Here is a 115,343-nt window from a genome sequence, read left to right as displayed (position 1 = left end):
CCAGGATGCCGGTATTGACGAACTTGAAGCGCTGGCCGCTTCACACGATCTGGTGTTGCTGGCGGCGGGTAAAGGCGAGATCGTCCGTCAGTTTGAACGGGATGCTGAGCGTTCCGTGTTTGATAAACCACAACGGGCTCTTGCACTCACCTATGTGCATGGCATGGAACCTAAAGAACCGTTTTCCCGCGTAGCGTTTAATCTGATTCCCGGTGTGGGTGAATACTTCTGTTTCCCCGCCCTGACCCTGAGCGGTCCCTGCGAAATTATGGTGTTTGAGGGGATTCCGGGAGGTCCGATGGATTGCTGGGGCGATGTCGAAACCCCGCAACAACACCTGGCCCGCAGCCTGGAGATCCTCAATACCTACTGCCCATGGGAAGCGGAACGTTGCAAGAATATTCAGCTCACGGATGACAATGGTGTACTGGCCGGTCGCTTCCCGCCAACGGTGCGTAAGCCGGTAATGACCCTGCCTTCCGGGCGTAAAGTGTTGGGCATGGCGGATGCGCTGGTGGTCAATGATCCGATTACCGGTCAGGGGTCAAACAATGGCGCCAAGTGCAGCAAGATCTATCTGGACTCCATTATTGCCCACGGTGATCAGGCGTTTGATGAAAACTGGATGAAGGATACCTTCGAAGCTTACTGGGCTTACGCCGAACAAGTGGTTGGCTGGACCAACAGCATCCTGCTGCCGCCTGAGGAGCATACTCTCAACCTGCTGGGTGCCGCCCAACAATCACCGGAACTGGCTAAGACCATTGCCAACGGCTTTAACAACCCGGTCGACATGATGCCCTGGTGGACTAATGCAGACGCCTGTAATCAGGTGGTTGGCGAATATTTTAAGCTGGAGGCCTGAGATGACCGCTTCTAATACACAGTCTATAAATTCCGCAGCTGCTGTTGAGATGCCGCTGATTGATACCCGCGAGCTGCGCAACACCTTTGGCATGTTTGCCACCGGTGTCACCGCCATTACCGCGCTTGGCGAGAATGATCAACTGGTGGGGATTACCGCCAACTCTTTCTCATCTCTGTCTTTGGATCCGGCTCTGATCTTGTGGAGTCTGGTACTGACCTCACCCAGTGTGGCGGCGTTTGATGAGGGTAAATATTTCAATGTGAATATCCTCAGTCAGAGTCAGGAGGGGCTGGCGATGCAGCTGGCGACCCGCTCTGAGGATAAGTTTTCCGGTGTTCCGTATCGCCTGAGTCCGACTGGGGTGCCGCTGCTGGAGGATGCATTGGCAACCCTGCAGTGTCAGGTGGAGTTTACCCGTGTCGCCGGTGATCACCTGCTGATCGTCGGCCGGGTGCTTGACTTTGACCGGGCCGATGCGGGCGAACCTCTGGTGTTTTATCGGGGTGGTTTTAAGCAGCTCTGTGACTGAGTCCCACACCGTCGAGTCCGGTTGAGGCCGGTCTCTTATCATACGAATAATAAGGAATAACATCACATGAAACGTACAGTTAACTATGCAATGGGGTGTCTGATCGGGGCATCTTTAATCACTACTCAGGTTCAGGCGACTGAGGGCGGTGGCTCGAACTACCCGATGGGGGCTGAAGATCTGCTGGTGGGCGCGCTGCCACCTCCCGGTGTCTATCCGCTGATTTACGCTGAGCATTATGAGGCGGATGATTTTAAGGGCAATGATGGAAAAAGTTTGCCCATCAACTTTAATCTGAAAGCCAATGTGCTGGCGCCGCGACTGCTTTATGTAACGGATAAAACTCTGTTCGGTGGTCAGCTGTTTTTTGCCGGTTTGTTACCGCTGGTTGATCTGGATGTCTCCGTCATGGGGATGAACGATAGCGAATCTGGTATTGGTGATCTGGATCTGACCGCCGCGCTGGCCTTCCATCACAGTCCTCAGTTTCACACCGCTATCGGTGTCGATGTTATCGCGCCCACCGGTGAATATGATTCATCCCGGCTAGCCAATATCGGTCGTAATTACTGGACTGTTCAGGGTATCTACGCCGCGTCCCATATTGATCCTGCCGGTTTCAACTGGGGGGTGAAAGTGATGTATGACTACAACTTCGAAAATGATGATACCGACTACAGATCGGGTCAGGAGTTGCATGCCGATTATTCCCTGGGTTACGGCGTATCACCGAACTGGGTTGTCGGTGTCGGTGGGTATGCCTATAAACAGTTGACCGGAGATGAAGTCAACGGCACGGATATCGGTAATAAGGGCCAGGCTTTCGCCATCGGTCCTGCGATTAAATTCGACAATGGCAAAGGCTTCTTTTTATCCGTTAAGTATCAAAAAGAGATGGCGGTTGAAAATCGGCCTCAGGGCGATGCTTTCTGGATAAAAACAATTGTGAAGTTTTAATCAATTAGCTGAGCCAGGAGACTGAATCAATGAATACTAACTCTAAACAAACACTGATTGAGTGGCGCGATAAGGTTGAAAGCTGGACCGACTTTCGTCCGCAAGACAATGTCTATCGTGTTGCGCGTGAAATGTTTACCGACCGGGATCTGTTCGATATTGAGATGGATCTTATCTTCGAAAATACCTGGATTTATGCCTGTCATGAGAGCCAGATAGCCAACCCCCATGACTTTTTTACCCTGCAGGCGGGCCGTCAATCGATGATCATCACCCGTGATGGTAACGGCGAGCTGAATGCGCTGATTAATGCCTGTCAGCATCGTGGTGCAACCCTGACCAGGGTATGTCGTGGCAATCAGTCTACTTTTACCTGTCCGTTTCATGCCTGGTGTTATAAGACCGACGGCCGGTTGGTGAAAGTCAAAGCCCCCGGTGAATATCCTGATGACTTTGATAAGTCGACCCGAGGGTTGCGTAAAGCGCTGATCAGCTCGTACAAGGGTTTCGTTTTCATTAACCTGAATACTGCCTGCACCGAGTCGCTTGAAGATTTCCTCGGCGATGCCCGCATCGGTTTTGACATGATGGTGGCACAGTCAGAGAGCGGTGAGCTGGAAGTGTTGCCGGGATCCTCTTCCTATACCTTTGATGGTAACTGGAAGCTGCAGAATGAAAATGGTCTCGATGGTTATCACGTCAGCACCGTGCACTATAACTACGTTGCTACGGTGCAGTATCGTCAGCAACTGGAAATAGAAAAGCATGGCACCGGCAAAAAAGTGCTCGACTACAGCAAGCTGGGTGCGGGTGATAAGGAAACCGATGATGGCTGGTTTGCTTTCAACAACGGTCATACCATCCTCTTCAGTGATATGCCCAACCCTGAGGTTCGTCCGGGTTATGCCTCTGTTATGCCCCGTCTGATCGAAGAGTATGGCGAAAGTCGTGCGCAGTGGATGATGCATCGTTTACGTAACCTCAACATCTACCCGAGTCTGTTCTTTATGGATCAGATCAGCTCTCAGCTGCGCGTTGTTCGCCCGGTCGCCTGGAATAAAACCGAAGTTCACAGTTTCTGCCTGGGTGTTAAAGGCGAATCCGATACCGATCGGGAAAACCGTATCCGTCAGTTTGAGGATTTCTTTAACGTTTCCGGTATGGGCACCCCCGATGACCTGGTGGAATTCCGCGAAGCCCAGAAGGGTTTTGAAGCGCGCCTGGAACGCTGGAATGACATCTCCCGTGGTTGCGACAAATGGACCCGGGAACCTACCGCCAATACCGAGGCTTTGGGTATTCACCCGGCCATTACCGGCACCGAGTTTACTCATGAAGGCCTCTATGTAAATCAGCATTCTACCTGGCAGCGTTATCTGCTGCAGGGGCTGGATCGTAAGCTGCAGCAACAGGAGGAAAAGTGATGTCGATTGAAATGAAAAACGCTGCGCTGAAGAGCATTGAGCAGTTTCTTTACACTCAGTCCGAGTACTGTGATCGTCAGCAGTGGGATGAATATCTGGCAACATTTGATGAAAATGCCGAGTTTCATATCCCTCAATGGGATTCAGAACATGTGCATACCACTGACCCTAAACGGGAGATGTCGCTGATCTACTATGCCACCCGGGCTGGTCTTGAGGATCGGGTCTTCCGCATCCGCACCGGTAAGTCGGCCGCCTGTACCCCGATGCCCCGCACCCTGCACAGTGTTAACAATGTGCAGGGTGAGGAGCAAGCCGATGGTACCTGGAAGGTTAAGGCAAATTGGGTGACACACTTTTACCGTTTTGGTGAATCTGAAGCATTCTTTGGCCGGGCTGAATATATCCTTCGAGCCGATAGCGACAGCTGGAAAGTCCTTCGTAAACAAGCGATTTTATTGAACGATAAAATTCGTCATGTGCTTGATTTCTATCACGTCTGATCGGTTATCAGGTCGGTATTAAGATCTTTAGGCTTCAGATGCAGAGCCTGCCTCTTCCCCTTAGCGGGCTTCTGCAACGGTCTGTATGTCGTCGATTCCGGTCTTCTATCAGACGAAGATTTTCTGAGGTGTTTTATGAATAAAGTTGCTTTGAATTTCAGTGATGGGCGCACCAAGTTTATTGGTGTTAATGCTGGAGAAACCGTACTCGATGCGGCTCTGCGTCAGGGTATTACGATTCCGGTCGATTGCCGGGAAGGTGTTTGTGCTACCTGTAAAGGGCGCTGCAGCTCCGGGGATTATCAGCTTGAATATGTTGATGAGGATGCCCTGAGTGAGTCAGAGCTGGAGCAGGGGAGTGTGCTGACCTGTCAGATGCGGGTGGCATCCGATTGCGCTATAGAGTTTGGCTTTGAATCAACGCTCTGCACCAGCGCCGGGCCGGAAGAGTTGGAGGCGGTGATTACCAAAATAGATCGGGTATCAGAGTCCGCCGCGGTGGTTTACATTGATGCTCAGGCCCGGGGTGATCAGCTGGACTTCCTGCCGGGGCAGTATGCCCATGTAAATGTGCCGGGTACCAGCGAGTGGCGCTCATACTCCTTCGCCTGTGCACCCAATGAGACGAATCAGTTGCAGTTTCTGATCCGGCTGCTGCCGCAGGGGGTGATGAGTGATTATCTGCGCGACCGGGCAAAACCGGGTGACCGGATGAAACTGAAGGCTCCGCTGGGGGCGTTTTATCTGCATCAGATCAAACGTCCGCTAATTTTTGTCGCTGGCGGAACCGGGCTGGCTGCATTTCTCGGGATGCTCGATCAGTTGGTTGAGAATCCTCAACGTTGCGATCAGCCGATCACCCTGTTTTATGGTGTCACTCAGATGGCTGATCTGTGTGAGATCGAACGCCTCCAGGCGTTTGCAGAAAAACTACCGGGCTTCAGTTATGACAGCATCGTCATGAAAGAAACCGATGGCTGGCAGGGACCGGTTGGAGTGGTCACCGATCTGTTTGAGGATAGTCATTTCAACGACGGCGAGGTTGATCTCTACCTGTGTGGGCCGCCGCCGATGGTGGATGCCGTGAAAGGCTGGCTGGATGAACGGGATATGGCCAATAGTGCGATCCACTATGAGAAATTCTCTGCCAGTTAACGCTTTTTGTCTGCCTGGTGATGCTGAGCACGTGGGCCTGGTTTCTTGTTACTTTAAGAAAAGCAGCGCACATTTTTCCTCAGCGGCTATAACTTTCAATACCTGGATATCATGGAAACGGATATGCAGGTATTTTTCCTCTGGCAGTTTATAGTCGTTTTCCTCTGTTAGCCCCTCCGATGACGGTTTTCATCGCTCATCAGTGTTATCCGGAATTAGGTTCCTGTACTATAATCGGCTGTTCTTCGAAGCCATCTGCTGCTCAGTTTCGATTTATTTGGTGTATAAACCGGGTAACCTGAATAAGGCTCGATGTTATTAATTATATAAATCAATAGGTTAAGTATTGATATGTTACTGATGATCGATAACTACGACTCGTTTACCTATAACGTCGTGCAATATCTGGGTGAGCTGGGTGCTGAAGTTCAGGTGTATCGTAATGATGAAATTACGATCGAACAGATCGAAGCCCTCAACCCCACCCAACTGGTAATATCTCCCGGACCCTGTACTCCAAATGAAGCGGGTATCTCGGTTGCGGCGATTAAGCATTTTGCCGGTAAACTGCCGATCTTTGGTATCTGTCTGGGTCATCAGAGTATGGGCCAGGCCTTTGGCGGTGATGTGGTTCGTGCCCGTCAGGTGATGCATGGCAAGGTCTCTCCGGTTTATCACAACAATACCGGAGTATTTGCCGGGCTGGAAAATCCGGTTTCTGTGACGCGGTACCACTCACTGGTGATTGATAAGAATACCTTGCCAGACTGTCTGGAGATCACCGCCTGGACTCAGAACGATGATGGTAGTGTCGATGAGATCATGGGCGTGCGGCATAAAGAACTGGATATTGAAGGGGTGCAGTTCCACCCGGAATCCATCCTGACTCAGCAGGGCCATGATCTGCTGCAAAACTTTTTAAACCGAGCATAAGGACGACACAATGGATATCAAAGAAGCGCTGGCGCGGGTGGTCGATCATATCGATCTGAGCCGCGATGAAATGGTTGAAGTGATGCGTCAGGTGATGACCGGTGAATGTTCTGAATCGCAGATCGCCGGTTTTCTGGTTGCGCTGCGGATGAAGAGTGAGTCGATTGATGAGATTACCGGTGCTGCCCAGGTGATGCGTGAACTGGCGACGCCGGTAAAAGCAACCTCTGCGCCGTTGGTCGATATCGTCGGTACCGGTGGCGATGGTGCCAACCTGTTTAACGTCTCTTCTGCCAGTGCTTTTGTCGCTGCGGCTTGCGGTGTTTATGTGGCCAAGCATGGCAACCGGGGGGTGTCCTCCAGCAGTGGCAGTGCTGATCTGTTGGAGCAAGCGGGAATCAATCTGGATCTGGGGGCTGATGCTGTAGCCCGCTGTATCGATGAAGTCGGTGTCGGTTTTATGTTTGCACCGGGCTTTCATGGCGCGATGAAACACGCCATCGGGGCCCGTCGGGCGCTGGCTACCCGCACGGTATTTAATATCCTCGGGCCGATGACCAATCCGGCCGGAGCGCAGCGCCTGGTGATCGGGGTATTTACTAAAAAACTCTGTCGGCCAATGGCGGAGGTGATGCAGCAACTGGGCGGCGAACACATCATGGTGGTACATGCGGATGATGGCCTGGATGAGATCAGTCTGGCAACCCACACCTACGTGGCTGAGCTGAAAGACGGTGAAATTACGGAATATCGTTTGTCACCTGAAGATTTGGGTGTTGAGAGTCAGAGTCTGATCGGGCTGATAATTGATAGTCCGGCCCAGTCACTGGAGCTGATTAAGAAGGCATTCTCAGGCGCTGAAGATGCTGCTGCTAAAAAGGCGGCATCGATGGTGGCTCTTAATGCTGGCGCGGCGATCTATATCAGCGGTCAGGCGTCCAGCCATAAAGAGGGCGTGGCAAAAGCCCTGGAAGCGATCCACTCGGGCGCGGCACTGAATAAAATGCAACAGCTGGCGGATTTTAGCCAGTCGCTGAAGGACTGAACAACGATGACTGATACACCTACCGTGCTTAAAAAGATAATTGCGCGGAAATATGCAGAGATTGCTGAGCGTCAGCCGGTCAAAAGTATTGCTGACCTGAAAGCACAGATCGCAGATCAGCAGGGCAGTGCGACCGATCCCCGTGGTTTTGTCGCGAATATGGCGAAAACACTGGCTGAAGGGCGTTCTGCTATTATTGCGGAAGCGAAAAAAGCCAGCCCTTCCAAAGGGGTGATTCGTGATCCCTTTGTGCCAGCCGATATTGCCCGTTCATATGAAGCGGGCGGTGCCAGTTGTCTGTCAGTGCTCACCGATGCTGATTTCTTTCAGGGCAGTGAAGCTTTTCTTATGGAAGCGCGTGCCGCCTGTGCATTGCCAGTTATCCGTAAAGATTTTATTGTAGACCCTTATCAGATTTACGAAGCCCGGGCGATCGGTGCGGATTGTATCCTGCTGATAGTCGCCGCGCTGGAAGACGCTCAGATGGCGGATCTCAATGCTCTGGCGCTGGAGCTGGGAATGGACGTATTGATTGAAGTGCATAACCAAGCTGAACTGGAGCGTTCATTGCCAATCGGTAACACGCTCGTAGGGATTAATAATCGTAACCTGCACACCTTTGAAGTGTCACTTGAGCATACCTTTGAATTGCTGGATAGGGTGCCTGACGATCGTATCGTGGTCACCGAAAGCGGTATTCTGTGCCGTGACGATGTTATGGCGATGCGGGAGCACAATGTTAACAGCTTCCTGGTGGGTGAAGCCTTTATGCGCGCCGATAATCCGGGTGAAAAGCTGGCCGAACTTTTTAAATGAAAGCTTTTTAATCAGTGCTGATCAAACAATAAAGTTTCAATAGAGAAGATACAGTTACTATGCAGGCAAAAGTAAAATGGGACGGCGATGTCCGTTTCAAGGGAACCACCGGTTCCGGATTTGACATTACCATCGATGGGGAGCTGAAACAGGGGCCTCGCCCGATGGAACTAATGCTGCTGGGTTTGGGGGGCTGCACCTCTTACGATGTGATCGGTATTCTTAAGAAAACCCGTCAGGATGTGGTGGATTGTGTCGCTGAGATCGATGCCGAACGCGCCGATGCCGTGCCTGCAGTATTCACTAAGATCCATGTGAAATTTATTGTTTCCGGTCGGGGATTGAACGAGAAAAAAGTGGAGCGGGCGGTAAAGCTCTCTGCCGAGCAGTATTGTTCGGCATCTCTGATGCTGGAAAAGGGTGGAGTAGAGATTACCCACAGCTTTGAGATCGTAGAGGTGGAATAAGAGCAACGAGTTGTAGCTCGTGGCTGGGAAGAGTCTTCTTTGTATTTGTAGGAGCGGATTCCAGCCGCGAGAAATATGTGAGAATTTCAATTCGCGGCTGGAAGCCGCTCCTACAATTAAAATGGCTGTGTTAATTGGGGGCAGTACAGCAGTCCACTACGAGCCCCGAATTACTTCATTTCACTCAACAATACTTCCGTATCTTCAACCCGGGCATAGGCAAATGCCAGTGCCGCCATAAATGACGCATGCACCTGCTCAGCAGGGACGGTGATACCGTTGAACACCTGATCCCGGGTAGCGCAGGCATCCTGAGCAACCGTGACGTTGTAGCCCAGATCTGCTGCCGCCCGAACACCGGCATCGATACACATGTGGCTCATTGCTCCGGCAACGGTCAGGTTCTCAATGTTCAGCGTGTCGAGCACCTGTTTCAGGCGGGTCTCTTTAAAGCTGTTTGCGGCGTGTTTTAAAATGATCGGTTCATCGCCCCCGGCTGCAACGGTGTTGTTGATCTGAGCGCCCTCCGATCCGGACAGAAAGAAAGGCGCATCATCCGATTCAAACTCATGGCGAACATGTATAACCGGCAGCTGCTTTTGACGGAAAGCGGTGAGTAGTTGGGCGGCGTTATCAGCAGCAAGCTGAGTGTTTTTCAGTTCCCATTTTCCACCCGGAAAGTAGTCGTTCTGAAAGTCGATTAACAGCAGCGCTGTGTTGGGCTGAATCTGTGTCATATGAATACCTCTTCAATAGATGTCTGATGATGGGTCTATTATCCTTTGCCTCCGCATCCTATACTGGAGTCGTTTTTGACATATTTAAGGCAATAACTGACAGAAGTCTGCGGTCTCTATGAAACATATCAGTATTTTAATTATTCAGTACCCGGGGGCGATGCAGTCAGCAATCGTGGGGCTGCACGAACTGTTTGATATGGCCACCCGGTTGAGCCGGGAACGGCAGGCGGGCCTGCAGTTTGATATACAGGTGTTACATAGCTCGGAACTGAATGGTGATCCGGCAGAGGGCTCTGATTCAGCCTGCTGTACAGGCGATGTGGATAAGTCGTCTGTCACCGCGGTGCCCCAGGTAATAATTTTACCGCCCTGTCTGGTTGGCAGTTTCTATACTAATGGGCAGCCGGAACTGAGTCACTGGCTGAAAGTGATGCATGGGGCGGGGGCGCTGTTATGTTCTGTGTGTGCCGGGGCTTTTCTTCTGGCACAGACCGGCTTGTTGAATCAGCGCCCGGCAACGACACACTGGATACTGGCGGAGGAGCTGGCTGCCAGGTTTCCTGAGGTGCGGGTGGATGATACTAAAATACTGATTAATGATGGTGACCTGATGACTGCCGGTGGGCTGATGGCCTGGCTGGATCTGGGACTGGAACTGGTGGCACAGTTTGGCACTCCTGCCTTGATGAGACAGTTGGGGAAGCAACTCGTCGTTGATACTGCACCCCGTCAGCAGCGCTACTATCGCTGCTTTATGCCTCCGTTTGATCATGGAGACCGGGTGATTCTGAAAAGTCAGCACTATTTGCAAAACCATAGCCAGCATCCGGTTACGGTAAAGCAGCTTGCCTCTGACTGTCATTTGACCGAGCGCACCTTCCTGCGTCGCTTTTTCCGGGCAACCGGATATAAGCCCAAAGAGTACATTCAGCAACTCAGGATCAGCAAAGCCTGTGAAGCACTGGAGGGATCCGCTGACAGTATTGAGGTGATCTCACTGAACGCCGGTTATGAGGATGTCAGTGCTTTCAGAAAAGTGTTTATTAAAATTACCGGGCTGACTCCACGGGAGTTCCGTGGCCGGTTTGGTGCTGAAGCATGACAGTTACCATGAAGTTACCACGAGTGGCGGTAGTCTGGTGTTCCGGGGACGAATAAATCGTCGGAATGCGTTAGTCTGTTGTTACAAACACATGGAACGGTAACGGTATTGCGCTATATCAGGAGGATTGCGATGCTTAAAAAGGGACTTTTACTGGGGATGCTGCTGGCCTCCCCACTGACATCTGCAGAACCGTCAGGGATCTATCTGCTGGGCGAATTTACCTATAAAGGCACGCCGATTAGTAAAGCGGTGCTGCTGCAAGATCGGCGGGTAAAGGATCTGCAGCAGTGTCGTGACTTTGTTCGTTACCATATACGGGGCACCGAGCGGGGTAAAAACTATTATCGTCACTATATCCGGACACAGCGTACCGGCGTCAATATCGTTCCCCGTTATACCTGCATTAAAACCCGCTTAAAGATCAGTCAGTGGAATGATCATGATTTTTACGACAAGGTGTATCTGTTCGATCTGCGAAAGGGTCAGCGCTTTACGCAGTTTGAGGACACCAACAGTTGTTGGGCCGGGATTCGTAATGATCCTGATAAACACTCTGGAAAGCTGTTTTGCGCAAAAATGAGTCAGTCGATCTCTCCTGCCAGATAGCGTAGGGTTGCAACAACAAAGGCTGGAATCGTATAGATTTGTTTGTGTTTTGCAGATCTTCGCGTATAATTTCGCCTCCCGTTGGTTATGCCATTGAGGAAACTAACTCTAACTCCTTGCTTTCTACCGTTTTTCGATGCGGCTGAAGGCTGTATAAACCGTAAGGAGCAATTAATGCGTCATTACGAAATCGTTTTTCTGGTTCACCCGAATCAGAGTGAGCAGGTTCCAGCTATGGTTGAGCGTTACACCAAGCTGATTGAAGAATCTGAAGGTAAAATCCACCGTCTGGAAGATTGGGGCCGTCGTCACCTGGCTTACCCAATCAACAAAATCCATAAAGCGCACTACGTTCTGATGAACGTTGAATGTGCTCAGGAAACTCTGGACGAGCTAACCAACATCTTCCGTTACAACGATGCGGTTATCCGTAACATGGTTGTACGTCGTAAAGATGCGGTTACTGAAGTATCTCCAATTAAAGCTGCTGAAGGCCGTGAAGAGCGTCGTCCACGTCGCGAAGAACGTTCTGAAAAGCCTGCTGAAGCCCCTGCTGCAGAAGCTCCTGCTACAGAAGCTCCGGCTGCTGATGCGCCAGCTGCTGAAGAAGCTGCTGCCGAGTAATCGGTTTAACCTATATTTAGAGGAGATATACCATGGCTCGTTTTTTCCGTCGTAGAAAATTCTGCCGTTTTACCGCTGAAGGCGTTACTGAGATCGATTATAAAGATCTGGATACCCTGAAAGGTTACATTACTGAAACCGGTAAAATCGTACCTAGCCGTATCACTGGTACTAAAGCTCGTTACCAGCGTCAGCTGGCAACTGCTATCAAGCGTGCTCGTTACGTTGCACTGCTGCCATACACTGACAGCCACCAGTAATAACGGTTAACCTGTCGCGCTTATTTAAGTATCTGTACAGATATATGCGCGCAGGTGATTAAACAAGTTTCAGCTTGTCGATGTCAGCATCGACAGGCGAGAGTAAAAATAGAGGTTTGCGAGATGGAAGTTATCCTGCTCGAGAAAATTGGCAAACTGGGTAGCCTGGGTGACAAGGTAACCGTTAAGCGTGGTTACGGTCGTAACTACCTGCTTCCTTTTGGGAAAGCGGTTCCTGCTACTGCAGCTAATCTGGAAACATTCGAAGCACGTCGTGCTGAACTTGAATCTGCTGCATCTGAGAAGTTGAACTCTGCTCAGGCACGTGCTGAACAACTGAACGAAATCGAACTGTCTATCGTTGCCAAAGCTGGCGAAGAAGGCAAGCTGTTTGGTTCTATCGGTACTGCTGATATCGCTGATGCGATTTCAGCTTCAGGTATCGAAGTTGCTAAGCATGAAGTTCGTCTGCCAGAAGGCGCTCTGCGTACTACTGGTGAGTTCGAAGTTGCTATTCAGCTGCACCCGGAAGTTACTGCTACTGTCGGCATCGTTGTTGTTGGCGAGTAAGCATTGCTGTTGATCTGAAATTTTCAGATCTACGGTGAGTTAAGAAGCACTGCGTAGTATTATACTGCGCAGTGCTTTTTTCGTTTTAGACCAGTAGTATCAGTAAGCTGGTATCCTGTGTGCCGAGGTATAAGGTTTTATGGATTATCTGGATCCCGATTCAGCAGATATGGAAGGTGTAAAAGTCCCTCCCCATTCTCAGGAAGCTGAGCAGTCCGTGCTCGGCGGTTTGATGCTGGATAATAACGCCTGGGATGCGGTTTCAGAGATCGTACTGGAAGATCAGTTCTACCGTCACGATCACCGGCTGATCTTCCGTACGATTGAGAAGCTGGTTAATAATATGCAGCCGATCGATGTGGTCACCATCTCGGAAGAGCTGGATCGCACCGGTAATCTGGATGCCGCCGGAGGACTGGATTATCTGGTCGAACTGGCGCGAAACACCCCCAGTGCTTCCAATATTCGCGCCTATGCAGAGATCGTCCGCGACCGGGCGCTGCTGCGCAAGATGATCACGGTTGCTCATGAGATTGCCGAAAGTGCCTTTATGCCCGAAGGGCGTCCGGGGTCCGACATTCTTAGTGAAGCGGAACAGAAGATCTTTCAGATCGCAGAAGACCGGCCCAACGAAGGCGGTCCTGTCGGTGTAAATCCACTGCTGAAAAAAGCAGTGGATAAGATCGATGAGCTGTTCAACTCCGAAGGTGCGATGACCGGTGTCACCACCGGCTTTGATGAGCTGGATAAAGCAACTGGCGGCATGCAGCCTTCCGATCTGATTATCGTTGCTGCGCGTCCATCGATGGGTAAAACCACCTTTGCCATGAACCTGGTTGAAAATGCGCTGATGGCGCAAGATAAGCCGGTACTGGTATTCAGTCTCGAGATGCCTGCGGATCAGCTGGTTACGCGGATGTTGTCCTCGCTGGGACGAATCAACCAGACCCGGGTGCGTTCCGGTAAGCTGGAAGAGGATGACTGGCCCCGTCTGACCACCGCAGTCAATATGCTGCGGGATAAACCGCTGTTTATTGATGATACTGCGGGCATCAGTCCAACTGAAATGAGAAACCGTGCCCGGCGTATTGTCCGGGAGCATGGTGATATTGCCATGATCATGGTGGATTATCTTCAGTTGATGCAGATTAAGGGCGGCAATAGTGAAGGCCGTACGGCGGAGATCTCCGAGATCTCCCGTTCCCTGAAGGCGCTGGCCAAAGAACTGGAGTGTCCGGTCATCGCGCTGTCGCAGCTTAACCGTGCCCTGGAACAACGGCCAAATAAACGTCCGGTCAACTCTGACTTGCGGGAATCGGGTGCGATTGAGCAGGATGCCGACGTGATCATGTTTATCTACCGGGATGAGGTCTATAACGAAGATTCCCCGGATAAAGGCATTGCCGAGATTATCATTGGTAAGCAGCGTAACGGTCCGATCGGTAGCAACCGTCTGGCCTTTATCGGTCAGTTTACCAAGTTTGAAAACCTCGCGCCGATGGCCTATCAGGACTATGAATAGGGATTCTGAGCCGACAGTTCCAGCCACAAAAATGTATGGTTCCCCTCATGATTGCAACACAGATTTGTGATCATGAGGTGGTTTTGCGCTAATGTATTCGGAGTCTTTAATTAGGAATGTTTCATTCCTGCTCCACGATGAGCATCCGCGCCAGATAGCCCTTAAAAAACCGACAGCTTATAACAGCTGTTTTTTGTGACAGGTTTACTACCCGGACGGTCAACCCTTTTCATCATCACGCTCTGTTATTGCAAACCTGATTAAACCTGCTGTGACTGGTAAGGCTCATTCTTGCTTAAAACAGCATACGCTATTCGTGACAGCTTGTTTGCCAGAGCAATACAGACCGTATTAAATGATTTACTTGCTCTCAGCTTTCTTAGCCAGTCATACATCGGCCCCCGATAGTTATCCAATCGTGATAGGATCGCTCTGGCTCCGTGCACTAATAAGCATCTAAGGCGTTTATTTCCACGCTTACTAATACCTAATAACTTCGACCTCCCTCCTGTCGAATATTGCCGCGGCACCAACCCTAACCAAGCAGCCATTTCTCGACCGCTTTTAAACTGATGAGCATTGCCCACTTCTGCTGCTAATTGGCTTGCAGTCATATCACCAATACCAGGAACGGTTTTTAGTAGCTGGCAACGACTGCTTTGCTTAACCTGCCTAACGATTTTTATATCTTGTTCGGCTATTTGCTCATTTAAGTAGCGGTAGTGATCATGCATCACTTGAAGCTCACCTATGATGGCTGGGCATAGTGTAACTTTTTGTGTGCTTAGCCATGAAAACAGCTTTTTCATCGCTGAGTGACCACGTGGAAGGGATAAACCGAATTCCAATAACAGCGCGCCAATACGTGACATACAAGCTGTGCGCTCCGCTACGAAGCCTTCACGTACTCGATGTACGACTACCTGACTTTGTGCGTCAACTGACTTCACTGCGACAAACCGCATATCCGGACGACCTGCCGCCTCAGTAATCGCTTGCGCATCAATGAAGTCGTTTTTATTACCTTTAACAAAAGGTTTAACATATTGAGGCGGGATTAATCGGACGTCGTGACCATAACTCATGCAGAGACGGCCTAACCAGTGCGCGCCACCGCATGCTTCAAACGCAATAATGCATGGCGGTAGTTGTGCTATAAAAGTAATGAGCTGATGACGAGAGAGTTTCTTTTTGCAGACTTGCTTATCGTGAGAATCACGACCAATTAAATGAAAAGAAGACTTGCCTAAATCGATTCCAAGGACTTTGATAGACATGAGATGGTTCTCCTTGTTGGTTTCGTCGCCTTTCCAGCATAGCTGGTTAAAAGCGAGGGGAACCATCTCATTAAACCGCCCTTACCGGCGGTTTTTTGCTATTTGGGATATCTGCAAAAGGCTCGTAAAGCCCTTTTTGAGTCATAGCTTTTTGCTTTTCATATCTGCTGGAAGGTGGCGTTATCTTCGATTACTTTACTGCCTGCAACACTGATCGCTTCAGCAAGTGTCGGAGTGAAGACCAGCTTCTTATCAATCGGCTTGAGTCCCGCTTTGGCGATATTTTTAAGGGGCTGGAATTGCAGGTCAGCGATAATCACAAAGCTGCCGGTGTTAAATTTTGTCTCGAGAAAATGGTTCAGCGCAGACAATCCTCCCGCATCTAAAATCGGCACCGCATCCATGTAGAGAATAATGCAATGCTTGTTTTCAGAGATCATTAGCATTTCAGAGAAGATCCTGTCGGCCGCGGCAAAGAACAGAGGGCCACTGATTTTATAGACGCCCCAGTCCTCAGGCAGTGTTTCGGGTACGTGTTTTCGGTTATCACTGATCTCGATGACTCGTGTCATCTGGGCGATATCCCGCATAAACAGCAGGGAAGCGAGAACAATACCAAAAGATATCGCTACCACCATGTCGATCATTACCGTCAGAGAGAAGCAGGTTAGCAGTACCAGAATATCACCGGTGGGGGCTTTTTTAAGAAGCTCCTTCACTTTTGGCGCTTCACTCATATTCCAGGCCACCATCAGCAGCATGGCCGCCATAGAGGCCATCGGTATATAGGCCAGCCATGGTGCCAGTAACAGCAGACTGGCAAGCACCACCAGACCGTGTATGACTGCCGCCAGAGGTGACTGAGCTCCGGCACGGTAATTGGCTGCTGAACGGGCAATGGCCGCAGTGGCGGTAATTCCGCCAAACCAGGGCGTCACCAGGTTCCCAACCCCCTGACCCAGTAGTTCGACATTGGAGTGGTGGCGTTTGCCACTCATACCATCCAGGACGACAGCACAGAGCAGTGATTCAATTGCCCCCAGCATAGCGATTGAAAAGGCGATCGGAATCAGTTCAGTCAGTTTATGGAAGTCCCAGTCGATTGGTTTGCCATCCGGTCCGGGTTGCAGCCAGGGCCAGTTGAACTCAGGCAGTGCCGGTGGAATGCCCTGTCCTACGGTGCCATCGATCAGTTCATAGCTGAAACGGGATCCGATGGTCTGGATGTCAAAGCCGGAAGCGATCAGCACCAGTGACAGCACCACTCCGAGAGCGACGGCGGGCAGGTGTCCGGGAATCGGGATGCGCAGCCGGGGCCACAAAATTAATACCGCTAATGTTGCGGCACCAATGGTAAATTCCGCAGGTATCAGGGTTGGCAGGGCATTGATCAGTGCCAGTACTTTATCAATATACTTTTCCGGCATCTCTTCCAGCCTGAGGCCGAAAAAGTCTTTCATCTGCAGGGTGGCGATGACCACCGCGATTCCCGATGTGAAGCCCAGAGTGACAGGTTCCGGAATGTATTCAATCAGACGACCCAGTCGACTCAGGGCCATGATCACCAGCATCACACCGGCCATCAGTGATGCTATGAGCAGGCCGCTCAGTCCGAATTTCTGAGCGACCGGATACAGAATAACGACAAATGCTGCAGTAGGGCCCGATATGCTATAGCGGGAACCGCCCGTCAGCGGGATCAGAATGCCGGCGATAATGGCGGTATAGAGGCCATACTGCGGGGGTACGCCACTGGCGATAGCCAGCGCCATCGACAAGGGGATGGCGATTATACCAACCGTGATGCCAGCCATCAGATCCCGGTAAAGAGATGCCAGCGTGAAGCCCTCTTTAAGGCTCTCACGCAACGCGCTAAAAGGTTTAATACTGTGCAGGTGGATACGATGCGACATGAATAATTGCTCTCGCTAAGTCGGGGCGGCGTACGGGCGGCGCTGCAACCTGAAATGTGGCCACGGACTCGGTTGAGTGGATCGTTAGTATATGGATTACATTACATGTTCATCACTGTATAAATCAATGTTAATATGATTAACATAAATGAATCTGAGGAGTGGTAATGGAGAAGAGAACAGCGCGGCTGACATTGCTGATTGACCCAAAAAAGAAAGCAACCTTTGAAAAACTATGTAATGCAGATGATGTGACGCCTTCGCAGATGGTACGTAAACTGATTCGTGATTATATTGAAGAAAAACTGGGGCCTGAGTGGCGCGATGAAGTGTTCAGTGAAGAGCTGGGCCGCGATCAGTGAGTGTGGGGGGCGTTAGGCTGGGACGCTGATGTTGTGGATAGGAAACTTATCCCTAATGTTATAAACAGAAACAGTGTCACAAGGCTGTTAATAACTCTAGGATAACTCTGTGGAAGCCCCATTGTATGGGGCTTTGCGGCGGTGGGTTAAAATTCGTTCAGGTCTTTGTTTCTGTATTTTTTTCAACCAGTTATCGTGGTCTTCTTGAGTGATTATTGAACAGTCTGGCCTGCAGCCAGTTAAACCACTTTGACTATTCTGTCTTTAAATCCCTCAGGCACGGTAACCACTTTTCCTTCGGCGTAATCAAAAAATACGATCCCGGTTTTAACGTGGGCAATTTCGATGGCTGTTTTTTTGTTACTGAGAAGGTAATAGATATCGCAGCCATACTTATTGAAGTCGCCAACGGTAATGTCGATCTGTATCTGGTCGCCGTAAAAGCTCTCTGCCTTATAGACGATAACAGAGTCGGTCATAATAATGCCCGAACCTTCGATATCCTGTTCTGTATAGTTGTGGGAGTTCAGGTAACGCAGCCGGGCTTCATGAACGATGGATAGTACCGAGTCGTTGCTGAGATGGCCTGCATAGTTAACATCACTGATACGTACCGGTATTTCGGTGGTGAAACTGTAGTTTTCGGGCATATCAATTTTGATACGTGCCATAGGTAAAGCTCCTGAAATGTAAAACAAAAGTACGTAGTTTCAGTACAGAATAATGGATGCAAAGAGATGAGTCTACGCCGATTCAATCCCTATTATCGCTGGTGCTTTCCCTGGTTGCTGGATCGGGTGTCTAAGGTGGTGGCACCCGAACGGCGGCAGTTACTGAGCTATGCAAAAGGGGCCGTACTTGAGGTCGGTGCGGGCACCGGCACCAGCTTTGAGTGTTATCAGGGCTCTGTTTCTGAGCTCTATGCTCTTGAACCCGATACCGGGGTCATGCAGAAAGCCTGTTCAGTTTTGTCACGCTTGCCGGAAACTCAGCGGAACAAAATTCAGTTGTTGGTTGCAGATGCGATGGATATTCCGCTGGCAGAAAGCCGATTCGATACGGTTGTGTGTTTTCTTGTACTCTGCTCTGTGGCAGAGCCTCAACAGGCATTGCAGGAGATTTTCAGAGTGCTTAAGCCGGGTGGGCAGCTGCTATTCTTTGAACATGTATTGTCGGATAATCCCGCAGTGCAGCGTTGGCAACACCGTCTCAACCCTTTCTGGCATCGCTGTGCCGGAGGGTGTCAGTTAAACCGGCCAACCGCAGAACTGATTGCTCAGTCAGGCTTTGAGTTGCAGGAATTACAGCACTACCACCATAAAGCGTTTCCGGTATTGGTCAGACGGCTTGCCACGGGCATCGCGGTAAAGCCTGGTTGATAATCCACACCCCAGTAGTTGCCTGATGTGTATTGACTCTGCTGTTGTAACAGTTGATTTTCGCTTCTGTTGAGGCTTTTGAAGCATCAGGTGTGCCTAAGGCCGGACAGGTTATGTCAGACCTTCCAGATTTCACGGATACTCAGGCCGGCTATTCAAATCAGTGAAATAAAAATTTAGTAGAATTCGTTGGCGTTTTTTTTTGTATGTTAATACGGCATTAAAAAATGCGCCGGAAACATAAAAAAAAGCGGCCGAACGCGGTTTTTGTATGTGCGCCTGACGGCTAAGGAGTGTTTGTTTGAGCTGATCTATGTCGCTTGAATAATCCCCCTGAATCAGCCAGTATCGGACTGATACGGGAATGAACCGACAGTCAATCAGGACCGTTGATAAATCACAGGTTTTGTAGACTGACTCTCACTTAAAAGGAATTTTGCTATGGCTGGTGTCCCCGCAACGCTCAAATCTAATTCGTCTCTGATGATTAAAACGGTCATCGGTATCGTTGCCGGCTTGATTGTGCTTTATGTTCTGTCTAAATCATTCTTTTATGCCGAACCGGGCTACATTTATCATGTTCGTACCGTTACCGGTAATGAAGCGGTAGTCACCGAAGTCGGTTACAAGTTTTATCCGTTTGGTCGCTACAATTCGTGGAAGAGGGCGATGACTGTTCAGGCGGCTACCGGTGCCAGTCTCAATGCGATCAGTGCTGAGAAAGATTCCGACAACGCCTCTGCGAGCTTACCACCGTTAAGTATCATGTTTCTTGATCAGGTGGATGCTCATGCTGAAGCGACGGTGCGTTTTTCGATCCCCTCCGATGAGGAGTCATTCCTTAAGTTAGCCCATGAATACCGCTCCCCGGAGAACCTTCTGCGTACAGCCCTGCTGCCCGCCTTTAAAGAGACGCTTCAGGCGAATGCCTCGCTGATGGCGGCGGAAGAGTATTATGCCGGTGGCCGTACAGAGTTTAACTCTGAGTTCGAGAACCAGATGAGCAACGGTATTTTTCTGGTCAAGCGCGAAGAGGTTGCTGTCAGGTCAACCCGTAGCACGACAGGCTCGGCTAATGCAGCATTAGGCACCGATCAGGAAGCCTATGGCGAAGATGCAAAGACTGTTTTCCTGGTTAAAAAAGTCATCGATGCCAATGGTCAGCCGCGCCGTAAGTCGCAACGCTTTAATGATTTTGGTATTACCGTGGTCTCTGCACTGGTGACCGATATGAGACCCAATCAGAAATTTATTGAACGGATGCAGCTGAAGCAAAAAGCCTCGGCTGATCGTGCCATTGCCAGGGAACAGCGGGTTCAGGAAGAGGAGCAGCGTTTGCTGGCGATTGCGCGAGGTGAACGTGAAGTAGCCGAGCGTCAGGCTCAGGCAAAAGTAGAGCAGATCCAGAAAACAACTGAGGCTGAAACCGAGAAACAGCTCACCATAACCGGGGCGGAGAAACTCAAAGCGGAAGCGGCGATTTCAAAGGAAACCGCTGAGATTAATCTTGAAAAAGCCAAAATCGAAGCCCAGACCCAGCGGACCCTGGCAGATGCCGAGGCTTATCAGAAGCGGGTTATTCTCGAAGCGGATAACGCTCTGGCGCAGAAGTTAGAAGCCGAAGTGAGAATTCAGGAGTTGTGGTCTGACGCGTTTGCCAAGCGCAGTGTGCCTACTAACGTCTTTGGTGGTGGTCAGGGTGGGGCTCCTGTCGGCAACGATGCAGAGACAAAAGCGTTTATGCAGATGCTGACCCTGGATGCAGCCAAACGCCTGAACTATGAGAGAGAGATCACTAAGTAGTCACGAACCCGGTTGACCGTTATTCCGCTGTCAGCAGCTCGGAAACTGCCAGATAGCGATACCGCCTCCGAAGGCCGGGAAGGGAGCTGAACGCTCCCTTTTTTGATTCCTAAAGTCTGGTTTCCCGCCCCGGATTGATGAAAGCCTGTCCCGAATCGCTGTGAACGGACTCGCTATTGCATGGCTGAAATACTAAAATGGGCCGCTGTAAGTGCTATTGGTTAACAATACTCTGGCCCCTGCTACAGTTATTATGTGGTCATCAGCAGGGAGCAGATAGCGCAGTATTAGTGGCATCATGTAGGTAAAGAAGGGAGCGGCGTAGCGCTGTGGTAAAAGTACGCGAAGATCATCCAATACATGCTGACGGCAGCGTCGATCTGGATTTGTGGCTGGAAAGGCTGCAGGAGCAGGTCGAGGTTAAGGATATTGAGACAGTCCGTCAGGCCTGTCTGTATGCCAAACAGATGAAAGAGGAGGCCGAATCCTCCGATGATTCATGGAAAGACAGTGACAGTTATCTGACCGGACTGGAGATGGCGCAGATTCTGATCGAGCTGAATCAGGATCAGGATGCGCTGGTTGCTGCAATACTGTATCGCAGTGTCCGGGAAAAACGCACCACGCTGGAAGATATCCGCCGCCGTTTCGGTCAGACCATTGCAAGGCTGATCGATGGGGTGTTACAGATGGCCGCTATCGGCAGTCGTCAGAATCCACGGCGTGAAAACGTTCTGGGTCAGAGCGGTAATCCGCTGGACAACGTACGTAAAATGCTGGTCTCCATGATCGATGATGTGCGGGTTGTTCTGATTAAGATTGCCGAACGCACCTGCGCTATACGACGAGTTAAGAGTGACTCTCGCAAGAAGCGTTATCTGGTAGCCCGGGAGGTGTTTGATGTTTATGCTCCGCTGGCTCACCGTCTGGGTATCGGTCATATTAAATGGGAGCTGGAAGACCTCTCATTCCGTTATCTCAAACCCAACGACTATAAACAGATTGCGTCATTACTGGATGAGAAACGGCTTGACCGTCAGCAGTTCATCGAAGATGCGGTGAATATACTTAATACCGAGTTGAAAAAGGTCGATATTGATGGCGATGTGATGGGGCGGGCCAAGCACATCTACAGTATCTGGCGCAAAATGCAGCGCAAGAATATCGCATTTAATCAGGTCTATGATATCCGTGCGGTCCGGATTCTGGTGCCGGAGATTCGTGATTGTTATACCGTGCTGGGTATTGTGCACGGTCTGTGGCGCAATATTCCGCACGAGTTTGATGACTATATCGCATCGCCCAAACCCAACGGTTATCGATCCCTGCATACCGCCGTGTTTGGCCCCTCCGGCAAAGTGCTGGAGATTCAGATTCGTACTTTCTCCATGCATGAAGAGGCGGAGCTGGGGGTTTGCGCACACTGGCTCTATAAAGGCACCGATACCCACTCGCAAAGTTCCAGTTATGAAGAAAAGATCGCCTGGTTACGTCAGGTGCTGGAATGGACTGAAGATCTGGGGGGAACTGAAGAGTTTTCTGAGGTGATTGGCGGCGATGTGACCCATGACCGGGTGTATGTTTTCACCCCGGATGGCCATGTTGTCGATATGCCGGTAGGGTCTACCCCGGTAGACTTTGCCTACCGGGTGCATACCGAAGTGGGGCACCGCTGTCGGGGAGCGAAGCTCAACGGCCGGATCGTTCCGCTGACCCGTCAGTTGCAGACCGGTGATCAGGTTGAGATTCTGACTGCAAACGAAGAACACCCGCGGCGCGACTGGCTCAACCCGAACCTGGGGTATATTACCAGCGCCCGTTCCCGCGCCAAGGTTCAGCACTGGTTTAAACTTCAGGATAAAGATAAAAACGCCGCGGCAGGTAAGAAAATTATCGACCGTGAGTTCCGGCGTCTGGCGCTGGAGAATGCCGATCTTAATTATAACCTGATGGCGAAAGCGGTTAATCACCGGTCGGCCGACGATATGTATGCTGCGCTGGGCGCCGGGGATATTCGGTTGTCACAGGTGATCAATGCCGCGCAACAGCAGGTTGAGACTGATCATCATGATGAGCAGCTGGATCTGGCATTGCCGGGTAGCAGTAGCCGGCTTCAGTCTGACTATGGCGGCATCAAAATACGTGGGGTTGGTAACCTGCTGACCACTATTGCACCCTGCTGTAAACCCGTACCGGGCGATCCGATTATCGGTTATATAACCAAGAGCCGGGGGGTTTCTATTCATCGGGACGACTGTTCCAACGCTTTTCAGCTGCGACAGCATGAGCGGGAGCGGATGGTTGAAGTCAGCTGGGGTGAAGAGGGCGAGTCAACCTATCCGGTGGATATCTATGTCGAAGCCTTTGACCGTTCCGGTCTGCTGCGGGATCTGATGATGGTGATGGCAAACGAGAATGTTAACCTGATCGCCGCCAATACCCAGTCCGATAAGAAGAGCAATATCGCTTATCTGACTCTGACGATAGAGATCAGCCGTCTTGAGCTGTTGGGTAAGATTATGGATAAAATCAATCAGATTCCTAACGTCACCGAGGTACATCGTCAGCGCAGTGGTACCCGTTAATGAGCTATACCCTTGAGGACCTGAAAACACTTATGGCCCGGCTGCGGGATCCGGAGGACGGTTGTCCCTGGGATCTGAAACAGAGCTTTGCCAGTATCGTCCCCCATACCCTTGAAGAGGCGTATGAAGTGGCTGATACCATCGAGCGGCAGGACTGGCAGCATCTGCAGGGGGAGCTGGGGGATCTGCTGTTTCAGGTGATTTTCTACGCCCGCCTGGCCGAAGAGCAACAGGGTTATAACTTTGACGATATCGTCGATACCCTGGTGACTAAACTGCTGCGTCGCCATCCCCATGTTTTTCCAGAGGGGACGCTGGGCAGTCGGCGCAGCACAGTATCGCTGGATGAGCAGCAGATCAAAGAGACCTGGGAAACGATAAAGGCGGAGGAGCGGAGCGAAAAACCGCTTCAGGACTCCCGGGTGCTGGATGATATCCCGATGGCGTTACCTGCATTGAATCGCGCTGAAAAACTGCAAAAAAGGGCTGCCCGGGTCGGCTTTGACTGGGGCGATGTCGCGCCGGTACTGGACAAGATCGAGGAAGAGATCGCAGAGCTGCGTGAAGCGATCGCGGCTGGCGATCAGCTGGAGATGGAGCATGAGCTTGGCGATCTGCTGTTTGCTCAGGTGAATCTGGCCCGTCATATGGGGGTCAATCCGGAAACGGCTCTGCGTTATACCAATCAGAAATTCACTAACCGTTTTAACTATATCGAAGACCAGGTGGAGAGCTCTTCAAAAGAGTGGCAGGATTTCACCCTTGATGAGCTCGATCACTGGTGGAACGAAGCAAAAGGTAAGGGACTTTAGTCGTACGCAGGACGGAGATAAATAATGGGGTCATTACAGTGGTTTATTCTGGCGGCGATTGTTATCGCCGGACTGGCATTCTGGAACTATCAGCGCATCGATGGTCAGCGTAAAGAGCTGCTGAGTGCCGGGTTTCAGGTCTCCGATGATCTTAAAGGTAACCCCGGGCTGCTGGTTAGCACTTCTCAGCGCCAACTAGCCGTGCTGGTGCCTACGGGATATCTGCGTTTCAGTTTTGATCAGCTGCGGGATGCGGAGATCCGTTCCCGCGAAAATGCGGAGACTGAAACCGATTTTCGTATCGCTCTGCTGCTTGACGGTGCGTCCGTGTCGGAAGTTGAGATCGGCTACCAGAATGTCCACCACGTGGAGATCGCCCTGAAAAAGTTGCGCCAGTTAACCAGTCATTAAACCGGTGACTCTGAAACCCTGAGACTAAGATAGTATTTGTGCTTTGCACAAACTATGTAGTATCAATAGTACTTCGCAGATATGACAGGGGACTCTGAATGACAACGCTTCACGAAGACCTGAGGGATGATGTCCGGATGCTCGGTGACTGTCTTGGACAGACCATTGTGGCCCATAAAGGACAGGCGTTCCTTGAGAAGATTGAAAAGATCCGGACGCTCTCCAAGGCTGGCCGATCGTCGGGTAAACCTGTCGATGACGAGCTTCTGAAAACCCTTGGCGAACTGGGTGACGATGAACTGCTGCCGGTCGCCAGAGCCTTTACTCAATTTCTTAACTTGTCCAATATCGCTGAAGAGCATCATCGGGTTCGTCGTCGCTCCGGAGTACTGGATGTGTGTACCAGCGACTCATTCTGTGGCCTGCTCGGACGGTTGCAACAGCAAGGGCTGACCAAGCAACAGATTGCTGAAACGGTACGGGATATGGATGTCGAGCTGGTCCTGACCGCCCATCCGACAGAGGTCAACCGGCGCACCCTGATTCAGAAATTTGATGCCATTACCGAATGCCTGCAAAGGATCGATCGGGGTGAAGACCTGCGTCACCGGCTGCATGAACTGATCAGTCAGGCCTGGCACACCGATACCATTCGCAAGCAGAGACCGACTCCGGTGGATGAAGCGAAATGGGGCTTTGCGGTGATTGAAAACTCCCTGTGGGATGCGGTGCCGGTTTTTTTACGGCATATAGATCAGCAGCTGTTTGATGCCACCGGAGAGCATCTGCCGCTGAGTAGCTCTCCGGTGCGGTTTGCCTCCTGGATGGGCGGCGATCGTGACGGCAACCCTAACGTGACCTCCGTGACCACCGAAAAAGTGTTGCTGCTGTCCCGCTGGATGGCGGCCGATCTTTACATGAAAGATATTGACCGGTTACGCAGTGAGTTGTCGATGAACCAGTGCAGTGCTGAATTGCGCGAGCGGGTGGGTGATCATCCGGAGCCCTACCGTGAGCTGCTGCGAGAAGTGTGCAGTCGCCTGACGCAAACCAAGCGCTGGACGACTGAGCGTCTGGAAGGTCGTCCGGTAGATAAAGAGGGGGTCTATATTCTTCCGCAGCAACTGCTGCAACCGCTGTTGCTGATTGATGCCTCACTGCGCAGTTGTAATATGAGCGTGATCGCGGATGGCCTGCTGAGCGACACCATTCGCCGGGTGGCCTGTTTTGGCATGACTCTGGTGAACCTGGATATTCGCCAGAATGCGGATCGGCATGCAGAGGTGATGGACGAGCTGACCGGTTTTTACGGCATCGGTTGTTATACCGAGTGGAGTGAGACCAATAAGCAGATGTTTCTGCTGAAAGAATTGCAGGAGAAGCGGCCTCTACTGCCCCGGGAGTGGTCGCCCTCTGCGAATGTTCAGGAGGTGCTTGATACCTTCAGTGTGGTCGCCCGGGAGGAACCAAACTCCTTCGGCTCCTATGTTATCTCCATGGCCAGTCAGCCATCGGATGTACTGACGGTTATTCTGCTGCTGAAGGAAAGCGGTATCCACTACAACATGCGCGTTGCGCCGCTGTTTGAAACGCTGGATGACCTGGATAACGCGGAAAACTGTATTCGTCAGTTATTGGCGATCCCCTGGTATAAAGCATATACCGAGGGGCATCAGGAGGTGATGATCGGTTATTCTGACTCATCGAAGGATGCCGGACAGCTGGCGGCGGCCTGGGGCCAGTATCGGGCACAGGAAGCGCTGACTAATGTGTGTAAAGAGTATGGTGTTCACCTGACGCTATTCCATGGTCGGGGCGGCACCGTGGGTCGTGGGGGAGGGCCCAGCCATACCGCAATTCTGGCGCAGCCTCCGGGGTCGGTTGCCGGAAGCCTGCGGGTGACTGAGCAGGGCGAGATGATTCGCTTCAAGTTTGGTGTGCCGGAGATTGCGATACGTAATCTGGAGCTCTATACCTCAGCGACCCTTGAGGCAACCCTGGCTCCGGCTCCCGGACCTAAGCCTGAGTGGCGTCAACTGATGGATGAAATGTCGCTGGCAGGCCTGACCGCTTATCGTGATGTGGTACGCTATGATCCACAGTTTGTACCCTATTTTCGTTCCGCGACACCGGAGCAAGAACTGGCAAAACTGCCGCTGGGCAGCCGTCCGGCAAAGCGTAAAGCGGATGGCGGCGTCGAAAGTCTTCGTGCCATTCCGTGGATTTTTGCCTGGACTCAGATCCGTCTGATGCTGCCGGCCTGGCTGGGCAGTGATGTGGCGCTGCAGCAGACGCTGGATAAAGGTCAGTTTGAGCTGGTGCAGGTCATGCGCAGGGACTGGCCATTCTTTCGCTCCTATATGGATATGCTGGAGATGGTGATGGCGAAGTCCGATGGCAATATTGCGGCGTATTATGAAAAACGGCTGGTGTCTGAAGAGCTGGCGGTGCTGGGAGCCGATCTTCGCTGTCGACTGGCAAACACCATCGAACTGGTGAAAAAGATAAAACAGCAGGATACTCTGCTGGAAAACAGTCCGGTTATCCGTCAGTCGATCGAGGTGCGTAATCCCTATATCGATCCGCTGCATTTTCTGCAGGCAGAGTTGCTCTATCGTGACCGTAACCAGCCGGATGCACGGCTGGAACAGGCGCTGATGATTACCATGGCAGGTATCTCTGCCGGTATGCGGAATACCGGATAGGTGCCGTTTCTGTTATCCTGTGTGCCCGGTTCAGGCCTGGGGCGCAGGACTCAGAAGGCTGTTACAAAGACGCTGCAGATAAGTTGATACTTATGAATACCGGTCAATAAAAAGCCGATCTTATCCTAATGGGGGGTTGCTACATTTGGCGGTTTTGACTAATCTCGAGCGTTCATTTTTACGGTTTTATGTCGTAAATATTGCAGTATAGCGAAACGAGCCTCCCGCAATCGGCAAGAATTAGATATTGGTAGTAGACCGAATGTCCTATTGTGAGTAGCAGGCATAGGGCGGTAATGTCGGACATTACCGCGCAAAAAATCGCGCATAACAAATTTCAGCCGGTGGTTATCTAATAAACGGCCGGCATCAGATTTTTAAATTATAAAATTAGAAACGGAGCAATCCTTACATGCGAATTATTCTTTTGGGTGCGCCGGGTGCTGGTAAAGGTACTCAGGCTCAGTACATCTGCGAAAAATATGGTATTCCACAGATCTCTACAGGCGATATGTTGCGTGCGGCGGTTAAAGCAGGCACCCCGCTGGGGATTGAAGCTAAGAAGGTAATGGATGCGGGTGGCCTGGTTTCTGATGAGATCATCATCGGTCTGGTAAAAGAGCGCATTACCGAGGCGGATTGCGCAAACGGTGCGCTGTTTGACGGTTTCCCACGTACGATTCCACAGGCGGATGCGATGAAAGATGCCGGCGTCACAATCGATGCCGTTGTCGAGATCGATGTTGCTGACGAAGAGATCATCAAGCGCATGGCCGGTCGTCGTGTACACCCGGGTTCAGGTCGCACTTACCACGTTATTTTCAACCCACCTGCGGTTGAGGGTAAAGACGATGTGACCGGTGAAGACCTGGTGCAGCGTGAAGATGATAAAGAGGAAACCGTACGCCAGCGTCTGGATGTGTACCATGAGCAAACGGCTCCGCTGATCAACTATTATAAAGGCTGGTCTCAAGAGTCTCCTGAGAGTGCCCCTAAATACAACTATATCCCGGGTGTCGGCAGTGTAGATGATATCCGTGATGCGGTATTTGCCTCACTGGAAAAGTAATTCTGTGTAGTGAATACAAAAAACCGCTGCTTTGATGTATGAGTCAAAACAGCGGTTTTTTATTGTCTGTTATTCCGCGATAATAGCGCTTTGCTTTGAAACGGAAATAAACTGATGTCCCAGCCCAAAACAGCAGTACTGCTGGTTAATTTAGGCTCGCCAGACCAACCGACCCCAGCCGCAGTGCGCCGCTACCTTAAAGAGTTTCTCTCTGATCGCCGGGTGGTGGAAGGCGATGGGATTATGCGTCTGGTCTGGTTAACGGTACTTAACGGTATCATCCTGACCTTCCGTCCCCGCAAGGTAGCAAAACTATACGCATCTATCTGGGATCAGGATTCGCCCCTGCGGCTGATACTTAATCAGCAGGTTGCCGCTCTGCAACTGGCCCTGCAGCAAACCAGTCCGGATCAGGATATTCAGGTTTTTGCCGCTATGACATACGGCAATCCGGGGCTGAGCGCGCGTCTGGAAGAGCTAACCCAGGCGGGCTACCGTAAAATCCTGGTGCTGCCGCTCTATCCTCAGTATTCGGCCACCACAACCGCTCCGATTTATGACCTGATCGCCCGGTTTCAGTTGAAGACCCGCCACTTTCCCGATATTCGGGTAGTCCAGGACTACCATGACCATCCACTCTATATCCGGGCGCTGGCCGAATCCGTTCAGGCATTCCGGACAGCTAATCCCAAAAGCGATAAACTGGTACTCTCGTATCATGGGATTCCGCAAGAGTACGCTGATAAGGGTGATCCTTACCCGGAGCATTGTCACCGTACGTCCGAACTGCTGGCAAAAGAGTTGGGGCTGACCACTGACCAGTGGCAGACCACCTTTCAGTCCCGTTTCGGGCCAAAGGCATGGTTACAGCCCTATACCGATAAAACCCTTGAGAAACTGCCTGAGAGTGGCGTAAAGCGTGTGGATATCATCTGTCCGGCATTCTCAGCAGACTGCCTGGAAACCCTCGAAGAGATCGCCGTGGAGAACCGCGATGTGTTTCTGTCGGCGGGTGGGGAGCAGTATCACTATATTCCGGCACTGAATACCGAGCAGGGGATGATCCGCCTGCTGGTAGCGCTGGTGAAACAGAACAGTTCGGGCTGGTTTAATCTGGCCCGTACCGATAATGAACAGAATGAGATAAGCAATGCGTCCTGAATATATCTTTGGTATCCACGCGGCTACCACCACCCTGCAACGAGACAGCAAACGGGTCAAAGGGATGTGGGTGCTGAAAGGACGTGTCGATGCGCGGATGCAGACGCTACTGGATCTGGCCGCAGAGAAACAAGTCCGGGTCGACTGGGTCAGCCGTAAAGAGCTGGACAGTATGGCTGAAGACGGTGTACATCAGGGGGTCGTGGTCGCCTGTGAGCCGATTCAGGCCAAGAACGAACAGTTCCTCGATGCGATGCTGGAAAAACTGGAAGAGCCTGCGTTTCTATTGGTGCTGGATGGCGTCACCGATCCGCATAATCTGGGTGCCTGCCTGCGAACCGCCGATGCCGCCGGTGTCCATGCGGTGATTGCCCCGAAGGACAAGTCAGCACCGCTCAACGCGACCGTCAGCAAAGTCGCCTGCGGTGCCGCAGAAGTAGTGCCCTACGTACTGGTCACCAACCTCGCCCGCACCCTGAAAGACCTGCAACAGCGTGGCATCTGGATCACCGGTACTGCCGGAGAAGCGGAAACCCTGATCTACAACGCTGACCTCAAAGGCCCGATGGCGCTGGTGATGGGTGCCGAAGGACAGGGCATGCGCCGCCTCACACGCGAACACTGTGACTTTCTGGTAAAGATTGATATGGCCGGGGAAGTCTCTTCTCTTAACGTCTCGGTGGCCACCGGGGTGTGTCTGTTTGAAGCGGTTCGACAAAGAAAAGCGTAGCTTTTCTTTGTCCAGAACGCTTCGCTTGCTAGTTGTTGACGTGGCTTCGCCACTTGCCAGAACGCCACTGCGTGGCTCGCTGGAAAAAGCGGCGCGCAGAGCGCAAGACCGTATCGCTTCGCGACACTAGCTAGACGTGGCTGCGCCACTAGCTAGAACGTCACTGCGTGACTCGCTAGAAAAAGCGTGCGCAGATTTGTGGGAGACGCGCTGGCATGCCCACTGGATACCCCGCGGCGATAAGCGACTTATTCTGTCAACTGCGCCACAGACTGTTCTCAGGTTGATCTCACCGCTACCTGTATCATTACCGGAACGACAATGCAGGTAATCCAGAATGCTAGTCTCAGGTGATGTTTAGCGGGTGAGATAAGTGTTTTATAGGTGCCTGCTATGCCGAGTAGGGCAACAGGGTAAGAGAGTATAACCGGCAGTGTGAAGATGTAACTATCGCTATCCAGGTAGGCAACCGAGTAGAGTCCAAAGCAGGTCACTGCGGGAAGAGCAACCATGATAATAAACTTAATGACCCATTCTGGAATATCCGGCTTTCTCACTGATTAGAAACCTTTTTGGCAATACGTTATCTATTTGTTTTTAGTGTTCTGGCAATGAGCTTATTCGCTCCGAAAAATAAGTTGTTGAAATAAAGAATAAAAATAAGATTTCTCGGTGCTTTAACGATAGTAAAAGTACAGGGGTGGAGAATTCAGCTTCGAAACGTGTGTGCCCATAAACTTTACCATAACATCTGCAGGTGTTGTGTACTTCAAAACACTCTGTCTACCCATCAACCTTTTGGGAATAAAGTCATAGGTGGTTGCGTCAGAGAAAAGAACGTCCCCATTGTCACATTGCAAACCGATATGGCAGCGAATTAGTGGGAGAATTGTGTTTTTGGCAAAAAAGGTTAATAACCTGAATAACGGGCAGCAGCACTATTTATTGGCAATACTCCGCTAAATTGACTAAGTGTTAAAAGAGGCAGTTCCTTTACCGAACTGATAGGAGGATATTGCAATGTTAGGCGAAGAACACTCTTTAGCGCATGATTTCCCTGATTATGAGGGGCTTATTGCTGAGCTGATACAATCAGATGAACGTTTTGCCAAAGATAACCACTATTACCAGTCCCTCGATAAACAGATCCGGGTGCTGGAAATGAATAATTCACCCATTGATGATCTATCGATGCATAAGTTGAAGCAGGAACGGGCGGAGCTGAAAGATTCGCTCTACCAGCGGCTGCTGCTGCGCGAGCAGGATCGTACCACTGGCTAATCGCCACTCGTTAGAACGCCACTGCGCGGCCCGTCAGAAAAGGGGGAAGTTCTGTAGGAGCCGCGTCCCGCGGCGATAGATCGCTATCCCTGAACCGTATAGAACCACTTTGCTTTTGCCCTTTCTAGCAAGGAAAACGAAGTTTTTCGTCTAGCCACGAGCAAGTTGCGAAGCAACGTCTAGCTACTGCTCTTATGGCTAGCCGCGAAGCAACGTCTAGCGACTAAAAAAAGCATTAGCCTGCGGCTAATACTTCCATCGCATGCAATGCGATCATCGCTTCCTCATTGGTGGGAATCACCCGCACCACAACCTGAGCGCTGGCTTTGCTGATGATCGCTTCGCCCTCTTTGTTGGCGCTCTTGTTGAGCTTGATGCCCAGCCACTCCAGCTGATCGCAGATACGCTTGCGCAATGCACTATCGTTTTCACCCACTCCGCCGGTAAAGACCAGCTGATCCAAGCCCTGCAGGGCGGCAGTGAGGCGGCCGATCTCCAGCGCGGCCCGGTAGGCGAACATGGCGATCGCTTCTTCCGCCTCAGGCTTATCCGATTGCTCCAGTTCCATCATATCGGAGCTGATGCCGGAGACTCCCAGCCAGCCACTCTCTTTATAGAGGAAGTTCTCCAACTGATCGGTGTCCATCTGATAGTGGCGCTGCAGGTAGAGCAGGACTCCGGGATCGATATTGCCGGTGCGGCTACCCATTGGCAGACCGTCAACCGCGGTGAAGCCCATGGATGAGGCGATCGATTTTCCCTGTTTGACGGCGCACATGCTGGCACCGGCACCGAGATGACAGATAACGGTTTTATCACTTTCGGCCCCCTGGCCAATCTTCTCCAGAGTGCGCTGAATATATTCGTAGGAGAGACCGTGGAAACCATATTTATGTACACCGGCTTCGGTGTATTGGCGGGGGATCGCATAGTGACGCTCGACCTTTGGCTGACCGATATGAAACATGGTATCGAAGCAGGCAATTTGCGGCAGTTCTGGTTCCAGTTGTTGACAGGCGCGGATCAGTTTCAGGTTGTAGGGCTGATGCAGCGGTGCCAGGGGGATCAGTTCTTCCAGCTTTTTCATGATTTTCTTGGTAATCACTACCGGTTCACTGAACGCTTCGCCACCATGAACGACCCGGTGGCCAAATGCACAGATCTGACTGTCCGGCAGCTGTTTGCGTACCCACTGAATGACCCGATCCAGACACGCCTGATGGCGGCTATCAATATCAATCGCGGCCATGTCGGGTTCAAACTGTTCCAGTACTTTTCCATCACTGGAAAGCACCTTCATGACCGGTGTATTCAGGATATTTCCCAGTTTGAATTGATAGAGACATTCTGGTGTGCTGGCATTCCGGGAAAACAGGGCGCATTTCAGGCTGGAAGAACCGCCATTGACTGTCAGAATCAGGCTCATGTTATTTAACTCCCTGAGGATGCAGAACCATATGAGATGCCAGTGCGCAGGATGCCAGACGCGCCAGAGTGCCGTCAGAGCGACTATTCAGAATGATCGGCGCACGGGCACCCAGCGCGATCCCGGCAGACTTGGCATCCGCCAGGTAGATCAACTGCTTGGCGATCATATTGGCCGATTCCAGATCGGGGGCCAGCAGTATATCGGCATCGCCAGATACCGGTGACGATATATGCTTATCAATAGCGGCCTGCAGAGAGATCGCATTATCAAAGGCCAGAGGACCATCGAGAATGGCTCCGGTTATCTGGCCGCGGTCAGCCATTTTACACAGGGCGGCGGCGTCGATAGTGCTCTGCATCGAGGGTTTTACTTTCTCGACTGCGGCCAGAATCGCCACTTTAGGCAGCTTCATCCCCAGCGCGTGGCAAAAGTCGATCGCATTCTGCACGATATCCTGTTTGGTCAGCAGGTCGGGCGCCACATTGATCGCCGCATCGGTGATCATCAGTGGCTTATGATAATTTGGTACGTCCAGTACGAAGATATGGCTCAGTCGACGCTCGGTACGGATGCCCAGCGTTTTATGTATCACCGCACTCAGCAGTTCAGAGGTGCCAAGGTCACCCTTCATCAGGGTCTCGGCGCGGGTCTCTCTGATCAGGCTGACAGCCTGTTCTGCTGCGGCATGACTGTGCTCCACATTAATCAGTTCATAATCGTCAATGTTCAGTTCATATTTTTCAGCGGCCGCTTTTATTTTAGCGGCAGGGCCCACCAGAATAGGGACGATCAGCCCACGCTCTGCAGCCTCAATGGCGCCCATCAGTCCGTTTTGCTCAACCGGGTGGACCACTGCGGTGATTACCGGACGGGCTTTAACGGCTTCTTCAATAAAGAATTCCAGCTGGTTATGGACAGGGGGCTTTTCTGTGAGAATCATTCTACTGCTCCGGGTATTCAGTGGCTGGAAGCTGGGATCACCAGGTTCAAACCTATACATTGGGCGCCTTAAGCGTTTGTATTCAATCTATTATAAGAGTATGAACTTCTTATGACGCAGTGCAACAACCTGATTAACTAAAAAGAGCATTTTTCGCTGATGTATCGAACGACCTGTTCTGACTCAGGTGCGGAATATAAAGCCGTAGCTCGTAGCTCGAACGTCACAAAAAGCGTGACTTGCTTGTCGCTCGAAAAAGACATAGCGGATAGCCTTTACCGGGAACATGCAGGGTTGTGATATCTCTACGAGCTGCGAGCCACGTTATATCCCTTGAACATGATCCCTCTGAAGTGATGTAATCGGGATATTGTTTTATCAGAGAAGGATGTGAGTTATGGATTGTCTGTTTTGTAAAGTTCTGAATAAAGAGATTCCTGCCGATATTATCTATGAGGATGACAGGGTAATCGCTTTCAATGATATCAACCCACAGGCACCGACCCATGCCCTGATTATTCCCCGTAGACATGTGGCGACGCTGAATGATATTCAACCGGAAGATTGTGATCTGGTGGGACATATGGTGATGGTGGCGGGAAAGATAGCAGAACAACAGGGTTTTGCCAGTGACGGGTACCGTACCGTGTTTAACTGCAACAGTCATGGCGGTCAGACGGTTTATCATATCCATCTTCATCTGCTGGGCGGCAAGCCGATGGGCTGGCCTCCCTATCAGGATAAGCTCAAAACCCCCGTATGATTTAAAAAAAAACCGCCCTTTGGCGGTTTTTTTTTTTGGCTGACATTAATCTTAAAGCGATTCAGGCAACCTCTTCAGTATGGGGTCTCTGAGGGCAATGAATTGCATCAATAATCTCGCCTTCGGGGGAGACTGATTCCAGATGCACATCAAAGCCCCACAGCCGGTGAAGGTGTTTCAGTACTTCATCAGTGTCATCACCTAACGGTTGTTCATTGTGCATATAGTGGCGCAATGTCAGCGACCGGTCGCCTCTGACATTGACGTTATAGATCTGGATGTTTGGCTCCCGGTTGCCGATGTTATAACTGGCCGCTAGATTCTCCCGGACCTTCTGATAACCCTCTTCATCATGTATGGCGCTGACCTGCATCGTGCTCAGGGTTGAGTTATCTGTGATAGTGAAAAGTTTCAGCTCCCGGATCATATGCGGTGAAAGATATTGCAGAATAAAGCTTTCATCCTTGTAGTTGCGCATCGCATGCTGCAGGGTTTCGTTCCAGTCACTGCCGGCAATGTCGGGGAACCACTGATAGTCTTCATCTGTGGGGGTTTCACAGATTCGCCGGATATCCCGCATCATGCCGTAGCCCAGAGCATAAGGGTTGATACCGTTGAAATAGGGCGAGTCGAACGGTGGCTGATAAATTACACTGGTGTGGGAGTGGAGGAACTCCATAATAAATCCATCGGTGACCAGGCCTTCATCGTGCAGATGGTGTAGCAGGGTGTAATGCCAGAAGCAGGCCCACCCTTCGTTCATTACCTGAGTCTGACGTTGCGGATAATAGTATTGGGCGATCTTTCTGACAATCCGCACAATCTCCCGTTGCCAGGGCTCCAGTAGCGGTGCATTCTTTTCAATAAAGTAGAGCAGGTTCTCTTCCGGATCTTTGGGGAAGCGAGGCGCTTTCTTTTCCTTAATCAGATCTTTTTTGGGAATGGTATTCCACAGCTGGTTGAGGTGGCGCTGGATATACTCTTCGCGATCCAGTAACCGGTTCTTCTCTTCTTCAGGGGTCACTGGCTGAGGGCGCAGGTAACGGTTGACCCCATAGTTCATCAGTGCGTGGCAGGAGTCCAGCATCTGTTCGACGGCATCCACGCCATGACGCTCTTCACACTTGGCGATATAGTTTTTGGCGAATAGCAGATAATCAATAATGGCGGATGCATCGGTCCAGGTACGAAACAGGTAGTTGCCTTTAAAAAACGAGTTGTGTCCATAGCAGGCATGAGCGATGACCAGTGCCTGCATGGTCATAGTGTTTTCTTCCATGAGATACGAGATACAGGGGTTAGAATTAATAACGATCTCATAGGCCAGCCCCATCTGACCGCGTTTATACTGTTGTTCTGTAGTGACGAACTGTTTGCCAAACGACCAGTGATTGTAGTTAAGTGGCATACCGACCGAAGAGTAGGCATCCATCATCTGTTCCGAGGTAATGACTTCAATCTGATTAGGGTAGGTATCCAGACCGTAATGCTCAGCCACCCGGGCGATCTCCTGATCATATTTCTGGATCAGTTCGAAGGTCCATTCTGACCCGGTGGAAATAGGCTCGCGCTTTTTCATAGGGTCACTCCTTTTTCTCAAACAGCTTTCTGAATACCGGATAGATGTCGCCAGGTTCAACGATTGTCTGCATCGCAAAGGTCTCGCCGAATTTGTCCCGGATCTGCTCGTATTCCAGCCAGAGGTTCTGATGCGGCCCGGTGGTGATCTCCACATAGGCAAAGTACTGCACCAGCGGCAGAATCCGTTGTTCAAGCACTTCCCGGCAGATGTGCGAGTCACCATCCCAGTTATCACCGTCAGATGCCTGAGCAACATAGATGTTCCAGTCACCGGGAGGGTAGCGGTCCCGGATAATATCTGCGCTCAGGTTCAGGGCGCTGGAAACGATAGTGCCGCCGGTTTCCCGGGAATAGAAAAACTCCTCTTCATCAACCTCTTTTGCGTGGGTATGGTGGCGGACAAAAACCACTTCGATTCTTTTGTAGTTACGTGTCAGAAACAGGTAAAGCAGAATGAAGAAGCGCTTGGCAATATCCTTAATCGACTGTGTCATCGAGCCTGACACATCCATGACACAGAACATCACTGCTTTGGAACTGGGCACCGGCGTGCGCACCAGATTATTGTATTTAAGATCAAACTCATCAATGAAGGGCATGCGTTTGATTCGTTTGTTAAGCGCTTTGATCTCCTCGTTGAGAGCGTTGATCTGATTGACGGCGTCAGAATTTGGCAATAAGCCTTCCAGCGTTTTGATCTCGGCCTTCAGTTCACGGATTTTACGACGCTCTTTCCCCGACAGGGCTATACGCCGGGCATTGGCCGCCCGCAATGAGCGGACAACATTGAGTTTGTCGGGTGAGCCGACGCTGGTAAAGCCTGCCCGACGTACCTCAAAGCTGGTAGCGTCGCGCAGCTGCTTTTTAATCATGTTGGGCAGCTCGAGATCCTCAAACATAAAGTCGAGAAATTCGTCCTGATTAATCTGAAAGGTGAATTCGTCTTCGCCTTCGCCCTGATTACTGGCTTTCCCCTGGCCGGAACCGCCCCCACCCCCGCCTTCGGGGCGTTTAATTTCGTCGCCGACAACGAACTCTTTATTGCCGGGGAAAACCCGCTGGCGTACTCCGCCATTACCATGATGGAAGATCGGCTCGGAAATGTCCTTGGTAGGGATACTGACTTCGCCACCCTGATCAATATCGCGGATACTACGGGTGTTTACCGCTTCCTCAACAGCCCGCTTGATATGCTTCTTATAGCGGCGAAGAAAGCGCTGCCGGTTGACAGTGCTCTTTTTCTTCGCGTTTAGGCGGCGGTCGATGATATAGCTCATACAGCGCTCTCCTGATCAGACCCGGCATAGGCAAATCCCCTTACTGGGATTTGCGCACCCTGATGTACCATTCAGATAGCAGCCGAACCTGCTTCTCGGTATAACCGCGTTCGGTCATCCGTTTCACAAACTCGCTGTGCTTCTTCTGGTCCTCAGTGGATGCTTTGGGGTTGAAGGAGATAACTGGCAGAAGGTCCTCTGTGTTGGAGAACATCTTTTTCTCAATCACAGTGCGCATCTTCTCATAGCTATTCCAGGCTGGATTTTTGCCGTCATTTTCCGCCCGGGCACGCAACACAAAGTTGACGATCTCATGGCGGAAATCTTTCGGGTTGCTGATGCCTGCCGGTTTTTCTATCTTTTCCAGCTCTTCGCTGATCGCCTGTCGATTGAGAATGTCTCCGGTGTCAGGATCCCGGTATTCCTGATCCTGAATCCAGAAGTCGGCATAGGTGACATAACGATCGAAGATGTTCTGACCATACTCGGAATAGGATTCCAGATAAGCGGTCTGAATCTCTTTACCGAGGTATTCGATATACTTGGGAGCGATAAACTCCTTCAGGAAGCCGATCAGTTTGTCATGGGTCTCCTGCGAGAACTGCTGCTGCTCGATCTGCTGTTCCAGTACATACATAAGATGCACCGGGTTGGCTGCGATCTCAGATGAGTCGAAGTTGAACACCTTGGAGAGGATCTTGAACGCAAATCGGGTTGAGATCCCTTCCATACCCTCATCGACCCCGGCATTGTCTTTATACTCCTGCATCGATTTGGCTTTTGGATCGGTGTCTTTAAGGTTCTCACCATTGTAGATCCGCATCTTTGAATAGATGTTGGAGTTTTCCGGCTCTTTGAGTCGTGATAGCACCGTAAACTGGGCCAGCATATTGAGGGTGTCGGGTGCACAGGGTGACTCATGCAGTGAGCTGTTTTCCAGCAGTTTTTCGTAGATTTTAACCTCTTCAGAGACCCGCATGCAGTAGGGTACCTTGACGATATAGACCCGGTCGATAAAGGCTTCGTTGGTTTTATTGTTCTTAAAGGTCTGCCACTCAGACTCGTTGGAGTGGGCCATGATGATGCCGTCAAAGGGGATTGCCGCCATCCCTTCGGTGCTGTTGTAGTTGCCTTCCTGAGTGGCGGTCAGCAGTGGATGCAGCACTTTAATCGGTGCTTTAAACATCTCCACAAACTCCATCAGACCCTGGTTGGCATGACAGAGTGCGCCGGAGAAGCTATAAGCATCCGGATCATGCTGTGGAAACTCTTCCAGCATGCGGATATCAACCTTACCCACAAGGCTGGAGATATCCTGGTTGTTCTCATCGCCGGGCTCTGTTTTAGCGACTGCGATCTGGTTGAGAATGGAAGGGTAGAGTTTCACCACCCGGAACTGGGTGATATCACCGCCAAATTCATGCAATCGCTTGACCGCCCAGGGGGACATCAGGCCTTTGATATAGCGCAGCGGAATGTTGTATTCCTCTTCGAGAATTGCCCCGTCCTCAAGCGGGTTAAACAGTCCCAGTGGTGATTCATGAATCGGAGATCCTTTAATAGCGTAAAAGGGAATATGCTCCATCAGCGATTTAAGTCGCTCAGCCAGGGATGACTTACCACCCCCTACAGGACCCAGCAGATAGAGAATCTGCTTGCGTTCCTCGAGTCCCTGAGCCGCATGTTTGAAGTAATCGACAATCTGCTCAATCGCATTTTCCATGCCGTAGAATTCAGAGAAAGAAGGGTAGCGGCGGATCATCTTGTTGGAGAAAATCCTGCTCAGCTGAGGGTTTCGTGAGGTGTCGACCAGTTCCGGCTCTCCGATCGCTGCCAGCAGGCGCTCTGCCGCACTGGCATAGGCCATAGGATCGTTTTTACAAATTTCGAGGTACTCCTGCAGGGAGTATTCCTCTTCCTGCTTGGAGTCGTAACGTGCCTTATATTTTTCGAAAATACTCATATGCCACCTTCCTGCTATAACTGTCCGCCCGGGCTACCTTCGCACATAGCCCGCAACCTGCTCAGGGCTTACAACATCATCTATCTCTCATCGGTTACTATTTCTTTGTTTCAGTTTAGTTCATGGTTAACCAGCGTGTATTAAATCTGCTAAATTTTTTATCCTTGTTCCGGCGAGTGTGGGTTTTATTAACTAATTGATTCCTTGGCTAAATCGGTAATTACTGCTTGTATAAATCGCGCGGCCTCACCGCCGGTTGCTGCGCGATGGTCAAAGGTAAGCGACAACGGCATTACCTGCCGTATAGCAATTTCTCCTGCTACGGGCATAACCTGATCCCGGATCACTCCTGCGCCCAGAATTGCAACCGTGGGAGGTACAACAATCGGACTGGCATAGCGTCCCGCAATGGTGCCGTAATTGCTCAGGGTGATGGTGCCCCCCTGAAGCTCTGATGGCGGAATCGTACGGTCTATAACATCCTGTCTGAGCCGGTTGAGGCCGTCACGAATGTCTTCCAGACTGCGATTACCAATATCGCGGAGCACCGGAACAAAGAGTCCCTGTTCGGTATCTACCGCGACACCCAGGTTTATTTGAGACAGCACTCTTCGTGCCAGTTGCTGTCCATCAAACCAGGTGTTCAGTGCCGGTTCTGCTTTGCAACCCGCAGCAATCGCGTGTATCAGGCGCATGGTGGTATCCTCTTCCGTGTCCCAGTCGCTGATATCAACATCTTCATGGAGGGTCACCGGAACAACCTCAGCATGGGCCGCTGCCATATTTCGGGCCATCTGTTTGCGAACGCCTCTTAATGGTGCGGCCTTGCCGTGGGCGCGGTCAGTTCTGGCCAGCCGTTCAATATCATTGCTGGTCAGTTGCCCATTGCGGCCGCTACCCCGGAGGTTGTCAGTATCAACATTGAGGCGGTTTGCCAGAGAGCGTACTGCCGGCGTCATTTTCTGACTGTGTGCCCGGGTGCTTGGGGCCGCACCGATAAAAAAGTCATCATCTGCGTTGCTGCTGGCTTCCCGTTTCAACTCGCCTACCACCGTACCGCTGTCATCATCTTCGCCGGCAAACTCGAGCAGGGGTTCACCGGTATGGATAGTGTCTCCCGCCTGGCCAAACAGATGGGCAATGACACCATCCTGTGGTGAAGGGATCTCGATAATCGCTTTGGCTGTTTCAACAGTGGCGAGAATCTGATCAGTTTTAACCTGATCGCCTTCGTTGATTTTCCATTCAACAATTTCAGCTTCGGGTAATCCTTCCCCCAGATCCGGTAGCTTGAAATATTTCATGAGAACTCCAGTGTGGTTTTTACGGCATCGACAATATCAGCGGTATTCGGCAGATAGTGATTTTCCATTCGGTAGTAAGGCATGATCGTGTCATATCCGGTCACCCGGCTGACAGGGGCGTGCAGGTTGAGCAGGTTTCGCTCAGCAAGGGTGGCTGAGATCTCAGCGCCAACCGCACAGCTTTTTGGTGCTTCGTGAATAATCACACAGCGCCCTGTTTTCGCCACAGATGCCAGAATGGTTGCATGATCAATCGGATTGAGGGTGACCACATCGATCACCTCGCAGCTGATTGACTGTTCTGCCAGCAGGTCAGCTGCTTCCAGGGTTTCTTTGATCATCGCTCCCCAGCTTACCAGAGTGATATCAGCCCCCTCTCGCAGGGTATAGCAGCTGTCCAGCGGCAGAGCCTCGCCGCTATCTTCGACTGTCTGCGCGTTAAGGCGATAAATCCGTTTTGGCTCCATGAAAATGACCGGGTCAGGGCTTCTGATTGCCGCTAACAGTAAACCGTATGCCCGTTTCGGGGAGGAGGGAATCACTACTCTCAGGCCTGGTATATGAGCAAACAGTGCTTCGGTGCTTTCGGAATGGTGTTCCGGGGCATGGATACCACCGCCGAAGGGCACCCGCAGCACCATCGGACAGTGCAGGCGGCCCCGGGTGCGGTGGCGTAAACGGGCGGCATGACAGATGATATGTTCCATCGTAGGGAAGATAAAACCCATGAACTGAATCTCAGCCACCGGTTTAAGCCCCTGAGCGGCCATACCGACAGAGAGGCCGGCTATCATGGTTTCTGCCAGCGGTGTATCCAGAACCCGCTTGATACCAAATGCTTCCCGCAGCCCGACGGTGGCACGAAAAACACCCCCGTTGACGCCGACATCTTCACCGAGAACAACCACCGAGCTGTCCCGTTGCATCTCAGATTTCAGCGCCAGATTAACCGCTTCGACCATAGTAATTGCATCACTCATGATGGCTTCCTCCTGGCTGGGCATTGCGGATCAGGCGTTCCCGCTGTTCCTTCAACGCATCAGGTAGTTCTGCATAGAGAAAATCGATCAGGTGTTCGACCGGCTGTGGCGGCATTTCGAGGTAGCTGTCCAAGCCCTGTTTAATGATCTGGCTCACCTCTTTCTGCCAGGCGGTCTCCTGGACTTCATCCCACCATCCCCGTTCATGCAGGAAGGTTTGCAGGCGTTTGATCGGTTCCCGCTCCCAGGCGGCTTTGAGCTCCTCGTTACTACGGTAACGGGTGGCATCATCCGCCGTTGTATGATCTGACAAGCGATAGCTGATCGCTTCGATCAGTGTGGCTCCTTTGCCTTCCCGGGCATGCTTCAGTGCTTCAGTGACCGATTCGTGCAGGGCGATCACGTCGTTGCCGTCAACCTGCTCACCCCGGATACCGGCACCGATCGCTTTCTGAGCCAGAGTGGCGGCGCCGCACTGAATTGAGCGCGGCACAGAGATCGCCCACTGGTTATTGTTGACCATAAACACCACCGGCAGTTGCCAGACACCAGCGACGTTCAGTGCCTCGAGAAAGTCACCTTTTGACGTGGCGCCATCACCACACACCGTTACCACGGCCCGCTTTTCGCCACGGATCTTGATCGCTGTCGCCACCCCCGCAGCATGTAGCGCCTGAGTGGCAATCGGCACTGCGTTAGGGAAATCTTCACCCATCGCAGGAGAGGAGCTGCCGCGCTCGTCTCCGCCCCAGTAGCTGAGCATATCAGCCATCGAAAGCCCTCTGAACATCTGCAGCCCATGGTTACGATAGTAGGGAACCAGCACATCATCGCTCAGCATCAGGTCGCCAAGTACGACTTCAATGGCTTCCGCGCCCAGCAGAGATGCGTAGGTACCCATCTGGCCGGTGCGTTGCAAGGCAATAATCTTGTTGTCCAGCTGACGTAGCTGCACCATATTACGGTAATAACGTACCAGCTTATCCGGTGCACCGGCCCAGTCAGGCAGGGGCTGTAGAGGTTGACCGGTTTCAGAAAGGAACTGACTGTAACTGATCTGCGCCTGATATACGGTTTCCATAGAGAGTCTCCTTATGCGGCCTGATGAGCTTCCATACTGGCCTGACGGATGATCGTTTCGGCCCTGAGGTCGGCAATAGAGTTGGTGGGGCTCTGGTCTGCTGCGGCGTGTTTATACAGTTCCAGCAGGGAGTCATAGATGCCAGCGACTTGCAGCTGGATGGCACGATCGTGGTGGCGTGCGTGCTGCAAGGCAACGAAGATCAGTCCGCCAGCGTTAATCAGATAGTCCGGAGCGTAGAGAATGCCGCGTTTCCAGAGGTTCTCTCCCTGACGGTCATCAGCCAGTTGATTGTTCGCCGAACCTGCGACAATGGCACAGTTAAGGCGGTTGACGGTCTCTGCGTTGATAATGGCTCCCAGGCCGCAGGGGCAGAAAATATCGGCGGCAACGTCGTAGATTGCATCGGCTTCGACAGCTACCGCATTGAACTCAGCGGTGGCACGGGCAACTTTTTGCGCATCGATATCGGTAACGGTTAACCGGGCTCCGGCATTGTGCAGCAGCTTTGCCAGGGCATAACCGACATGGCCAAGTCCCTGAATGGCAATATGAATGTTGTGCAGGTCAGAGATACCAAAGCGGAATTTGACACTGGCCCGGATACCGGCAAATACGCCCTGTGCGGTTGATGGTGAAGGGTCGCCCATATCCCGGGTACAGGTAACAAAACGGGTATTAACAGCGATGTTGTCCATATCGCTGATCTGGGTGCCGCTGTCCATCGCAGTGATGTAACGGCCATTCAGACTCTCGACGAAGTGGCCAAAGCTGCGCATCAGCCGATTGCGGTCGTAGAGGCCTGAGGGCTTCATAATGACCGATTTACCTCCCCCATGAGGAAGCCCTGCAAGGGCGGCTTTATAACTCATCCCTTTGGCCAGCCTGATGGCATCGGTTATCGCGGCTGCGGTATCCGGATAGGTTATGAAGCGACAACCGCCAATGGCCGGGCCGCGAAAAGTGTCATGGATGGCGATAATCGCCTGCAAACCGGTATCCGGATCCTGCCAGAAGTGGAGATCCTGTAAACCGGCGCTTTCCATCTGTCTAAACATGACGGGATCCTCCGTACGCGTTTCAAACTTTGGAACTGCCTGATATCTGAATGGAAAGGCTGATTGCACCCTTCCTGCCTGATTACTATCGATCTTTTGGATCGAACTAATATTTGTATATGTCTTTTTGATAGCACAGCTTTTAGGAAAGTTCAGCCTGGCGGATCGATGGGGAAATATTTTTAGGTCGTTACGGATGAAGAGGAGAACTTTGCTGCAGTGCATTAACCGCAGTGGTGGTAATGGGGAGAGGGTGGGTGAAAGAGAGTCTGGATGAAATTGTGGCCACAGAAAAAAAATTCAGAAAAATTTAGCACTTGAATATATAGGAATGGTTGCTACTGCGCTGCCTTTTATGAGTTTTTGTTTTGCAAAGAAGTTATTTTATGAATTATTTTGTCATTTTTTGTTTTTATAGAAGATTTTTTGTGATGTATATGGCTTTAATATAGTTAATGTGGCTTTTTGATAAATGACTGTTGCTGTTGCTACCCTGGCTGAGATGTCGCGTTCGAATTCAACTGCCCGAAGCGCTAGTTTTTAAGGCGCATCATCTTTTGTGTCTGGCACTAACCCCTCAGAAGGCAGGCGTTCTTCAATCACCGGGTTGGAAACCGACTGTCCGGCTGAAGCGGCATCCGCGATAGGGTCCGGTAACGTGTAGGGGGGGTGATAGACCTGATCGAGAACCCCAAGGTTTATCCGTGCTGCAGATTGTCCGTTATCAAGATCCAGTGCTTTGTTGTAGGCCTTTTTAGCTAAACCGGCGTAAATCGCTTTAAGATTACGCTGCACCTGTGCATAACTGGGATGAGTCTCAAAAGCTTGTTGCAGTAACTCGATCGCCTTTTCGTTATCACCCTGGCGAGCGTAAATCGCAGCGAGATTGTTGTAAGGTTCAGGGGCTTGAGGATACAGCTTTATCAGAGAGCGAAAAATCTTGGCGGCGTCATCAGGCTTATTCTTATTGATCAGCGATATACCATAGAGCAGCCATCCGTTTGGATCTCTTGGGTGGTTGACCAGATAGTTGTTTACCTGATTAAAAGCGGCCGCATCATTGCCATTGTTCTGTAACTGTTTTACCCGCTGCAGCTCTGCAGCCAGTAACGTTGAATTAAACTGAATCCTTTCTCTAAGATTATCTGAGCTGGGTTTTTCGACGCTCAGAAGGTTATCACTCTGTGTCTGTTGTTCATCCTCTAACCAACTATTGAGCGCTTTTAATTTGGCGTCTAGGTCGGTCTGGTCGTCTGGAAATGACAGGTTTTTGCTGCAGTCGTAATCGTTATCTGCTCCGGCACTCTGGCAGTAGTTATCCTTTTGAGTCTCGGCGCTAACAGGTATTGCCGTGATGAGCAGGCCAACTACCATCATCAATGTTATTACTCTGTCAGCGGCTCTATTGGACATGAAGATTCCCTTCCGTGATATTCTGAGCAAGGATTATAACTGGAAAATGCTTTTGAGAAAGCGTGTGGCGGTTGGATGTTTCTGCGTAAAAAAAAACAGCCACTGTCGAGTGGCTGTTTTCGTGAGTGGATCGCTGTTATTGCTGTTCCCGTGCGATCGCCCGGTAAGCGATATCATCACGATAGTAAACACCATTCCAGTTGATCTGTTTTACCAATTCGTAGGCACGTTGCTGAGCCTCAGTAACAGAATCTCCCAGCGCGGTAGCACACAGTACCCGGCCGCCACTGGTGACAACCTGACCGTCTTTTTCTGCGGTACCGGCATGGAACACTTTAGTACCCTCGGCAACCTGTTGAGGCAGAGTGATAACATCGCCCTTGGCGTAATCACCGGGATAACCGCCCGCCGCCAGAACAACACCGACAGCGCTGCGTGGATCCCACTCAGCGGTAGTCTGATCCAGCTTACCGTCCAGTGCTGCATCACACAGCTCAACAATACCGGATTTCAGGCGCAGCATGATTGGCTGGGTTTCCGGATCGCCGAAACGACAGTTGTATTCGATCACTTTCGGTGTGCCGTCAGCCATAATCATCAGGCCGGCATAGAGGAAACCGACATAGGTATTGCCCTCCTCAGCCATTCCCTTAACCGTTGGCAGGATAACCTCAGCCATAATGCGCTGATCGATCTCGGGTGTGACAACCGGGGCAGGGGAGTATGCGCCCATGCCACCGGTGTTGAGCCCGGTATCGCCATTGCCTGCACGTTTATGATCCTGGCTGGTGGCCATTGGCAGTACGTTAGTGCCGTCAACCATGACGATAAAGCTGGCTTCCTCACCGTCGAGAAACTCTTCGATGACAACCCGGTGTCCCGCTTCGCCAAATGCATTGCCAGCCAGCATGTCCTGAACGGCATCTTCAGCTTCCTGCAGAGTCATCGCCACGATAACCCCTTTACCGGCCGCCAGACCATCGGCTTTGACAACGATCGGGGCACCTTTTTCACGCAGGTAAGCCAGCGCAGGTTCGATCTCAGTAAAGTTCTGATAATCTGCAGTAGGGATCTGCTGGCGCTCAAGAAAATCTTTGGTGAACGCTTTAGAACCTTCCAACTGTGCAGCGCCTTTTGACGGACCAAAGCAGCGCAGACCTTCGCTGGCAAAACGATCAACAATGCCTTCAACCAGTGGTGCTTCAGGCCCGACAATGGTCAGAGCAATGCTGTTTTCTTTGGCGAATGCTACCAGCGCATCCTGATCCATCACGTCGATGGCAACGTTTTCCAGCTTAGGCTCGAGAGCGGTACCGGCGTTACCCGGTGCAACAAAGACTTTGCTAACCTTGCTGTCTTTGGCTGCCTGCCACGCCAGTGCGTGTTCGCGGCCGCCAGAACCAATCACTAATACGTTCATATCTCTACCTTAATTCTGATATCTTCAATAACACCAGAGCCAGTCGAACGGGCTCTGGTGCTGTTGATACTCTTAGTGGCGGAAGTGGCGCATACCGGTGAAGACCATCGCCATACCGTGTTCATTGGCGGCATCGATCACTTCCTGATCGCGCATTGAACCACCCGGCTGGATGATCGCTTTAATGCCGGCAGCCGCAGCGGCATCGATGCCGTCGCGGAACGGGAAGAAGGCGTCAGAGGCCATAACCGAGCCTTTCACTTCCAGACCTTCATCAGCAGCTTTAATACCGGCGATCTTGGCGCTGTATACACGGCTCATCTGGCCGGCACCGATACCGATAGTCTGGCCATCTTTGGCATAGACAATGGCGTTGGACTTAACAAATTTGGCAACCTCCCAGCAGAACAGCAGATCACGGATCTCCTCTTCTGTAGGCTGAATCTTGGTAACCACTTTCAGTTCGCTGACATCAACCATGCCCAGGTCCTGATCCTGAACCAGCAGGCCGCCATTCACACGCTTATAGTCGAAACGCTTGGTGCGCTCGGCAAACCATTCACCGCAGGCCAGCAGGCGAACGTTAGGCTTCGCGGCAACGATATCAGAGGCTTCCTGAGTCACTGTCGGTGCGATAATCACTTCAACAAACTGGCGCTCGACGATCGCCTGAGCGGTGCTGGCATCCAGTTCCCGGTTAAAGGCGATGATTCCGCCAAAGGCAGAAGTCGGATCAGTCTGGAAGGCCTTATTGTAGGCTTCCAGAATCGTGCCACCAACGGCGACACCGCATGGGTTGGCGTGTTTAACAATGACGCAGGCGGGTTCGTGGAATGGTTTGACGCACTCCAGTGCCGCATCGGTATCGGCAACATTATTGAACGACAACGCTTTACCCTGCAGCTGGCGGGCAGTGGAAACGCTGGCTTCAGAAGGGTTAGCCTCGACGTAGAATGCGGCTTTCTGATGTGGGTTTTCGCCGTAACGCATCTCTTGCGCTTTAACAAACTGGGTGTTGAACGTGCGTGGGAAGTCGGCAGGCTCATCTACGCTGCCATCGTTGATGGCGCCAAGGTAGTTGGCAATCATACCGTCGTAAGCAGCGGTGTGTTCAAAGGCCTGGACCGCCAGATCAAAGCGGGTTGGGTGAGTCAGGCCCTGTTTGTCATCCAGTTCAGCAATGATCCGTTGGTAATTGTCAGCAGCGACAACGATGGCAACATCTTTATGGTTTTTAGCGGCAGAGCGGACCATGGTCGGTCCACCAATATCGATGTTTTCAATCGCCATTGGCAGATCGCAATCCGGGCGGGCAATGGTTTGCTCGAACGGGTAGAGGTTAACGACAACCATATCGATCGGCGTGATATCGTGTTCATTCATGATTGCGTCATCAATCCCGCGACGGCCAAGAATACCACCGTGAATTTTCGGATGCAGGGTTTTAACACGACCATCCATCATTTCCGGAAAACCGGTGTAGTCAGATACTTCAATAGCCGGAATGTTGTTGTCTTTCAACAGCTTGTAAGTGCCACCAGTGGAAAGGATCTCAACACCGCGCTGGCTCAGTGCCTGGGCGAATTCAACGATACCGGATTTATCAGACACACTGATCAGTGCGCGACGGACCGGAGTGATTTTCTGCTCTGCCATGGTTTAGTCTTCTGAGTTTAAGTTAAAAAAATTGATTACAGTAAGCCGTATTGCTTCAGCTTCTTGCGCAGCGTGCCCCGGTTCAGACCCAGAAGTTCAGAAGCCTTGGTCTGGTTGTCGCGGGTGTAAGTCATAACGGCTTCAAACAGCGGCGCTTCAATCTCTGCCAGTACCATCTGGTATACGTCGGTTACAGGCTGTCCGTCAAGCTGTCGAAAATAGTTATGCATAGAGACCTGCACGCTGTCCCGCAGGGTGCGTTCCTGCACATCGATGTTTTCCAATTGTGTCACTTGTGTATTCAATGTTTTGTTATCCACTTGCATTAACCTAAAAAAATGAACCGATATTCAGGCAGCAGCCTCTGCCTTGTCCGGTGCGGTGAAAAATGACCGGATTGCACTTAGCTGAAGTTCGGTTTCTTCTATTTGATTAAACTCATTTCTGAAAGAATCTGAGCTTTTTAATAGCGTTGAATCCTGTCTGTTTTTTAGGTACCAGCCGACATGTTTGCGGGCAATCCGTATCCCGGCATAGTCTCCATAAAAAAAATACAGCGCTTCAAGATGTTCTAAAAGCGTATCCCGGACCTCTTCAGCGGTCGGGGAGGGTAGCACTTTGCCCGTCGAAAGGTAATGACTTATCTCACGAAATATCCAGGGATTGCCCTGAGCCGGCCGACCCAGCATAACGGCATCGGCACCAGTGTAATCCAATACCTGGCGGGCTTTTTCGGCAGAGTTGATATCACCATTGGCAAACAGTGGGATATTGATCGCCTGACGAATCCGGGCGATGGTATCGTACTCGGCATCACCCTTATAACCACAGGCCCGGGTACGACCATGTACCGCAAGTGCCTGAATGCCGGCATCTTCGGCAATCCGGGCGATGCTTTCGCCATTGCGGTTGTGGGTATCCCAGCCGGTACGGATCTTCAGCGTCACCGGCAGCTCGACAGCTGCAACGGTAGCCTGCAGAATTTCCCGGACCAGTTTTTCATCTTTCAGCAGTGCAGATCCCGCGGCTTTATTACAGACCTTTTTGGCCGGACAGCCCATATTGATATCGATAATATGGGCGCCATTAGCGGCATTCACCCGGGCAGCCTCGGCCATCATCTCAGGGTCGCCACCGGCGATCTGGACAACGTTGAGACTGTCGTTAGGGTCTTTTTGTAAACGGTAGCTGGATTTTCGGGTATGCCACAGGCGGGTATCGGAAGTTACCATCTCAGAGACCACCATGCCCGCGCCCAGTCGTTTGCACAACCGGCGAAAAGGCAGGTCGGTTACACCGGCCATCGGTGCCAGGATAACCTGACTGTCAATGGTGTGTGCTCCGATTTGAAACATGGCCAACCCCGAATTTAGAGAAATAGCTGCCCATGGCTATCAAAATGATAACCGCTGTACTGCTGTTTGGAAGGCGGACAATAATACCCTTTCAGAAGAGGAGGGCCAAGGACTTTTTGATGGTTTTTTGATCATATTGTTGTTGCAAAATGTGTTACAAAATGATCATTAACTGTTAAATGTATGAACGATCGGGCACCTTTTCGGTGTCGTAAATGTGGCGTTTGAGTGATTTATCGCTTGTTTTTAGCGGTGGCGGGAGCTTTTAAAGAGGCTTCATAGCTGAGCGCCCGGCGACCGGGATCGAGAATGTCGAAATGTATCTGAACTGTCTGCCCGGCAGGCATCTTAAGCGGAGCTGTGGTGCCTGAGTTGTTTGATTCCGGGGCGTCGAGATAGTCCTCGGGCTGAAATAACCGCTCACTGATCAGCTTGCCCAGGCGATCGGAGAACGCTAGCAGAATAGCCGGGTAGGGTTGATCGGCATCCCTCCGGTTCTCCAGCAGCAGGTTAACACTCAGCACGCCCTGATATTGCGAATGTTCCAGGACGACCAGCTTTTTAGTGCTGATCAGATCGAGCATGATCGGCGTTTTCAGGTGGCAGGGCAGGTGTTCACATGCCAGGGTATAGGCCGGCATCAGCTCGGGATAAGCGCTAAGGTGCTGGCGGTTGAACCAGAGGTATTGTGTCGCCAGCAGAAGAGTCGCAAGCATTGATAGCACTATCCAGCCAGCGCTGGAGCGGGACTTTTCTAGTGTGGTCCGGATCATTACCGGTTCGGCACGCAAGGATGTAGCCGGTCGCATGGGCGGGCTGTCTGGCCTGAGTTTAATTGCTACAGTCGCGACAGAGGTCTCGGGGGGAGTCTTCGTATCGCTGTCAGCGACTGGAGCACCAGTGTGTGATTCTGCTTCTGGGATCGTAGGTGAGACCGTATCGGATTCTGATTCAAGTGCAGGCTTAGATTTTAATTCCAATTCAGGATCAAATTCAGGATCAGAAAGCAGTAATCCAGTATTTTTTCCGGGCAGGGAGTGAGGCCGAAGATCGTCAGTGTCAGTAAAGCCGGCCTTCCCGGGATGCTGAGGCTGCAGCAGCTCACTGACCGGTTGATTCAGATCGGGGGACTCTGTCGCAGGTTGCAGCGGTTGCTCCGGTAGCTGAGGCGAGGCTTGATGAATGGCATCTGATTCAGTCTCCGGCACCCGGTCATCGGTGTCGTCCTGTCGCAGATGGATTTTTTGCCGGGTAACCAGTCCGGGCAGCTGTTCCGGTAGTTGCTGTCTGGGGTATTGATCAGAGTTCTGTTGTGCCGTCTGCTCAGGCTCGCTATCCGGGATGCTGTAGCGTTTATCAATGCCCTCGGAAGGTCTGGCCGGAGGGCTGAAGTCGGGAATCTCAATCAGATCAAACAGCGGGTCTTTATGGCTCTGATCCGTGTTAAGCTGTTGCTGCAGCGGTCGATCCTGCGGTTCCGCCAGGTCGTTGGGATCATCACAGCGATAGACCTCGGCATTAAAAACGTCCAGACAAGCACCGCAGCGCACCTTTCCGCTGGCTATTTTGAGTTGCCCCTGAGTCACCTGGAACCGGGTGTGACAGGCGGGGCATTCGGTGATGATGTTGCGGCCCATAGTAAAACCGGTTATCGCTTAACACCCGTTATGCGAATCCAGCCCTCTTTCTCTGTTACCGGATCCAGATCAAACTGGCCGCTATAGGCCTGGCGCAGTTCGGCCTCCTGATCCGCCAGTAATCCCGACAAAATCAGCTGTCCGCCGGTTTTACAAAGTGAGGTGAGGGTGGGGGCCAGTTGTACCAGAGGGCCGGCAAGGATGTTGGCGACCACCAGGTCTGCCTGATCCTGAGGCGCTTTTTCCGGGAAGTAAACCTGCAGGCGGTCTTTTGACAGCTGATTGCGTTGCAGGTTATCCAGACTGGCATCCAGTGCCTGAGGGTCTATATCGACTGCGGTAACATGACGGGCTCCCAGCAGCAGCGCTGCGATCCCCAGAATGCCTGAGCCGCAGCCATAGTCGACTACCTGTTTACCTTTCAGTTGCAGGGAGTCGAGAAACTCCAGGCAGAGGGCGGTAGTCGGATGGGTTCCGGTACCAAAGGCCAGTCCGGGATCCAGCATCAGGTTGACCGCATCCGGATCGGGAACCGCTTTCCAGCTGGGGCAGACCCACAAACGGTTGCCAAATTGCATCGGGTGGTAGTTATCCATCCATTCCCGTTCCCAGTCCTTATCCTCCAGAATCTCAGTTTTCATCTTTGGAAAGGGGGTGTTAGGGAATAGCTGAGCATGGGATTCATGCAGAAATGCCTGCGTGGCATCCAGATCGTGATCAGCAGAAAACAGCCCGGTCAGCACTGTGTTGCTCCACAGGGGAGTGGTGCCCAAATCCGGCTCGAAAATTGGCGTATCTTCACGGTCCTGAAGGGTTACGGCGGCGCAGCCGGCAGCGAGTAGCAGATCTTCATACTGCTCAGCATTATCAGGCAGGACATCCAGTTTGATCTGTAACCAGGGCATGGTGTTTTCCTTATAACCTTCGGTATATATAGTCTTTATAGCAAGAGGAGTAAGCGAAAAAAAGCCTCCATCGGGAGGCTTTTTTCTGGGAATGATATCTGCTGATCAGTCCAGACCCAGTTTCTTTTCCAGATAGTGGATGTTAACCCCACCTTCGGCGAAGTTAGCGTCGCGAACGATCGTCTGGTGCAGTGGGATATTACAGCGGATACCTTCTACCACCATCTCATCCAGTGCAATCTCCATTCTCCGCAGTGCGGTTGCCCGGTCTTCACCATAGGTGATCAGCTTGGCGATCAGCGAATCATAGTGTGGAGGAACGGTATAGCCGTTGTACAGGTGTGAATCAACCCGTACGCCGATGCCGCCTGGTGCGTGGAAGTGATTAACGGTGCCTGGACATGGCATGAAGGTTTTCGGATCTTCAGCGTTGATCCGGCACTCGATGGAGTGGCCCAGCAGTTTTACATCTTCCTGCTTGAATGAGAGTGGCATGCCTGAGGCGATGCGCAGCTGCTCTTTAACGATATCGATACCGGTCACCATCTCCGATACCGGGTGTTCAACCTGAACCCGGGTGTTCATCTCGATAAAGTAAAAATTACCGTCTTCATAGAGGAACTCGAAGGTCCCGGCACCGCGATAGTTGATCGCAATACAGGCATCTACGCAGCTCTTCAGCACTTTAGCCCGAGCATCAGGGTCGATGTGTGGCGCGGGCGCTTCCTCAACAACCTTCTGGTGCCGACGCTGCATTGAGCAGTCACGGTCATACAGATGGATCGCATTGCCCTGGCCGTCAGACAGTACCTGAATCTCAACATGGCGTGGGTTCTCGAGGAACTTCTCCATATATACGGTTTCATCACCAAATGCCGCTTTGGCTTCTGACTTGGTGACATAAACAGCATTCAGAAGGCTGGCTTCACTGTGGACAACGCGCATACCGCGGCCACCGCCGCCGGCTGCTGCCTTGATAATAACCGGGTAACCAATTTTGCGGGCGATGTCGATAATGGTATCGCCATCTTCCGGCAACTCACCATCAGAGCCGGGAACCGTTGGCACGCCCGCTTTTTGCATCGCTTCGATGGCGGCAACTTTATCACCCATGATGCGGATGGTTTCCGCTTTCGGGCCGATAAAGGCAAAGCCGCTCTTTTCTACCCGCTCAGCAAAATCTGCATTTTCAGCCAGGAACCCGTAACCGGGATGGATGCCCATGGCGTCGGTCACTTCGGCTGCAGCGATGATTGCAGGGATGTTCAGATAGCTTTGTGCTGACGGAGGTGGTCCGATACATACGGCTTCGTCAGCAAGGCGAACATGCATCAGGTCGCGGTCCGCAGTGGAGTGGATCGCAACCGTTTTGATGCCCAGTTCCTTACACGCCCGGAGAATTCGCAATGCGATTTCGCCCCGGTTGGCAATAACAACTTTTTCTAGCATGTTGTAAACCTGTCTGGTGGATAGCTTAAACGATGATTACCAGTGGCTGATCAAACTCAACCGGCTGGCCGTCTTCTACCAATATTGCTTCGACCACACCGGACTTGTCTGCTTCGATCTGATTCATCATCTTCATCGCTTCAACGATGCAGATAGGGTCGCCCTCTTTAACTGACTGACCCACTTCAATAAATGATGCTGAGCTAGGAGAAGGAGCGCGGTAGAAAGTACCGACCATTGGCGACAGAACCGCGTGGCCGTTGTGTGCAGGCGCTGCTTCAGCTACCGGTGCAACGGGTGCTGCAATCGGAGCCGCTACGGGTGCCGGAGCCGCTGCTACAGGTGCAGGTGCGGCGACAACAGTAGAGCCACGGCTGATGCGAACAGACTCTTCACCTTCATGAATCTCAATCTCGTTGATGTTTGATTCTTCCAGCAGCTCAATCAGTTTTTTAACTTTGCGAATATCCATACGAATGAAATTCTCTATAAATTCAGTTGTTAAGGTTTTTCAATCCGGCTAATAGCGGACTGTAATGCAAATTCATAACCCTGGACGCCCAGGCCACAAATAACTCCCACAGCCACATCCGACAGAAAAGAATGGTGGCGAAACGCTTCACGGGCGTGCACATTGGAGATGTGGATCTCTATAAAAGGGATCGAAACGCCGAGAAGTGCATCACGCAGTGCAACGCTGGTGTGGGTGAATGCAGCTGGATTGATCAGTATAAAATCCACCTGATCGACGCGGGCCTGATGGATGCGATCAATCAGTACATGCTCGGCATTACTTTGCAGGCACTCAATCTGATGACCCGCCTGCTGAGCAAGGGTGGTTAGGCGCTGGTTAATGTCCTGCAGGGTATCGGCACCGTAAACTTCAGGCTCGCGAGTGCCGAGCAGATTCAGGTTTGGACCGTTAAGAAGCAGTATCTTAGCCATTCAAATTTTGCCTATATGACGCAGGATCGCGTCCGATGGGTATAAAAGTAGGGTAGTTTGCCGGAAAACCGAAACAGTGTAAACAGCTTTGCTACTTATTGTGTTTTATCATCAGTTTTCCCGACGTTCTGGATGGTTTCTGATCATAGTTTGCTTTAACTCTCTCTTGCTGAAGAACTTTGTGACTGATTTTGACTGAAGGATTTCAGACAGCTCGGGCTTTATTTTAGCGGCTGAATAAATGGCCGGGCATCGGTGATACTATAATGGTCAGCTATTTACAGTGCGGTCAGCATTGACCCGCTGTTACAAATCGGACATATTGCGGTGCAATAAGCGCTTTTTCGTTAAAGGATATACCATGGAAATGTTACAGCGGTTGTGGTTTTCACTCTGGGATAAACTGACAGGGGCCGCTGGTCGCGTGAAGCTTTTACGGCCAGTTTTAGTTCTGCTGGGTCTCTATCTGCTGGTAAGCCTGGGGCTGGGCATCTGGTGGAGCCAGGAGCCAGAACCGTTTGAGGTCCGGCCTGTGGTCATACAGACGGCTCAGGGGACAGAGCAGCCGGTGGTTGGTTCAGCCACGGTGTCAACATTGATTAAAGTTACCGAAACGCTGCTGCAAAAGCCCGGTGGATATCTCTCGAATGACCGGACCCCTCCGGGGATCTGGCTGGATAATATTCCCCGCTGGGAATTCGGTGTGCTGGTTCAGGCGCGGGATATGTCCCGGGCGATGCGTAAAGATTTCAGCCGTTCACAGTCACAGTCGACCGAAGATGTTGACCTGAAAGAAGCTGAACCTCTACTGCACTTTGATAATAACAGCTGGTTGCTGCCCGCCAGTGAGGGCGAATATAAGAAATCACTGAAATATCTGCGTGCCTATGAGTCACGCCTGATTGACTCTCAGCAGCAGGACGCCCAGTTTTATGCGCGGGCCGATAATCTGCGCGGCTGGCTGGCCGATGTATCGACCCGGCTGGGCAGTCTGTCCCAGCGCCTCAGCGCCAGTGTCGGACAAAAGCGGGTTAATACCGATCTGGCCGGCGAATCTGCAGCCCGTCAGTCCACTGATAATGCCGCCGAGCTGGAAGTGAAAACCGGCTGGCTGGAGATTGATGATGTCTTTTATGAAGCCCGGGGAACCGCCTGGGCGCTGATTCATCTGCTGCAGGCGGTCGAGGTGGATTTTGCCGATGCGCTGGAGAAGAAGAATGCGCTGATCAGTCTGCGGCAGATCATTCGTGAACTGGAAGCCACTCAGGGAACCGTCTGGAGTCCCATGATTATGAATGGCAATGAATTTGGTTTGCTGGCCAACCACTCGCTGGTGATGGCCTCCTATATATCCCGCGCTAACGCTGCAATCATCGATCTGCGTACGTTGTTAGAACAGGGGTGAGTCAGAGCAGGGTTAATGAATACCCGAAAATGTTCTTATAGCGTGAAGTCAGCGCTTATCGAAAGGGAAACTGTATGATCCGAGTTGTCTTTAATCAGAAAGGTGGTGTGGGTAAGTCCAGTATCAGTACAAACCTTGCGGCGATTAGCGCCAGCAAAGGCAAGCGGACACTGGTGGTTGATCTGGATCCTCAATGCAATACCAGCCACTATCTGCTGGGCGATCTTGTGAATGATACAGTGGGTGATATTAAAGATTTCTTTGAGCAGACCCTGAGCTTTCAGGTGCGGCCAAAAGAGATCACCGATTTCATTCACCCCACCGTGTATGACAATCTCGATCTGCTGCCCTCAAGCCCGGAGCTGGGCGATCTGCATGCCAAGCTGGAGGCCAAGCATAAGATCTATAAGCTGCGCGATGCTCTGCTTAACCTTGATCGGTATGATGCGGTCTATATCGATACGCCTCCGGCATTCAATTTTTATACTCTGTCGGCGCTCTGCACTGCGAACAGTTGTCTGATCCCGTTTGATTGCGATGAGTTCTCACGGCAGGCGCTCTATAGCCTGATGTATAACGTGCAGGAGACCCAGCAGGACCATAACGACCAGTTAAAGATCGAGGGGATTGTTGTTAACCAGTACCAGCCCCGGGCAAATGCATCAAAAACCATTGTGGAGATGCTGAAAGAGGACAACTTGCCGGTTCTTAACGCGATGATCTCCTCATCGGTGAAGATGAAAGAGTCCCACAATGCGTGTATGCCGCTGATCTACTTTGCGCCAAAGCATAAGCTGACGCTGGAATACCTGTCGCTGTATGACGAGTTGCACGCCTGACTGACGTCAGGCTGCTCATGCTGTGAATCTCATAATGGTGTGATTCACCGGTGATTCGAAAAACGCACTGAGAAGTGCGTTTTTTTTTTGGTTTTGGTCGTTGGTGCTGTTGTCTGTAACCGGATGGATTTTTCTGACCCCAGTCTAAGACTTTCTGTGTAGCTCAGGGTATCATGTTTTAAATTTTAGGGCTCAGTCCGATGGCAGGTGTCAGCCGCATTTATTCGTGTGTGCTGCCAGCGGCTGAGGCTTCCGTTCACGGCGCTTTAAGAGAGATTCCCTGATGCAAGTACATGAGATCAACCACCCACTGGTAAAGCATAAGATCAGCCTGATGCGGGCTGCGGATATCAGCACCCGGGCATTCCGGCAGCTGGCGGCAGAAGTCGGCGCACTGCTGACCTATGAAGCGACCAAGGATCTGAAAACAGAAAACTATCAGTTCGAAGGCTGGTGCGGTGAGATGACCGGCGAGCAGATCAAGGGGAAGAAAGTCACCGTAGTGCCTATATTGCGCGCCGGTATCGGCATGCTGGATGGGGTTCTTGATCTGATTCCCAGCGCCAAGATCAGCGTGGTAGGACTGTATCGTGACGAGGAAACACTGCAACCGGTCACCTATTTTGAACGACTGACCAGTGATATGGAGGAGCGGCTGGCGTTGGTGATCGACCCGATGCTGGCAACCGGAGGCTCCATGAATGCCACCATTGATATGCTGAAACAGGCGGGTTGTAACCAGATCAAAGCACTGGTGTTGGTGGCGGCGCCTGAAGGAATAAAGGCGGTTAACGAGGCGCATCCTGATGTTGAGCTGTATACCGCCGCGGTGGATAGCCATCTTAACGAGAATGGTTACATCATTCCGGGGCTGGGTGATGCCGGCGACAAGATCTTTGGCACTAAATAGGGGATATAAGATGACACCTCATATGCATGACGTTCTGGACGGCAGCGAGCCGCGGTGGCGTACTGTCCTGGCCGGATCACAGATGCTGTTTGTTGCCTTTGGTGCGCTGGTGCTGATGCCGCTGTTAACCGGTATGGACCCCAGTGTGGCGCTGTTCACGGCGGGTATCGGCACCCTGTTGTTCCAGTTTGTAACGAAACGGCTGGTACCGGTTTTTCTGGCGTCTTCATTTGCCTTCATCGCGCCGATTATCTATAGCACCCAGACCTGGGGGATGCCGGCAACGCTGGGGGCGCTGTTCTGTGCCGGACTGGTGTATATGCTGCTGGCGCTGGCGGTAAAGTTGCGTGGTGTTGGCTTCCTGCACCGGCTGCTGCCACCGGTCGTGGTGGGGCCGGTTATTATGGTCATCGGACTTGGATTGGCTCCGGTTGCGGTTAACATGGCGATGGGCAAAGCCGGGGATGGCAGCGTCGAGCTGTTTCCCTACGTTGATTCGATGATCGTGTCGATGTCGGCATTGCTGACAACGTTGCTGGTGGCGACCTTCGGTAAAGGGGTCTTTCGTTTGCTGCCGATCATGGCCGGGGTCGTGGTTGGCTATGTCATGGCCAACTTTTTCGGCATGGTGAACTATCAGATCGTTGCGGACGCCGCCTTTATTGCGGTGCCCTCCTTTGTGCTGCCTGAGTTTAACTGGCAGGCCGTGCTGTTTATGATTCCGGTCGCTATTGCACCGGCGGTTGAGCATGTGGGGGATGTGCTGGCGATAGGGCATGTGACCGGCAAAGATTACATTAAAAAGCCGGGTCTGCACCGCACCCTGTTCGGTGATGGACTGGCAACCTCAGCAGCAGCACTGTTCGGCGGGCCACCGAATACCACTTATTCCGAGGTGACCGGTGCGGTGATGCTGACCCGCTCATTCAATCCGATGATTATGGTCTGGGCGGCGGTATTCGCTATTTTGCTGGCCTTTGTGGCGAAGTTCGGAATTTTACTGCAAACGATTCCGGGACCGGTGATGGGGGGCATTCTGATTTTGCTGTTTGGTTCGATTGCCGGGGTGGGTCTGAATACCCTGATTAAAGCCCGTGTCGATCTGGCTGAACAGCGTAATCTGGTGATTGTCGCTACCACACTGGTGTTTGGTATTGGCGGAATGGTTGTCGGTCAAGGCGGCTTCAGTATGCAGGGCGTCAGTCTGTGTGGTGTTGTTGCGATTGTACTCAATCTGTTGCTGCCGGACACTAAGCCTGTCGCCGATGATCTGCATGAAGAGCAGGCAGTGGTGGATGATCTGATCGACCATGCGAAGTAATCAGCACTTTGTCTGATGCAGTATAATAAAACCGGCTCTGGCCGGTTTTATTGTGAGTGACTCAGATGTAAGGGTATTCCCTTATTTTTTGTTGAATTTTTCTCCCATTAATGGAACACTGTCGGCTGTTTTGAAGAGGATTATCTGAAATGACGATTAACAGCTTTGGTGTGGTGGGTGCAGGTCAGATGGGCGGGGGTATTGCTCAGGTGGCGGCAGTCTCCGGATTTGATGTGGTACTTTATGATCTCAATGATGCAGCGCTGACGCGGGGGCTGGGTGCTATCAGTGCCAGTCTGGCGCGGATGGTGAATAAAGAGAAACTGACGCAGAGCGAAGCGGATCAGGCGCTGGCCCGTATACAGCAAACCACCGATATGGCCGCGATGGCGGCAGTGGATATTGTGGTGGAGGCCGCCAGTGAAGATGAAGAGATTAAGAAAAATATCTTCCGGAAATTAGATGAGGTCTGCAAACCGGAAGCGATTCTGGCCACCAATACCTCGTCGATCTCTATCACCCGGCTGGCGGCGGTCACTTCCCGTCCTGGCAAAGTGATCGGCATGCATTTTATGAACCCGGTACCGATGATGCAGCTGGTGGAGATTATCCGCGCCCTGCAAACCGATGATGCCGTGTTTGATGCGGTTAAACAGCTGTCGCTGGATATGGCAAAAGTCCCGGTGGATGTTAACGATGCCCCGGGATTTGTCTCCAACCGTATTCTGATGCCGATGATCAACGAAGCGGTGTTCTGTCGCTATGAAAACCTGGCGTCAGCGGAAGAGATCGACACGGTAATGAAGCTGGGCATGAGCCACCCGATGGGGCCGCTGGCACTGGCAGATCTGATCGGTCTGGACACCTGTCTGAGCATTATGGAAGTGCTCTACGACAACTTCAAAGACTCCAAATACCGCCCCTGTCCGCTGCTAGTGCAGATGGTGGATGCCGGCTACTTGGGTCGCAAGAGCGGCCGCGGGTTTTATCAGTATGACAGCTGAATGCTGAAGGTTGCTGACTGGATAAAAGCGCCCGCTCAGGGCGCTTTTTCATTTAACCTCATATCCCTTCATAACAGATCCTTCACTGGCATCGCTATCTGAATGTTGTTGAACGTCTTTTCCTGAATTCTCCCCATTTTGTTTTCTCCCTGTGTATCTCTTTATTGATCAGGCCCGTTTCTTGCTGTTTCTAAGGTTACTGAATTAACAGGTAACGACTGAAACGCTGTTTTGTTATGGCTGAAATGAACAGTCTGACGGCCAGCGAATGTCTGCTGCGGCTGGGCTATCGGCTAATAACAGCTTGGGTTTCAGATAGTTATAGATGGGGGGGACTATCGGAGAGATAAAATAATCGTGAATTTTTAATCAACAGTGTTTGTCTGAGGAGAAACCGTTTACCGGATTATCTGTCCGGTAGGGTTGGCTATGGCCAAAAATCAGAGCCATAGCGGCAACTCTGTTCCTCATTCAATGACACCCGTGATTGCTAGCTTGGCTGAGTGCCTGAGCGGATTTTTTGCGCCCTGAGTAAATGGATAGCTGCCGGTTTGGTATGGGCGGCACGGGGTTTTATTGCCTGAAAAAGGAGTAACAGCATGATTATAAACAGTAGTCATATAGAGATCGGTGTTGAGCATGAGAAATCTGAATTCCGGGAAATTACCCGCAGTCTGGATGACAGAGGGCTGGGCAGTCAGTTTGTTGCACAACTGGAAGCGCTGATAGCCCGGTCGCAGGTTAAGGGCGCTGGAGATTTTGTTGCTGGGGATTCAGTTAACCGACTGCCGCTAGGCTCAGGGCGGTCATTAGGCTCAAGGCTGTCAGAAATGTCCCCTGGCACCTTTTTCCGGCCTTTTGAGGATAGCGAGGGCTATCAGAATCAGGAGAATATTACCCGGGCGCGGCTCTGGCAAAGTCTGTTAAAGGCGATTCAGCCTGACTTTCCGTCACTGCCCGTGCCCCAGCTTTTACCTCAGTCTCTGCCTCAATTCAGCTCTGCAGCGTTCAGGCTTGCAGAGCTACCCGGGGATAGCCCACCGGTAGCGTTACAGCCCCGGATGTTAAGGTTGCAGCTCAACGTCAGTGAAACGGTTGAAGAGTATGAGTGCACCCGCTTCAACAGCTGCGGCACCGTAAACACCGCTGATGGGCAGTCAATTGACTTTGATCTCAGTCTGGAGATGGAGCGTAGTTATAGCGCTACCCGGGAATATAAAGAGACGCAGGAGTTAGTATTCACAGACCCGCTAATCCTTAATTTTGAAGGTAACTATGCCGATCTCAGCAATGATAAATTTGAGTTTGATCTGGATGCCGATGGCGATAAAGAGCTGATCAGTTATCTGACCGGGAACAGCGGCATGCTGGCGCTGGACCGCAACAGTGATGGCATCATCAATGATGGATCAGAGCTGTTTGGCGCCCGCACCGGCGATGGCTTTGCCGAACTGGCCGACTACGATGAGGATGGAAATGGCTATATCGACGAAGCCGACTCAATCTTTGATCAGTTGCTGATCTGGAATAAAACCAGTGAAACTGATTCTCAGGAGAGCCTGAAAGACCGGGATATCGGCGCGATCTATCTGGGCGCCAGCGCGACCCCCTTTGATATCAAAGGGGAGGGCAATCAGCACAACGGCACCGTCAGAAACAGCGGTGTCTATTTCAGTGAGAACGGCGAGGCCGGCACGTTGCAACAGATCGATATGGTGGTTTGAAAAATGGGGTATTCAGGGCGAACGGCCCTGAATGGCCCAGACCGCGGCTGCGCCGCTAGCTAGCGGCTAGAGCGTCGCTTCGCGACTCGCTAGAAAAAGCAAAGAAAAGCAGTCGCAGTTAATTTAACGTTTTGATTTTAATGAACGCTGGGCTTATGCTGGAGCCAGTATGAAAGCAGGGACGCGGCTTTTACAGACAGTATTATTCTGTAGAAAACCTCCTCTTGTTGTAGCTATCCTGCTGATTCTTTTCAAGAAATGTGACTTTTTGGCTATCTTATTTCCAGAATTATAGTTCCAAAGGGCGCAATAACTTGCTGTTATAACTAAGGAAAGATATGAGCTCTGTATTTGAAACTGTAGTGGCAGGTGTTGCTGTTTTTGTTATAGGGCAGATTATTATTAAGTTTATTGCTGAGCCAATTCTTGATTTCAGGTCGCTGTTAGGAAAAATAACACAATTTTTTTTGCGATATCAATCGCAAATTATGTGTGCCAAAGGCACCGAAGAAATTGAAGAGATGTTATTTGTTTTTGCTTCAGAGCTTCTACAAAAAAGACAATCAATAATTTTGTATTCATACTTGTCATGTGTCTATGGCTTGCCTGCTTATAATAAAGTATTAAGTGCTGCCAAAAATATCAATCTAATCGGTAATCTGGTCTGCACAAAAGAAAATAAGCGTGATGGGCAGGTTCAAATATATGAAGCTATGTCTAAAATTGAAACCAGTCTCAAGATTAATATCCGCTATAACAAGTAGTGGCATAGGAATCGATAGGGTCTGTGTAATAGATTTGGCAAAACAATAAGGAAACAGAATTTTCCTTATAACTTCTGCTCTGGCTGTTACCTCTGTGGTACATACGCTCTTTCCGCTAAAGTGGTCAGATCCCTGTAGTCAGGATCTGGTACCAATAGGCTCATAACCATCAACTCGAGCCTTCTTGGTTCACTGATTTAGAAATATGCAGCTTGACGCTGTTGCGCAACGCGCTACACTGTAGGCCATGATTAAGACTTTCAAGCACAAGGGACTGAGGCTTTACTACGAAACCGGCAGCATACGCGGTATTCAGGCGAAGCATGCCAATCGCCTGCGTATGCAGCTGGTGGCTTTGGATACTGCGCTGGAAGTCTCAGATCTCGACATTCCTGGATACAAACTCCATCCAATGAAAGGTGACCGTAAAGGTATTTGGGCGATTTCAGTTAGCGGCAACTGGCGATTGACGTTTGAGTTTCGCGATGGACATGTGTATCTGCTTGAGTATGAGGATTATCACTAATGGCTATGTATAACCCCCCACATCCCGGTGAGTTCATCTCTGCCACTTATATGGAGCCCTTTGGGCTAAGCTGTCGCTATCTGGCGCAGCAGTTAGATGTTTCACCGTCCACATTAAATCGCATCCTGAAACAGCAGAGTGGCATCAGCCCAGAAATGGCACTGAGGTTATCGAAAGCTCTGGGGCGCACTCCAGAGAGCTGGCTTGCAATGCAGGATGCCTATGATTTATGGCATGCCAGCAAGCGCATTCAACTGGATAGAGTTCAAAAAGTCGAGCTGACCGCTGCATAACCAGACGTAGCAGTTTGCGCCTATCTGCGGAGGTTGTAAAAGGGGAGAGAGGCAAACAGAGTGCAGGTTTATTTTGAATCCTAATAAGCCTTCTACTCTGGCTTTTATCTCGGTGCCCTCAGTGTTCTCTGTGGTGAATGCGCTCTTAAAGCTAATAGAATCGGTAGGATCAGACTAATTGATTTAGCAAAACAATAAGGGAGCAGATATATTTCTTCCGACCGTCCGGATCTGTGTGGGGTTGCCCCGGTAACGGGGCGCTCAACCACGATGGGGATAGTCCAGGCAGGCAATAATATTCCGTAATCAGGCAACTTATTGCCGCAATATATTTAAACCAAATAATCGACTTTAGGTGTTAAAGGACGCCCGTATTTCATCTCATGAATTTCCCCCATTGTAGGCGCATTTTCCGGAGAATATTTTCTTATACTAAGGGATCCTCCATATTTATTTTTAAAGGTATTCAGAATTTCAGCTTCAGATAGGTTCTGTCCAAACACATCGTTATTACTGAACACTGTCTTCCAGCCATTATCACCAAAAGCAGCCAGAATCTCACCATTGTTCTCTATAACAGTCGTTTGAGGTATTGAATTTTGGTAGTCTATCTGAGCTTGTCTTTCTTCTGGCGTAGGAAGACTTGGAAGTTTAATACTCAGTTGTTCCCGAATTTCTGTAGGGAGGTCATTTTTTGATAGTCGATTCTTGGGATTTAAGGGGATTGCAATTGCATCGTTGATGTTAATAGAGGTCATTTGTCTTCATCCATAAAAGTTATGCCTTCAATTCAAAGCAATTTATACACCATATTTACAATGTGGTTGAAAAATCGCCTGACTCTCAACTTATGTGAGACTGCTGACGCTTGGCTCAGTTTCGCTACGCTACACATTTTAACCAGGCTTTATTAGCTCCAGAATCGATAAGATCAGAGTAATTGATTTAGCAAACCAATAAGGGAGCAGATATATTCCCCCCTAAAAAAACCTCCGCTCTGGCTGTTACCTCGGTGCCCTCTGTGTTCTCTGTGGTGCATAGGCTCTTTCACCCAATAGCCTTACCCAGACTACTCAACAAACACCCCTTTAATCTTTTCCTGATCAACAAAGCTGGAGTAGTTGTTCACGGCGGTTCTGACCTCTTTTTCGATCAGCATATCTCGTATGGCTATTTTTACCACGACTTCGAAAGCTTTCTTGAGACCTTGTGGATCAGCTTGTCGCACAGCGCGGGCTTCATTGGGGCAATCTTCCACAAACAAACGGGTGAACAGGTCGCCTATTCTTTGATAGGAGTTCTGCATGTCAGCTGTTGGGATATTGGTGTAGGACTCCAGCTCCGGATGGGTGACATGGAAAAGTAGATCCACTTAACCAGCTCTTTACGGTCTTTCCCGTTCAGGGAATCGATAAAGCAGGTGTTTAAGTCTTGCGCGCTGGCACTTAGCGGAAGGCAGGTCATTGTCGTAATTACGAATGAAAAGAGAGCGGTGAATACAGCTTTTTTCAAGGGAAGCTCCTTGGGTTTTAGTTAGCTCACAGCCGGGCTGATCCGTTTTCTATCCGCAGCTTATGACAGGCTTACTTTGACAGATAGCGAATGCCATCCTCCAGCCCCTCAAGGGTCAGGGGGTACATCTTGTTATCCATAATATTTTTGACCATCTGAGTGCTGGCGGTGTAGTCCCAGTAGCGCTGATGGCTGGGATTGAGCCAGATCGCTTTATCCCAGGTGTCCAGGATCCGTCGCAACCAGACCTCTCCGGCTTCCGGATTACGGTGTTCAACGCTGCCGTAGCGTTCACTGACTTCATAGGGGGCCATCGCCGCATCGCCCACAAAGATGACCCGGTAATCCCGGCCATAAGTATGCAGCAGGTCAAAAGTGTCGATATGCTCATTCCAGCGGCGATTATTATCTTTCCATACCCGTTCATAGACGCAGTTATGGAAGTAGAAGTATTCCAGATGTTTGAACTCGGTGCGGGCGGCGGAGAACAGTTGCTCACACTGGCGGATGTACGGGTCCATTGAGCCGCCGACATCGAAGAACAGCAGGACTTTGGCGGCATTATGCCGTTCCGGCACCATCTTCAGATCCAGCAGCCCGGCATTGTTGGCGGTGGAGCGGATGGTGTCATCCAGATCAAGTTCGTCGGCGGCACCGGTGCGGGCGAATTTACGCAGTTTACGCAGCGCGACTTTAAGGTTGCGGGTGCCTAGTTCGACGCTGTCATCGAGATCGCGGAACTGACGTTTCTCCCACACCTTTACTGCGCGTTTATGTTTGCTTTCACCGCCGATACGCACCCCTTCAGGGTTGTAACCGCTATGGCCGAATGGCGAGGTGCCGCCGGTGCCGATCCATTTGCTGCCGCCGGCGTGGCGCTCGTTCTGCTCTTCAAACCGTTTGGCCAGGGTCTCCATCAGCTTATCCAGTCCGCCGAGCTTTTCGATCTCAGCCTTCTCTTCATCAGTAAGGTTTTTGATCAGGTCAGATGCCAGCCACTCTTCCGGTACAAAATTATTAAAAGGATCGGGCAGCTCAGCCAGTCCTTTGAAATAGTGGCCGAAGGCGAGATCAAAGCGATCGAAATACTTTTCATCTTTTACCAGGCAGGTACGGGCCAGCAGGTAGAAATCATCCCAGTTAGCAAACGCGAGATGATTCTCCAGAGCTTCCAGCAGGGTCAGCAGCTCTTTGATTGACACCGGCACCTGCGCCTTGCGCAGAGTGTAAAAGAAATCGACTAACATCGGAGGCTCCCGATCAGCGGTTTTCGCGGCGGGCCATAAAGGCCAGTCGCTGCAACATATGCACATCCTGCTCATTTTTCAGCAGGGCGCCGTACAGTGGTGGAATCGCCTCGGTGGGGTTGCGGTTTTGCAACAGGTCGACGGGGATATTGTCCGCCAGTAGCAGCTTCAGCCAGTCGATTAGTTCTGAGGTGGAGGGTTTTTTCTTCAGGCCGTTGATCTCGCGTACCTGAAAGAAGATCTCCAGCGCTTCATTGACCAGATCTTTCTGAATGTCCGGAAAATGCACATCGACGATCTGCTTCATGGTCTCAGCATCGGGGAAGTTGATATAGTGAAAGAAGCAGCGGCGTAGAAAGGCATCTGGCAGCTCTTTTTCATTGTTGCTGGTGATAATAATGATCGGGCGGTGTTTGGCGACCACGGTTTCACCGGTCTCGTATACACTGAACTCCATCTTATCCAGCTCGACCAGCAGGTCGTTGGGAAACTCGATATCCGCCTTATCGATCTCATCGATCAGCAGCACCACCTGCTCGTCGGCATGGAAGGCTTCCCACAACATCCCTTTACGGATGTAGTTGTTAATATCATGTACCCGGTCATCGCCGAGCTGAGAATCCCGCAGCCGTGATACTGCATCGTATTCATAGAGGCCCTGCTGCGCTTTAGTGGTCGATTTGATATGCCAGCGCAACAGTTTTTTGCCAAAGGCCAGCGCCACCTCATCGGCTAGCATGGTTTTGCCGGTACCCGGTTCGCCCTTGATCAGCAGGGGGCGTTGCAGGGTGGCTGCGGCATTGACTGCCATCCGCAGATCATCGGTAGCGACGTAGCGCTCGGTACCTTCAAACTTCATCTGACTTAACCTCTGAGAAAACTGTTACCAAAGGTGATTATATTAGCAGAAAAGCGGTATCAGGATATGGGCGGCGGTTGTCTAATTAGGACAATCGGTATTACTCAACCGAGAGCATACTCTTATGCGTTTTGTAGCGAGTAGCCCTCCCGCTGCACCAGTATCATCGCGATCAGTACGAAAGCGATGCCTGGCAGCAGTTGCCACTGAAAAACGGCAGAGTCGATGAACAGGTTGAGTATGACAACAAAGACCGGCGTCAGGAAACTGTAGGCTGCGACCTGCGTTGCCCCTAGCACCAGCGTGCCTAACTGAAGCAGAAAGAAGCTGATCAGCGTTGTGAAAATGGCCAGATAGAGAATCCCCAGGTATACCTGGCTGTCCACCGCCTGCCATTCAATCTGATCCAGGGTTGGAAGGGACAGTAGCAGCAGCCAGAGAGTGCCGAAACTGATTACCCAGAATGTCATCAGCTCCATTGCTTCGCCGGAATAGAGTTTTTTAATCATAGGGTTATAAGCCCCCATAAACAGGCAGCCAAGCAGGAATAGCAGGTCTCCATGGTTGATGTCCAGTTGTAACAGGTTGTTTATATCGCCGCGAAAAACAATCCACAGGGCTCCCAGCGTCCCTAACAGTAATCCTGAAGCCCGTCGCTTACTGGTTTTCTCCCGGTTAATAAAGAATACATAGAGCGCGGTAATCGCCGGAACGATGGTGTAGATTGCGCCGGTGTTCAGTGCGCTGGTATAGCGCAGCGCTTCAAACATACACCAGAAAAAAACCACTAGGGGAATGCTCAGTGCAGCATAACCTGCAAGGTTCCTGGCTCTTGGCAACTGCCAGCCGTTTTTTAAAAAGACATAGGGGGCGAACAGCAATGCCGCTAACAGGAAGCGTAAAAACATCATCACTTCGGGTGGCAGTCCGGAGGTTATCAGTGCGCCCACAGGAAATGAGCTGGCGATCAGCGCTACCATTAAAAGCATCAGCAAGTGAATGAATGAGCGAGGATACTTTAGGGTTTGGCGGTTCATAATGTTCTCTTTGTTTGCCAGGGTGTTATGGGTTGCAGGTTAACCCGTTTTAAATTGACTGATAATCCCTGTTTCTGGAGAATGACTGTTGAGATAAAGTGAACAATGAGGGTTGTATGGATACGATGGGTGCAATTCCGGTCTTTGTTGCTGTGGTTCAATATGGCGGTTTTTCGCCCGCTGCCCGTTTTCTCGGGATATCTAAGTCTGCAGTGAGTAAGCGTATATCGCAGCTAGAGCAGCAGCTCGGGGTAAAACTACTGCACCGGACGACCCGAAAGCTAAGTCTGACCGAGGCCGGTGAGCACTACTTTGAACACGCCCTGAAGGCCAATCTGGCCGCCCGGGATGCCGAGGATGCGGTGGCTCAGCTGCAGGGGGAGCCTCAGGGGCGGCTGCGTATCAATACGCCGATGTCTTTTGGTCGTTTGCACATGGCGCCGATGATTCCTGAATTTCTGAAAAAGTATCCTAAGATCCGTATCGAGTTGGTGATGGACGATAAAGTCGTGGACCTGGTCACAGGTGGTTTCGATATCGCTATTCGTGGCGGAGCACTGCCGGATTCAAGTCTCGTTGCCCGCCGGCTGGCGCCATTAAACAGCGTACTCTGCGCATCTCCGGAATACCTGCACCGCGAAGGGCAGCCGCAGCAGTTGGATGATCTGCTGCAGCATAATTGTCTGTCATTCAGTTATTCGAATGATGTGAAAGAGTGGAGCTTCAGCAAAGATAATCAGCGTCACTCGGTGGTGGTGTCGGGGAGTTATCAGGTGAACAACAGTGAGGCGCTGCTGGAAGCGGTGCGGCAGGGTCTGGGAATCGCCCGGCTGCCCACTTTTGTTGCCGGACCTGATATCCGCGCAGGTACACTGGTGGCGCTGTTTCCTGAGTATAAGATGCCGGCAGTGGAGATTAATGCGGTGTTGATTGAGCGGCAGTATATGCCTGCCAAAGTCAGAGTGTTTCTGGATTTTGCCCTTGAGTATTTTGGCAGTGAAACGCCCTATTGGGAGCAGGGAATCGATATTTGATTTCGATAACTGTTAATTATTCCTCAACAGTGTTTTTATATTTGCAGGTATTATCAACCCATAATAAACAATTTAACCTGTTCATCATGGACTGGCAGAGCGGTAAGCGGCTCCGTCAGTCTCTTTCAACACGATCAACAGTTAAGGATTTATTATGGACCTTTTTACCGCCATTGAGTCGCGCCGCGCGATTAAGCACTATTCCAATACCCAAGCGGTTAGTGAGGCAGATTTTGAACGTATAATGAACGCGGTTCTGCTTTCGCCCACCTCATACAATATCCAGCACTGGCGATTTATTCGGGTCACCGATCCGCAACAGCGAGCCAGGATTCAGGACGCTGCCTGGGGACAGACGCAGATAACCGAAGCCGCGGAACTGATTGTCCTGTGTGCGGATATTCAGGCCTGGTCTGATAATCCCCTGCGTTACTGGGCAAATACCAGTTCTGAGGTTCAGGCAATGATGCTGCCGATGCTGGAATCTTTTTATCAGGGCCGGGAACAGTTGCAGCGGGACGAAGCGCTTCGTTCCAGTGGTATGGCCGCACAGACATTAATGCTGGCCGCTAAAGCGCTTGGGTATGATACCTGTCCGATGATCGGTTTTGACAGTGAGCAGGTTGCCAGTCTCATTAACCTTCCCCCGGGTCATCTGATCAGTATGATCATAACACTGGGAAAGGCTGCCAGGCCTGCCAATCCGAGGGCGGGACAGTTGCCTCTCAATGAGGTGCTGATGGAAAATAGCTTTTAGCGTTATCCCTGTACGCTTATAAAAAGACTCCTGAGCGATTAGAGCGGGGGAAAAAGCAGTGCGTAGACAGCGAAACCGATCCAGCTTAACAGCAGTAATACCCAACTAAGCCGGCTTTGCACATAGACCGTTTCTGTTTCAGGCGCTGCCGGGGTGTTTGTAGAAGCGGTGTTGGTTGCCTGTTGCAGTTTACGCTTCTGCTTATCCAGCTCCCGGGATTTTTCCTTGTGACGCTTTTTATACTCCTCGATACCTTTCTGAATCCCCTGAGCGATCAGTTTGGTTTGCTCTTTGGTCTGCCCCGGCCGCTGGGTTGCTTTGGCAACCTGCATCGCTTCGTGCACGACTTCGTTGGATACTTTCGGTTTTTTTGCCATGGTCTCTCTTAAAGCTCCTGTTTTTACTGTAGAGCCTGTCTTTGCCTGGCTCAGCCTTCAGATCGGTTTTTATTATCACATGGATAGAGGATAGGTTGGGTTGAAATACAGGTATTTTTGCCTGGTAGCAGACAATCTTCTTAATAATTGAGTATCCTTTGCAAAAGATAGAACCCCTCAGGAAATAGTCGTTTATAAGGACCAGAACATGGCAGGCTCAAGCCTTCTTGCGTTAATTGATGATATCGCGACACTGCTGGATGATGTTGCCAGCATGACTAAAGTGGCAGCGGGAAAATCCGCCGGGGTGCTCGGCGATGATTTGGCGCTGAATGCTGAACAGGTGTCGGGGGTGCGTGCTGATCGTGAACTGCCGGTGGTCTGGGCGGTGGCGAAAGGGTCGCTGCTGAATAAGATGATCCTGGTGCCCGGCGCGATGGCGATCAGTTATTTTGTTCCCTGGCTGATTGTTCCGCTGTTGATGCTTGGGGGGCTCTATCTCTGTTTTGAAGGGTTTGAGAAGGTTGCGCATAAATTTATTCACTCACGAGATGAGGGGGATAAGCATCATGCTGAGCTGCTGTCCGCCGTCGGCAGTAATGAGGTAAATATTGTTGAGTTTGAAAAGCAGAAGATTAAAGGGGCGATTCGTACAGACTTTATTCTGTCGGCTGAGATTATCGTCCTGACTCTGGGAACCGTGGCGGCAGAATCGCTGGCGGTTCAGCTGGGGGTTTTGCTGGGGATTTCACTGTTGGTGACGGTGGGGGTATACGGTCTGGTGGCAGGGATCGTTAAACTGGACGATCTGGGGCTCTATATGGTGCGCAAGCCTGATGCCGCGACAATGACAAGAAAGGTGGGCCGGGGAATTGTTATGGCTGCGCCGAAACTGATGAAAGTCTTATCCATTGTCGGCACCATCGCTATGTTTCTGGTGGGGGGCGGTATTCTGGTGCATGGATTGCCGTTGCTGCATCACTTTGTTGAGCATTTGATTGTGGATATGGATGCGTTGCTTCACTGGCTGGTGCCGGTATTGCTGGATGCACTGGTGGGGATTGTTGCCGGTGCAGTGGTATTGGCGATAGTCGAAAGCGGCAAGAAGCTGTTTGGCCGAGCCCATTGAGTCGTTATTAATGGTGGCTCGGAGTGAAAAAAAACCCGCATAGAGCGGGTTTTTTTATAGCCGTGCAGCTGATTACTTAGCAGCTTCGTAAGCTTTTTGAGATTCAACGATAGCAGCTTTAGCCGCTTCAGCGCCTTCCCAGCCTTCAACTTTAACCCACTTGCCTTCTTCCAGACCTTTATAGTTCTCGAAGAAGTGCTTGATGCGGGCCAGCAGCAGTTCTGGCAGATCGGTCACGTCGTGAACGTCTTTGTATGCTTTGCTCAGCTTGTCGTGGGGTACGGCAACCAGCTTGGCATCTTCACCGGCTTCGTCGGTCATGTTCAGTACGCCAACCGGACGGCAGCGGATAACCGAACCAGGGACGACCGGGTATGGTGTAACAACCAGTACATCCAGTGCATCGCCATCATCAGCCAGAGTGTTGTTGATGTAACCGTAGTTCGCAGGGTAGAACATAGGCGCGGCCATGAAGCGGTCAACGAAGATTGCACCAGAATCTTTGTCGATCTCATATTTAACCGGATCGCTGTCCGCTGGAATCTCGATGATTACATTGATGTCATTTGGCAGATCATTGCCAGCAGGGACTTTTTCAAAGCTCATGTGTCGTCTTCCTGTTTAAGTGTGAAATCTGTTTGAAATCCAAAGGCCGCATTATATACGGCCCTTGGTTAAAAGTTGAATACGACTTAAAGATCATAAACTGAAGCTTCAGTTAGTCCTTAGCGTGATATTTCATCATCGTTTCGACTTCGGCCCTGGAACCGAGGCCAACCGAAACCCGTTGATGAATCTTGGTCGGCTCGATATCCATGATGTGACCGTAGCAGGTAGTGCTGAGTCCGCCGGCCTGTTCAATCAGGAAACTCATCGGATTGCCTTCATACATCAGGCGCAGCTTGCCGGGCTTAGCAGGATCTCGGCTGTCCCAGGGGTACATAAAAATACCGCCACGGGTCAGAATGCGGTGTACTTCAGCCACCATTGATGCAACCCAGCGCATATTGTAGCGCTTGCCCAGCGGCCCTTCTTCACCCTGTAACAGGTCAGCAACATAAGACTGCATTTGTGGTTCCCAGAAACGCTGGTTTGACATATTGATGCCAAACTCCTGAGTCTGTTCGGGAATTCTGACGTGCTCTTCGGTGAGGATAAAGTCACCGCCGTGGCTCAGGGTAAACATTTGCACGCCATTACCGGTAGTCAGAACCAGCACCGAGCAGGGGCCATAGAGTACATAACCGGAAGCGACCTGTTGCCGGCCATTCTGCATAAAGGCTGCATCGTCGCCGCCGTCCATACCTTCCGGTTTTATCAGGATCGAAAAGATGGTGCCTACCGAGACGTTGACATCGATGTTGGATGATCCGTCCAGCGGGTCAAAGGTCACCAGATATTTACCATCGGGGTTGCCGCCGACCGGATGGTCTTCCTCTTCCGAGGCCAGACCTGCAACGGTGGGGTTATCCAGCAGTACGGCCTTGAGAATATCGTTAGAGATAATATCCAGTTTTTTCTGGGTTTCCCCCTGAACGTTAATGCCTTCGGATGTGCCCAAAACACCAGCCAGAGCGCCTTCGCGCAGTTTAATAGCGATCTCTTTGCAGGACAGCATCAGACTGTCAATCAGGTCAATAAGATCATCGGGAGTTTCGTGGTGCTTGAGGTACTGGTTCAGCAGTTGCATGTGGCCAAAAAACCTATGGGTTCGGGAGTTAAAAAATTCGATTAATTTTACGCTGATTACAGCGGTAATTACACCGCCGCATGCGTAATTAACTCAAAAAAACGAGAATTGCATCGATTGATTTCAAACTGCTGCCAGTCAGTGCTGTATTTAGTTTATATGTTCATTTCTTCAGGCAGGGCTTTTAGGCTTGAAAAAGGGCATAACGCAGTCGGCTTAACTGTTATCATAGGGCGATAATTTCAGGCTAAAAAAGCGATTTGGAGAATCTATCCGTGCATGTTCATATACTGGGTATCTGTGGCACTTTTATGGGTAGTCTGGCGGTGCTGGCAAAAGAGCTGGGACACAGAGTAAGCGGTTCTGATGCTAACGTTTACCCACCGATGAGTACCCAGCTGGAACAACAGGGTATCAGTCTGATCGAGGGGTATGATCCGGCTCAGCTTGATCCTGCACCGGATATGATTATCGTTGGCAATGCGATGACCCGGGGAAACCCCTGTGTTGAGGCGATGCTGGAGCGCGGCCTGCCCTATACTTCAGGCCCTCAGTGGTTGTCTGATAATCTGTTGCGGGATAAGTGGGTACTGGCGGTAGCCGGAACCCACGGTAAAACCACCACCGCAACGATGCTGGCCTGGCTGCTGGAATATGCCGATATGGCGCCGGGTTTTCTGATCGGCGGCGTACCGAAAAATTTTGACCGTTCTGCCCGGGTGGGGGAGAGTCCTTTTTTCGTCATTGAGGCGGATGAGTATGACACCGCATTCTTCGACAAACGTTCTAAATTTGTTCATTACCACCCCCGCACCCTTATCCTGAATAACCTTGAATTTGATCATGGGGATATCTTTGATGATCTGGCGGCAATTCAACGGCAGTTTCACCATGTCGTCAGAATCGTGCCAGCCAATGGTCAGGTGATTATGCCTGCGGGTGTTGATGCTCTGGAGCAGGTGATTGAGCAGGGCTGCTGGACGCCGCTGGTGAAAACATCCGTTACTAATGAAGCGAATTCAGGTGCTGAATGGCAGGCCCGGCTGCTGAAACCTGATGGTTCAGCGTTTGAGGTGCTGCATCAGGGGGAGGTTGTCGGCACGGTACGCTGGAATATGACCGGGCTACACTCCGTTAATAACGGCCTGATGGCGCTGGTAGCGGCGAGGAATGTCGGCGTGCAGATCGCTCACGGAATTGAGGGGTTGTGCAATTTTGGCGGTGTTAAACGACGCATGGAACTGATTGGCGAGGTGGCGGGTATCCGGGTCTATGATGATTTTGCCCATCACCCCACCGCTATCGCCACTACCCTGCAGGGAATTCGGGCGCAGGTGGGAGATGCACCGGTCATGGCTGTTATTGAGCCCCGTTCCAATACGATGCGGATGGGGATGCACCGGAAGAATCTGGCTCAGTCTGCGTCGCTTGCCGATAAAGTATACTGGTATCAGCCCACCGGAATTGAGTGGTCTTTGCAGGATGTGGTTGATAGTTGTGATAATCCGGCGCTGTTAGCCCGTGATACCGATGAGATTATTCAGCAACTGGTTGCAGAGGCCCGGCCGGGCAGCCATATTGTGATTATGAGTAATGGCGGCTTTGAGGGTATTCATTCCCGTCTGGTTAATGTCTTGCAGCAGAAGTGGAGTTGAAAGTGACGGATTCCTATAAAGAGCGAATTACTCTGGCGATAACGGGCGCCTCCGGAGCCCAGTATGGTTTGCGTCTGCTGGAGTGTCTGGTGGCAGCCAGATGTCAGGTATTGGTTATGATTTCAAAAGCGGCGCAGGTGGTGATCGCGACCGAAACAGACGAAGCGCTGCCAGGCTCGGCTAAAGAGCAGGAACGCTGGCTGACGCAACGATTTGCTGCGGCAGAAGGTCAGATCCGGGTCTTTGCCCGGGAGCAATGGATGGCGCCGGTGGCCTCCGGCTCCGGAGCACCCAGTAAGATGGTGGTTTGCCCCTGTTCGACCGGAGCGCTGTCTGCTATCGCCACGGGCGCCAGTAATAATCTTATTGAACGGGCTGCGGATGTGGCCCTGAAAGAGCGACGTCAGTTGATTCTGGTGCCCCGTGAAGCGCCTTATTCAGAAATCCATCTTGAGCATATGCTTAAGCTTACGCGGATGGGATGTGTGGTTATCCCAGCCAGTCCCGGTTTTTATAACCGCCCGGAAACCGTTGAGGACATGATCGATTTTGTCGTTGCGCGGATTCTTAATCAGTTGCAGATTGAACAAAACCTGATGCCTCGCTGGGGTGAGGATAGCCTTTCCTGAGCATACCGCTTAAAATGCAGCGCTTTTCCCGGGTTCACAGCTGAACCTGCTTTTTCAGAGATACCGGATACTACAGATGGCCAAAATTCTTACCCTGGATACTTCAACGGATGCCTGTTCTGTGGCGCTTTCAGTTGATGGCGTTGTTCAGGAAGATTTCCGCGTGATTCCCCGTCAGCATACCCGTCAGTTATTGCCTATGGTGGACCAGATGCTGTCCTCAGCCGGATTACGGGTTAATCAACTGGATGCGATTGCGTTTGGTCGGGGGCCGGGCTCTTTTGCGGGTATCCGTATCGCTACGGGGACGGCGCAGGGACTGGCATTTGCCGCAGACCTGCCGTTGCTGCCGGTATCAACCCTGGCAGCAATTGCGCTCAGTGCGGCGCGGCAGCATAACGTTGACCGGGTTGTCAGTACTCTGGATGCGCGTATGAATGAGCTGTACTGCTGTGCCTATGAGATGCGTGATGGTCTGCCGGTGGCGCTGGAGAAAGAGATTGTCAGTGCACCCGCGAACATTGTCCTGCCGGATGGCGGGAACTGGTTTGCCGCCGGACGGGGCTGGGTCTATCTCGACAGCATGTCGGCAGCCGTACAGCAGGCTATCAGCTCACCGATGCTGGATATCTATCCGGCTGCCGGGGTGATGAGTGAGTTGGCGCTTGAGGCGTATTCACGCGGGGAGGGGGTCTCTGCAGAGCTGGCTCAGCCGGTGTATCTGCGCGATGAAGTCTCCTGGAAGAAAATCGGTGAGCAGAAAAAGAAAAACCAGTAATACCCTGGCCGGTAATATACAGCCAGTAACCTGCAGTTATTAAATTTGTAGATTCACAATATTAACAGGAAATGTATTTATCATGGATTGGTTCGAGGTAGTGTTTCTGGCTTTGCTGCAGGGCCTGACAGAGTTTTTACCAATCTCAAGTTCAGCGCATCTGATATTGCCATCACAACTGTTTGGCTGGGTTGATCAGGGGCTGGCTTTTGATGTGGGTGTACATATTGGTTCGCTGACGGCGGTAATGATCTATTTTCGTGAGGATATCTGGCGCATGATTAGCGCCTGGACCGGCAGCCTGGCCGGGCGTGGTAAGACAACCGACTCAACGCTGGCCTGGTATGTGATCTGGGCAACGGTGCCTGCGGTGGTCATGGGGTGCATTTTTAACTCTGCTATTGACCACTATGGCCGCAGTATTCTGGTCATCGCCGGAACCACACTGATATTTGGTGCGCTGCTCTGGTGGGCTGACTTCAGTCGTACTGAGGTGCGTCCCTTGGATAAAATTACTTTTAAAGATGCGGTTATCATAGGCCTTGCCCAGGCGGTGGCACTGATTCCCGGTACGTCCCGTTCCGGTATCACCATCACTGCAGGGCTGATGCTGGGGCTTAACCGGCAGTCTGCCGCGCGTTTCTCATTTCTGTTGTCTATCCCGGTGATTCTCGGCGCGGGATTGCTGAAAGGACTGGAGCTGCTGCAAACCGGCACGGCGGATCAGTGGACGATGGTGGTTGGCGGTACGCTACTCGCTGCTATCAGTGCCTATGCTTGTATCCATCTGTTTCTGAAGTGGCTGGACAGGATCGGTATGTTACCGTTTGTCATCTACCGGATGCTGTTGGGATTTGTGTTGCTGGGCGTGTATTTTTTTGTTTAATTTATGTGACGCAGGATGTAAGGAAAAATTGTGATTCAGGAGCTTTCAGGGTCAATTCCAGCCGATATTGCGGTCTGTTATGCCGATGAGGCGGGACAAGACGATGCCAGGTCGCTGGCGCTACGTTTGGGGCTGCCTCTTCTGGACGCTTATGATTTGCGTGATGAACAGTTTTTGCAGTTGCTGATCTGTGAATCCGGAACCCGTCGCTTGCAGCAGACCGGTCGCAAAGCGCCCGGACCGGTGTTGGCCGATTTTGTTTCGGGTGCCGTGGCGCACCGGCGCAAATTTGGTGGTGGTAAAGGGCAGATGATTGCCAAGGCTGTCGGTATCAAGGGTGCTGTTCGCCCGAAGGTCGCGGATGTGACCGCCGGGCTGGGGCGGGATAGTTTTGTGCTGGCAACCTTAGGCTGCGAAGTGCAGATGGTGGAGCGGTCCCCGATTATCCATGCCCTGCTGGAAAGTGGCCTGCAGCAGGCGCAGCAGGATCCGGAAGTGGCTGATATCGCTACCCGGATGTCTCTGGTCAACGCTGACAGCATCAGCTGGCTGACTGGGCTGTCAGCTGATGCTGAAAGACCGCAGGTGATCTATGTTGATCCGATGTTCCCGCATACGGATAAGTCGGCTTTAGTGAAAAAAGAGATGCGGGTGTTCCGTGATGTGGTTGGCGATGATCAGGACTCTGCAGCCCTGCTTGATGCCGCGCTGCAACGTGCTGAATATCGGGTGGTTGTTAAGCGTCCCCGTAAAGCGCCAGCCATTGCTGGGCAGGCTCCCAGCTATCAGCTCAATGGCAAATCAAGTCGTTATGATATCTACACTCTGAAAAGTCTGACTTAACCTGACCGGATAATATCCATCAGCATGATCAGTAATGCGGTGGCGGAGCATCATCTTCAGGCGCGCTGATCAGGTCGGGGGAAAACTGTTTAACCTGCTGGTGGAGAATCTTAATAATCTGGTTCAGCCGTGCAATTTCGGCACCCTGTTTAGCCATCTCTGCACTCATTTTATCAAGCGCGTCCTCCTGAAAAGCGATCCGTGATTCCAGGTCTTCGAGTAATGGTTGTTGCTTCATATAACTTTTCTTTTCCCGTGCTGTGTTTTGCGCGTAAGCCGTAAATTAGTCGCAATTATACCCTATTCCGGGGCTGTATCAGTGTTTGAGTCGCTAAGCGATTGAAAAAAAGCATAAAAGTCGGTATATAGAGTGGTCTGGGTTCTTTTTTCTATGAACCCTGTTTTTATTTAATAACTTTAATTAATTATAAGAGATCTATATGAGTGTTAATCAACTTATACGTAGTGTAGTTGTCAGCGCACTTGCCACTGCGGTTATCTTGTTTTTGCAAGGTGTGCTGCCAGGTGAGGGCGGGTTGCCGCTGTTTGATATTGGCGTTGTGTTTGTGGTTGTGCTGGTTAGCTGTGTTATTGCTGGCCTGGGTTCCGGTAGTGAAGAGGAAACCGATGAGAATGATGACCGCGAGGTAGGTACGGTAAAGTGGTTTAATGTGTCAAAGGGGTTTGGCTTTATTACCCGCGAAAATGGTGATGATGTTTTTGTTCATTTTCGTAACATCCGTGGCCGGGGCCATCGTTCACTGACTGAAGGGCAAAGTGTCAGGTTTACAGTGAAAGAGAGTGATAAGGGATTGCAGGCTGAAGATGTGTCTGTCGCACGCAGCTGAGTTACTCTGATATTGAAAAACGGGAGCTTTGGCTCCCGTTTTTTTGTCTGTCATATTGCTGCGTATTAACGGTCAGAACAGGTCGAGCGCTGCGCAGCGCTGCAGTAGCTGATCCCGGTTGCAATATCCGGCGCTGATGACCTTTACACCGTTTGGCGTTTCCAATCCGAGAAAGGGAAATCCCTGGATTCCGTTTTGCTGACAAAAAGTCAGGTCTTCAAACAGGGCTTGTGCCGTTTTCTCACTGCACATCTGGCTGGAGAAGCGTTTGCGACTTAAACCGATCTCTTCAGCCAGTTCGGTCAGCACCGAAAGATCGGAAGGGTTGCGGGCTTCCTGGTAATAGGCTTTCTGAATCGCTTCAGCCATCAGCATGCCGCTGCCGGTGGATATCAGATCTGCGCTGATAACCGCCCGGCAGGCCGGATAAGTCGAGCGTCTCGGCTGACACTGTTGCCAGAACTCGTGGTTGAAAGGGGTTCCGGTACGTTTTTCAATTTCATGCCAGGTTTGGGCGATCGCCTGCTGCATCTCTTCTGGCATCGGTTGATCGCTATCCGGGGCGAGCCCGCCCATATAACAAAATACTCTGATCCCGGGACGTAACCGGCTGATCATATCCCTCAGGTGAGGCTGAAATGCATAACACCAGCTACACATGGGGTCCATTACGTAAATCAGTGTCATACACAGCTCCGTTCAGAACGCCTTACGTTAGTTTAGTTATATCAGATAATTTTGAGTAATTAATTGAAAAGATTATTTATTTTCATTGCATTTGTTGAATTGTAACAGTAATATGCCTGCCACGTTGATGCGGGGTGGAGCAGCCTGGTAGCTCGTCGGGCTCATAACCCGAAGGTCGTCAGTTCAAATCTGGCCCCCGCTACCAACGTAATAATTAAAGGTGTGTCGTAATGGCATGCCTTTTTTTTGTGCCTGAAATTCTAGCATAAAAAGCGTCGGGCTCGGCTCTTTATAACCGCTCGGGAAGGTCGTCCGTTTAGATTTTGTCCCGCTACCAACGTAATAATTAAAGGTGTATCGAAAGATATGCCTTTTTTTGTGCCTGAAATTCGGCGGTTTTAAACTGGCATAGAAAGCGTCGGACTCGGCTCTTTATAAGGGCGGGAAGATCTTCAGTTGAGATCTGGCCCCCGCTACCACAACGGAAAGATAAGCTAATCGAAAGATTGGCTTTTTTTTCGCCTGGAATTTGAGATCAGGCGTCGGGCTCGGCTCTTAATAAGGGCAGGAAGGTCGTCGGCTTAGATCTGGCTCCGCTACCAACGTAATAATTAAAGGTGTATCGAAAGATATGCCTTTTTTTGTGTCTGAAATAAAGTGAAATTAACGAGTGAAAAAGAGCTAGAAAGTCCCGGGCTCGACTTTCGATAAACGCTCTGAAAGGTCGTCTGTTTAGATCTGGCCCCCGCTACCACAACGGAAAGATAAGCTAATCGAAAGATTGGCTTTTTTTTCGCCTGGAATTTGAGATCAGGCGTCGGGCTCGACTCTTAATAAGGGCAGGAAGGTCGTCGGCTTAGATCTGGCTCCGCTACCAACGTAATAATTAAAGGTGTATCGAAAGATATGCCTTTTTTTGTGTCTGAAATAAAGTGAAATTAACGAGTGAAAAAGAGCTAGAAAGTCCCGGGCTCGACTTTCGATAAACGCTCTGAAAGGTCGTCTGTTTAGATCTGGCCCCCGCTACCACAACGGAAAGATAAGCTAATCGAAAGATTGGCTTTTTTTTCGCCTGGAATTTGAGATCAGGCGTCGGGCTCGGCTCATAATAAGGGCAGGAAGGTCGTCGGCTTAGATCTGGCCCCGCTACCAACGTAATAATTAAAGGTGTATCGAAAGATATGCCTTTTTTTGTGCCTGAAATTCGGTGGTTTTAAGCTGGCATAGAAAGCGTCGGGCTCGGCTCTTTATAAACGCTCGGGAAGGTCGTCAGTTCACTAATTGTGCTTAGAGCGCAATTTGCATCGAGACGCGAAGCGTCGAAGCCCAAAGGGGCATAGCAGCCTACAGGCTGTTATGAATAACTCTGGCCCCGCTACCAACGTAATGATTAAAGGTGTGTCGTACTGACATGCCTATTTTTGTGCCTGAAGTTCGGTGGTTGTAAGCAGGTATAGAAAGCGTCGGGCTCAGCTCTTTATTACCGCTCGGGAAGGTCGTCAGTTCACTAATTGTGCTTAGAGCGCAATTTGCATCGAGACGCGAAGCGTCGAAGCCTGTAGGGGGGCAGCCTGCAGGCTGTTATGAATAACTCTGGCCCCGCTACCAACGTAATAATCAGAGGTGTATCGAAAGCGCCGTTCAGTTTTGCGCTTTGGGCTTATAGCAGTTTTCCCCCGGGGCTGATTCTGGCTCTGTTCACTATGGCTATATTTACTTCAGTAAATAATTTAGGACGAGCCGGGTAAAAATTGAAGCTTTCTCTGCATGTGGCCAGTGTCCGGTGCCCTGTATCATCCGGTACTCGGCTTGAGGAAACAGGCTGAGTATCTGATCGCGATAGTCTGCGGTGATATAGTCTGAATTTTCACCTTTGATAAATAGCACAGGCTTTTCGAAAGCGGGGCCGGAAGGGGGCTTGCTGATTTCATCGTAGCAGGCTTCCAGTACCGGCAGATTCATCCGCCAGGCAAACTGCTTCTCTTGGGTACGATACAGGTTGGTGAGCAGGAACTGCCTGACACTGAGTTCTTCAATAAATTGCGCCAGCTGCTGATCGGCTTCTGTGCGGGATTTAAGGCTGTTAAGCTGCACGGCATTCAGACCGGCAAACACGTCGTTGTGATGGTTGGGATACTGTACCGGGGCGATGTCGACAATGACGAGTTTATCGACCCGTTGAGGATGGTTCATGGCCAGTTGCATGGCGACTTTACCGCCCATGGAGTGGCCCAGAATATGAGCGCTTGCCAGACCCTGCTGGTCCATCAGTTCGATAATGTCATCGGCCATCAGCGGGTAGCTGGTGGAGTCGGTGTGGGGAGAGCGGCCGTGGTTGCGCAGATCAACAGCATAAACAGTGAAATGCTCTGACAGGGCTTTGATCTGTCCGCTCCAGTTCAGCAGGGTGCCGAACAGTCCGTGCATGATGATCAGTGGGGCTCCGCTGCCGGAGATTTGTAAGTTCAGTTGCATTATGACTCTCCATAAAAAAGACCGGAGCGTGAACGCTGCCGGTCTCTGTCAGCTAACCTGTGCACAGGTTAGCCCGATGGATCTCATCTGCTAAGCAGTGCTTAGAGAATATCCAGCAGTTCTACATCAAACACCAGCGTTGAGTAAGGCGGAATACCACCCGGTGAACCCTGGGCACCGTATGCCAGCTGATAAGGAACCGTCAGACGCCATTTGGCACCTTTAGTCATCAGTTGCAGTGCTTCAGTCCAGCCTGCAATCACACCGCCGACAGGGAACTCAGCGGGCTGGCCACGTTCGTAGGAACTGTCGAACACTTTTCCGTCTGTGAATGTGCCGTGGTAGTGAGTGCGAACGGTCGATTCACGGGTAGGGCTTTCGCCGCCCTCTTCACCGGCAGTGACGATTTCGTACTGCAGACCTGAATCGGTAACGAAGACTTCTTCACGCTGAGCATTCTTTTCCAGATAAAGTTCGCCTTCAGCGGCTGCTTCTTTAGCCAGTTTTTCAGCTTGTTCCTGCATGCGAGCCTGGATTTCGTTAAAGGCTGCCTGGATCTTTTCGCCTTCAATGCTCAGTGCTTCACCGGCAAATGCTTCCTGAATGCCAGCAATAACAGCATTCAGCTCTACGCCTTCAAAGCTCTGGGTTGCCAGGTGATCGCCCATCTGACGGCCGATACCGTAGCTGGCAATCTGTTCATTTGTTTCAAGTTTAATATCAGACATGAGTACTCTGTCAGTTCGGTTTAAAGAACGCGAAAGCCTATCATATTTAGATGCCTATATCTCGTCTGTAGCATCACTCTTTCACAAACAGCAAGGGATCTACCCGGGTATTGTTCAGGCTGACGCTCCAGTGCAGATGGGGGCCGGTAACCCGGCCGGTTTTGCCGATGGCGCCGATACTTTCGCCGGTGTTAAGCTGATCGCCGGTTTTTACATCGATTCTGCTCATATGGCAGTACATGGTGGTAAGGCCGTAGCCATGATCAACAATCACTGTGTTGCCGTTGAAGAAATACTCGCCCACGGCAACCACTTTTCCCGGTGCCGGCGCGTTGATTGCGCCGCCCTGTCCTCCGGCGATATCCAGTCCGCTATGCGGGTTGCGGGGCTGATCGTTGAAAAACCGTTTAAGCCCAAAGGGGCTGCTGAAACGCCCGCTCGCTGGCAGATTGAAATTCACGCTGGAGATCTGTGGTGTACTCCAGCTATTGAATGCGGCGACCATTTCCGCCTTCTCGCGCTTATAGCGGGCAAGGTCCTGTTTGTTTGGATTGACGTGGCGTTTATTGGTAACGGTGAGCCGCTGTTCCTTATACTCTTTATTCTGAATCTGAAACGGGAAGCGCTTACCATCGGCTTTCATCAGCTGTTGCTCGCTGGGTTTTGCCGACAGGGGGATACCGATCACGGCAATCCATGGTGCTTGTTGCTCATAGAGGGTGCCCCGCGTTGGCAGAACCATTACCCGGTTGCCCCGATACCAGGCTGAGGGTGCCGCGTCGCTGTTGAGACCGGTCAGCGGGATCAGGGCGATGCCGCCGGGCACCCGGGACTCTTGCGGCAGTTCGAGAGCAGTAACAGAGAGACTGAATAACAGAGTGAATATAAAGCTGATGAGGCGCATAGTGATGTGCTACTCCTTAATAATCTGAGTGACCCTGCTGAGAAAGCGGCCATTACTGAGTCGGGTTTCGACGTTGCTTTGCGGTGTAATCTGGTTGATATCCTGTATCACCTTGCCCTGTTCATCCTGAACAATTGCGTAACCCCGGTCCAGTGTTGCCAGGGGACTTACGCTGTTAAGTGTTGCCGCCAGACCGCTTAGTTTAAGGCTGCTTTGTTTCAGCTGTGCACCGATCAGGTTGAATAACCTGTGTTCCAGCTCATCTTTACGTTGCTGTCCGGCGGCTATAAGGGGCATGGGTGAGCAGCGCAGATAGCGTTGATGTAACTGAGTGAACTGCTGTTTTCGCTGCGCAACGTTAAGTCTGACCGCGCGCTGCATTCGCAGTTCAAGGTCATCCAGTTTTTGGGCCTGCTCTTTCAGTTTATCTCCGGGGTGGCGCAGCCGGGCACGGGTCCATTGCAGCTGTTGCAGCCGTTGCTGATGGGAGCGCTGCCAGGCACGGATCAGTCGCTGCTGTATCTGTTGCAGGCGCAGTAAAATCTGTTGCTGATCCGGGCTGATCAGTTCTGCTGCAGCCGAGGGCGTGGCGGCTCGCATATCGGCAACGAAGTCAGCAATAGAGGTGTCGACTTCGTGGCCGACAGCGCTGATGATGGGGATCTCACTGTGAAAAATGCTGTGGGCGACGACCTCTTCGTTAAACGGCCAGAGATCTTCCAGCGAGCCGCCACCGCGGCCAACAATCAGGATATCGCAACGACCATCTTCATTCGCCAGCCGGATAGCATCGGCGATCTGGTCAGCCGCTTCTGCGCCCTGAACGGCAGTTGGGTACAGCGTGACAGGCAGCGATGGGAAGCGCCGTTTCAGCACGGTCAGAATATCGTGAACGGCGGCGCCGGTTGGTGAGGTGATGATGCCCAGATGGAGTGGGTGGCGGGGGATCGGTTTTTTGAACGCCTGATCAAACAATCCCTGCTGCTGCAGTTTTAGCTTGAGTGCTTCATAGGCTTGCTGCAGCGATCCGACACCGCTTTCTTCCATATAATCACAGATCAGTTGGTAATCGCCGCGTCCTGGATAGAGGCTGACTTTTGCCCTGACAATAACCTTGTCGCCGTTCTTCGCCTGATATTTCAGGTATTGATTACGGTTGCGGAACATTGCGCAGCGTACCTGAGCATCCCGGTCTTTGAGGGTAAAGTACCAGTGTCCGGAGCTGGCTTTTACAACGTTAGACAGTTCACCCTCCACGTGGATAGTGAGAAATGAACTTTCCAGCAGGGATTTTACCTGACGGTTCAGCTCGGTGACGCTGAGCGCGTGGTTTCCGGCGCTATTGGCAGTGAGATTCTGGGGCTGTGTATAGGGTCGCATAGTGCGCATATTAAACCAACCGATCATCGGTTTGTAACGACTGTTTGGCAGAATTAGGGAAATGAATAAAAATGGTTGGGAATAGTTGCATTTTGATTGTCGGGCGTTCGACAAAAGGCTATAATCCCGCGTCTTATTTTTTTAGACACTACAGGCAATCTCACCCATGTTGCGAATCGCTGAAGAAGCCCTCACTTTTGATGATGTTCTACTGGTTCCCGGTTACTCCGAGGTTCTGCCTAAAGACGTTTCGTTAAAGACGCGCCTGACAAAAGACATCGCACTGAATATCCCCCTTGTCTCTGCTGCTATGGATACAGTTACTGAATCCGGCCTTGCAATCGCTATGGCTCAGGAGGGTGGTATCGGTATTATTCACAAAAACCTGACCATCGAACAGCAGGCAGAACAGGTCCGTAAGGTTAAGAAATATGAAGCCGGTGTTGTCAGCGATCCTGTGACCTGCCGTCCGGATATGACCGTGGGTGAATTGAACGCCCTGTCTGCCCGTCTCGGTTTTTCAGGCTTTCCTGTTGTTGATAATGACGAACTGGTGGGGATTGTGACCGGTCGTGATGCCCGTTTTGAAAAGAAACTGGATGCCTCTGTCGCTTCTATTATGACCCCTAAAGAGCGCCTGGTGACGGTGATTGAAGGGGCTGATCCTGACGATGTACGCAATCTGCTGCGTAAGCACCGGATTGAGAAAATTCTGGTTGTTGATGATGAATTTCGTCTGCGCGGGATGATGACCGTTAAGGATATGAATAAAGCGTCAACTCATCCGATTGCCGCCAAAGATGGTAAAGGTCAGCTGTTGGTTGGCGCTGCAGTAGGAACCGGCGCAGAAACCGCTGAGCGTGTCGATGCCCTGGTTAAAGCGGGTGTTGATGTGATTATCGTTGATACTGCCCATGGTCATTCTAAAGGTGTCATTGATCGTGTTGCCTGGGTGAAGCAAACTTACCCGAATGTACAGGTTATCGGTGGTAATATTGCCACTGCTGAAGCGGCTGTTGCTCTGGCTGAAGCCGGTGCTGATGGTGTTAAGGTAGGTATTGGTCCGGGTTCTATCTGTACTACCCGGATTGTTGCTGGTGTGGGTGTGCCTCAGATCAGTGCCGTGGCAAACGTGTCTGCAGCTCTTGAACCGTATGGTGTGCCCTGTATCGCTGATGGCGGCGTGCGTTTCTCCGGCGATCTGTCTAAAGCGATTGTGGCGGGTGCGTCGGCAGTGATGATCGGCTCTATGCTGGCCGGTACCGACGAAGCGCCGGGAGAGGTTGAATTGTTCCAGGGACGGGCTTACAAGTCCTACCGGGGCATGGGCTCACTTGGAGCGATGGCGCAGAGCTCTGGTTCCTCAGACCGCTACTTCCAGGATGCATCGGAAGGCGCTGAGAAACTGGTACCGGAAGGTATTGAAGGCCGGGTGGCCTGTAAAGGACCAATGGGCGGCGTTGTACATCAGCTGGTTGGTGGTCTGCGCTCCTCAATGGGGTACACTGGCAGCGCGGATATTAAGACCATGCGCACCGTGCCGCAGTTTGTTCGCATCACCAGTGCAGGCATGGCTGAAAGCCATGTCCATGATGTCAGCATTACAAAAGAAGCGCCTAACTATCGCGTTGGATAACCGCTTTCTGATGAATAAAACAGGTGGGATGGCTTCGGCCCTTCCACTTTTTCTTTTTTAACACGCTGCTATAACAGCCAATCGCCAGACAGCGCCGGAACGGCCGATGGCGATGATTTCGGAGTCATCGAAATGTCACAAGATATTCATGCTCAACGAATTCTGATTCTGGATTTCGGTTCACAATATACACAGCTGATCGCCCGACGTGTGCGTGAGATCGGAATCTACTGTGAGATACATCCATGGGATATGGATGACGCTGCTATCCGTGAATATAACGCTAAGGGAATTATCCTGGCAGGCGGACCGGAGTCTGTTACCGAAGGTAATTCGCCGCGCGCACCTCAGATTGTGTTTGAACTGGGTATTCCGCTGCTGGGGATCTGTTACGGAATGCAGACCATGGCTGAGCAGTTGGGCGGCAGTGTTATTACCTCCGATCAGCGTGAATTCGGTTATGCCAAAGTACGTCTGGAAGATAGCCCGAGCCGGTTGCTGGAAGGGATTGAAGACCATATTGCCAACAATGGTTCCCTGTTGCTGGATGTGTGGATGAGTCACGGCGATAAGGTGGGTAATCTGCCTGAAGGCTTTAATGTGATCGCCAGCACAGAGAGTGCGCCGGTTGCCGCGATGTGCCATCCGGGTAAAAACTTCTACGGCGTTCAGTTCCATCCTGAAGTGACCCACACTAAACAGGGTGGCCGAATTCTGGAACGTTTTATCCGTGATATATGTGACTGTGATGCCCTCTGGAATCCGGCTAACATTATTGCTGATCTGATAGAAAAGGTGCGTGAGCAGGTCGGGGGCCAGAAAGTTCTGCTGGGGCTTTCCGGTGGTGTTGACTCATCCGTTGTTGCGGCGCTGCTGCACAAAGCGATTGGTGAGCAACTGACCTGCGTATTTGTTGATAATGGTCTGCTGCGAAAGCAAGAAGGCGATCAGGTGATGGACATGTTCGCTAAGAACATGGGGGTCAAGGTTATCCGTGTGGATGCTGAGGATCTGTTCCTGGGACGTCTTAAGGGTGAAAATGATCCTGAGGCCAAGCGTAAGATCATCGGTAATACCTTCATCGAAGTGTTTGATGATGAAGCCACTAAGCTGACAGAGGTTAACTTCCTGGCACAGGGCACCATCTATCCTGACGTCATTGAGTCCGCGGCGGCTAAGACCGGTAAAGCTCATGTGATTAAATCCCACCATAACGTCGGCGGTTTGCCGGATGATATGAAGATGGATCTGGTTGAACCACTGCGTGAATTGTTTAAGGACGAAGTGCGTAAGATCGGTCTGGAGCTGGGCCTGCCTTACGATATGGTTTACCGTCATCCGTTCCCGGGTCCGGGTCTGGGTGTGCGTATACTCGGTGAAGTTAAGAAAGAGTATGCCGACATTCTGCGTGAAGCCGATGCTATCTTCCTGGAAGAGCTGCACCGGGCTGACTGGTATCACAAGACCAGCCAGTCATTTGCAGTGTTCCTGCCGGTTAAGTCTGTCGGTGTGGTTGGCGATGGTCGTCGATATGAGTATGTGATTGCACTGCGTGCTGTTGAAACCATCGACTTTATGACCGCACGCTGGGCGCATCTGCCATATGAGCTGCTGGAAACCGTTTCCAGCCGGATTATTAACGAAATCCCTCATGTGTCCCGGGTAACTTATGATGTAAGTTCTAAGCCGCCAGCGACGATTGAGTGGGAATGATTTCCCTGTAAAATTAGAAAAAGCCCGCTGATGCGGGCTTTTTTTTTGCTTTATTGCAGCTTTCGCTCGAAAACTATTCTTTTCAATTTCTCCATGTTTAAGCTTTCAATATAAGAAAACTTGCCATTCCGGATAGTGGTTCTCAGAAGTGGCGCTCCGGTCAGCAATGTTTAATCCCCCCCATATTTCGTTTCGCCATCAGAACCAGTCACTTCTATACTATTGCTATCTGCCAGACAGTAAAACAACGGTAAATTGTCTACAGGGGAGACCAGAGATAGTCTTATGGATATGAATCAGGACGGATCTGAGGGCAACTCATTAAAGAATACCGGCGTAGTGGTCTCGGTACGCGGCAGTGTGGTCGATATCATGTTTGACCTGCATCTGCCCCCGATTAACGCACTACTGCATGCCTGTGAGGGGACCATTGCGATAGAGGTGCTGTCACAGCTTAACGCACACCGGGTACGCGGTATTGCACTGACAGCAACCCAGGGACTGGCGCGCGGTATGCTGGTGGAAGACAGTGGCGGACCGTTACAGGCCCCGGTGGGCAAGGGGGTTCTGTCGCGTATGTTTGATGTGTTTGGTAATGCAATTGATCGCCAGCCCGCGCCGACTGATATTCAGTGGCGTAGCGTGCATCATGCACCACCCCCGTTAGCCAGGCGATCTACTAAGTCAGAGATCTTCGCGACCGGTATTAAGCTTATTGATGTGCTGATGCCCCTGGAGCGTGGCGGTAAAGCGGGTTTGTTTGGTGGCGCCGGTGTCGGCAAAACGGTGTTACTTACCGAGATGATCCACAATATGGTCGGGCAACATGCCGGCGTGAGTATATTTTGCGGTATAGGGGAGCGTTGCCGCGAAGGTGAAGAGCTCTATCGTGAGATGAAAACCGCCGGCGTGCTCGACAATATGGTGATGATGTTCGGTCAGATGAACGAGCCGCCAGGGGCGCGTTTTCGGGTGGGGCACGCGGCACTGACCATGGCCGAATATTTTCGTGATGATGAGCATCGCGATGTATTACTGCTGATCGATAATATTTTTCGTTTCATCCAGGCGGGTATGGAGGTGTCTGGTTTGATGGGGCAGATGCCGGCGCGTCTGGGTTATCAGCCGACAATGGGTACCGAGTTGTCGCAGCTTGAAGAACGTATCGCCAATACGGACACCGGTGCTATCACCTCAATCCAGGCGGTGTATGTACCGGCAGATGATTTCACTGATCCGGCAGCTGTGCATACTTTTTCGCATCTCTCTGCGTCTATCGTATTGTCGCGTAAACGCGCAAGCGAAGGGCTTTATCCTGCCATCGATCCGTTACAGTCGAGTTCTAAAATGGCCACCCCCGGCATCATTGGCGAGCGGCATTATGAGCTGGCACAGGAGATCCGTCGTACCCTTGCTCAGTACGCTGAGCTTAGGGATATTATCGCCATGCTCGGTATGGAACAGTTGTCACCAGAGGACCATAAAGTGGTTGGGCGTGCCCGGCGACTAGAGCGATTCCTCACCCAGCCATTTTTTACCACAGAGCAGTTTACCGGCCATACTGGCAGGCTGGTGCATCTCAGCGATTCACTCGATGGGTGTGAACGTATCCTGCGTGATGAATTTAAAGACTATCCTGAAAGTGCGCTTTATATGATCGGCGCGATTGACGAGGCCCGGAAGGATAACAGTGATAGTGTCAACCGGGTGATGGCAGCGCCAGTGGGTAGCGCGAATGAACCTTAAAGTTCTTTTGCCTTTTAAGGTCTTTGCCGAAAAGCGTGATGTGTTGCGTATTGTTGCGGTAACAAACGAGGGGGCATTCGGGCTGCTACCGCGACGAAGAGACTGTGTAGCACCGTTGTCGGCGGGAATACTGGTGTATGAGACTGCGGCAGAGGGAGAGTGTTATATCGCGGTCGATGAAGGCGTTCTGGTGAAAACGGGTCGTAATGTGCAGGTGTCGGTACGTAATGCTATTACCGGTATGAGTCTGGAGCGGTTGCGGGCCGCCATAGAGACAGAGTTTGAACAGCTGGATGAGCAGGAGCGAAAGGTGCGTTCGGTGCTGGCGAAGATGGAGAGCGGGTTAATTCATCAGTTGGCGGAGTTTCATCATGACTGAAAAGCCCGGGATCAATAAACGGCCTGATAATAAAGAGTTCAGCAAGCAGGTGGGCGATATGGCTAAGCGTAAGCTCAGGGCGCAGCGCCATGTTTCCCGAACGGTGTGGTCGGGCCTGGGGATGATGGGGCTGGTTGGCTGGTCGGTGGCGATGCCAACCCTGCTGGGTGCTGCGCTTGGATTATGGCTGGATAAGCGTTACCCCGGTGAACATTCTTGGACACTGGCGCTGCTGGCCATTGGACTTGGCCTGGGGTGCTTTAATGCCTGGCGCTGGATTGTGAAGGAAGACAAGGAGATTCATCGGGACGAGGATGAGGATAATCATGAGTGAGATTCTACCATTGGTATGGGAGCTTTTATGGGCACTTGTCGAGGGCGTATTACTCGGGGTGTTTTTTTACGCCGGGCTCTGGTGGACAGTGCGCAGACTTAGCTTGGTCAAGCAGGTCGGGCTGCTGTTTTTAGGCAGCCTGCTGCTGCGCACGGCTGTTGTTATGCTGGGATTCTATTTTCTTCTGGGCGATAGCTGGCAGCACTTATTGGCAGGCCTGAGCGGTTTTGTGGTCGCACGAGTCATCGTTATCCGCTTAACACGCCCTGTCGATAAACTGAAAACTACCGTTATGGCAGACAGCTCATGAATCTGAGTCCTGACAACATTATTTACTGGCAGGCGGGTTTTTTTAAACTCAATGCCACCATTATTTTCACCTGGGGGCTGATGTTTGTGCTGGTTATCGGTTCGAAGCTGATTACACGAAACCTGTCGACCGGATTGCAGCGTTCACGCTGGCAAAACCTGATGGAGATTATGGTTACCGGAATTAATCTGCAGATCGAAGAAGTAGGGTTGAACAATCCGCAAAAATATATCGCCTTTCTCGGCAGTCTGTTTCTGTTCGTGGCAATGGCAGCCCTGTTTACCATTATACCGGGCTATGAGCCACCGACGGGATCGCTCTCAACCACCGCGGCACTGGCGATCTGCGTGTTTGTGGCTGTACCGATGTTTGGCATCCAACAGAGTGGGCTGAAGAACTACCTGCGTGGTTACCTGAAACCAACGGTTATCATGCTGCCATTCAATATTGTGAGTGAGATCTCCCGCACACTGGCACTGGCGGTGCGCTTGTTTGGCAACATGATGAGTGGGGCGATGATACTCGCTATCCTGCTGACGATTACGCCCTTTATTTTTCCGGTTGCGATGAGTGCGCTTGGATTGTTGACCGGGATGGTGCAGGCGTACATCTTCAGCATTCTGGCCACTGTGTATATTGCGGCAGCTACCCGGATCAGCAGCACCCGGCCGACCGGTACGACTGATCAGGAAACCTGACTGATTTTGAGCCGGATGGCTTTTGTAAACCTTGCTTTGTAAAAGCAGACAGTTGTATGCGGATCTGGAAATATCAAATACGAAATTCAAAGGAGCTATTATGGACAGCGCAACGATTATCGCTATGGTATCCATTTTTACCGCTGGCATAACCATTGCCATCGGTGTTATCGGACCATCACTGGGCGAGGGTAAGGCCGTGGCCGTCGCGCTGACCTCCCTGGCGCAACAGCCCGATGCATCTGCCACCATCACCCGGACGCTGTTTGTGGGTCTGGCGATGATCGAATCCACTGCCATATACTGTTTTGTCGTGTCGATGATTCTGATTTTTGCCAATCCGTTCTGGAACTATTTTGTCACTCAGGCTGCCGGGTAAAAATCGATGCTGATCGACTGGTTTACCGTTAGCGCACAGGTCGTCAACTTCCTGATTCTGGTGTGGCTGCTGAAACGTTTCCTGTACCGGCCCATTCTCGATGCCATTGATGCCCGGGAACAGAGGATCGCCACGAAAATTGCGGATGCCGAAGCAAAAGATCGAGAAGCGCAGAAGCAGCAACAAGCCTATCGGCTTAAAAATGAGGCGTTCGAACAGCAGCGCAACACACAGATTAATCAGATGCAGGCGGCAGTTAATGCCGAGCGTGAGAGGTTGCTCGATGCCGCCCGAAAGGACTCTGAGGTGTTGCGTAAGCGTCTGGTACAAGCGCAGAGAGATGAGCAGCTTACCCTGAATGAAGAACTTCGGTGTCGTACGCAGAAAGAGGTGTTTGCGATTGCCCGTAAAGCGTTGTGTGATCTTGCCGGAACCGCTCTGGAACAGCGTATGACAGAAATATTTATTGCCCGTCTGCGTGAGCTCGATGCCGGAGAAATAACCCGTTTAAAATCAACGTTTAACGATGCGCTGCGGATACAAACGGCTTTCAAACTGTCGGCACAACAGCAGACCGATATTGAAGAGCAGCTTGCGGAGGTTTTTGGTAAACAGAAATCGGTCGAATTTGTTATCGCAGCGGATCTGATCAGCGGCATTGAGATCAGCGCGAATGGACGCAAGATTGCTTGGAGTATTACTGATTATCTGGGGGCGCTGGAGCGAAGTGTAGATGAGCTGCTGAAACCCCGCTCTGAAGTGGCCAGTGCTGATCCGGAAAACTCAGGCTTGGCAAGGACAAAGACAAAGGAGGGCGATAGCGATGAGCACTGAAGACGTTCCCGGGGATAGCCTCACGGAGTTGTTCGACAGTGTGTTTGCCGGAATGGCTCAGGCGCGGGAGTCTGTCATGCCGGGGCTGACTCCGCGTGAGATCGGAACGATTACCAGTATCACTACTGGCATTGCCAAGGTCTCAGGCTTGCCAGGCGTTGGTTTTGATGAACTGCTTAAATTTTCCGGTGATACCTATGGCATTGCCTTTAATGTCGATGAAGACGAGATCGGGGTAATACTGCTGGGCGATTATTCCAGTCTGCAGGCGGGTGATGAGGTCCAGCGTCTTGATCGTGTGGTGGATGTACCGGTGGGGGATGGACTGATCGGACGCATCATTAACCCGATAGGTCAGACGCTTGACGGGCAGGGGAGGCTGGTAACAAGTGAACGTCTGCCGGTTGAGCGTTCGGCGCCGTCGATACTGGAACGCGATCCGGTCACCGAACCATTGCAAACCGGAATCAAAGTTATTGATGCACTGATTCCTGTGGGCCGGGGGCAGCGTGAACTGATTCTCGGCGACCGGCAGACCGGTAAAACCGCTATTGCGCTCGATACCATACTCAACCAGCGTGGCAAAAATGTGGTGTGTGTGTATTGCGCTATTGGCCAGCGTGCTTCGGGCGTCGCTAAAGTGATTGCCACATTGCGGGAGGAGGGGGCGCTGGCATACAGTGTCGTTGTTGTTACTGAAGGTAATGATCCGCCCGGTCTGGCATACGTGGCCCCCTACGCCGCGACCAGCATCGCCGAGTATTTTATGCAGCAGGGGCGTGATGTTCTGGTTGTCTATGATGACCTGACTCACCATGCACGGGCTTACCGGGAACTGTCTCTGTTGTTGCGAAGGCCGCCGGGTCGTGAGGCCTATCCCGGTGATATTTTCTATATTCATTCCCGGTTACTGGAACGCGCCACGCATCTGCGCGCGGAACTCGGGGGGGGATCAATTACGGCCCTGCCGGTTATTGAAACCGAGGCAGAGGATATTTCTGCCTATATCCCCACTAATCTGATCTCCATCACCGATGGACAGATCTATCTTTCACCTTCGCTATTTGAGTTGGGTGTGCTGCCAGCCGTTGACGTGGGTAAGTCTGTTTCCCGGGTCGGTGGTAAGGCGCAGCGCGCAGCATACCGTGCGGTGGCAGGCGATCTAAAACTTGCCTATGCACAGTTTGAAGAGATGGAAACCTTTGCCCGCTTCGGTGCCCGTCTGGATGACAGTACCCGCAAAATCCTTGAGCACGGTCGTCGTATCCGCGCCTGTCTGCAACAGCAGGAATCCGATCCGGTTTCCATGGTCGAGCAGATTGCCGTGTTGCTGGCGCTAACGGCAAAGCTTTTTGATGCTGTTCCCCTTGATCAGATGAGTGCGGCTGAGAATGCTGTGCGACAGAGCGCTTCAGAGATCCCGTCTGACGTGTGTGCCCGACTTGAGAGTGCACAAAGTCTCAGCGATGCGGACCGGGCGCTGATTACCCGGATCGCCAGCAATGCACTCAGGGGCTTTCTTACTGAATCGACGGCGAAAACATTATGAGCGAAAGCATTGCCAGCCTGCGTCATAAAATAGGTAGCGCTGAAGAGCTTGAGTCGGTTGTGCGCACCATGAAAGCGATGGCGGCATCCAGCATCAGTCAGTACGAAAATGCAGTACGCTCACTGGATGATTATTATCGAACGGTTCAGTTGGGTCTCGCCGCATGTTTTCGGGAAAACAGATCCTTAGGTATTATCCAGACAATAAAGCAGCCGCAACAGATTCCCGTTGCAGCGATTGTGTTTGGTTCCGATCAGGGGCTGGTGGGGCAGTTTAACGAAATCATGATGGAATATGCGGTTGCTACGCTGCAAGAACTGCCGGGCAAAAAAACGGTATGGGCGGTGGGTGCGCGTATTCAGTCGCGTCTGGCAGATACCGGTCTGCCACCACTGGGCGGTTTTGCCTTGCCGGGCTCGATTAATGCGATTGCTCCACTGATCGGAGATATCCTGATTGAGCTGGAAGCCCGGCGTGAACAGGGCTTAATTGAGCAGGTTTACCTGTTTCATAACCACCCGGTGAGTGGATCGGCTTATACTCCGGTCAGTCAGCAGATATTGCCGCTGGATCAGGCATGGCTGCTTAATCTGGCCCAAATACCCTGGCCAACGCAAAACCTGCCTGAGGTGATGGGGAACCGTGAACGAACCCTGAGCGCCCTGGTGCGTGAATATCTTTTTGTGACGTTATTCAGGGCATGTGCAGAATCTCTTGCCAGTGAAAATGCCAGTCGTCTGGCGGCGATGCAACGCGCCGAAAAAAACATCGATGAATTGCAGCATGATCTTAACCGCTGTTTTCATCGCTTGCGGCAAAGCGTGATTGATGAGGAGCTGTTTGATGTTATTTCCGGCTTTGAGGCACTGAAAAACTAAGCAGGATGATCCGTCAGCGAGAGGTTACAAGTCGGGTATCTCTCTCCTGCGTGTCGCTCTGTTGATAATCTGTTGGTTTAATCGGTTCCGGTACCGGTGTCAGGTGTTTAAACAGATAGTTCTGCAGTTCGTTCAGACACTTAAATATCTTGTGGATGTGGGCGTTGATTGTCGATACCAGAGCGTTAGCGCGTGTGTGATCTTCTGCAGAAACCGATGTGATCAGCTCCTCTCCGGCCTGATACATCGCCAGTAAATAACGCTCTATCTGTTGGAATGGGAGTGTTGAACGGTAATCAAATTCGTTATCTTCGCCATCGAAATACCACTTGCCTAACTGCGTGGCTTTCGGGTCCGGAGCCTCTTGTAGCTCACAGTCTGTACCCTCTGTCCATATTGTCAGCCACTGATTAGCAGTCAGAATTAACTCAAGTGCCGAGCCCGAACTGTGACCATAAACCATCGATTTATACACCGACGTCATCAGTGCCTGGGTTTTTTTCGCAGTATTGCCGGCAAGCCCCGAGGTGCGTGATGAAACCTGATGAACGTTGCGGGCCAGATTTCTGAGATTTTCGATTTTATGATCAACAGTGACTGTATTCGTATGAATTTTTTGAACTAAATCCGAGATCTCTTTACTCGATTCGCAGGTTCGACTGGATAACTCCCTTACCTGATCAGCCACGACAGCAAATCCCCGCCCCTGTTCGCCTGCGCGTGCTGCTTCAATTGCGGCATTCAGCGCCAGCAGGTTAGTTTGCTCAGAGATCTTGTTAATGATGCCGACGAAATTATTGATATCCCCGGCCAGTAATTTAAGGCTTTTTACCACGGTCTGAGTATCGTCAGCACTATTGGATATCTCCAGCATCGAGGCGTCCAGTTGTTCCAGTTCCGCTCGCACTTGTTCCATCTCAGCGTTGGAGCCTTCGCATTCAGACATCGGCTCAAACAGTTCGTCTGAAATCTGCTGTACACCCTGATTCAGATAGGTTAACTGATCCGTCAGGTCGGTAGTCCGGCTTATGTAGGTAGCCCTGGAGATTGACCCGATGTTCTGTCGGGGGATGGATTCGAGAGTATTAATGGCTCTGGCCTGTTCGGCCAGCTGCGACTCCAGCCGCGAATTCTTGTCTGTCAGCACGCGCAGAGTCTCCTCAAGCTCGGCGATTTTTACTTTGTACTTTCTGGTAAACATCTTAGATTCCTGAACTTAATGGATAGGTCTTAAGTAGATACAGGATGGGACGCTGAGTGACTATCAACCAAAGGGTTGAAGGTAGGTGTCGAAAGCTGTGTGCCGCAGGGATCAGGGCTGCACAGGCTCTTGATGGGGGGCAGTCTCTGGTTAAAAGACTGATACGGAGTAATCGTAGGGGACACTCCCGTTGGTGGATCAGGGCGACGAACAAGAGAGATCCGCCTGGTGTTGCTGAGTTGTTTTTTACTTCATAGGCATCGGGCCATGAATGATTCTGTCATGACATTAAAATTCCACGGCCAGTTATTTCAGCCTAAGCCCACTTCAACCAAAGCCCGCTCAACCTAAGTCCCGCTGTCCCACATGACATCGCAGCCCTCTTTTTGGGCTGCCTTAAATAACTCAACGAGAGGCAGTGCCCGGTGAGAGAGGCTGACACTGGGTTCGTCATCGTATCCGGACTCCTCTGCTTCTTGTGGCGACGGTATATCGGCGGCGATATTTTTTTCCAGGCGGGTTAATGCCGCCGGGATATCATCAGCAAGCAATGCGCCGGGCACCGTCTGGCTATGTCCCATCATCTTAAGCAGTTTCAGGGCTACGTCGCCAAACAGGGTGATTTTCCCGTAGGCAGGGCAGGAAAAGGTTACCAGCATGATTATCTCCTTTGTTGTTTTCTGCGGTCAACGAGTACCACCCGCCGCAGTGGGAAGGGAATCCATGTCACCCAGTGAATCTGATGATCCACGGATGGTTTTCAGTCACACGCTGCGGCGTATGACTACAGTGTAGTCTTGTTGGTTCTCACTTCCACAGCCCGACGGTCTGAATTGATGATCTTGAAATCTGACCATGGAGTATTGAGCTAAACGCATCAATAGCCCCAGTTTGTCCACTATCGCCTATAACACAGCAGATTCCGGCAGCCGCTGGTGAAGCATGGTAAAATTTGTGTCGGGCGGACTTTTTGTAATCTACGAACGGTATCAGCGCGCCTGTAATCTTGGAATTTTGGGTATCTTTCAACGCATGAATGAGAACGACGATTTACACTGGATGGCACATGCTTTGCGACTGGCGCAACAGGCTGCTGATGCCGGCGAAGTACCGGTTGGCGCGGTTGTAGTGCAGGATGGGATGGTGATTGGCGAGGGCTGGAACAGGCCGATCTCCGGTCATGACCCTACTGCTCATGCTGAAATTATGGCGCTGCGTGATGCGGCTGCGAAGATAGGTAATTATCGTCTTTCGGGTGCGACGCTCTATGTCACTATTGAACCCTGCACTATGTGTGCCGGAGCGATTATTCATGCCCGCATTAAACGGGTAGTGTTTGGTGCGACTGAGCCAAAGGCGGGTGCCGTCATTAGTAATGCGCTGTTATTTGATCAGTCGTGGCTAAATCACTGGCCGGAGTATACGGCTGGAGTGATGGCCGAGCAGTGCAGTGCTGCGATCAGTGATTTTTTCCGGCGTCGCCGGGAAGAAAAGAGGGCTCAAAAAGAGCGGGCTAAAGCCGGGACAAATGCTTCAGAGTGAGGTGTTCTTACCGGGCATCGTCGATGAGTGGTAGCCTGCTCTGCTGATGGTCAGAGGGCTGAAGGAATTGTGTCAATCATCTCTTTTACCGCCGCTTCACCTCTATCAAGGCTGTTACCCGGCATAACAATTTCCCCCTCATTTTCTGCCGGACTTATCGCGGGTTTTGCCGCTTCGATCTTGGCTTTGCGAAGTTCCCAGTCAAGCAGGTCGTAGTAGTTGCGGATGTTTTTAACATAGAGCACAGGCTCGTAGCCCCGGGCATATCCGTGACGCACTGTCTGATAATATTTTTTCTGGGTCAGCAGCGGCAGAAACTCTTTTACATCACTCCATTTGTCAGGGTTTCTGCCTGCTCGGGCGGTCAGTACGCGGGCATCTTCAAGATGTCCATAACCGACATTATAGGAGGCCAGGGAAAACCAGATCCGGTCTTTTCCCTGAATTCTGTCAGGGATTTTTGCCATCACTTTTTTCAGGTAGTGGGCTCCGCCTATTACGCTGTTTATCGGATCGGTACGATCTTTTATACCCACCTCTTTAGCGGCCGCCTGTGTCAGCATCATAATGCCCTTCACGCCGGTCGGGGATACGGCTTTAGGGTTCCAGTGAGACTCCTGATAGGCGATCGATGCCAACAGCCGCCAGTCGATATCGGTCTCCTGTTCTGCCATCATGAAATATTGCTCTAGTTTACAGAAGCGTGTCTCCAGATCGGATCGAAACGTTTCTATATCGACATAACCGAGACGGGTTTGTCGGGCCAGATATTTCTTTTTTAGCTTAACCAGTAGTTCCTGAGTGCTGGGCAGTTCAAAAAAACGTCTGGTCGCGCGTTGCAGACTCTGATCATTCTGTTTTATTAAAAGCCAGGCTACTGGCGCTGGTTTGCTGAGGACCAGTGATTTCTTCAGACCCGGAAAGTAGGATTTCTGTGCGTCGAAGACAAAATCATCACTGATGGTGTAGTCGATCTCCTGTTCATATACATCTTCAAGCAGTTCCGTGACGCTACTGGTGGATGTTTCCTGCCATTTAAGGAAACTGTATGTCAGTTTCTGGTTGCTGAGTAGCTCCGCATGGCTGCTATTGGCAACTACCTTGATATTTTTGTTTTCAAGATCCGCGATGCTTTTCGGCTCAGGTTTTCCCTGAGTGACGCGGTAGATCAGGGTTGGTGTTGAATAAGCGTAAGGGGGGGAGAAACGAAAACGCTGTTTACGCTCGTCGGTTATGGTAAGTCCGGCGGCGGCAATATGGGCGCTGCGATTTTGCACCAGGGTAAATACCTCGCCGAAGGTATCCGGGACGATAAGCTCAAGTTCGACTTCCAGGTAATCGGCGAAACCCTTCAGCAGTTCATATTCAAAGCCCGTGGGGTTGCCGTTATTGTCCTGATAGTAGGTCGTGGGGGTATTGCGGGTGGCGACCCTGAGTATGCCGGTTTTTTTGATGGCATCAATCTGGCTGTGAGTACTCTGGCTGAAAAGATACAAAGCGATAAACAGTGACACTGAAATCAGCAGGAAAAGTAGGTCTTTAACGTGAAAAAAATTTATTCGCATAAGAAAATGGGCTTTTTCTGGTAACTAATCCGCTATTTCAGTAAAATTTGGCCTTAATTTTCTCCTACATACAACCTATCTGTTAGACACACTCAAGAGGCTTGAAACTAACATGCTGGTACTGCGTGGAGCGCCTGCTCTTTCTGCTTTTCGTCACGATAAGCTGCTGTCTGCCCTGAAATCCCGAAATGCCAATATCACCGGTGTTTATGGTGAGTTTATTCATTTCGCTGATTTGGAAAATAACCTTTCTGATCAGGAGCATAACACGCTGGAGCGTATCCTTTGCTACGGCCCTAAAGCTAAAGTGGAAGAGCCTTCAGGTCAATTGATTTTAGTTGTGCCCCGTCCGGGCACTATTTCTCCCTGGTCGTCTAAAGCGACCGATATAGCCAGAAACTGTGGCTTGCAGAGCATCCGTCGTCTGGAACGCGGGACTGCCTATTTTGTGCAGTCAGAGCAACCGCTGAGCGATGCTGAGCTGGATCAGGTTCGCGCTGAACTGCATGACCGCATGGTTGAGGCAACCCTTGATAATGTGGATGAGGCAGCGCAGCTGTTCCGAGCTGATCAGCCAGCACCACTGACACTGGTGGATATTCTGGCCGGTGGTCGTGATGCGCTGGTAACCGCAAATACGGATCTGGGGCTGGCCCTGGCAGACGATGAGATCGATTATCTGGTCGATAGCTTTACCGAACTGGGGCGTAATCCGGCGGATGTGGAGCTGATGATGTTTGCTCAGGCGAACTCTGAGCACTGTCGACACAAGATCTTCAATGCGTCCTGGGATATTGATGGTGACGCGCAGGAAAAATCGCTGTTTGCCATGATCCGCAATACCAATGAGCTGGGCGGTGAGAATATTCTCTCTGCTTATTCTGATAATGCCGCGGTAATGGTGGGCTCTGAGGCGGGGCGTTTCTTCCCCAATCCTGCCACCAAAGAGTACGCTTACAATCAGGAGAGTATCGAGATCCTGATGAAGGTGGAGACTCATAACCACCCTACTGCGATTGCTCCCCACTCGGGTGCGGCGACGGGATCCGGTGGTGAGATCCGTGACGAGGGTGCGACCGGTAAAGGCTCTAAACCAAAAGCGGGCCTGACCGGCTTTACCGTTTCCGATCTTAAAATTCCTGGCTTTGTTCAGCCGTGGGAATCGGCATATGGCAAACCTGAGCGGATCGTGTCTGCACTGGATATTATGCTGGAAGGTCCGATCGGCGGAGCGGCGTTCAATAACGAATTTGGTCGTCCGGCGCTGAATGGCTATTTCCGTACCTTTGAGCAGAAGGTTAACGGTGCGGCGGGTGAAGAGATGCGTGGTTATCACAAGCCGATCATGATCGCCGGTGGTTATGGCAACATCCGCACCGATCACGTAGATAAAGGTGAGATTGAGGTGGGCGCTAAGCTGATCTGCCTCGGTGGTCCGGCTATGCAGATTGGTCTGGGTGGCGGTGCAGCCTCTTCGATGTCTTCCGGTACCTCATCAGCTGATCTTGATTTTGCATCGGTACAGCGGGATAACCCCGAGCTGGAACGTCGCTGTCAGGAGGTTATTGATCAGTGCTGGCAGCAGGGTGACGTGAATCCAATCGCCTTTATCCATGATGTGGGGGCCGGTGGTCTGTCCAACGCTTTCCCTGAACTGGTTAAGGATGGCGGCCGTGGTGGTGATTTCGAGCTGCGTAAAGTCAATAATGATGAGCCGGGCATGTCTCCGCTGGCAATCTGGTGTAACGAAGCACAGGAGCGTTATGTGCTTGCTGTTATGCCAGAGGATATGGCGCGCTTTGAAGCTATCTGTGCCCGTGAGCGTTGTCCATATGCGATTGTTGGTACGGCAACCGATGAGAAGCATCTGACCTTGAGTGATTCCCATTTTGGTAATAAGCCGGTCGATCTGCCGATGAGCGTACTGTTTGGTAAGCCGCCAAAAATGCACCGGTCGGTTAACCGCATCAGCTATGAAGTCCCTGCTTTTGATGCCAGCGGTATCGATCTGAAAGAGGCTGCTGATAGAGTTCTTAAGCTGCCTGCTGTTGCTTCAAAATCGTTCCTGATTACCATTGGTGATCGTTCGATTACCGGTCAGGTTGCCCGTGATCAGATGGTTGGACCCTGGCAGGTGCCGGTGGCTGACTGTGCTGTAACGACGGCATCGTTTGATACCTGTGCCGGTGAAGCGATGGCGATGGGCGAGCGCACACCGCTGGCGCTGGTCGATTCTCCCGCTTCTGGCCGGATGGCAGTGGGCGAAACCGTAACTAACCTGGCATCAGCCCGGATCGGCGATATTATCGATATCAAACTCTCAGCCAACTGGATGTGTGCCGCAGGCCACCCGGGGGAAGATGAGAAATTATATGACACCGTTAAAGCGGTGGGTATGGAGCTGTGTCCACAACTGGGGATCACTATCCCGGTGGGCAAGGATTCCATGTCGATGCGTACAGTATGGAATGATGAGGGTGTGGATAAGTCAGTTACCGCCCCGACCTCTCTGATTATTACCGGTTTTGCACCGGTATTGGATGTGCGTAAGACACTTACGCCGCAACTGCGAACTGATATTGAAGCGACTGACCTGATCCTGCTGGATCTGGGTAACGGGAAAAACCGTCTGGGTCTTTCTGCGCTGGCTCAGGTGTTCAACGAGGTGGGGCAGGATGTTCCCGATGTTGATGATCCTGAGCAGTTGGTGGCTTTCTTTACTGCGATACAGGAGCTGAATGAGCAGGGTCTGTTGCTGGCGTACCATGATCGTTCAGATGGTGGTTTGTTCACTACCATTGCAGAGATGGCGTTTGCCGGACATACCGGTGTCGATATCAATCTGGATATGCTGGCAACCGATAGCACTGAATTTGCGGCCGCTCTGTTTGCTGAGGAGTTGGGTGCGGTTATTCAGGTCCGACGAGAAGATATTCAGAGTGTACTGACTGAATTGAATGCAGCCGGTCTGGCAGAGATTACCAAGGTGATCGGTTCGGTCAATCTGGACGATGAGCTGCGTGTTCATTTTGATGACGAAGAGATTTACTCTGAATCTCGCACCACACTGCAACGTGCCTGGGCGGAAACGTCATACCGTATGCAATCCCTGCGGGATAACTCTGAATGTGCACAGCAGGAGTTCGACGTACTGCTGGACAAGCAGGATCCCGGGCTCAGTGCCGCGCTGACCTTTGATCAGAATGATAATGTGGCTGCGCCCTTTATCCAGACCGGTGTGCGCCCGCAGATGGCAATTATCCGCGAGCAGGGTGTTAACGGTCAGATTGAAATGGGGGCCGCATTTGATCGGGCCGGTTTTGCTGCTGTCGATGTGCATATGAGTGATATTCTCGAAGGCAGGGTAGATCTGGATCGCTTTAAAGGTCTGGTAGCCTGTGGTGGTTTCTCTTATGGTGACGTGCTGGGAGCCGGTGAAGGCTGGGCTAAATCCATTCTTTTCAACGCCCGTGCTCGGGATCAGTTCCAGGGCTTCTTTAATCGGGAAGATACTTTCGCGCTGGGTATCTGTAACGGCTGTCAGATGCTGTCTAACCTGCATGAACTCATCCCTGGTGCCGATCTCTGGCCGCACTTTGTTCGCAATATGTCGGAGCAGTTTGAAGCCCGTGTAGCCATGGTTGAAGTACAGGATAGCCAGTCAGTATTCCTGCAGGGGATGGCGGGCTCGCGGATGCCGATCGCTGTTGCGCATGGTGAAGGTCGGGCAGAGTTTGCCGATCAGACCCATCTGACAAATCTGCAGGGGTCTGGTGCTGTGGCGCTACGTTATGTGGATAACTATGGTCAGGTAACAGAAAAATATCCTGCCAACCCGAACGGTTCGCCAAACGGTATTACCGGTGTTACAACGACCGATGGTCGTGTGACTATTATGATGCCGCACCCTGAGCGGGTGTTCCGTGCCGTGACAAACAGCTGGGCTCCGGCTGAATGGGAAGAGGATGGCGCCTGGATGCGGATGTTCCGTAATGCCCGGGTCTGGGTAGGCTAGTCAGTAAAGTAAAACTAAAGCGCCTTCGGGCGCTTTTTTAATTTTACGGCTAAAGAAAAGTAATTTTTGTCATTTAGCTGCAGTCTGTCGATGGTGTTAATTTTCCAACGGAAGGTTAAGTTTCCACCATGCCAGCATACCGCCTTTTAATTCCATGGCATTGAAGCCTGCCTTAATGAGCTTACGGGTCGCAGGTTTGCTGCGATGAGCCGAGAGACAAATGCAGAGAATTGGTTTGTCCGTGGGCAGTTCGTTAATCCGGTTATTTTTGAGGTTGTGAAGCGGGATTGATATGGCGCCGGGGATATGGCTTTTGTTAAATTCCTGTCGCGTGCGGACATCAATAAGCTGGTACTGTTGCAAATCCCGAACCGCATATGCGGCTGTGATTGAGGGCACCTGACCAAAGGGAAGCCAGCTGAACCATCCGGATATGCCTGTCTTGATAGCCATCAGCGTACAGTGAGTGGTATCTGATTCACGGAACAGCTTTTTAGCTGTTGATTAACAGGCCGGGTCATGTTGTTCATAGTATCTGTCGTTAGCAGGGATAAAAAAACCGGTTAACCGCAGTATAGAATATAGCGGCAACCGGTTTAAAGTAGGCTTTACCGCTCTAAAGCAGCTAAAGCCCTGATGTCAGTTCAAATTATTGCTGAACTTTGATCTGCTTCTGACCGCTGATAGTGACTTCTACGCGGCGGTTTTCTCTCAGGCATGCCTTAAGGGAAGCGCCTGTTTCGGTGCATTCTTTAACAGGGTTTGCTTCACCGAAGGAGTAAGAAACAACCTTGTCTGTTTCGATACCGGCGTCAACCAGAGCAGCATTGACTGCTTCGGCGCGACGTTTGGATAGAGCATCGTTATAGGCGTTGGTGCCGATAGAGTCGGTGTAACCTTTCAGTTCGATAGAGTTTAGTTTAGCCAGTGAACCAACGTAGTTTACGATAGGGCTGACATCAGTTACTTCGCTGCTGTCGAAGTCGAAGTAAATAACGTGACTCTCTTGAGCCTCAACCATCTTCATAACCATTGTTGGTGCTGGTGCTGGTGCTGGAGCAGGTGCTGCAACAGGGGCCATTTCTGCGCCACACTCAACGGTCATGTCATCTTCAGTCCAGTAGTTGTGTTCCCAGCATTCGCCGTTACTGGTTTTCCAGACGGTGTCGGTTGAGTTGGTAGCATAACCGGCGTTGGTTGGGTGAGCGTTAGCGACCGCTGAAATTCCCATTGACAGTGCCAGAGCGGTAGAAAGTGCAAGTTTCTTCATCGTATACATCCTTATGTTGTAATTTTGAACTTTAGTTGGCTATTTATACCAGTTCAACCTGAACCTAAGTTAAACAGTGTGTTGTTATTATCTGTATTTAAGCCTAAAAAGCGACATTATGGTAAAACTTTTTTGTATGGTTTTACCGTCACCTGTCGATAAACCCCTGCTTTTTTATAGGGATCCTGATCTGCCCAGGACTGCGCCTGCGGCAAAGATGTGAATTCAGCGATGACCAGGCTACCAGTGAAACCAGCAGGGCCCGGGTCTTCGCTATCAATGGCTGGATGAGGTCCGGCAACCAGAAGTCGGCCTGCATCGCGCAGCGCTTCAAGGCGGGCCAGGTGGTCGGGTCTGGCCGCCATGCGTTGTTCAAGTGTCCCGGGTTCATCTTCGCAGATAATGGCGTAAAGCATTATGACATCCTTAATTTTCGCTTTGGTTCTCGTTATTGTCAGGCTTAATATGCTTAGATATATAAAAACCTTGCAGCAGAATGAAGATCAGTGTCAGGCCGAGCATGCCGAACAATTTGAAATTAACCCAAGTCTCCTCGCTCATAGTATAGGCGACGTACAGGTTTACAGCGCCGAGAATAAGATAGAAGATGATCCAGGCAATGTTCAGCTGCTTCCAGGCCTGGGATGGCATCTCAATTGTGCCGTCCATCAGGCGCTGGATGATGGTTTTGTTACCGATAAACTGACTTCCCAGAAAGGCCAGAGCAAACAGCCATGTTACGACGGTTGGTTTCCACTGAATAAAGGTTTTATCCTGAAACAGGATTGTAGCCCCGCCCAGTATTACCACTAATCCAAGTGTGACCAGTTGAATCATCTCTATTTTATGGGTCTTGATCCAGGTGTAGAGCATCTGTAACAGGGTTGCCGGAATCAGCACCGCAGTGGCCAGAATGATATCGTCGGTGCTTTTATAGACAATAAAGAAGATAATGACCGGTAGAAAATCCAGAAGTAGTTTCATAACAACATTTTTTTGGTTAGCAAGTGGATCGATTATAGAGTGAGCCAGTTAAGTTATAAACCCGAATCCTGTGAGGAATTGCCTTTCAGTGATCTTCATTGTCATTCCTGCTACTCCGATGGCGAGTTAACCCCAGCGCAACTGCTTAAAGGGGCCGCTGAGGCCGGAGTTGCCGTATTTACGATTACTGATCACGATACGGTGGCCGGAATCGGGGAGCTGCGTGCCGCCGCCGAAGCAGAGGCTAACGGGATGCAGGTTGTTTCAGGCGTCGAGCTGACCTGCCAGTGGGGGCGGAATATGGTGCATATCGTAGGTCTGGGCTTTGATGAAACTAATCCGGTTCTGGGAGACTACCTGAAAAAGCTTGATGAACTGCGCTTGCTTCGGGCGCAATTGATTTCAGAAAGGCTGTGTAAGCGTAATATTCCGGATCTGCTGCCCCGGGCGTTGAAATTGGCAGGAGGTGGACAGATTGGCCGGCCCCATTTTGCTGTAGCTATGGTGGAGGCGGGTGTTGTTAATAATGAGGTGCAGGCATTTAACCGTTATTTAGGGGCTGGAAAGATTGGCGATGTAAAAGTTGACTGGCCAACGATGGAGCAGGCAATAGATATTATTCATCAGGCCGGAGGTGTTGCGGTACTGGCGCATCCGACAAAATATAATATGACCTTTACGAAGGTAAGGTTGCTGGTGGATGGTTTTTCTGAACAGGGCGGGGATGCGCTTGAAATAAGTTATCCAGGAGTTGAGTCCGGTCATTTGTTGCAGCTGGATAAGCTCGCCTCAAAACATAAAATGCTGGTGTCAGCGGGTAGTGATTTCCATAAAATTAAGTTTCACTGGACTGGAATTGGAAAATATCCACGATATAGTAGTAATAACCCTCATGTGCTTTCTAAATTGCTTCAGCATTAAGTGAGTTTTCAGTAAAATAGATTTAATAATTTTTGTAGAAGGTTTTCCTGTGAGCCAGCTTTTTCAGATCCATCCTGATAATCCCCAGTCGCGCCTGATCAGTCAGGCTGTTGAAATTATAAGAAAAGGGGGGGTAATTGTTTATCCTACCGATTGTGCTTATGCGTTGGGCTGCCATTTGGGTGATAAATCGGCCGTCGAGAAGATTAAGCGCATCCGCAAACTGGATGATAAACATAACTTTACTCTGGTGTGCCGTGATCTTTCTGAGATTGGTACCTATGCTAAGGTGAATAATTCGGTTTATCGTTTGTTAAAATACATGACCCCGGGCGCTTATACATTTATTTTAAATGCGACTACGGAAGTGCCGCGTCGTTTATTGCATCCGAAAAGGCGTACTATCGGCCTGAGAATTCCGCAAAACAATATTGCTTTGCAACTGATGGAAGCGTTAGGCGAGCCTATCATGAGTACATCTCTTATTATGCCGGGCGAGGAGCTTCCTCTGATTGACCCGTATGAAATACGCGATCTTTTGCAGCATGAGGTTGATCTTGTCATTGACGGCGGCTATTGCGGAATGGAAGCTACCACGGTAATTAATTTAGTGGATGATGCTCCTGTTGTTATTCGTCACGGTGCAGGTGATGTTTCAGCATTTGAATAAATAGACGTAATAAGTTTTTATTGAAAAAAAGTAATACTTATTCAATAATTCATTCCTGTTTCCAAATTTATTTTCATTGGTGATTTATAATGACCGACTTTGTAAAACTTCTTACCCGTAAAAACTCGCTGCGTAAACAGTGTCAGGAACTTTCCAGTGCTGATATTGAAAAAGCAATTGTTGATCTGACTGAGATTCTGGAAGAGAAGCAGGCGCAGGAAGAAGAGTTGCTTGCAGTTGAGCGTGAACGAGCAGAAAAAATTGAAGCAATTAAGCAGAGTATGCAGGAAGCCGGTATCGGTCTGGATGATTTGATGACTCTGGTTGATGCTCCGGTTAAGAAAAAGGTAGCGCCTAAGTATCAGATAACTGATGAAAACGGTGACGTGCATCAGTGGTCTGGCCGTGGTCGCACTCCTGCAGTTTTTCAGGCTGAATTTGCCAAAGGCAAAACGAAAGAAGACTTCTTAATTTAATTAGTCATTTCCGTTATTATTAAAAGCTCTTCGGCGCTGCGCCGAGGAGCTTTTTTTGTTTATTTTTATCAGAAGCCTGAATACGGGTTTCTTAATGTGAGGAAGCGTCGGTGATAGACGAAAAACTTCAGAAAGTTTTGGCGCGTTCCGGATTGGGTTCACGTCGTGAGATGGAACGTTGGATTGAAGCTGGCCGTATTTTGGTTAATGGTCAGGTTGCAACGCTCGGCGACAGAATCTCGGTTCGGGATGAAGTAGAGGTTGACGGGCAGGCCCAGAAAATGGTGTTTGATCGTGATAGCGAGCGCCGGGTGCTTATTTATAATAAACCGTTAGGCGAGGTTGCTACCCGGCATGACCCGGAAGGGCGTCCTACAGTGTTTGATCATTTGCCGCCCTTAAAGCAGGGGCGCTGGATCGCGGTAGGACGGTTGGATATCAATACTTCGGGTTTGTTGCTGTTCACAACGGATGGTGAGCTGGCAAACAACCTGATGCACCCCTCTGCGAATATCGATCGGGAGTATGCGGTACGTATTCTCGGAGAGGTTGATGAGGCGATGATTGCGCGGCTGAAAAAAGGGGTCCTGCTGGATGATGGCATGGCCCGTTTTACGGATGTACAGTTCTTCAATGGTGAAGGTGCCAACAAGTGGTATCACGTCTGTATTATGGAGGGGCGTAATCGCGAAGTTCGGCGTCTGTGGGAATCTCAGGAGGTTCAGGTAAGCCGCTTGAAGCGTGTCCGTTATGGACCCTTCTTTCTGCCTAGTGAGGTAAAAGCCGGACACTGGAAGGAGTTGTCTCAGAAGGAGATTAATATGCTTTCCAGTATGATGGATATGAAGCAGAAGCATAACAAGCCGCTATCGGTTAAAGAGAAAGATGTCGCTGAGCGGCGGGCTAAACGGCAGAAAACGCGCCGCTCTGTCGGGCCGAAGCGCTCTGAACGATAATAAAAAACGCAGCTATTAAGGCTGCGTTTTTTTATGGATAATGGGTTGTCTGGCGTTTATTGAGCGTTCAGCGACTGGCCGTTGACAGACCGGCTGTCGCGGCCCATCAGGAAGAGGTAGAGGGGCATTATCTCTTCCGGGGTCGGGTTGTTTTCCGGATTTTCTGCCGGATAGGCATTGGCTCTCATGTCGGTACGGGTCGCGCCCGGATTGATTGCGTTGACGCGGATGTTCGGATTGTGCTCCAGTTCATCGGCGAGCACCTGCATCAATCCTTCAGTCGCGAACTTAGAGACTGCATAAGCGCCCCAGAATGCTTTGCCTGTCCGGCCTACTCCGGAAGTGGTGAAGATGATGGAGGCATCCTCTGAGTCGTTTGTCAGCGACAGCAGTGCCTGAGTCAGCATAAATGTACTGTTGACGTTAACCTGCATCACCTGTTGCCAGATGATTGGGTCGTAGCTCTCGATCGGGGTGCGTGTACCAAGTATTCCGGCATTATGTAAGATGCCATCAATTCTGCCAAACTCCTGTTCCAGTGTGGCTGCCAGGTTATCAAAGTCGGTTTCGCCAGCCGTTTCCAGGTTGAGTGTGATGATGGCGGCCTGAGGGTAGCCGGCGGCTTCTATCTCATCGTATACCGCATCCAGTTTTTCTTCGGTACGACCCAGCAGGATAACTGTGGCACCGTGGGCGGCATAGCTAAGGGCAGCTGCCCGTCCGATTCCGCTACCCGCTCCGGTAACCAGAATAATTTTGTCCTGCAGTAAACTTTCCGGTGCCTGATATTCGTACATAACAGCTCCTGTGTCTGATGGCTAAGAGGGTATTGGCCGGTCCGGTGTTCTGTCTGCAGTTCACAGTGGTAGAGACGCCCGGGCCAGTTCAAGCGGTTTTCTTAGCGATTGCAATAAAGGGTTTCTAAAATTGGACGGATCTCGCTGGCGTGATCTACCCGGTAATGGCTGTTCCAGCTATCGATATTCTCGTCTTCATCAAGATAGCCGTAACTGACGGCAATGGTCTGCATGCCAGCATTGAGGCCGGCTTCAATATCTCTGCGATGGTCGCCGATATAAACGCTGCGTTCTGGTGCTGTTCCAAGTTCTTTGCAGGCCAGAAACAGGGCTTCGGGGTGGGGCTTTTTCTCGCGTACATGATCGGGACAGATCACGGTGCCTGCGGCCGGTAGTAGGTTCAGCCCCTGCATCACCGGCGTGGTGTAACACTCCGGTTTGTTGGTGACGATGCCCCAGGGAATTTCTTTATCTCCCAACCAGTTAAGCAGGTTTTGTATGCCCGGAAATGGTTTTGTGTCAACGTCAAGGTGTTGTAGGTAGAGCTCCAGCATCCGCTGGTGAAGCTGATCAAACCCGGCAGAGTTTTCTTCGATCCGGAGTGCTGCACAGACCATCGCCCGGGCTCCGTTGGAAACATAGCCTCTGATGAAATCATAGTTGACGGAGGGGTGCTTCTGTTCGGCCAGAAGCTGATTAATCACAAAGTGAAAATCAGGTGCGGTATCGAGCAGTGTGCCGTCCAGATCGAACAGTACGGCTTCTGGCAGAGAGGAGATCATTGTTCAGTCAGGTTTCCGGGTAGCGACCATATAGTTTACATCAACATCCCGGTCGTTAAGTTTGTAAATTTTGGTCAGTGGGTTATAGGTCAGGCCGGTTATCTTTTCGCTTTGCAGGCCACTCTGGCGTATCCAGTTGGCCAGCTCTGAAGGGCGGATAAACTTATTGAAGTCGTGGGTGCCTTTGGGCACAAGCTTTAACAGGTGCTCAGCTCCGACAATGGCCATCAGATAGCTTTTAGGATTGCGGTTCAGAGTCGAGAAAAATACATAGCCACCAGGTTTTACTAACTGACTGCAGGCGTCAACAATTGAGGAGGGGTCAGGCACATGCTCCATCATCTCCATGCAGGTGACGATATCGAAACTCTGTGGCTGCTCGGTCGCCAGCTGTTCTACGGTGACCTGGCGGTAAGATACATTTACACCGCTTTCAAGGCCATGCAGCTTAGCGACTTTAAGGGGAGCTTCGCCCATATCGATGCCGCTAACGTCGGCGCCACGGTGTGCCATCGCTTCTGATAAGATGCCGCCGCCACAGCCTACATCCAGCACAGTCTTGCCGTTCAGTGAGGCGATGCGATCAATGAAGTCCACCCGTAATGGGTTGATATCATGCAAGGGTTTGAACTCACTTTCACGGTCCCACCAGCGGCTCGCCAGTTCCTCAAATTTAGCAATTTCCTGGGGATCGATATTTGCGCCGGTGTTGCTTTGTGTATCGGTCATAATGTGCCGCCAAAGGCTAGTATCTGATGAAAATTCAGCGCCATTCTAGCACCGCTGCAGGGGCGAATACAGGCTGTCTGACGGGTTCCTGTTGATAACCCTGATTCAGGTGTCCAAGGCCTTAATTTTGCGAGAATATTACCATTTCTTTATGGTATACTCGCGGGCTTAAGGTTTACCGCTTTCAGGGTGGGTTTAACCACTTAATTCTCAGCAGTCAGATTCAAGGATAGCCAGAGCTATTATGGGTGATTTAGCCAGAGAGATTCTGCCAGTTAACATCGAAGATGAACTGAAGCAGTCATATCTGGATTACGCCATGAGCGTAATCGTGGGTCGTGCGTTACCAGACGTACGGGATGGACTTAAGCCAGTACACCGTCGGGTGCTGTTCGCTATGAGCGAACTGGGCAACGACTGGAATAAGGCGTATAAAAAATCTGCCCGTGTGGTAGGTGACGTAATCGGTAAATATCACCCCCATGGTGATAGTGCGGTTTACGACACCATCGTACGGATGGCTCAGCCGTTCTCGATGCGCTATATGCTGGTCGACGGTCAGGGCAACTTCGGCTCAGTCGATGGTGATTCGGCTGCAGCGATGCGTTATACCGAGATCCGCATGGCGAAGATCTCACACGAGCTGCTGGCTGATCTCGATAAAGAAACCGTTGATTTTGTGCCTAACTATGATGGCACGGAACAGATTCCGGAAGTGTTGCCGACTAAGGTGCCGACGCTGCTGGTGAATGGTTCTGCCGGTATTGCCGTTGGTATGGCGACTAATATTCCGCCCCATAACCTGGGTGAGATCGTGCGTGGTTGTATCGCACTGATTGACAATCCGGACCTCGGTATCGACGGTCTTATGGAGTATATCCCGGCACCCGACTTCCCGACCGGAGCTATTATCAATGGCCGTGCGGGTATTCTGCAGGCTTACCAGACCGGTCGTGGACGGATCTATCTGCGCGCTAAGCACCATATCGAGACCAATGATAAAAATGGTAAAGAGTCGATTATCTTTACTGAGATTCCTTATCAGGTTAACAAAGCCCGACTGATCGAAAAGATCGCTGAGCTGGTTAAGGAGAAGAAGCTCGAAGGGATTACTGAGCTGCGTGACGAATCCGATAAGGATGGTATGCGTATCGTTGTTGAACTGCGCAAAGGTGAAGTGTCTGACGTTGTTGTCAACAATCTCTTTATTCAGACTCAACTGCAGAACGTTTTCGGTATCAACATGGTGGCGCTGGTTGACGGACAGCCGCGTACACTGGATCTGAAGTCGATACTGGAATGCTTTATTCGTCACCGTCGTGAAGTGGTTACCCGGCGTACCGTTTATCTGCTGCGCAAAGCGCGTGAGCGGGGGCATATTCTGGAAGGTCTGGCGATTGCGCTGGCCAATATCGACGCGGTTATTGAGATGATCAAGAGCTCTCCGACGCCGGCGGAAGCGAAGGAACGGTTGATCGGAGCCCCATGGCAGCCCGGTGAGGTGACCGTGATGCTGGAACGAGCGGGTGAAAACGCCTGCCGTCCGGAAGATCTTGAAGCACAGTATGGTATGCATGATGGGGTTTATCACCTGTCTCCGGCACAGGCTCAGGCAATTCTTGAGTTACGACTGCACCGTCTGACCGGACTGGAGCATGATAAGCTGATCGCGGAATACCGCGAACTGCTGGAGCGTATCGCTGAATTGCTGGCGATTCTGAACAGCCCGGAAAGGCTGATGGAAGTGATTCGCGAAGAGCTTGAACTGATTGTTGAAGAGTACGGCGATGAGCGTCGCACCGATATTATCGCTTCGCAGCAGGACTTCACGGTGGCTGACCTGATTGCTGAAGAGGATATGGTGGTCACCATTTCTCATGGTGGTTATGCCAAAACCCAGCCGCTGACGATGTATCAGTCCCAGCGTCGCGGAGGTAAAGGTAAGTCTGCAACAGCAGTGAAAGATGAAGACTTTATCGAGAAGCTGCTGATCGCCAGCACGCACGACACGATTCTCTGCTTTACCAACCTGGGTAAAGTGTACTGGCTGAAAGTATATGAGATTCCGCAAGCCAGTCGGGCAGCAAGAGGCCGGCCGATCGTTAATATTCTGCCGTTGCAGGAGGGTGAGCGTATCACCACAATACTGCCGGTGAATGAGTATGCGGATGAGCACTATGTGTTTATGGCAACCGCCGATGGTACGGTGAAGAAGACCCCGCTGGTTAACTTCTCCCGTCCACGCTCTACTGGTCTGATTGCGCTGGCTCTGGATGAGGGGGATACGCTGATCGGTGCGGCAATTACTGATGGTACCGCTGAGGTAATGCTGGTCTCCAGTCAGGGTAAATCGATCCGTTTTGCTGAAGACGATGTTCGTCCGATGGGTCGTACCGCCCGTGGTGTGCGTGGTATCAAGCTGCAGGGCGATGCCCGGGTGATCTCGCTGATTATTCCTCAGGAAAACGGCCGGATTCTGACCACCAGTATCAATGGCTACGGCAAACAGACTGCAGTCGAGGATTTCCCGACCTATGGTCGTGGTGGCCAGGGTGTGATAGCGATGCAGTGCACCGATCGCAACGGAGCGCTGATTGGCGCTGTGCAGATGTTTGAAGGCGATGATGTGATGCTGATCAGCGATCAGGGCACTCTGGTGCGTACCCGTAGTGATGAAATTTCAGTGCTGGGGCGTAATACTCAGGGAGTTCGTGTTATCCGTGTTGCCGGGGATGAGAACCTGGTCGGTGTCGCACGAATTGAGGAGCCGGAAGTGTCAGAGGATGCGCTGGGAGAAGAGGGGGTCATCGAGGAGGTTGGTGAGGTTGTCGCAAGCGATGATAGTCCGTCCGAACCTACTGAAACGCCTGACAGTGACATCGAAGAGTAACGATGGCAGCTAAATTAATGTGCGGCACTGGCCGCACATTTTTGTATCAGGCCACTCGGATTGATTTTTTATAGAATTAGTTTCATACCTTTTTACAGAATGTTTTTTCAAACCCTTATACGAACTTTGTAGCAGATCTATCACAATGACACGTAATTATAATTTCAGTGCGGGTCCCTCTGCACTGCCTGAAGATGTCCTCAAACAGGCTCAGCATGAACTTTTAGACTGGCATGGTCTCGGCCTTTCCATTATGGAAATGAGCCACCGCAGCAAAGAGTTTGTGGCTGTTGCGGCAGAGGCGGAGCAGGATCTGCGAGATCTGATGAAGATCCCGGATAACTATAAGGTTCTGTTTATGCAGGGCGGCGCCAGCAGTCAGTTCAGTATGATCCCGATGAACTTGTTACGGGGTAAAACCACCGCCGACTATATCAATACCGGCGACTGGTCGAAAAAGGCAATTAAAGAGGCGTCCCGTTACTGTGACGTAAATGTGGTTGCAACCACCGAGGCCGATAATTTCACTAGTGTGCCAGCTCAGAGTGAGTTAAAGCTCAATCCGGATGCTGCCTATGTGCATTACACACCTAATGAAACCATCCGGGGTGTGGAGTTTGATTACATTCCGGACACCGGAGATGTGCCGCTGGTGGCGGACATGTCATCCAATATTTTGTCCCGCCCGATAGATGTAAGTCGTTTTGCTATGATCTACGCTGGCGCCCAGAAAAATATCGGACCTGCGGGACTGACAGTGGTTATCGTCCGTGACGATCTGTTGGGAGATATTCTACCGACAACACCGGCGTTGTATGATTACAAAGTGAATGCCGATGCCGATTCGATGCTTAATACGCCGCCAACGTTTGGCTGGTATCTGGCGGGTCTGGTGTTTAAATGGCTGAAAGCGCAGGGCGGTGTCGAGGGTATCGCTGAGCTTAACCGCCGTAAGGCTGAAAAACTTTATGCTGTTATTGATAGCAACCCTTTCTATTCCAATCCGGTAGCAATCAATGCTCGTTCATGGATGAATGTACCCTTTATTCTGGCTAATGCCGATCTGGATAAACTCTTTCT

The 115,343-nt window shown here is 51.2% G+C and carries 114 protein-coding genes and 1 tRNA gene (2 of these 115 only partly in view); 67 read left to right on the top strand and 48 right to left on the bottom strand.

All coding sequences use genetic code 11. The features are described from left to right. The 10 genes from KDX31_15020 to KDX31_14975 form a co-directional block, all read left to right on the top strand. A protein-coding gene (locus tag KDX31_15020; GenBank protein ID UTW02649.1) for an FAD-binding oxidoreductase crosses the window boundary here: on the top strand, positions 1-865 show its 3' portion. The gene continues 377 nt to the left of window position 1, outside the view; the window shows 865 of its 1,242 coding nt (coding positions 378-1,242); the start codon falls outside the window, past its left edge; it ends in the stop codon at positions 863-865. Position 866: 1 nt separating this feature from the next. Further along, positions 867-1,397 (top strand): flavin reductase family protein, encoded by a 531-nt coding sequence (locus KDX31_15015; protein ID UTW02648.1) that lies wholly within the window; start codon positions 867-869, stop codon positions 1,395-1,397. Between the two features lie 66 nt (positions 1,398-1,463). Continuing rightward, entirely contained in the window at positions 1,464-2,354 is an 891-nt protein-coding gene (locus KDX31_15010; GenBank protein ID UTW02647.1) for a transporter, read from the top strand. Positions 2,355-2,383: 29 nt separating this feature from the next. Further along, positions 2,384-3,778 carry an anthranilate 1,2-dioxygenase large subunit gene (gene antA / locus KDX31_15005; GenBank protein ID UTW02646.1) on the top strand — a complete coding sequence of 465 codons (1,395 nt, stop codon included), beginning with the start codon at positions 2,384-2,386 and terminating at the stop codon, positions 3,776-3,778. An 11-nt stretch (positions 3,779-3,789) separates the two neighbouring features. Beyond that, positions 3,790-4,281, top strand: coding sequence for an anthranilate 1,2-dioxygenase small subunit (gene antB / locus KDX31_15000; GenBank protein ID UTW05407.1), 492 nt, complete (start codon positions 3,790-3,792; stop codon positions 4,279-4,281). Between the two features lie 135 nt (positions 4,282-4,416). Beyond that, positions 4,417-5,436 (top strand): anthranilate 1,2-dioxygenase electron transfer component AntC, encoded by a 1,020-nt coding sequence (gene antC / locus KDX31_14995; GenBank protein ID UTW02645.1) that lies wholly within the window; start codon positions 4,417-4,419, stop codon positions 5,434-5,436. Positions 5,437-5,787: 351 nt separating this feature from the next. Next, positions 5,788-6,369 (top strand): aminodeoxychorismate/anthranilate synthase component II, encoded by a 582-nt coding sequence (locus tag KDX31_14990; GenBank protein UTW02644.1) that lies wholly within the window; start codon positions 5,788-5,790, stop codon positions 6,367-6,369. Positions 6,370-6,379: 10 nt separating this feature from the next. After that, the gene (gene trpD / locus KDX31_14985; GenBank protein UTW02643.1) at positions 6,380-7,414 is read left to right on the top strand and encodes an anthranilate phosphoribosyltransferase; all 1,035 of its coding nucleotides are present in this window, start codon (positions 6,380-6,382) and stop codon (positions 7,412-7,414) included. A 6-nt stretch (positions 7,415-7,420) separates the two neighbouring features. Further along, positions 7,421-8,230, top strand: coding sequence for an indole-3-glycerol phosphate synthase TrpC (gene trpC / locus KDX31_14980; GenBank protein UTW02642.1), 810 nt, complete (start codon positions 7,421-7,423; stop codon positions 8,228-8,230). Between the two features lie 59 nt (positions 8,231-8,289). Next, positions 8,290-8,697 (top strand): OsmC family protein, encoded by a 408-nt coding sequence (locus KDX31_14975; GenBank protein ID UTW02641.1) that lies wholly within the window; start codon positions 8,290-8,292, stop codon positions 8,695-8,697. A gap of 170 nt (positions 8,698-8,867) precedes the next feature. On the opposite strand, the gene KDX31_14970 is transcribed toward KDX31_14975, so the two are convergent. Continuing rightward, positions 8,868-9,434 carry a cysteine hydrolase gene (locus KDX31_14970; GenBank protein ID UTW02640.1) on the bottom strand — a complete coding sequence of 189 codons (567 nt, stop codon included), beginning with the start codon at positions 9,432-9,434 and terminating at the stop codon, positions 8,868-8,870. 118 nt (positions 9,435-9,552) lie between these two features. Between KDX31_14970 and KDX31_14965 the strand changes: the two genes are divergently transcribed. The 6 genes from KDX31_14965 to dnaB all read left to right on the top strand — a co-directional run bounded on the left by KDX31_14965 (position 9,553) and on the right by dnaB (position 14,124). Next, positions 9,553-10,539, top strand: coding sequence for a helix-turn-helix domain-containing protein (locus tag KDX31_14965; GenBank protein UTW02639.1), 987 nt, complete (start codon positions 9,553-9,555; stop codon positions 10,537-10,539). A 132-nt stretch (positions 10,540-10,671) separates the two neighbouring features. After that, positions 10,672-11,148 (top strand): hypothetical protein, encoded by a 477-nt coding sequence (locus tag KDX31_14960; protein ID UTW02638.1) that lies wholly within the window; start codon positions 10,672-10,674, stop codon positions 11,146-11,148. A gap of 174 nt (positions 11,149-11,322) precedes the next feature. After that, entirely contained in the window at positions 11,323-11,772 is a 450-nt protein-coding gene (rpsF, locus tag KDX31_14955) for a 30S ribosomal protein S6 (protein UTW02637.1), read from the top strand. A gap of 32 nt (positions 11,773-11,804) precedes the next feature. After that, the gene (rpsR, locus tag KDX31_14950; protein ID UTW02636.1) at positions 11,805-12,032 is read left to right on the top strand and encodes a 30S ribosomal protein S18; all 228 of its coding nucleotides are present in this window, start codon (positions 11,805-11,807) and stop codon (positions 12,030-12,032) included. Positions 12,033-12,155: 123 nt separating this feature from the next. Continuing rightward, positions 12,156-12,602, top strand: a complete 447-nt coding sequence (gene rplI / locus KDX31_14945) for a 50S ribosomal protein L9 (GenBank protein ID UTW02635.1) — start codon at positions 12,156-12,158, stop codon at positions 12,600-12,602. Between the two features lie 139 nt (positions 12,603-12,741). Continuing rightward, positions 12,742-14,124 (top strand): replicative DNA helicase, encoded by a 1,383-nt coding sequence (dnaB, locus tag KDX31_14940; GenBank protein UTW02634.1) that lies wholly within the window; start codon positions 12,742-12,744, stop codon positions 14,122-14,124. Between the two features lie 260 nt (positions 14,125-14,384). Here dnaB and KDX31_14935 read toward each other — a convergent pair whose 3' ends face one another. Together KDX31_14935 and dauA are read right to left on the bottom strand one after the other, a co-directional pair. Continuing rightward, positions 14,385-15,401, bottom strand: a complete 1,017-nt coding sequence (locus KDX31_14935) for an IS110 family transposase (protein ID UTW02633.1) — start codon at positions 15,399-15,401, stop codon at positions 14,385-14,387. Positions 15,402-15,559: 158 nt separating this feature from the next. Further along, complete coding sequence (gene dauA, locus KDX31_14930) at positions 15,560-17,314, bottom strand: C4-dicarboxylic acid transporter DauA (GenBank protein UTW02632.1); 1,755 nt, start codon at positions 17,312-17,314, stop codon at positions 15,560-15,562. Between the two features lie 167 nt (positions 17,315-17,481). On the opposite strand from dauA, the gene KDX31_14925 reads away from it, so the two are divergent. After that, positions 17,482-17,676 (top strand): CopG family transcriptional regulator, encoded by a 195-nt coding sequence (locus KDX31_14925; GenBank protein ID UTW02631.1) that lies wholly within the window; start codon positions 17,482-17,484, stop codon positions 17,674-17,676. Positions 17,677-17,915: 239 nt separating this feature from the next. On the opposite strand, the gene KDX31_14920 is transcribed toward KDX31_14925, so the two are convergent. After that, complete coding sequence (locus KDX31_14920; GenBank protein UTW02630.1) at positions 17,916-18,347, bottom strand: thioesterase family protein; 432 nt, start codon at positions 18,345-18,347, stop codon at positions 17,916-17,918. Between the two features lie 66 nt (positions 18,348-18,413). Here KDX31_14920 and KDX31_14915 point away from each other — a divergent pair, with 66 nt between their 5' ends. The 9 genes from KDX31_14915 to rlmB all read left to right on the top strand — a co-directional run bounded on the left by KDX31_14915 (position 18,414) and on the right by rlmB (position 30,331). Further along, positions 18,414-19,055 carry a class I SAM-dependent methyltransferase gene (locus KDX31_14915; protein ID UTW02629.1) on the top strand — a complete coding sequence of 214 codons (642 nt, stop codon included), beginning with the start codon at positions 18,414-18,416 and terminating at the stop codon, positions 19,053-19,055. Positions 19,056-19,496: 441 nt separating this feature from the next. Continuing rightward, positions 19,497-20,858: a hypothetical protein gene (locus tag KDX31_14910; protein ID UTW02628.1), complete on the top strand. Its 1,362-nt coding sequence runs from the start codon at positions 19,497-19,499 to the stop codon at positions 20,856-20,858. 329 nt (positions 20,859-21,187) lie between these two features. Next, the gene (gene relA, locus KDX31_14905; protein UTW02627.1) at positions 21,188-23,443 is read left to right on the top strand and encodes a GTP diphosphokinase; all 2,256 of its coding nucleotides are present in this window, start codon (positions 21,188-21,190) and stop codon (positions 23,441-23,443) included. After that, positions 23,443-24,255 (top strand): nucleoside triphosphate pyrophosphohydrolase, encoded by an 813-nt coding sequence (gene mazG, locus KDX31_14900; protein UTW02626.1) that lies wholly within the window; start codon positions 23,443-23,445, stop codon positions 24,253-24,255. The genes relA and mazG overlap by 1 nt, the downstream gene beginning before the upstream one ends. A gap of 24 nt (positions 24,256-24,279) precedes the next feature. Then, the gene (locus KDX31_14895; GenBank protein ID UTW02625.1) at positions 24,280-24,666 is read left to right on the top strand and encodes a hypothetical protein; all 387 of its coding nucleotides are present in this window, start codon (positions 24,280-24,282) and stop codon (positions 24,664-24,666) included. 98 nt (positions 24,667-24,764) lie between these two features. Further along, positions 24,765-27,371, top strand: a complete 2,607-nt coding sequence (gene ppc / locus KDX31_14890) for a phosphoenolpyruvate carboxylase (GenBank protein UTW02624.1) — start codon at positions 24,765-24,767, stop codon at positions 27,369-27,371. A gap of 412 nt (positions 27,372-27,783) precedes the next feature. Beyond that, positions 27,784-28,440: an adenylate kinase gene (gene adk, locus KDX31_14885; protein ID UTW02623.1), complete on the top strand. Its 657-nt coding sequence runs from the start codon at positions 27,784-27,786 to the stop codon at positions 28,438-28,440. Positions 28,441-28,554: 114 nt separating this feature from the next. Continuing rightward, positions 28,555-29,601 (top strand): ferrochelatase, encoded by a 1,047-nt coding sequence (locus KDX31_14880; GenBank protein ID UTW02622.1) that lies wholly within the window; start codon positions 28,555-28,557, stop codon positions 29,599-29,601. Continuing rightward, positions 29,591-30,331 carry a 23S rRNA (guanosine(2251)-2'-O)-methyltransferase RlmB gene (gene rlmB / locus KDX31_14875; GenBank protein ID UTW02621.1) on the top strand — a complete coding sequence of 247 codons (741 nt, stop codon included), beginning with the start codon at positions 29,591-29,593 and terminating at the stop codon, positions 30,329-30,331. The genes KDX31_14880 and rlmB overlap by 11 nt, the downstream gene beginning before the upstream one ends. Positions 30,332-30,609: 278 nt before the next feature. Here the strand turns inward: rlmB and KDX31_14870 are convergent, their stop codons facing one another. Further along, a complete protein-coding gene (locus KDX31_14870; GenBank protein UTW02620.1) occupies positions 30,610-30,888 on the bottom strand; it encodes a hypothetical protein in 279 nt (92 codons plus the stop codon). A gap of 463 nt (positions 30,889-31,351) precedes the next feature. Between KDX31_14870 and KDX31_14865 the strand changes: the two genes are divergently transcribed. Further along, positions 31,352-31,612, top strand: a complete 261-nt coding sequence (locus KDX31_14865; GenBank protein ID UTW02619.1) for a YdcH family protein — start codon at positions 31,352-31,354, stop codon at positions 31,610-31,612. A 235-nt stretch (positions 31,613-31,847) separates the two neighbouring features. Here KDX31_14865 and KDX31_14860 read toward each other — a convergent pair whose 3' ends face one another. Both KDX31_14860 and KDX31_14855 read right to left on the bottom strand, forming a co-directional pair. Further along, positions 31,848-33,038: an acetate/propionate family kinase gene (locus tag KDX31_14860; protein ID UTW02618.1), complete on the bottom strand. Its 1,191-nt coding sequence runs from the start codon at positions 33,036-33,038 to the stop codon at positions 31,848-31,850. A gap of 1 nt (position 33,039) precedes the next feature. Beyond that, positions 33,040-33,981 (bottom strand): bifunctional enoyl-CoA hydratase/phosphate acetyltransferase, encoded by a 942-nt coding sequence (locus KDX31_14855; GenBank protein UTW02617.1) that lies wholly within the window; start codon positions 33,979-33,981, stop codon positions 33,040-33,042. 397 nt (positions 33,982-34,378) lie between these two features. Between KDX31_14855 and KDX31_14850 the strand changes: the two genes are divergently transcribed. Next, positions 34,379-34,744 (top strand): histidine triad nucleotide-binding protein, encoded by a 366-nt coding sequence (locus KDX31_14850; protein UTW02616.1) that lies wholly within the window; start codon positions 34,379-34,381, stop codon positions 34,742-34,744. 61 nt (positions 34,745-34,805) lie between these two features. Here the strand turns inward: KDX31_14850 and KDX31_14845 are convergent, their stop codons facing one another. From KDX31_14845 to dusB, 12 genes are all read right to left on the bottom strand, one after another. After that, positions 34,806-36,323 (bottom strand): SpoVR family protein, encoded by a 1,518-nt coding sequence (locus KDX31_14845; GenBank protein UTW02615.1) that lies wholly within the window; start codon positions 36,321-36,323, stop codon positions 34,806-34,808. A gap of 4 nt (positions 36,324-36,327) precedes the next feature. Then, on the bottom strand, positions 36,328-37,602 hold the full coding sequence (locus KDX31_14840; GenBank protein UTW02614.1) for a YeaH/YhbH family protein: 1,275 nt from the start codon (positions 37,600-37,602) through the stop codon (positions 36,328-36,330). A gap of 40 nt (positions 37,603-37,642) precedes the next feature. Beyond that, positions 37,643-39,565, bottom strand: a complete 1,923-nt coding sequence (locus tag KDX31_14835; GenBank protein UTW02613.1) for a PrkA family serine protein kinase — start codon at positions 39,563-39,565, stop codon at positions 37,643-37,645. Positions 39,566-39,753: 188 nt separating this feature from the next. Next, a complete protein-coding gene (locus KDX31_14830) occupies positions 39,754-40,869 on the bottom strand; it encodes a 2-oxo acid dehydrogenase subunit E2 (protein UTW02612.1) in 1,116 nt (371 codons plus the stop codon). Then, positions 40,866-41,849 carry an alpha-ketoacid dehydrogenase subunit beta gene (locus tag KDX31_14825; GenBank protein UTW02611.1) on the bottom strand — a complete coding sequence of 328 codons (984 nt, stop codon included), beginning with the start codon at positions 41,847-41,849 and terminating at the stop codon, positions 40,866-40,868. The genes KDX31_14830 and KDX31_14825 overlap by 4 nt, the downstream gene beginning before the upstream one ends. After that, entirely contained in the window at positions 41,842-42,930 is a 1,089-nt protein-coding gene (gene pdhA, locus KDX31_14820; GenBank protein UTW02610.1) for a pyruvate dehydrogenase (acetyl-transferring) E1 component subunit alpha, read from the bottom strand. The genes KDX31_14825 and pdhA overlap by 8 nt, the downstream gene beginning before the upstream one ends. Positions 42,931-42,941: 11 nt before the next feature. Then, positions 42,942-43,988, bottom strand: a complete 1,047-nt coding sequence (locus KDX31_14815) for an amino acid dehydrogenase (protein ID UTW02609.1) — start codon at positions 43,986-43,988, stop codon at positions 42,942-42,944. Positions 43,989-44,528: 540 nt separating this feature from the next. Further along, the gene (locus tag KDX31_14810; GenBank protein ID UTW02608.1) at positions 44,529-45,401 is read right to left on the bottom strand and encodes a tetratricopeptide repeat protein; all 873 of its coding nucleotides are present in this window, start codon (positions 45,399-45,401) and stop codon (positions 44,529-44,531) included. Positions 45,402-45,537: 136 nt separating this feature from the next. Continuing rightward, positions 45,538-46,821 (bottom strand): phosphoribosylamine--glycine ligase, encoded by a 1,284-nt coding sequence (gene purD, locus KDX31_14805; GenBank protein ID UTW02607.1) that lies wholly within the window; start codon positions 46,819-46,821, stop codon positions 45,538-45,540. A gap of 72 nt (positions 46,822-46,893) precedes the next feature. Further along, positions 46,894-48,477: a bifunctional phosphoribosylaminoimidazolecarboxamide formyltransferase/IMP cyclohydrolase gene (purH, locus tag KDX31_14800; protein ID UTW02606.1), complete on the bottom strand. Its 1,584-nt coding sequence runs from the start codon at positions 48,475-48,477 to the stop codon at positions 46,894-46,896. 35 nt (positions 48,478-48,512) lie between these two features. Continuing rightward, positions 48,513-48,803 (bottom strand): DNA-binding transcriptional regulator Fis, encoded by a 291-nt coding sequence (gene fis, locus KDX31_14795; protein ID UTW02605.1) that lies wholly within the window; start codon positions 48,801-48,803, stop codon positions 48,513-48,515. Between the two features lie 24 nt (positions 48,804-48,827). Further along, on the bottom strand, positions 48,828-49,838 hold the full coding sequence (dusB, locus tag KDX31_14790) for a tRNA dihydrouridine synthase DusB (protein UTW02604.1): 1,011 nt from the start codon (positions 49,836-49,838) through the stop codon (positions 48,828-48,830). Here dusB and KDX31_14785 point away from each other — a divergent pair. Then, on the top strand, positions 49,831-50,004 hold the full coding sequence (locus tag KDX31_14785) for a hypothetical protein (GenBank protein UTW02603.1): 174 nt from the start codon (positions 49,831-49,833) through the stop codon (positions 50,002-50,004). The two genes, dusB and KDX31_14785, sit on opposite strands and share 8 nt — an antisense overlap. 61 nt (positions 50,005-50,065) lie before the next feature. Here the strand turns inward: KDX31_14785 and KDX31_14780 are convergent, their stop codons facing one another. The 5 genes from KDX31_14780 to aroQ all read right to left on the bottom strand — a co-directional run bounded on the left by KDX31_14780 (position 50,066) and on the right by aroQ (position 54,768). After that, a complete protein-coding gene (locus KDX31_14780) occupies positions 50,066-51,469 on the bottom strand; it encodes a DUF3426 domain-containing protein (protein UTW02602.1) in 1,404 nt (467 codons plus the stop codon). Positions 51,470-51,480: 11 nt separating this feature from the next. Then, entirely contained in the window at positions 51,481-52,374 is an 894-nt protein-coding gene (prmA, locus tag KDX31_14775) for a 50S ribosomal protein L11 methyltransferase (GenBank protein UTW02601.1), read from the bottom strand. 105 nt (positions 52,375-52,479) lie between these two features. After that, the gene (accC, locus tag KDX31_14770) at positions 52,480-53,823 is read right to left on the bottom strand and encodes an acetyl-CoA carboxylase biotin carboxylase subunit (GenBank protein ID UTW02600.1); all 1,344 of its coding nucleotides are present in this window, start codon (positions 53,821-53,823) and stop codon (positions 52,480-52,482) included. A 25-nt stretch (positions 53,824-53,848) separates the two neighbouring features. After that, positions 53,849-54,295 carry an acetyl-CoA carboxylase biotin carboxyl carrier protein gene (locus KDX31_14765; GenBank protein ID UTW02599.1) on the bottom strand — a complete coding sequence of 149 codons (447 nt, stop codon included), beginning with the start codon at positions 54,293-54,295 and terminating at the stop codon, positions 53,849-53,851. 29 nt (positions 54,296-54,324) lie between these two features. Next, positions 54,325-54,768 (bottom strand): type II 3-dehydroquinate dehydratase, encoded by a 444-nt coding sequence (aroQ, locus tag KDX31_14760; protein UTW02598.1) that lies wholly within the window; start codon positions 54,766-54,768, stop codon positions 54,325-54,327. Positions 54,769-55,129: 361 nt separating this feature from the next. Between aroQ and KDX31_14755 the strand changes: the two genes are divergently transcribed. The 9 genes from KDX31_14755 (at position 55,130) to KDX31_14715 (ending at position 63,554) form a co-directional block, all read left to right on the top strand. Then, positions 55,130-56,173 carry a DUF2333 family protein gene (locus tag KDX31_14755; protein ID UTW02597.1) on the top strand — a complete coding sequence of 348 codons (1,044 nt, stop codon included), beginning with the start codon at positions 55,130-55,132 and terminating at the stop codon, positions 56,171-56,173. 74 nt (positions 56,174-56,247) lie between these two features. After that, a complete protein-coding gene (locus KDX31_14750) occupies positions 56,248-57,012 on the top strand; it encodes a ParA family protein (protein ID UTW02596.1) in 765 nt (254 codons plus the stop codon). Between the two features lie 283 nt (positions 57,013-57,295). After that, positions 57,296-57,922 carry a uracil phosphoribosyltransferase gene (upp, locus tag KDX31_14745; protein UTW02595.1) on the top strand — a complete coding sequence of 209 codons (627 nt, stop codon included), beginning with the start codon at positions 57,296-57,298 and terminating at the stop codon, positions 57,920-57,922. A gap of 10 nt (positions 57,923-57,932) precedes the next feature. Continuing rightward, positions 57,933-59,243, top strand: a complete 1,311-nt coding sequence (locus KDX31_14740) for a uracil-xanthine permease (protein UTW02594.1) — start codon at positions 57,933-57,935, stop codon at positions 59,241-59,243. 149 nt (positions 59,244-59,392) lie between these two features. Beyond that, positions 59,393-60,247: a 3-hydroxybutyryl-CoA dehydrogenase gene (locus KDX31_14735; protein UTW02593.1), complete on the top strand. Its 855-nt coding sequence runs from the start codon at positions 59,393-59,395 to the stop codon at positions 60,245-60,247. A 599-nt stretch (positions 60,248-60,846) separates the two neighbouring features. Further along, entirely contained in the window at positions 60,847-61,971 is a 1,125-nt protein-coding gene (locus KDX31_14730) for a copper resistance protein NlpE N-terminal domain-containing protein (GenBank protein ID UTW02592.1), read from the top strand. Positions 61,972-62,309: 338 nt separating this feature from the next. After that, positions 62,310-62,735: a hypothetical protein gene (locus KDX31_14725; protein ID UTW02591.1), complete on the top strand. Its 426-nt coding sequence runs from the start codon at positions 62,310-62,312 to the stop codon at positions 62,733-62,735. A 247-nt stretch (positions 62,736-62,982) separates the two neighbouring features. After that, positions 62,983-63,261, top strand: a complete 279-nt coding sequence (locus KDX31_14720) for a type II toxin-antitoxin system RelE/ParE family toxin (protein UTW02590.1) — start codon at positions 62,983-62,985, stop codon at positions 63,259-63,261. Next, positions 63,261-63,554, top strand: a complete 294-nt coding sequence (locus KDX31_14715) for a HigA family addiction module antidote protein (GenBank protein ID UTW02589.1) — start codon at positions 63,261-63,263, stop codon at positions 63,552-63,554. The genes KDX31_14720 and KDX31_14715 overlap by 1 nt, the downstream gene beginning before the upstream one ends. A gap of 332 nt (positions 63,555-63,886) precedes the next feature. On the opposite strand, the gene KDX31_14710 is transcribed toward KDX31_14715, so the two are convergent. The 5 genes from KDX31_14710 to KDX31_14690 form a co-directional block, all read right to left on the bottom strand. Continuing rightward, on the bottom strand, positions 63,887-64,312 hold the full coding sequence (locus tag KDX31_14710) for a hypothetical protein (GenBank protein ID UTW02588.1): 426 nt from the start codon (positions 64,310-64,312) through the stop codon (positions 63,887-63,889). Between the two features lie 311 nt (positions 64,313-64,623). Continuing rightward, positions 64,624-64,926, bottom strand: coding sequence for a hypothetical protein (locus KDX31_14705; protein UTW02587.1), 303 nt, complete (start codon positions 64,924-64,926; stop codon positions 64,624-64,626). A 211-nt stretch (positions 64,927-65,137) separates the two neighbouring features. Next, positions 65,138-66,313, bottom strand: a complete 1,176-nt coding sequence (locus tag KDX31_14700) for a VWA domain-containing protein (GenBank protein ID UTW02586.1) — start codon at positions 66,311-66,313, stop codon at positions 65,138-65,140. A 13-nt stretch (positions 66,314-66,326) separates the two neighbouring features. Then, positions 66,327-67,172 carry a MoxR family ATPase gene (locus KDX31_14695; protein UTW02585.1) on the bottom strand — a complete coding sequence of 282 codons (846 nt, stop codon included), beginning with the start codon at positions 67,170-67,172 and terminating at the stop codon, positions 66,327-66,329. A 122-nt stretch (positions 67,173-67,294) separates the two neighbouring features. Then, positions 67,295-68,209: a DMT family transporter gene (locus tag KDX31_14690; protein UTW02584.1), complete on the bottom strand. Its 915-nt coding sequence runs from the start codon at positions 68,207-68,209 to the stop codon at positions 67,295-67,297. Between the two features lie 116 nt (positions 68,210-68,325). Here KDX31_14690 and KDX31_14685 point away from each other — a divergent pair, with 116 nt between their 5' ends. Together KDX31_14685 and KDX31_14680 are read left to right on the top strand one after the other, a co-directional pair. Beyond that, complete coding sequence (locus KDX31_14685) at positions 68,326-69,243, top strand: LysR family transcriptional regulator (GenBank protein ID UTW02583.1); 918 nt, start codon at positions 68,326-68,328, stop codon at positions 69,241-69,243. A 154-nt stretch (positions 69,244-69,397) separates the two neighbouring features. Further along, positions 69,398-70,000: a nitroreductase family protein gene (locus KDX31_14680; protein UTW02582.1), complete on the top strand. Its 603-nt coding sequence runs from the start codon at positions 69,398-69,400 to the stop codon at positions 69,998-70,000. 38 nt (positions 70,001-70,038) lie between these two features. On the opposite strand, the gene KDX31_14675 is transcribed toward KDX31_14680, so the two are convergent. Next, positions 70,039-70,377 (bottom strand): DUF2956 domain-containing protein, encoded by a 339-nt coding sequence (locus KDX31_14675; protein UTW02581.1) that lies wholly within the window; start codon positions 70,375-70,377, stop codon positions 70,039-70,041. 208 nt (positions 70,378-70,585) lie between these two features. Here KDX31_14675 and KDX31_14670 point away from each other — a divergent pair, with 208 nt between their 5' ends. Further along, entirely contained in the window at positions 70,586-71,506 is a 921-nt protein-coding gene (locus KDX31_14670; protein UTW02580.1) for a DUF808 domain-containing protein, read from the top strand. Positions 71,507-71,578: 72 nt separating this feature from the next. Here the strand turns inward: KDX31_14670 and ppa are convergent, their stop codons facing one another. Then, positions 71,579-72,112, bottom strand: coding sequence for an inorganic diphosphatase (gene ppa, locus KDX31_14665; GenBank protein ID UTW02579.1), 534 nt, complete (start codon positions 72,110-72,112; stop codon positions 71,579-71,581). 112 nt (positions 72,113-72,224) lie between these two features. Beyond that, positions 72,225-73,196 carry a class 1 fructose-bisphosphatase gene (locus KDX31_14660; protein ID UTW02578.1) on the bottom strand — a complete coding sequence of 324 codons (972 nt, stop codon included), beginning with the start codon at positions 73,194-73,196 and terminating at the stop codon, positions 72,225-72,227. 275 nt (positions 73,197-73,471) lie between these two features. Here KDX31_14660 and mpl point away from each other — a divergent pair, with 275 nt between their 5' ends. The 5 genes from mpl (at position 73,472) to KDX31_14635 (ending at position 77,987) form a co-directional block, all read left to right on the top strand. Beyond that, positions 73,472-74,851 (top strand): UDP-N-acetylmuramate:L-alanyl-gamma-D-glutamyl-meso-diaminopimelate ligase, encoded by a 1,380-nt coding sequence (mpl, locus tag KDX31_14655; GenBank protein ID UTW02577.1) that lies wholly within the window; start codon positions 73,472-73,474, stop codon positions 74,849-74,851. Further along, on the top strand, positions 74,842-75,480 hold the full coding sequence (locus KDX31_14650; protein ID UTW02576.1) for a UbiX family flavin prenyltransferase: 639 nt from the start codon (positions 74,842-74,844) through the stop codon (positions 75,478-75,480). Before mpl ends, KDX31_14650 begins: the two co-directional genes overlap by 10 nt. Before the next feature lie 76 nt (positions 75,481-75,556). Continuing rightward, positions 75,557-76,258 (top strand): tRNA (adenosine(37)-N6)-threonylcarbamoyltransferase complex dimerization subunit type 1 TsaB, encoded by a 702-nt coding sequence (gene tsaB / locus KDX31_14645; protein ID UTW02575.1) that lies wholly within the window; start codon positions 75,557-75,559, stop codon positions 76,256-76,258. Between the two features lie 82 nt (positions 76,259-76,340). Then, positions 76,341-77,144 carry an undecaprenyl-diphosphate phosphatase gene (locus KDX31_14640; protein UTW02574.1) on the top strand — a complete coding sequence of 268 codons (804 nt, stop codon included), beginning with the start codon at positions 76,341-76,343 and terminating at the stop codon, positions 77,142-77,144. A 54-nt stretch (positions 77,145-77,198) separates the two neighbouring features. Next, complete coding sequence (locus KDX31_14635) at positions 77,199-77,987, top strand: class I SAM-dependent methyltransferase (protein ID UTW05406.1); 789 nt, start codon at positions 77,199-77,201, stop codon at positions 77,985-77,987. Positions 77,988-78,015: 28 nt separating this feature from the next. Here the strand turns inward: KDX31_14635 and KDX31_14630 are convergent, their stop codons facing one another. After that, a complete protein-coding gene (locus tag KDX31_14630) occupies positions 78,016-78,225 on the bottom strand; it encodes a SlyX family protein (GenBank protein ID UTW02573.1) in 210 nt (69 codons plus the stop codon). Positions 78,226-78,586: 361 nt separating this feature from the next. Between KDX31_14630 and KDX31_14625 the strand changes: the two genes are divergently transcribed. Next, positions 78,587-78,835, top strand: coding sequence for a cold shock domain-containing protein (locus tag KDX31_14625; protein ID UTW05405.1), 249 nt, complete (start codon positions 78,587-78,589; stop codon positions 78,833-78,835). 72 nt (positions 78,836-78,907) lie between these two features. Here the strand turns inward: KDX31_14625 and KDX31_14620 are convergent, their stop codons facing one another. Next, positions 78,908-79,522: a DsbA family protein gene (locus tag KDX31_14620; GenBank protein ID UTW02572.1), complete on the bottom strand. Its 615-nt coding sequence runs from the start codon at positions 79,520-79,522 to the stop codon at positions 78,908-78,910. Positions 79,523-79,650: 128 nt separating this feature from the next. Between KDX31_14620 and KDX31_14615 the strand changes: the two genes are divergently transcribed. After that, positions 79,651-79,727: transfer RNA gene (locus tag KDX31_14615), tRNA-Met, on the top strand. 1,508 nt (positions 79,728-81,235) lie between these two features. Here KDX31_14615 and KDX31_14610 read toward each other — a convergent pair. The 4 genes from KDX31_14610 to KDX31_14595 all read right to left on the bottom strand — a co-directional run bounded on the left by KDX31_14610 (position 81,236) and on the right by KDX31_14595 (position 85,009). Beyond that, entirely contained in the window at positions 81,236-81,997 is a 762-nt protein-coding gene (locus tag KDX31_14610; protein UTW02571.1) for an alpha/beta fold hydrolase, read from the bottom strand. 101 nt (positions 81,998-82,098) lie between these two features. After that, on the bottom strand, positions 82,099-82,725 hold the full coding sequence (locus KDX31_14605) for an FKBP-type peptidyl-prolyl cis-trans isomerase (protein ID UTW02570.1): 627 nt from the start codon (positions 82,723-82,725) through the stop codon (positions 82,099-82,101). 73 nt (positions 82,726-82,798) lie between these two features. After that, a complete protein-coding gene (locus KDX31_14600; protein UTW02569.1) occupies positions 82,799-83,629 on the bottom strand; it encodes a peptidoglycan DD-metalloendopeptidase family protein in 831 nt (276 codons plus the stop codon). Positions 83,630-83,638: 9 nt separating this feature from the next. Beyond that, positions 83,639-85,009 carry an exodeoxyribonuclease VII large subunit gene (locus KDX31_14595; GenBank protein UTW05404.1) on the bottom strand — a complete coding sequence of 457 codons (1,371 nt, stop codon included), beginning with the start codon at positions 85,007-85,009 and terminating at the stop codon, positions 83,639-83,641. Positions 85,010-85,175: 166 nt separating this feature from the next. Between KDX31_14595 and guaB the strand changes: the two genes are divergently transcribed. The 11 genes from guaB to KDX31_14540 all read left to right on the top strand — a co-directional run bounded on the left by guaB (position 85,176) and on the right by KDX31_14540 (position 95,465). Continuing rightward, positions 85,176-86,645 (top strand): IMP dehydrogenase, encoded by a 1,470-nt coding sequence (gene guaB, locus KDX31_14590; protein UTW02568.1) that lies wholly within the window; start codon positions 85,176-85,178, stop codon positions 86,643-86,645. A gap of 132 nt (positions 86,646-86,777) precedes the next feature. Then, positions 86,778-88,358, top strand: coding sequence for a glutamine-hydrolyzing GMP synthase (guaA, locus tag KDX31_14585; protein UTW02567.1), 1,581 nt, complete (start codon positions 86,778-86,780; stop codon positions 88,356-88,358). A gap of 285 nt (positions 88,359-88,643) precedes the next feature. Beyond that, positions 88,644-90,104 (top strand): F0F1 ATP synthase subunit beta, encoded by a 1,461-nt coding sequence (locus KDX31_14580; protein ID UTW02566.1) that lies wholly within the window; start codon positions 88,644-88,646, stop codon positions 90,102-90,104. Next, a complete protein-coding gene (locus KDX31_14575) occupies positions 90,094-90,483 on the top strand; it encodes a F0F1 ATP synthase subunit epsilon (protein ID UTW02565.1) in 390 nt (129 codons plus the stop codon). Before KDX31_14580 ends, KDX31_14575 begins: the two co-directional genes overlap by 11 nt. Continuing rightward, positions 90,476-90,817 (top strand): AtpZ/AtpI family protein, encoded by a 342-nt coding sequence (locus KDX31_14570; GenBank protein ID UTW02564.1) that lies wholly within the window; start codon positions 90,476-90,478, stop codon positions 90,815-90,817. Before KDX31_14575 ends, KDX31_14570 begins: the two co-directional genes overlap by 8 nt. Beyond that, entirely contained in the window at positions 90,810-91,127 is a 318-nt protein-coding gene (locus KDX31_14565) for an ATP synthase subunit I (protein UTW02563.1), read from the top strand. Before KDX31_14570 ends, KDX31_14565 begins: the two co-directional genes overlap by 8 nt. Next, positions 91,124-91,825 carry a F0F1 ATP synthase subunit A gene (locus KDX31_14560; protein ID UTW02562.1) on the top strand — a complete coding sequence of 234 codons (702 nt, stop codon included), beginning with the start codon at positions 91,124-91,126 and terminating at the stop codon, positions 91,823-91,825. Before KDX31_14565 ends, KDX31_14560 begins: the two co-directional genes overlap by 4 nt. 100 nt (positions 91,826-91,925) lie before the next feature. Beyond that, the gene (locus KDX31_14555; GenBank protein ID UTW02561.1) at positions 91,926-92,204 is read left to right on the top strand and encodes a F0F1 ATP synthase subunit C; all 279 of its coding nucleotides are present in this window, start codon (positions 91,926-91,928) and stop codon (positions 92,202-92,204) included. Positions 92,205-92,210: 6 nt separating this feature from the next. After that, positions 92,211-93,038, top strand: a complete 828-nt coding sequence (locus KDX31_14550; protein UTW02560.1) for a F0F1 ATP synthase subunit delta — start codon at positions 92,211-92,213, stop codon at positions 93,036-93,038. After that, on the top strand, positions 93,028-94,587 hold the full coding sequence (locus tag KDX31_14545) for an alternate F1F0 ATPase, F1 subunit alpha (GenBank protein ID UTW02559.1): 1,560 nt from the start codon (positions 93,028-93,030) through the stop codon (positions 94,585-94,587). Before KDX31_14550 ends, KDX31_14545 begins: the two co-directional genes overlap by 11 nt. Next, complete coding sequence (locus KDX31_14540; protein ID UTW02558.1) at positions 94,584-95,465, top strand: F0F1 ATP synthase subunit gamma; 882 nt, start codon at positions 94,584-94,586, stop codon at positions 95,463-95,465. The genes KDX31_14545 and KDX31_14540 overlap by 4 nt, the downstream gene beginning before the upstream one ends. Positions 95,466-95,478: 13 nt before the next feature. Here KDX31_14540 and KDX31_14535 read toward each other — a convergent pair whose 3' ends face one another. Further along, positions 95,479-96,666 (bottom strand): hypothetical protein, encoded by a 1,188-nt coding sequence (locus tag KDX31_14535; GenBank protein ID UTW02557.1) that lies wholly within the window; start codon positions 96,664-96,666, stop codon positions 95,479-95,481. Positions 96,667-97,013: 347 nt separating this feature from the next. Beyond that, a complete protein-coding gene (locus KDX31_14530; protein UTW02556.1) occupies positions 97,014-97,325 on the bottom strand; it encodes a DUF1840 domain-containing protein in 312 nt (103 codons plus the stop codon). 373 nt (positions 97,326-97,698) lie between these two features. Between KDX31_14530 and tadA the strand changes: the two genes are divergently transcribed. Further along, complete coding sequence (gene tadA, locus KDX31_14525; GenBank protein ID UTW05403.1) at positions 97,699-98,208, top strand: tRNA adenosine(34) deaminase TadA; 510 nt, start codon at positions 97,699-97,701, stop codon at positions 98,206-98,208. A 50-nt stretch (positions 98,209-98,258) separates the two neighbouring features. On the opposite strand, the gene mltF is transcribed toward tadA, so the two are convergent. Further along, positions 98,259-99,773, bottom strand: coding sequence for a membrane-bound lytic murein transglycosylase MltF (gene mltF / locus KDX31_14520; protein ID UTW02555.1), 1,515 nt, complete (start codon positions 99,771-99,773; stop codon positions 98,259-98,261). Positions 99,774-99,885: 112 nt separating this feature from the next. Here mltF and purL point away from each other — a divergent pair, with 112 nt between their 5' ends. Further along, entirely contained in the window at positions 99,886-103,788 is a 3,903-nt protein-coding gene (purL, locus tag KDX31_14515) for a phosphoribosylformylglycinamidine synthase (GenBank protein ID UTW02554.1), read from the top strand. Between the two features lie 96 nt (positions 103,789-103,884). Here the strand turns inward: purL and KDX31_14510 are convergent, their stop codons facing one another. The 4 genes from KDX31_14510 to KDX31_14495 all read right to left on the bottom strand — a co-directional run bounded on the left by KDX31_14510 (position 103,885) and on the right by KDX31_14495 (position 106,042). Further along, the gene (locus KDX31_14510; GenBank protein UTW02553.1) at positions 103,885-104,241 is read right to left on the bottom strand and encodes a rhodanese-like domain-containing protein; all 357 of its coding nucleotides are present in this window, start codon (positions 104,239-104,241) and stop codon (positions 103,885-103,887) included. Positions 104,242-104,437: 196 nt separating this feature from the next. Then, positions 104,438-105,058 carry an OmpA family protein gene (locus KDX31_14505; protein UTW02552.1) on the bottom strand — a complete coding sequence of 207 codons (621 nt, stop codon included), beginning with the start codon at positions 105,056-105,058 and terminating at the stop codon, positions 104,438-104,440. 116 nt (positions 105,059-105,174) lie between these two features. Next, positions 105,175-105,474, bottom strand: coding sequence for a YciI family protein (locus KDX31_14500; protein UTW02551.1), 300 nt, complete (start codon positions 105,472-105,474; stop codon positions 105,175-105,177). A gap of 10 nt (positions 105,475-105,484) precedes the next feature. Next, a complete protein-coding gene (locus KDX31_14495) occupies positions 105,485-106,042 on the bottom strand; it encodes a septation protein A (GenBank protein UTW02550.1) in 558 nt (185 codons plus the stop codon). A gap of 39 nt (positions 106,043-106,081) precedes the next feature. Between KDX31_14495 and KDX31_14490 the strand changes: the two genes are divergently transcribed. From KDX31_14490 to rluB, 4 genes are all read left to right on the top strand, one after another. Next, positions 106,082-106,963 carry a PHP domain-containing protein gene (locus KDX31_14490; protein UTW02549.1) on the top strand — a complete coding sequence of 294 codons (882 nt, stop codon included), beginning with the start codon at positions 106,082-106,084 and terminating at the stop codon, positions 106,961-106,963. A gap of 49 nt (positions 106,964-107,012) precedes the next feature. After that, the gene (locus KDX31_14485) at positions 107,013-107,633 is read left to right on the top strand and encodes a threonylcarbamoyl-AMP synthase (protein ID UTW02548.1); all 621 of its coding nucleotides are present in this window, start codon (positions 107,013-107,015) and stop codon (positions 107,631-107,633) included. Positions 107,634-107,722: 89 nt separating this feature from the next. Next, complete coding sequence (locus KDX31_14480) at positions 107,723-108,109, top strand: H-NS histone family protein (protein UTW02547.1); 387 nt, start codon at positions 107,723-107,725, stop codon at positions 108,107-108,109. A 110-nt stretch (positions 108,110-108,219) separates the two neighbouring features. Further along, on the top strand, positions 108,220-109,065 hold the full coding sequence (gene rluB, locus KDX31_14475; GenBank protein UTW02546.1) for a 23S rRNA pseudouridine(2605) synthase RluB: 846 nt from the start codon (positions 108,220-108,222) through the stop codon (positions 109,063-109,065). A gap of 56 nt (positions 109,066-109,121) precedes the next feature. On the opposite strand, the gene KDX31_14470 is transcribed toward rluB, so the two are convergent. From KDX31_14470 to ubiG, 3 genes are all read right to left on the bottom strand, one after another. Further along, positions 109,122-109,862: a YciK family oxidoreductase gene (locus tag KDX31_14470; GenBank protein ID UTW02545.1), complete on the bottom strand. Its 741-nt coding sequence runs from the start codon at positions 109,860-109,862 to the stop codon at positions 109,122-109,124. Between the two features lie 101 nt (positions 109,863-109,963). Then, positions 109,964-110,644: an HAD-IA family hydrolase gene (locus KDX31_14465; GenBank protein ID UTW02544.1), complete on the bottom strand. Its 681-nt coding sequence runs from the start codon at positions 110,642-110,644 to the stop codon at positions 109,964-109,966. A 3-nt stretch (positions 110,645-110,647) separates the two neighbouring features. Then, positions 110,648-111,373, bottom strand: coding sequence for a bifunctional 2-polyprenyl-6-hydroxyphenol methylase/3-demethylubiquinol 3-O-methyltransferase UbiG (gene ubiG / locus KDX31_14460; GenBank protein UTW02543.1), 726 nt, complete (start codon positions 111,371-111,373; stop codon positions 110,648-110,650). Positions 111,374-111,617: 244 nt separating this feature from the next. On the opposite strand from ubiG, the gene gyrA reads away from it, so the two are divergent. Together gyrA and serC are read left to right on the top strand one after the other, a co-directional pair. After that, positions 111,618-114,263, top strand: a complete 2,646-nt coding sequence (gyrA, locus tag KDX31_14455; GenBank protein UTW02542.1) for a DNA gyrase subunit A — start codon at positions 111,618-111,620, stop codon at positions 114,261-114,263. A 145-nt stretch (positions 114,264-114,408) separates the two neighbouring features. After that, positions 114,409-115,343 carry the 5' portion of a 3-phosphoserine/phosphohydroxythreonine transaminase gene (serC, locus tag KDX31_14450; protein ID UTW02541.1) on the top strand. 148 nt of this gene lie beyond the right edge of the window, so the window shows 935 of its 1,083 coding nt (coding positions 1-935); its start codon is at positions 114,409-114,411; the stop codon falls past the right edge of the window.

This window comes from Amphritea atlantica, assembly GCA_024397875.1.
In the GTDB taxonomy this organism is placed as follows: Bacteria; Pseudomonadota; Gammaproteobacteria; order Pseudomonadales; family Balneatricaceae; genus Amphritea; species Amphritea atlantica_B.
This window is presented reverse-complemented; position numbering and strand designations above follow the sequence as displayed.

Bases quoted from the DNA above. Each gene is read 5' to 3' on its own strand.
- guaA (UTW02567.1), top strand. From the start codon at position 86,778: ATGTCACAAGATATTCATGCTCAACGAATTCTGATTCTGGATTTCGGT.
- tsaB (UTW02575.1), top strand. From the start codon at position 75,557: ATGGCCAAAATTCTTACCCTGGATACTTCAACGGATGCCTGTTCTGTG.
- ppc (UTW02624.1), top strand. From the start codon at position 24,765: ATGACAACGCTTCACGAAGACCTGAGGGATGATGTCCGGATGCTCGGT.
- rplI (UTW02635.1), top strand. From the start codon at position 12,156: ATGGAAGTTATCCTGCTCGAGAAAATTGGCAAACTGGGTAGCCTGGGT.
- KDX31_14965 (UTW02639.1), top strand. From the start codon at position 9,553: ATGAAACATATCAGTATTTTAATTATTCAGTACCCGGGGGCGATGCAG.
- KDX31_14815 (UTW02609.1), bottom strand. From the start codon at position 43,988: ATGTTTAGACAGATGGAAAGCGCCGGTTTACAGGATCTCCACTTCTGG.
- KDX31_14640 (UTW02574.1), top strand. From the start codon at position 76,341: ATGGATTGGTTCGAGGTAGTGTTTCTGGCTTTGCTGCAGGGCCTGACA.
- KDX31_14810 (UTW02608.1), bottom strand. From the start codon at position 45,401: ATGTCCAATAGAGCCGCTGACAGAGTAATAACATTGATGATGGTAGTT.
- KDX31_14825 (UTW02611.1), bottom strand. From the start codon at position 41,849: ATGAGTGATGCAATTACTATGGTCGAAGCGGTTAATCTGGCGCTGAAA.
- KDX31_14545 (UTW02559.1), top strand. From the start codon at position 93,028: ATGAGCACTGAAGACGTTCCCGGGGATAGCCTCACGGAGTTGTTCGAC.
- rlmB (UTW02621.1), top strand. From the start codon at position 29,591: ATGCGTCCTGAATATATCTTTGGTATCCACGCGGCTACCACCACCCTG.
- KDX31_14920 (UTW02630.1), bottom strand. From the start codon at position 18,347: ATGGCACGTATCAAAATTGATATGCCCGAAAACTACAGTTTCACCACC.
- KDX31_14720 (UTW02590.1), top strand. From the start codon at position 62,983: ATGATTAAGACTTTCAAGCACAAGGGACTGAGGCTTTACTACGAAACC.
- KDX31_14780 (UTW02602.1), bottom strand. From the start codon at position 51,469: ATGGGCCGCAACATCATCACCGAATGCCCCGCCTGTCACACCCGGTTC.
- upp (UTW02595.1), top strand. From the start codon at position 57,296: ATGCAAGTACATGAGATCAACCACCCACTGGTAAAGCATAAGATCAGC.
- KDX31_14575 (UTW02565.1), top strand. From the start codon at position 90,094: ATGAACCTTAAAGTTCTTTTGCCTTTTAAGGTCTTTGCCGAAAAGCGT.
- antA (UTW02646.1), top strand. From the start codon at position 2,384: ATGAATACTAACTCTAAACAAACACTGATTGAGTGGCGCGATAAGGTT.
- purH (UTW02606.1), bottom strand. From the start codon at position 48,477: ATGGCAGAGCAGAAAATCACTCCGGTCCGTCGCGCACTGATCAGTGTG.
- KDX31_14580 (UTW02566.1), top strand. From the start codon at position 88,644: ATGGATATGAATCAGGACGGATCTGAGGGCAACTCATTAAAGAATACC.
- tadA (UTW05403.1), top strand. From the start codon at position 97,699: ATGAATGAGAACGACGATTTACACTGGATGGCACATGCTTTGCGACTG.
- rpsR (UTW02636.1), top strand. From the start codon at position 11,805: ATGGCTCGTTTTTTCCGTCGTAGAAAATTCTGCCGTTTTACCGCTGAA.
- KDX31_14495 (UTW02550.1), bottom strand. From the start codon at position 106,042: ATGAAACTACTTCTGGATTTTCTACCGGTCATTATCTTCTTTATTGTC.
- KDX31_14605 (UTW02570.1), bottom strand. From the start codon at position 82,725: ATGTCTGATATTAAACTTGAAACAAATGAACAGATTGCCAGCTACGGT.
- KDX31_14880 (UTW02622.1), top strand. From the start codon at position 28,555: ATGTCCCAGCCCAAAACAGCAGTACTGCTGGTTAATTTAGGCTCGCCA.
- KDX31_14670 (UTW02580.1), top strand. From the start codon at position 70,586: ATGGCAGGCTCAAGCCTTCTTGCGTTAATTGATGATATCGCGACACTG.
- KDX31_14535 (UTW02557.1), bottom strand. From the start codon at position 96,666: ATGTTTACCAGAAAGTACAAAGTAAAAATCGCCGAGCTTGAGGAGACT.
- KDX31_14725 (UTW02591.1), top strand. From the start codon at position 62,310: ATGAGCTCTGTATTTGAAACTGTAGTGGCAGGTGTTGCTGTTTTTGTT.
- KDX31_14680 (UTW02582.1), top strand. From the start codon at position 69,398: ATGGACCTTTTTACCGCCATTGAGTCGCGCCGCGCGATTAAGCACTAT.
- KDX31_14630 (UTW02573.1), bottom strand. From the start codon at position 78,225: ATGAAGCAACAACCATTACTCGAAGACCTGGAATCACGGATCGCTTTT.
- KDX31_14765 (UTW02599.1), bottom strand. From the start codon at position 54,295: ATGGATATTCGCAAAGTTAAAAAACTGATTGAGCTGCTGGAAGAATCA.
- KDX31_14555 (UTW02561.1), top strand. From the start codon at position 91,926: ATGGACAGCGCAACGATTATCGCTATGGTATCCATTTTTACCGCTGGC.
- purD (UTW02607.1), bottom strand. From the start codon at position 46,821: ATGAACGTATTAGTGATTGGTTCTGGCGGCCGCGAACACGCACTGGCG.
- KDX31_14715 (UTW02589.1), top strand. From the start codon at position 63,261: ATGGCTATGTATAACCCCCCACATCCCGGTGAGTTCATCTCTGCCACT.
- KDX31_14690 (UTW02584.1), bottom strand. From the start codon at position 68,209: ATGAACCGCCAAACCCTAAAGTATCCTCGCTCATTCATTCACTTGCTG.
- KDX31_14550 (UTW02560.1), top strand. From the start codon at position 92,211: ATGCTGATCGACTGGTTTACCGTTAGCGCACAGGTCGTCAACTTCCTG.
- ubiG (UTW02543.1), bottom strand. From the start codon at position 111,373: ATGACCGATACACAAAGCAACACCGGCGCAAATATCGATCCCCAGGAA.
- fis (UTW02605.1), bottom strand. From the start codon at position 48,803: ATGCAAGTGGATAACAAAACATTGAATACACAAGTGACACAATTGGAA.
- antC (UTW02645.1), top strand. From the start codon at position 4,417: ATGAATAAAGTTGCTTTGAATTTCAGTGATGGGCGCACCAAGTTTATT.
- KDX31_14570 (UTW02564.1), top strand. From the start codon at position 90,476: ATGACTGAAAAGCCCGGGATCAATAAACGGCCTGATAATAAAGAGTTC.
- KDX31_14685 (UTW02583.1), top strand. From the start codon at position 68,326: ATGGATACGATGGGTGCAATTCCGGTCTTTGTTGCTGTGGTTCAATAT.
- KDX31_14755 (UTW02597.1), top strand. From the start codon at position 55,130: ATGGAAATGTTACAGCGGTTGTGGTTTTCACTCTGGGATAAACTGACA.
- KDX31_14830 (UTW02612.1), bottom strand. From the start codon at position 40,869: ATGAAATATTTCAAGCTACCGGATCTGGGGGAAGGATTACCCGAAGCT.
- KDX31_14675 (UTW02581.1), bottom strand. From the start codon at position 70,377: ATGGCAAAAAAACCGAAAGTATCCAACGAAGTCGTGCACGAAGCGATG.
- purL (UTW02554.1), top strand. From the start codon at position 99,886: ATGCTGGTACTGCGTGGAGCGCCTGCTCTTTCTGCTTTTCGTCACGAT.
- KDX31_14530 (UTW02556.1), bottom strand. From the start codon at position 97,325: ATGCTGGTAACCTTTTCCTGCCCTGCCTACGGGAAAATCACCCTGTTT.
- KDX31_14600 (UTW02569.1), bottom strand. From the start codon at position 83,629: ATGCGCCTCATCAGCTTTATATTCACTCTGTTATTCAGTCTCTCTGTT.
- KDX31_14700 (UTW02586.1), bottom strand. From the start codon at position 66,313: ATGTTAGTCGATTTCTTTTACACTCTGCGCAAGGCGCAGGTGCCGGTG.
- KDX31_14970 (UTW02640.1), bottom strand. From the start codon at position 9,434: ATGACACAGATTCAGCCCAACACAGCGCTGCTGTTAATCGACTTTCAG.
- aroQ (UTW02598.1), bottom strand. From the start codon at position 54,768: ATGGCTAAGATACTGCTTCTTAACGGTCCAAACCTGAATCTGCTCGGC.
- ppa (UTW02579.1), bottom strand. From the start codon at position 72,112: ATGAGCTTTGAAAAAGTCCCTGCTGGCAATGATCTGCCAAATGACATC.
- trpC (UTW02642.1), top strand. From the start codon at position 7,421: ATGACTGATACACCTACCGTGCTTAAAAAGATAATTGCGCGGAAATAT.
- KDX31_14840 (UTW02614.1), bottom strand. From the start codon at position 37,602: ATGAGCTATATCATCGACCGCCGCCTAAACGCGAAGAAAAAGAGCACT.
- guaB (UTW02568.1), top strand. From the start codon at position 85,176: ATGTTGCGAATCGCTGAAGAAGCCCTCACTTTTGATGATGTTCTACTG.
- KDX31_14565 (UTW02563.1), top strand. From the start codon at position 90,810: ATGAGTGAGATTCTACCATTGGTATGGGAGCTTTTATGGGCACTTGTC.
- KDX31_14935 (UTW02633.1), bottom strand. From the start codon at position 15,401: ATGTCTATCAAAGTCCTTGGAATCGATTTAGGCAAGTCTTCTTTTCAT.
- KDX31_14500 (UTW02551.1), bottom strand. From the start codon at position 105,474: ATGCTTTACGCCATTATCTGCGAAGATGAACCCGGGACACTTGAACAA.
- KDX31_14660 (UTW02578.1), bottom strand. From the start codon at position 73,196: ATGCAACTGCTGAACCAGTACCTCAAGCACCACGAAACTCCCGATGAT.
- KDX31_14695 (UTW02585.1), bottom strand. From the start codon at position 67,172: ATGAAGTTTGAAGGTACCGAGCGCTACGTCGCTACCGATGATCTGCGG.
- KDX31_14865 (UTW02619.1), top strand. From the start codon at position 31,352: ATGTTAGGCGAAGAACACTCTTTAGCGCATGATTTCCCTGATTATGAG.
- KDX31_14750 (UTW02596.1), top strand. From the start codon at position 56,248: ATGATCCGAGTTGTCTTTAATCAGAAAGGTGGTGTGGGTAAGTCCAGT.
- KDX31_14735 (UTW02593.1), top strand. From the start codon at position 59,393: ATGACGATTAACAGCTTTGGTGTGGTGGGTGCAGGTCAGATGGGCGGG.
- KDX31_14850 (UTW02616.1), top strand. From the start codon at position 34,379: ATGGATTGTCTGTTTTGTAAAGTTCTGAATAAAGAGATTCCTGCCGAT.
- KDX31_14560 (UTW02562.1), top strand. From the start codon at position 91,124: ATGAATCTGAGTCCTGACAACATTATTTACTGGCAGGCGGGTTTTTTT.
- gyrA (UTW02542.1), top strand. From the start codon at position 111,618: ATGGGTGATTTAGCCAGAGAGATTCTGCCAGTTAACATCGAAGATGAA.
- KDX31_14480 (UTW02547.1), top strand. From the start codon at position 107,723: ATGACCGACTTTGTAAAACTTCTTACCCGTAAAAACTCGCTGCGTAAA.
- antB (UTW05407.1), top strand. From the start codon at position 3,790: ATGAAAAACGCTGCGCTGAAGAGCATTGAGCAGTTTCTTTACACTCAG.
- accC (UTW02600.1), bottom strand. From the start codon at position 53,823: ATGCTAGAAAAAGTTGTTATTGCCAACCGGGGCGAAATCGCATTGCGA.
- KDX31_14990 (UTW02644.1), top strand. From the start codon at position 5,788: ATGTTACTGATGATCGATAACTACGACTCGTTTACCTATAACGTCGTG.
- KDX31_14540 (UTW02558.1), top strand. From the start codon at position 94,584: ATGAGCGAAAGCATTGCCAGCCTGCGTCATAAAATAGGTAGCGCTGAA.
- KDX31_15015 (UTW02648.1), top strand. From the start codon at position 867: ATGACCGCTTCTAATACACAGTCTATAAATTCCGCAGCTGCTGTTGAG.
- rpsF (UTW02637.1), top strand. From the start codon at position 11,323: ATGCGTCATTACGAAATCGTTTTTCTGGTTCACCCGAATCAGAGTGAG.
- KDX31_14505 (UTW02552.1), bottom strand. From the start codon at position 105,058: ATGAAGAAACTTGCACTTTCTACCGCTCTGGCACTGTCAATGGGAATT.
- adk (UTW02623.1), top strand. From the start codon at position 27,784: ATGCGAATTATTCTTTTGGGTGCGCCGGGTGCTGGTAAAGGTACTCAG.
- KDX31_14855 (UTW02617.1), bottom strand. From the start codon at position 33,981: ATGATTCTCACAGAAAAGCCCCCTGTCCATAACCAGCTGGAATTCTTT.
- mltF (UTW02555.1), bottom strand. From the start codon at position 99,773: ATGCGAATAAATTTTTTTCACGTTAAAGACCTACTTTTCCTGCTGATT.
- KDX31_14595 (UTW05404.1), bottom strand. From the start codon at position 85,009: ATGCGACCCTATACACAGCCCCAGAATCTCACTGCCAATAGCGCCGGA.
- KDX31_14910 (UTW02628.1), top strand. From the start codon at position 19,497: ATGGCTGGTGTCCCCGCAACGCTCAAATCTAATTCGTCTCTGATGATT.
- KDX31_14620 (UTW02572.1), bottom strand. From the start codon at position 79,522: ATGACACTGATTTACGTAATGGACCCCATGTGTAGCTGGTGTTATGCA.
- trpD (UTW02643.1), top strand. From the start codon at position 6,380: ATGGATATCAAAGAAGCGCTGGCGCGGGTGGTCGATCATATCGATCTG.
- prmA (UTW02601.1), bottom strand. From the start codon at position 52,374: ATGCCCTGGTTACAGATCAAACTGGATGTCCTGCCTGATAATGCTGAG.
- dauA (UTW02632.1), bottom strand. From the start codon at position 17,314: ATGTCGCATCGTATCCACCTGCACAGTATTAAACCTTTTAGCGCGTTG.
- KDX31_14740 (UTW02594.1), top strand. From the start codon at position 57,933: ATGACACCTCATATGCATGACGTTCTGGACGGCAGCGAGCCGCGGTGG.
- KDX31_14610 (UTW02571.1), bottom strand. From the start codon at position 81,997: ATGCAACTGAACTTACAAATCTCCGGCAGCGGAGCCCCACTGATCATC.
- KDX31_14710 (UTW02588.1), bottom strand. From the start codon at position 64,312: ATGACCTCTATTAACATCAACGATGCAATTGCAATCCCCTTAAATCCC.
- KDX31_14960 (UTW02638.1), top strand. From the start codon at position 10,672: ATGCTTAAAAAGGGACTTTTACTGGGGATGCTGCTGGCCTCCCCACTG.
- mazG (UTW02626.1), top strand. From the start codon at position 23,443: ATGAGCTATACCCTTGAGGACCTGAAAACACTTATGGCCCGGCTGCGG.
- KDX31_14895 (UTW02625.1), top strand. From the start codon at position 24,280: ATGGGGTCATTACAGTGGTTTATTCTGGCGGCGATTGTTATCGCCGGA.
- KDX31_14730 (UTW02592.1), top strand. From the start codon at position 60,847: ATGATTATAAACAGTAGTCATATAGAGATCGGTGTTGAGCATGAGAAA.
- KDX31_14845 (UTW02615.1), bottom strand. From the start codon at position 36,323: ATGAAAAAGCGCGAGCCTATTTCCACCGGGTCAGAATGGACCTTCGAA.
- KDX31_14860 (UTW02618.1), bottom strand. From the start codon at position 33,038: ATGAGCCTGATTCTGACAGTCAATGGCGGTTCTTCCAGCCTGAAATGC.
- KDX31_14510 (UTW02553.1), bottom strand. From the start codon at position 104,241: ATGGCTATCAAGACAGGCATATCCGGATGGTTCAGCTGGCTTCCCTTT.
- KDX31_14835 (UTW02613.1), bottom strand. From the start codon at position 39,565: ATGAGTATTTTCGAAAAATATAAGGCACGTTACGACTCCAAGCAGGAA.
- KDX31_14975 (UTW02641.1), top strand. From the start codon at position 8,290: ATGCAGGCAAAAGTAAAATGGGACGGCGATGTCCGTTTCAAGGGAACC.
- KDX31_15010 (UTW02647.1), top strand. From the start codon at position 1,464: ATGAAACGTACAGTTAACTATGCAATGGGGTGTCTGATCGGGGCATCT.
- KDX31_14470 (UTW02545.1), bottom strand. From the start codon at position 109,862: ATGTACGAATATCAGGCACCGGAAAGTTTACTGCAGGACAAAATTATT.
- pdhA (UTW02610.1), bottom strand. From the start codon at position 42,930: ATGGAAACCGTATATCAGGCGCAGATCAGTTACAGTCAGTTCCTTTCT.
- KDX31_14925 (UTW02631.1), top strand. From the start codon at position 17,482: ATGGAGAAGAGAACAGCGCGGCTGACATTGCTGATTGACCCAAAAAAG.
- KDX31_14785 (UTW02603.1), top strand. From the start codon at position 49,831: ATGGCCAACCCCGAATTTAGAGAAATAGCTGCCCATGGCTATCAAAAT.
- KDX31_14465 (UTW02544.1), bottom strand. From the start codon at position 110,644: ATGATCTCCTCTCTGCCAGAAGCCGTACTGTTCGATCTGGACGGCACA.
- KDX31_14915 (UTW02629.1), top strand. From the start codon at position 18,414: ATGAGTCTACGCCGATTCAATCCCTATTATCGCTGGTGCTTTCCCTGG.
- dnaB (UTW02634.1), top strand. From the start codon at position 12,742: ATGGATTATCTGGATCCCGATTCAGCAGATATGGAAGGTGTAAAAGTC.